The organism is Delftia sp. WSY_12, assembly GCF_043104645.1.
Taxonomy (GTDB): Bacteria; Pseudomonadota; Gammaproteobacteria; order Burkholderiales; family Burkholderiaceae_C; genus Comamonas; species Comamonas tsuruhatensis.
In genome coordinates this window covers 509,329-612,291 of the sequence record NZ_JBICKW010000012.1, presented here as the reverse complement: position 1 = coordinate 612,291, position 102,963 = coordinate 509,329, and the positions used below count along the sequence as shown (strand labels likewise).

Below are 102,963 nucleotides of genomic sequence, written 5' to 3'. Positions count from 1 at the left end.
ATGCTGCAATCGCTGCTTCTTGTTAGTTGCTGCGTTTGCATCAGAGACTCGAATTATAGACAGGTTTTCAGCGGTTTTTCAAACGCGCCAGAATTTTTTCACGACCCAGCAGCTCCAGCACCGCGTCCACCGAAGGCGTGTGCGCCGTGCCCAGCGTCAGCACGCGCACCGGCATGGCCAGTTGCGGCATCTTCAGGCCCTGGGCCTTGAGCACTTCCTTGATCAGGGCAGCAATGGCTTCCTTGCTCCACTCCACCGAGGCGATGCCTTCGGCGAAGGCGTCCAGGGCGGGCGCCACGGCGTCGGTCACGTGCTTTGCCAGGTCCTCGGCGTTGCGGTCGAAGGCGTCCACATAGAACAGGCGCACCCAGCCGGCCAGATCGACCAGGGTTTCGCAGCGGTCCTTGAACAGGGCGCAGATGCGCGGCAGGCGGTCGTCTGCGTCGAGCAGGGCCTGGTCCAGGCCGGTCTTGAGCACGAAGGGGCGCACCAGCTCTGCCAGGGCCGCGTCGTCCAGCGCCTTCAGGTGCTGGGCGTTGACCCAGCGCAGCTTGGCCTCGTCGAACTGGCCAGCGCTGCGGCCCAGGTGGTCCAGGTTGAACCACTCCAGGAACTGGGCGCGGCTGAAGATTTCGTCGTCGCCGTGGCTCCAGCCCAGGCGGGCCAGGTAGTTGACCATGGCGTCGGGCAGGTAGCCTTCGTCGCGGTACTGGGTGACGGCCTTGGCGCCGTTGCGCTTGCTCATCTTCTCGCCCTGCTCGTTGAGCACGGTGGGCAGATGGGCGAACACGGGCACGCTGGCGCCCAGGGCCTCGAAGATGTGGATCTGGCGCGGCGTGTTGTTGACGTGGTCGTCGCCACGGATGACATGGGTGATGGCCATGTCCATGTCGTCCACGCAGACGCAGAAGTTATAGGTGGGCGTGCCATCGGGGCGCGCGATCACCAGGTCGTCCAGCTCGCTGTTCTGGAACTCGATGCGACCCTTGCACTTGTCTTCCCAGGCCACGACGCCGCCCTTCGGCGTCTTGAAGCGCAGCACGGGACGCACGCCTTCGGGCACGGGCGGCAGCACCTTGCCTTCCTCAGGGCGCCAGGTGCCGTCGTAGCGCGGCTTTTCCTTGTTGGCCATCTGGCGCTCGCGCAGGGCGTCGAGTTCTTCCACGCTCATGTAGCAGGGGTAGACATGGCCCGAAGCCTGCAGGCCGGCCAGCACCTCCTTGTAGCGGTCCATGCGCTGCATTTGATAGAACGGACCTTCGTCATGGTCCAGCTGCAGCCAGGCCATGCCTTCGATGATTACGTCCACCGAGGCCTGGGTGGAGCGCTCCACGTCGGTGTCCTCGATGCGCAGGATGAAATCGCCGCCCGTGGCGCGCGCAAAGGCCCAGGGATACAGGGCCGAGCGGATGTTGCCCAGGTGGATGAAGCCCGTGGGAGACGGGGCAAAACGGGTACGTACTTTTTGTGTCATTGCAGGGTATCCAGTCCGCGGGAGAGATCGTTCTTGAGGTCGCCCAGGTATTCCAGTCCGACGGAGATGCGCAGCAGGCCCTGGCCGATGCCGGCGGCACGGCGCTGCTCTTCGCTCAGGCGGCCATGCGAGGTGCTGGCCGGATGGGTGATGGTGGTCTTGACGTCGCCCAGGTTGGCCGTGATCGAGCACACCAGGGTGCTGTCGGCCACATGGAAGGCGTTGGCGCGCAGCTGTTCGGCGCCCTCGCCCACCACGTCGAAGGACAGCACGCCGCCGCCCATGCCGTTTTGCTGGCGCATGGCCAGCTCGTGCTGCGGGTGGCTGGCCAGGCCCGGGTAGTAGACGCGGGCGACCTTGGGATGGGCTTCCAGCCAGGTGGCCAGCTCCAGCGCGGAGGCGCTTTGCGCCTTCACGCGCAGGGACAGCGTCTCCAGCCCCTTGAGCACCACCCAGGCGTTGAACGGCGCCAGGTTCAGGCCGCCGCTGCGCAGGAAGGTGCCCATGACCTTGTCCACCAGTGCCGTCGTGCCGCAGACGGCGCCCGACATGACGCGGCCCTGGCCGTCCAGCAGCTTGGTGCCGGAGTGCACGACCAGGTCGGCACCGAACTTGGCAGGCTGCTGCAGCACGGGCGAGGCAAAGCTGTTGTCCACGGCCAGCAGCGCGCCATGGGCGTGCGCCAGCTCGGCCAGCGCGGCGATGTCGCACAGGTCGGTCAGCGGGTTGGTCGGCGTCTCGGCGAACAGAAGGCGCGTGTTGGGACGGATGGCCGCCTTCCAGGCCTGCACATCGGTCTGCGAGACAAAGCTGGTCTCCACGCCGAAGCGCGCCATCTCGCCGCCCAGCAGCTTGATGGTGGAGCCGAACATGGACTGCGAGCAGATCACATGGTCGCCGGCCTTGAGCGTGGTCAGCGCCACGAGCAAGATGGCCGACATGCCCGTGGACGTGGCCACCGCGCATTCCGTGCCCTCCATGGCGGCCAGGCGCTGCTCGAAGCTGGTGACGGTGGGGTTGGAGGTGCGGCTGTAGGTGTAGCCGGGCTCTTCATTGGCGAAGCGGCGTGCAGCCGTTGCACAGTCGGGCTGCACGAAGCTGCTGGTCATGTACAGGGCTTCGCTGTGCTCACCCCACTGGCTTCGCTCCACGCCCACGCGCAGGGCCAGCGTATCGGGATGCAGGCCTTCGGGAAGTGTCTTGTTGGTCACGTTGATGGTCCTTGGGGATCGGGCGCAGCCCGCCAGCGGTGGCGGTGCCCGGAAAAAAGGAGCTAGAAGCACTTGTCACCTGGCGGCTTCCAGGGCCTTGCGGCCCTGGTCTCTCCAGCACCAGCGCTTTTAGCTCATTTGTCAAAAAAGGCGGGCCACAGGCCCGCCCGACATTGTCACTGAATGCCCTGGCGCTCAGGCTTCCTGGGCATTGGGCAGGGACAGGCGCGACGCATCGCTGGCCTCTTCCTCCCCGCCCCGGTTACGCCCCTCGTTGAGCGCCGTGACCTCGTCCTCGGAGATGTCGCCCGTGATGTAGACGCCGTCGAAGCACGAGGCCTCGAAGCCCTGCACCTGCGGATTGATCTTGCCCACGGTCTGCTTCATGGCGGCCACGTCCTGGTAGATCAGCGCGTCGGCGCCGATGACCTGGCGGATTTCCTCGACCGTGCGGCCATGCGCCACCAGTTCGGCGCGCGTGGGCATGTCGATGCCGTAGACGTTGGGATGGCGCACCGGAGGAGCGGCCGAGGCCAGGTAGACCTTGACGGCGCCGGCGTCACGCGCCATCTGCACGATCTCCTTGGAGGTGGTGCCGCGCACGATGGAGTCGTCCACCAGCAGCACCTTGCGGCCCTTGAACTCGCTGCCGATGGCGTTGAGCTTCTGGCGCACGGATTTCTTGCGCGAGGCCTGGCCCGGCATGATGAAGGTGCGGCCCACGTAGCGGTTCTTGACAAAGCCTTCGCGGTAGGGAATGCCCAGCAGCTGGGCCAGCTGCATGGCGCTGGGCCGGCTGGATTCCGGAATCGGGATGATGGCGTCGATCTCGTTGGGCGGCACGGTGGAGACCACGCGCTTGGCCAGCGTCTCGCCCATGTTCAGGCGCGCCTGGTAGACGGAGATGCCGTCGAGCACCGAGTCCGGACGGGCCAGGTACACGTACTCGAACACGCAGGGGTGCAGCTCGCTCTTTTCGGCGCACTGGCGGGTTTCGACCTGGCCGTCGCTGTGCACGAACACGGCTTCACCCGGAGCGACATCGCGCTCGAGCTGGTGCAGCGTGCCTTCCAGGGCCACGGATTCGCTGGCCAGCATCACCGTGCCGTCGGCGCTGCGGCCCATGCACAGGGGACGGATGCCGAAGGGGTCGCGGAAGGCCAGCAGGCCGTAGCCCGCAATCAGCGCGATCACGGCGTACGAGCCCTTGATGCGCTTGTGCACGGCGCTGACGGCCTGGAAGACGTCTTCGCTCTTGAGCGGTGCGCCGCTGCTGGCACGGGCCAGCTCGTGGGCCAGCACGTTGAGCAGGACTTCGGAGTCGCTCTCGGTGTTGGTGTGGCGGTGGTCGGTGTCCGACAGTTCCTCGCGCAGCTGCTTGGCGTTGGTAAGGTTGCCGTTGTGCACCATGACGATGCCGAAGGGCGCGTTCACGTAGAAGGGCTGGGCCTCTTCCTCGCTGGTCGCGTTGCCGGCCGTCGGGTAGCGCACCTGGCCCAGGCCCACCGTGCCCGGCAGGGCGCGCATGTTGCGGGTGCGGAACACGTCGCGCACCATGCCCTTGGCCTTGTGCATGAAGAACTTGCGCTCCTGCTGGGTCACGATGCCGGCGGCATCCTGGCCACGGTGCTGCAGCAGCAGCAGGGCGTCATAGATCAGTTGATTCACGGGCGCGGTGCTGACTACACCAACGATTCCACACATAGTTGCGTTCCATCCGTTTGCGAAGGTCGCCCTTCGCTGTCTGGGCCGTAGCAGCCACCCATTGGCCACGCCTGCGCCCGATTTCTCTATCCAAACTGTTTCTGCCAGCCGACTCCTGCGCTGCAGCGCCTTGTCATGCAGCCGGCAGATAGCGTCCCCATTCCTGCGGCAGCTGCGGCAAAACCGCAGCCAGCGCCTGCATCAGCCACGGCGCCAGGGCTGAATCCTGCCACCACTGTCCCTGGTGCAGCGGCGTGTAGCTGATCACCATCGTTGCCACCAGGGCCAGCAGCGCCCCGCGCAGCACGCCGAACAGCGCGCCCAGCGTGCGGTCCACGGGCCTCAGGCCCACCGCCTCGATCAGCCGGCGCGACAGCCAGGACACCAGGCCCCAGCCGAACAGCGCCAGCACGAACAACAGCACAAAGCCTGCGGCATAGCGCAGCTGCATGTCCCAGTCCTGCATGGGCAGCCACAGCGCCACGTCGGCCGCCCAGATGCGGGCCACGACGAAGGCCACCAGCCAGCCGAGCAGCGACAGCACCTCATACACCAGCCCGCGCCAGGCGCCTAGCAGCATCGATGCCAGCACGCAGGCCAGCAAAACCCAGTCCACCGTGGACATACGCTATCTCTGTGCGCCTGTGCTGCTTTGCAAGATCAAGATGTACGTCACCGCCTCAGAGCTTGAGCACCGACGCCGGCAGGCCCTGGCCCTTGACGCGCGCCGCCGCCTTGTCGGCTTCGGCACGGCCGTTGAACGGACCCACACGCACACGCGTGCGCTTGCCGTCCTTGGTGTCCACCACCTGCGTGAAAGTCTTCAGGCCCGCCAGCTCCAGCTTGGCGCGGATTTCCTGGGCCTTGCCGGCATCGGAGAAGGCGCCGACCTGCACGATGAAGCGCTCGTCCGTCGCCGCAGCAGCCGCCGGTGCGCTGCGACCTTCCAGCAGGGCCCGGGCACGCGCGGCGTCGTCGCTCCTGGACGGCTCGGGCTTGGGTTCGGGCTTTGGCTTCGGCTCGGGTTTGGGTTCGGGCTTGGGCTCCGGCTTGTGTTCGGGTTTGGCCGGCTCGGGCTTGGGCCTGGGTTCCGGCTTGGGCTCGGGTTTGGTCTCAGGCTTGGCGGCGGGCTTGGGCTCAGGCTTTGCCTCGGGCCGGGTTTCGGGCTTTGCTTCCGGCTTGACCGGAGCCACCTGCGAGACGGCCGGCGCCACGGGCACGGAAGGCCTGCCCATGGGAACCTCTTCCTCGTCGGCGCCCAGCGAGGCCTGGGCCGGCACGCGGCCTGCCGGGGAAGCGGCGCCCTGGTGCGGATGGGCGTCCACGGCATTGGCGCCGGGCACGACCAGAGGAGCGACCTTGTCGCGGTCGGGAATCTCGATGGGGATGTCCACGGGAATCGGACGCGGCTGGGTGTCGAACAGCAGGGGGAAACCCACCACGCCCGCCAGGACCAGCACGGCCGCGCCGATGAGGCGGTGGCGCGCCCGGCGGCGCATGACATCGACGCTTTCCGCCTGTCCCAGCCGTGTGGGCCGCCTCGATGCGGACGACGAATCACCGTCGTCTTTTTTGCCGGGCCAACGAAAATTGAAAAATGCCATGGAGTGCGGACTCGTTCAGATCAGCCACCACAGGCAGCCACGATGGCCGTTTGCGGTGCGGATCACTGGATTCAGGTGCCCAGATGCTTGGCGTTCAGCCGGGGCGGGCCGTCCTGCAGCACGCCGCCCACCGTGAAGAACGAGCCAAAGACCACGATTCTATCAGTGGGACCTGCTGCAAGAACCGCGGCATCCAGCGCCAGCTGCGGGTTTGCGAAGGTGGCCAGCGAGATCTCGCGCGGCACGCCCGGCGCGGGCGGCAGGGCTTCGATCTTCTGGCGCAGCACCTCGGCGCTCTCGGCGCGCGGCGTGGGCAGGTCGGTCAGATACCAGCGGTCGATCAACGGGGCAATCCTGGCCAGCATGGGCGCCAGATCCTTGTCGTGCATGGCGCCGAAGACCGCATGCGTGCAGGGAAAGTAGCCCATGGCATCGAGGTTGGCCGTCAGCGCCGCCACCGAATGCGGGTTGTGCGCCACGTCCAGCACCAGCGTGGGCTGGCCCGGAATGATCTGGAAACGGCCCGGCAGCTCGACCATGGCCAGCCCCGTGCGAACGGCCTGGGCCGTGACGGGGAGGCGGCTGCGGATGGCCTCGAGCGCGGCCAGCGCACCCGATGCATTGACCAGCTGGTTGGCGCCGCGCAGCGCCGGATAGGCCAGGCCCGCATAGCGCCGCCCGCGTCCGGCCCAGCCCCACTGCTGCTTGTCGCCCGAGAAGTTGAAGTCCTGGCCCAGGCGCCAGAGATCGGCACCAATGGCCTGTGCATGGTCCAGCACGCTTTGCGGCGGCATGGGATCGCTGACCACCACCGGCCGGCCGGCGCGCATGATGCCGGCCTTCTCGCGGCCGATGCTCTCGCGGTCCGGCCCCAGGAATTCCACATGGTCGATGTCGATGCTGGTGATGACGGCGCAATCGGCGTCGATCACATTGGTGGCATCCAGCCGCCCGCCCAGGCCCACCTCGAGAATCGCCACATCCAGCCTGGACTGGCTCATCAGCCGCAGGATGGCCAGCGTGGTGAACTCGAAATAGGTGAGCGCCACTTCCGTGCCCTGCACGCGCGCCTGCTCCACGGCCTCGAACTGCGGCAGCAGCTCGGCGGCCTTCACGATCTCGCCGCCCACGCGGCAGCGTTCCTCGAAATGCACCAGATGCGGCGATGTGTAGACGCCGGGGCGAAAGCCCGATTGCAGCGCCACGGCCTCCAGCATGGCGCAGGTCGAGCCTTTGCCGTTGGTGCCCGCCACCGTGATCACGGGGCAGTCGAAACGCAGGTCCAGGCGCTGGGCAACTTCGCGCACGCGATCCAGGCCCAGCGCAATATTCTTGGGGTGCAGGCGCTCGCAATAGGCGAGCCATGCATCCAATGTGGGAAATGAGGTGTGCATACTGCGCGCTATTGTTACCCAGGGACAGTGTCCTTATGGGGTCCTCGCCATCCATTGACTGCGGCAACTGCAACCAATCATGACCACTGCAAACACTGTGACGCTCTACGGCATTCCCAACTGCGACACCGTCAAGAAGGCCCGCGCCTGGCTCACCGACCAGGGCATCGCCTACGAATTCCACGACTTCAAGAAACAGGGTGTTCCCGCCGAGCAGTTGCCCGCCTGGATGCAGGCTGTCGGCTGGGAAAAGCTGCTCAACCGCCAAGGCACGACGTGGCGCAAGCTCGATGCCGACACCCAGGCCGCCGCCCAGGATGCGGCCGGTGCCGCAGCCCTCATGCAGCAGCAGCCCAGCGTCATCAAGCGCCCGGTCGTCCAATGGCCGCAGGGACGCATCACCGTGGGTTTTGCGCCCGACGCCTGGGCAGAGATGGCCCACGGGGGCAAGCGCTGACTCTGCCATCAGGCCTGGAACAGCTTATTACGTGGATTTACGCGACCGCAAACTGCTTTCCAGGCCCGAGGAATACACTTGCATGGAGCCTGGCAGGAAATACCGCCAGCGCAACAGGAGTGCAATCATGAAATCCCTGGTTCTTTTGACGCTGGCGGCCACGACCGCCACCGTGGCCCTGGCCCAGGAGCAAGGCCGGGTGCTGTCGGTGACCCCGGTGACCCAGCAGGTGGCCGTGCCCCAGCAGGTCTGCCGCGATGAAAACGTCTATACCGGCCAGCGCACCTCGGGCGCGGGCGCCGTTCTGGGTGCCCTGGCGGGCGGCGTGGTCGGCAATGCCATCGGCCATGGCGGCGGACGCGCGGCCGCCACGGCGGCCGGCGTGATCGGCGGCGCCATGCTGGGCAACCAGGCCGAGGCCACGGGCCAGCCCCAGTACCAGACGGTGCGCAACTGCACCACCCAGACCTACTACCAGAACCGCGCCGTGGCCTATGACGTGGTCTACGAGTACGCAGGCCGCAACTACACGACGCGCACCACCACGCCGCCCGGGGACTGGATCGCGCTGAGCGTGCAGCCCGCCGCCAACAGCGCGGCCTATGGCAGCAACGGCTACTACGGCACCAACCAGCCGCCCCAGGCCGCGTACTCCACCGCACCCGTGCCGCCGCCCGTGGTCTACCAGAACAACTACTACGACGGCGGTGGCTACTACGCCCCCCAGCCTGTGCAGCCCGTGTATTCGGCCGGTGACTATGTGGCTCCCGTGGTGATTGGAGCAGCCCTTGCTGCCGGCGTGTACTACGCCTCGCGCCCCAGCTATCACGGCTGGCGCGGCGGCTACCGCCACGGCTGGCGCCGCTGAGACGGACCTGCGCATGCAAAGCCCCGACAAGGGGCTTTTTGCATGGCGGCGGCCAGCACGCACGGGCAGCGGCCGGGTGCTGGCCTAAAATGGGCGGTTTAGTCCACCCTCTGCCCAGCTTCCATGACCACCGAAACCATCTCTGGCATCACCCTGACCACCAAGGCCAATGTCTATTTCGACGGCAAATGCATCAGCCATGGCTTCACGCTGGCCGATGGCACGAAGAAGTCTGCCGGCGTGGTGCTGCCCAGCCAGCTGACCTTCGGCACGGCCGCCGCCGAGATCATGGAATGCGTGGCCGGCTCCTGCGAGTACAAGCTCGACGGCTCGGACCAGTGGCTGACCTCCAAGGCCGGCGAGTCCTTCCAGGTGCCTGCGAACTCCAAGTTCGACATCCGCGTGACCGAGGCCTACCACTACATCTGCCACTACGCCTAAGCGCCTGAGCAGACCGACGCATTCGACCTGACGGCGCCCAGGCGCCTTCCGTGTTTTCCGGCAGCCGCGTCCCGCACGCCAGCCGCCATCGTTATTGAGAGAAGCATCGTATGGAAACCATCCTGCAAAACGTTCCCGTCGGCCAGAAGGTCGGCATCGCCTTCTCGGGCGGCCTGGACACCAGCGCTGCCCTGCGCTGGATGAAGAACAAGGGCGCCCTGCCCTACGCCTACACGGCCAACCTGGGCCAGCCCGACGAGGCCGACTACGACGAAATCCCCCGCAAGGCCATGGAGTACGGCGCCGAGCAGGCCCGCCTGATCGACTGCCGCGCGCAGCTGGCCGGCGAAGGCATTGCCGCCATCCAGGCCGGCGCCTTCCACATCTCCACAGGCGGCATCACCTATTTCAACACCACGCCCCTGGGCCGTGCCGTGACCGGCACCATGCTGGTGGCCGCCATGAAGGAAGACGACGTCAACATCTGGGGTGACGGCTCGACCTTCAAGGGCAACGACATCGAGCGCTTCTACCGCTACGGCCTGCTGACCAACCCCGCGCTGAAGATCTACAAGCCCTGGCTGGACCAGACCTTCATCGACGAGCTGGGCGGCCGCGCCGAGATGTCGGCCTTCATGACCAAGGAAGGCTTCGGCTACAAGATGAGCGCCGAGAAGGCCTACTCGACCGACAGCAACATGCTGGGCGCCACGCACGAGGCCAAGGACCTGGAGTTCCTGAACAGCGGCATCCGCATCGTCAACCCCATCATGGGCGTGGCGTTCTGGAAGCCCGAGGTCGAGGTCAAGGCCGAGGAAGTGTCGGTGACCTTCGAAGAAGGCCGCCCCGTGGCCCTCAATGGCAAGGAAATCGCCGATCCCGTGGAGCTGTTCCTGGAAGCCAACCGCATCGGTGGCCGCCACGGCCTGGGCATGAGCGACCAGATCGAGAACCGCATCATCGAAGCCAAGAGCCGCGGCATCTACGAGGCCCCCGGCATGGCCCTGCTGCACATCGCCTACGAGCGCCTGGTGACCGGCATCCACAACGAGGACACCATCGAGCAGTACCGCATCAACGGCCTGCGCCTGGGCCGCCTGCTGTACCAGGGCCGCTGGTTCGACCCGCAGGCCATCATGCTGCGCGAAACCGCCCAGCGCTGGGTGGCCCGCGCCGTGACCGGCACCGTGACGCTGGAGCTGCGCCGCGGCAATGACTACTCCATCCTGAACACCGAATCGCCCAACCTGACCTACGCGCCCGAGCGCCTGTCGATGGAAAAGGTCGAGGACGCGCCCTTCAGCCCCGCCGACCGCATCGGCCAGCTGACCATGCGCAACCTGGACCTGATGGACACCCGCGACAAGCTGGCCATCTACGCCAAGGCTGGCCTGCTGTCCCTGGGCACCAGCACCGCCCTGCCCCAATTGGGCGGCAAGGAATGACCTACACCCCCTGAGCGGCTGACGCCGCTTCCCCCCGTTGCACGGCGCCTCTCTACTCGCTTCGCGAGGGAGGGGGACGACGCCCTCGCTGCGGGGCGGCGCGGCCGGCGTAGGCCCTTGCTCGGCGTCCCTGGCATGGGACGCGCCCGCCAAGCACGCGACGCCATGGGCCAGAAAATCGCACACTTGCATCCCACAAGCCGCCGCAAGGCGGCTTTTTTTACGCCCCTGCTACCAGCGCGCGCCCTCGAAGCGCTGCACGAGAAAATCCAGCAGCGCGCGCACGGCCACCGGCAGGTGGCGGCGCGAGCTGTACAGCGCATGCACAGTCAGCGGCTGCGGGCGCCAGTCCGGCAGCACCAGCTCCAGCTGGCCGGCCTGCAGCATGGGCTGGACCAGGTAGGTAGGCTGGAAGGCAATGCCGGCGCCTTCGACGGCAGCGGCGGCCAGCACGGTGGCTTCGTTGGCGTTGAACCAGGTGGTGACGGCGATCTGCTGCTCATCGCTTTCATCGTCACGCCGCGCCAATTGCCAGACATTGCGGCCCACGCGCATATGGCCCAGGCAGCGGTGGGCCTGCAACTGGGCCGGTGTCTGCGGCCGCCCTGCCGCGTCCAGGTAGGCAGGCGAAGCCACCAGCACCGATTCGCACACGGCCAGCGGCCGGCCGATGAGTGCGGCGCCCGGATCGGCGCTGATGCGTATGGCCAGGTCGATGCGCTGCTGCACCAGGTCCAGCGCGCCGTCGTCCACCAGCAGGTCGATCTTGAGGTGCGGGTGCAGCCGCATGAACTGCGCAATGGCCGGCGCCATCTGCGCATGGCCGAAGGACATGCTGCAGGTCACGCGCAGCAGGCCGCGCAACTGGCTGTCGCCGGCGCGCATCTCGCCTTGCACCTCATCGGCCAGGGCCAGCATCTGCTGGCTGTAGCGCAGGCACTGCGCACCGGCATCGGTAAGCGAGACACGGCGCGTGGTGCGGTGCAGCAGGCGCGCGCCCAGCCACTGCTCCAGCGACTCCACATGGCGCGTGGCCATGGCGCGCGACAGGTCCAGCCGCTCGGCCGCCGCCGTGAAGCTGCCGCATTCGGCCACCGTGGCAAACACCTGCATCGCCAGCAATCGGTCCATGGATATGCTCGATTTCTGCAACAAACAAGCGCATATTCTGCCGTTTATCTGCTCGATTTCAAAAACTAAAGTACTACCCATGGCAGCACGGCGCTGCCACCCGTTTCTATCTTGTGCTTTTTTCAAAGGAAATCGACATGCTTCGCACCACCTTGCTTTCGCTCACCCTGGCCCTGTCGGCCGGCCTGTCCCACGCCCAGGCGCCCGCCCCGCTGCAGATGAAGGTCTACCAGGCCGACGAACACAGCTTTGCCGTGACCTCCACCCTGATCACCGGCGCCAAGGAGGCCGTGGTCGTGGACAGCGGCTTCACCCGCGCCGACGGCCTGCGCATTGCCGCCAATGTGCTGGACAGCGGCAAGCAGCTGACCACCATCCTCATCAGCAATGCCGACCCCGACTACTACTTCGGCGCCGAAGTGCTCAAGAGCCTGTTCCCGCAGGCCAAGGTGGTGGCCACGCCGGCCGTGCGCGAGAAGATCGAGTCCAAGCTGCAGGGCAAGCTGGCCTTCTGGGGCCCCAAGATGGGCGCCAACGCCCCCAGCCATCCCGTGCTGCCCGAGGCCCTGCAAGGCAATACGGTGATGGTGGACGGCCAGGCGCTGGAGCTGCGCGGCACCACCGGCCCGCTGGCCCACCGCCCCTATGTCTGGGTGCCTGCGCTGCAGGCCATCGTCGGCAACGTGGGCGTGTTCGGCAACCTGCATGTCTGGACGGCGGACACGCAAAAGAGCGCCGAGCGCAAGGCCTGGCTGGCGCAGCTGGACGAGATGCAGGCCCTCAAGCCCGCTGTCGTCGTGCCCGGCCACATGCAGGCCGGCACAGCCATGGACGCCAGCGCCATCGCCTATACACGCGACTATCTCCAGCGTTTCGAGGCCGCCGCCGCCAAGGCCGGCAACAGCGCCGAGCTGATCGGTGCCATGAAGCAGGCCTACCCGCAGGCCGGCATGGCGCTGTCGCTGGACATCGGCGCCAAGGTGAACAAGGGCGAGATGCCCTGGTAAGCATGCACTTTCGCAAAAATCCTCATGGAACCTGCATGCTGCGCCCTTGATCCAACCAGCTGCCGCCCTCATTCGTCGTGGCGGCAGGAGGTGCAGCCATGAAATACATGAAGCATTGGCAGGACCCGCTCAACGTCCTGCTGGGAGTCTGGTTGGCAGTCTCGCCCTGGGTGCTGGGGTTCCAGGACCAGATGGCGCCCACGGCCAACGGCGTGGTCATCGGACTGGCGCTGATTGCCGCTGCGCTGGGAGCCATCTTCATGCCCCGCGCGTGGGAGGAATGGACCGAAGGCCTGCTGGGTCTGTGGATGGTGATCTCGCCCTGGGTGCTGGGCTTTGCCGGCCAGATGGACGCCATGCGCAATGCCGTGGTGTCGGGCATCGTGGTGCTGGTGCTCGCGCTGTGGGTGCTGATGACCGACAAGGACTATATGGACTGGCGCAGTCACTCCGCCCACTGAGGCGCTGATGCGCAGCGGCCCGCAGGCGGCAATGCCCTGCGGGCCGCTGTTTTTTTTGCCGCCGTGCCCCTCAAGAACCGCCCAAGGACCGCCCAAGGCCGCTCAGACCACGACGGGCTCGGGCTCCAGGCGGATGCCGAATCGCTCGTAGACGCTGGTCTGTATCGCTCCGGCCAGCGTCATGACCTCGCCGCCCGTGACGCTGCTGTCCACGCTGTGCCGGTCGCCCCGGTTGACCAGCACCAGGGCCTGCTTGTCATACACCCCGGCGCGGCCCATGGACTTGCCCTTCCAGCCGCAGGCATCGATCAGCCAGCCGGCGGCCAGCTTGATGGAGCCGTCGTCCATGGGGTAGTGCACGATGCGGGGCTCGCGCGCAATGATGTCGGCGCATTGCTCGGGCGTCACCGTCGGGTTCTTGAAGAAGCTGCCCGCGTTGCCGATGTGCTCCGGATCGGGCAGCTTGGCGCGGCGGATCTCGCACACCCAGTCGAAGATCTGGCGGGCCGTGGGCTCGGCCACGCCCGCCTCGGCCTGGCGGCGCTGCAGGTCCAGGTAGCCCAGGCCGGGCTTCCAGTCCTTGGGCAGGGCCAGGCGCACGCGCGTGATCACGGCGCGCCCCTTCAGGCCCATGCCGCGCGGCGGCACGCCGCTCATGCGCGCACGCGCCACGGGCGTGGGCTCGGCCGGCGCATGCTTGAACACCGAGTCGCGGTAGCCGAAGGCGCATTGCGCGGCATCCAGCGTGAAGGACTCCCCCGTGGCCAGGTCGATGGCATCCAGCGACTCGAACCGGTCCTGCAGCTCCAATCCGTAGGCGCCGATGTTCTGCACCGGCGACGCGCCCACGGTGCCGGGAATCAGCGCCATGTTCTCCAGGCCGCCATAGCCCTGCGACAGGGTCCAGGCCACCAGGTCGTGCCAGCGCTCGCCGGCACCGGCCTCGACGATCCAGTGGCGATCGGTCTCGCGCAGCAGGCGCATGCCCGCTATCTCCATCTTGAGGACCACGGGATCGACGTCGCCCGTGATCACCACATTGCTGCCGCCGCCCAGCACGAACACGGGCTGGCGGCCCCACAGCGGATCGGCCAGGAAATGGCGCACGTCCTCGTCGCTGCGCACGCGCACCAGGGTGTGGGCACGGGCGGCGATGCCGAAGCTGTTGCAATGCTGCAGCGGAACATTTTTCTCGACTAACATCGACCGGATTGTCGCACCGCCTCCCTGCGCCGCCGGCCCCGCGCCCGCATCGCCCGGCCGCGCGCTGCGGTACTTTTTCAGAACATTTACAGGAAATATTTGCCATGCCTTCTTTTGACACCGTGTGCGAAGCCGACTTCGTCGAAGTGAAGAACGCCGTGGAGAACACCGCCAAGGAAATCGGCACACGCTTCGACTTCAAGGGCACCTCGGCCGCCATCGAGCTCAAGGACAAGGAAATCACGCTGTTCGGCGATGCCGACTTCCAGCTGCAGCAGGTCGAGGACATCCTGCGCAACAAGCTGACCAAGCGCAGCGTGGACGTGCGCTTCCTGGACATCCAGAAGGCCCAGAAGATCGGCGGCGACAAGCTCAAGCAGACCATCAAGGTCAAGAACGGCATCGAGGCCGAGCTGGGCAAGAAGCTGCAAAAGCTGATCAAGGACAGCAAGCTCAAGGTGCAGGCCGCCATCCAGGGCGACGCCGTGCGCGTCACCGGCGCCAAGCGCGACGACCTGCAGGCCGCCATGGCCCTGATCCGCAAGGACCTGGCCGACCATCCCCTGTCCTTCAACAACTTCCGCGACTGATCGCCTGGCACCCGCCTCTGCGCCACAAGCCACCCCATGCGCCACCTACGTGCCGTACTTCTGAGCCTGGCCGCAGCGGCCGCGCTGGCTCCACCATCGGCGACGGCGCAGTCCGTGGCGCTCAGCGGCGTGCTGGGCAGCAAGGCCTTGCTGGTCATAGACGGCGGCACGCCGCGCGCGCTGGCGGCGGGCGAAAGCCTGCAGGACGTGCGCGTGCTGCAGGTATCGGGTGACACGGCCGAGGTGGAAATCAAGGGCCGCCGCCAGACATTGCGCCTGGGCGAGGCGCCCATCAGCCTGGGCGGCCGGGGCGCGGCGGCGGGCGATCCCGCGCTCGGCCGGCGCGTGGTGCTCAAGGCCGACAACCGGGGGCACTTCATCGAACGCGGCCAGATCAATGGCAAGACCATGGTCTACATGGTGGACACGGGCGCCAGCTCGGTCGCCATCGGCCGGTCCGACGCCGAACGCATGGGCCTGCCCTTTCTCAAGGGCCAGCCGGTGATGATGCGCACCGCCAACGGCGATGCCCAGGGCTGGCGCCTGCGGCTGGATTCGGTGCGCGTGGGCGATGTCGAGGTCTTCGGTGTGGACGCCGTGGTCGCCCCTCTTCCCATGCCCTATGTGCTGCTGGGCAACAGCTTTCTTGCCCACGTCCAGATGACCCGCCAGGGCAGCGAGATGGTGCTGGAGCGGCGCTGATGCGGCCTGCATGCGCCCCGCTTCCCGCACCCCGCCAACGATGAGCCGACGCCCCGACGATTCCTACGAAGACCTGCTGGGCCTGTGGTCCGACCTGGAGGCCGCACTGTCCGTGCTGCTGTCCGCGCCGCTGCAGGTGCAGGGCTTCCTGGTCAAGCTGCAGCAGATCGACCTGTGGCTGCAGGAGCTGATCGCCCACGACAGCGATGCCGCGCTGTACCTGATGTTCCAGCGCGCCTGCTCGTCCACCGTGGGCTACAGCGCCTCCCATGCCCTGGTCTGCGCCTGCCTGTGCCATGTGCTGGCGCGCGAGCTGCGCCTGGACGAGTCCGAACACCGCACCCTGGTGTATGGCGCACTGACCATGAACATCGGCATGAACGCGCTGCAGGACGAACTGGCGCTGCAGCGCGAGCCGCTGACCCCCGCCCAGCAGCAGGCCGTGCAGCGCCACCCGCTGCACAGCCAGGCCCTGCTGGCGCGGCTGTTCGTCAACGATGCGCTGTGGCTGGAGCTGGTGGGCCACCACCACGAGGCCGTGCCGCAGCAGCCGCTGTCCACGCTGGCGCCCGTGCAGCGGCTGGTCCGCATCCTGGGCACGGTGGACCGCTACGCCGCCCTGATCAGCCCGCGCAAGTCACGCGAAGGCCGCAGCGCCGCCGAGTCGCTGCGCGCGCTCACCCAGCAGCAGCGCTACTCCGACGAGGTGGGCTTCGCGCTGGTGCGCGCCGTGGGCCTGTGCCCGCCGGGCACCTATGTGCGGCTGGACAACGGTGACATCGCCGTGGTGCTGCGCCGTGGCGAGCCGCCGCAGCCGCCGCTGGTGGCCAGCGTGATCGGCGCCGACGGCGCCAGCCTCTACCCGCCCGTCATCCATGAAGGCGAGGACGGCCCCCGCATCCGCTCGGCACTGGCGCGCGCCGCCATCACGCTGGAGCTGGACCCGCGCACGCTGGCCCAGCTGGGCGTGCTGGCCGCACGCGGCAGCCAGTCGCTGTACCGCATGGTGCAGATGCCCGGGCCTGTCTGACCGATCTGGCGCCTGAAGCGCGCGACACCGGCGCCGCGGCCCGTGTCAGGTCCGCGCGCCAGCCCACAGGCCCGCATGGTGGCCACGCGTGAAGGCCTCCTCCAGTACCGAGTAGCCGGCCCAGTCGGAATGTGCGAACCACAGGCGGCGCGTGCCCGGCGTGGGCAGCAGGGCCACGCGCTCGCCGGCGCACAGCGCGCTGCGGCCCCGGTGCAGCGACTGCAGCGCCACCTGGCTGAGCAGCTGCTGGTCACCGGGCCGGGGTATGGCCATGGCGTGGCCGTAGCGCGTGATCTCCATGCGCGTGGCCTTGTGCAGCAGGTCGGGATGGGGAACGAGCAGGCTGCCGACGATGCGGTCGCGCCAGAAGCCGAAGGGCTGGCCCAGCAGTTGGGCGCGCCCGTCAGGCCAGTCGCCCAGCGCCTGGTAGTAGCTGAGCACCGTGGGCCGGGGCGTGAGCCGGTCCAGGCCCTGGTGGCCCGCGTCCACATAGCCCAGGCCGCCCGCATTCGGATCGGCAAACAGCACGTTGTCCCAGGCCGGATCGGCGCCGGGCCGGTCGGCCAGCGGCCGCTGCAGATGGATGTTGGCCACCAGCCAGGGCGCCCAGTCCAGCCGGCCCGCCACCGCGCGCAGGAAGTCCGGCGCATCGCGCACCACGCGTGCCGCGATGAAGCTGGGCAGGGCCACCACGCAGCGCGCGGCCAGCCAGCGCTCGTGCTGCTGGCGGCCGTGGTGGTAGACGTCGATCTCCACACCGTCGGCACCTTCGGCGATGGATAGCACGCTGCAATCCGTCTGCAGGTCGGTGGAGCCCAGCCCGGCCACCAGTTGCTGCGACAGCCAGCCATTGCCCTGGGGCCAGGTCAGCACGGCATCACCCGCGTCTTCGGGCGTGCGCTCATCCTGGCGGCGCGGGGCCGAGAAGCCGTGGCGGCTGGCGAAATAGTGCAGGCCCGCCCAGGCCGACACCCGCGCCAGGCCCGCGCCGAAATCGTCGCGGCAGCAGTACTCCAGATACCAGATCAGCTGCGCATCATCGATGCCCTGCTGGACCAGCCAGGCCTGCATGGTCTGGCCGTCCAGCGCGGCATGGGCGGCGGGCAGCCGGCCCTGGCGCTGCCAGACACGGATGGACGGCATGGCAAAGGGCGCCCTGTCCATCTCCTGGGCCACACTGCGCGCAAAGAGTTCGTACTGCTCCAGCGTGCGCGGCGCCACGCCATCGACGGGCAGCAGGCCCTCATGCCAGGCGCCCTGCCAGAACAGGCGCTCCTGCGGGCTGTGGCACAGATGGCGCTCGTCGTACTGCCAGCGGCCTGCGCGGCGCTGGCGCAGGCCCAGGGCCTCCAGCCAGTCCTGCACCTCGGCCGCATCGTCGCCAGGCAAGGGCAGATAGTGGGCGCCCAAAGGACAGGCCAGCCCGGACATGCTGCCGCCCTGGCTGTTTCCGCCCATGGCCGGCTGCGTGTCCAGCAGTGCCACACCCTGCACCCCCGACAGCTCCAGCGCCCGCGCAGCCGCCAGGCCCGCCATGCCGCCACCGGCAATCACCACGTTGGCGCGGTGCACCACGGCCGGCGCCGGCAGCGCCAGGCCCTGGCCCAATCGCTGCCAGAACGCGCGCAAGGCATGGCCACGCTCCAGCGCCACGCCGCTGAAGCCACCAGGCAGGTCTTCCAGACGAGGCGGCGTTGGCGTGCAGCCGACCAGGCCTGCGGCCGCACCGCCGGCCAGGCCCTGCAGCCATTGGCGCCGGCTCCACAAAGACGGGCGGTCGGGGCTCAACGCTCCACCCTGCCCCATTCGCGTTCGTAGGTATTGACCAGCACCTGGTTGGACAGGCGGTTGACCTCGGCCGGCACACGCGCCATGTCCAGCGGAAAGTCGAACATCAGCGCCATGGTCTGCGCGCTCAGAAAGCGCAGGCCCGCAGGCAGCGCATCGGGCTCGCGCCAGGGCCGGTGGCTGGCGATGACGAAGCCCCACTCGCCAAAGCTGGGCACATGGGCGTGGTAGGGCGTGGCCTGCAGGCCGATGGATTCGATGGTCTGCACCACGGTCCAGTAGCTCTTGCGCGCGATCAGGGGCGACGTGGTCTGCACCACGGCGTAGCCGCTGGCGGCCAGGCGCTTGTCCAGCAAGGCATAGAAGCTGTTGGTGAACAGCTTGCCGATGGCGAAATTGGTCGGGTCGGGGAAATCGACGATGACCACGTCGAAGGTGTCTCCGCCCTGCTGCAGCCAGTGGAAGGCATCGGTGTTGACGATGCGCACGCGCGCATCGCTGAGCGCATCGCCGTTGAGCCGGCGCAGCATGGCGTTGTCCTTGAACAGGTCGGTCATGGCCGGGTCCAGCTCCACCAGGGTGACCGACTCCACCGAGGGGTACTTGAGCACCTCGCGCACAGCCATGCCGTCGCCGCCGCCCAGCACGGCCACGCGCTTGGGCGCGCCATGCGCGGCCATCACGGGGTGGACAAGGGCTTCGTGGTAGCGGTACTCGTCGCCTTGCGCGAACTGCAGGTTGCCATTGAGGTACAGCCGCGCGCCCTGGCGTCCCTGCGTCACCACGATGCGCTGGTAGGGCGAGCTGCTGGAGAGCACGATGCGGTCCTGGTAGAAATGGTCGTCGGCCAGGCGCGTCAGATGGTCGGCTCCCCAGATGCCCGTGCCCAGCAGGGCCAGCACGGCCGCGCAGGCCAGGGCATGGGCGCGCGGGCGCCGCAGTTCATGGCGAAACAGCAGCAGCGCCCAGACCGCCACCGCCGCGTTCATGAAGCCGAACAGCAGCCCCGTACGCACCAGGCCCAGCTTGGGCACCAGCAGCAGCGGAAATGCCAGCGACACGGCCAACGCCCCCAGGTAGTCGAAGGTCAGCACCTGGGACACCAGGTCCTTGAGCGTCACATTGCGCTTGAGGATGCGCATCACCAGCGGAATCTCCAGCCCCACCAGCGTTCCCACCACCAGCACCATGCCGTACAGCAGGAACCGGAACGCGCCGGGCGCGTAGGCATTGGCAATGAACAGCGTGGCCGGCAACGCACCGCCGACCAGGGCCACCATCAGCTCGATGCGCAGAAAGTGCGCAGGCAGGTGGTCCTCGAAATAGCGCGACAGCCAGGAGCCTATGCCCATGGCGAACAGGTAGCTGCCGATGATGGTGGAGAACTGCAGGACGGAATCGCCCAGCAGATAGGAAGCCAGCGCGCCCGCAGCCAACTCATAGAGCAGGCCGCAGGCCGCGATCACGAAGACGCTGACCAGCAGGGCGATGTCGATGGGGCGCGCCGGCTGCGCGCCGGCAAGAGAGGCTGAGGTTTGCACGGCCGGTATTGTGCGCGATGCGCCCCCCGTGTGCGCGAGAGGCGCCGTGCAACGGGAGAAGGCGCCGCGCGCCTCCTGGGGGTTCCGTCAGAACTGGTAGTTGGCGCTGACCAGCACGCTGCGCGGTGCGCCCGGCATGGAGCCGGAGCGCCAGTACTGCTTGTCGAACAGGTTGGACAGGGCCACGGTCACGGTCCAGGCGTCCTGGCGCCAGCCCACCAGCGCATCCCAGCGCGAGTAGCCGGGCAGGATGGCCGTGTTGGCGGCGTTGGTGAAGCGGCTGCCCGTGTAGGTCACGCCGACTTCGCCGTACCAGGGTCCCTTGGGCGCATAGCGCAGGAACAGGTTGCCGTTGCGCTTGGCCGTGTCACGCAGGTACAGGCCCACGTTGGCGGGGTTTTGCGCGTCTTCAGCCACCTTGGCCTGCATGAAGGCCACGCCGCCGCGCACATACCAGGAGCCGGCCACGCGGCCGGCCGCGCTGAACTCGATGCCGCGCGAACGGTCCTTGCCCCGGATGGCCCAGATGTAGGGATCATTCTCGGGATCGGGGCGGTAGCGGATGTTGTACTTCTCCAGCTGGTAGACGGAGACCTGGGTGGACAGCGCACCGCCCAGCCAGTCGCTCTTGACGCCGACCTCGGACTGGCGCGAGTACTGGGGCTCGTCGTCCGGCACCGCGCCCACGGCGGTTTCCACGGTCAGGATGCCGCGCCCGCCATAGGGCGAGTAGCTCTTGTTCCAGGACGCATAGAAGCTGTGCTCGCGCACCGGCTGCCACACCACGCCCACGCGCGGGCTGAAGCCGTTGCCGTCGGTCTTGCGCGTGAGGTTGGCGATCTTGTTGGTGCTCTGGAAGTCATAGCTGTCGTAGCGCAGGCCCAGCAGCAGCTTCCACTGCTCGGTCAGGCTGACCAGGTCCTGCATGTACAGCGCCTGGCCTTTGCCCTTGTGATAGTTGTCCTGGGTCGGCTTGCCCTGCGCCGGACGGCTGGGCCAGACGATGGGCTGCAACGGGTCATAGGCGAAGGTGCTGCCGGGCTGGCCGACGCGTGGCGCGCGCTCTTCCTCGCCGGCCTCCAGGCCCACCAGCAGATCGTGCCGGATGCTGCCCGTGCTGAACTTGCCCGTCAGGTCCAGCGTGTTGGACAGCGTGGTGTTGCGGGTCTGCTGCCAGGCGTAGTTGGGCGTGATCTTGCCGGTCGCGGCACGGTAGGTGCCGGCGAAGTAGTGGTCGAAATCCTGGCTGGCCTCGCGCTTGCTGGCCACCCAGCGCAGACTCCAGCGGTTGTTGAAGTCGTAGGACAGGTCGGAGCGCAGCACGCGCAGGCGGTCTTCCACATAGTCGCCCGGCGCCGCAAAGCCCTTGCGGATGGAGACACCGGCCGGCAGCTGGTCGTAGACCGGGCCGCGATCGGGCACGCGCCAGACGTTGTCATAGGTGTACTGGCCGGTCCAGCGCCAGCCCGTGCGCGAGTCCACCAGGATGCTGGGCGAGACCATCTCGTTGCGGTTGCGTATGCCTTCGCGGAAGCTGTGGGCCTGCTCGCGGTCGGCCGTCAGTCGCACGGCCACGTTCTCGTTGAGCACGCGGTTGATGTCGATGGTGCCGCCCACGTTGTCCCAGGAGCCGCCGCGCAGCGTGATGCTGCTCTTGGCATCGAAACGCGCCTGCTTGCTCACCATGTTGACCACGCCGCCGCCTGCGCTGCGGCCATAGAGCACCGAGGCCGGGCCCTTGAGGATCTCGATGCGTTCCACATTGGCGGTGCTGCGGCGCACCTGGCCGCTCTCGCGCACGCCGTCGCGGTAGATGTCGCTCTCGTCGGCCTTGAAGCCTCGGATGTACACGCCTTCGCCGCGCATGTCGTAGCTGGTGTTCACGCCGGGAACGCCGTCCAGCATGGTGGCCAGGTCGTTGATGCCGTAGCTCTTGTACTTGTTGACCTCCAGCGTGTCGATGGTCTGCGGGATGTCCTTGGGCGCCAGGTAGGTCTTGGTCGCCGTGGTCACGCCTTCGGGCCGCACGTCGTCAGGGTCGTACTGGGAGGCGTTGACCTGCAGCGTGGGCAGGGTGTGGGCCTGTTGAGGCTGCGTCTGCGTCTGTGCCTGGGCCGGATCGGCTGGGGCGGCCTCCTGGGCATGGACCGCGCCTGCCAGCGCGGTGGTGATGATGCCAGCGGTCACACCCACTGAAAGCCTTGCCCTGCGGGCAGCTTGATGGTCTGTCATGGAAACCCTCTCTTCGAATGAAGGGGGCGATTTTATTTAGAATGCAAACGAATATCATTTGCAAACTCACTATCGACAAGGAATTTGTTGCGACGCAGCAACGCCGCCATGCGCAGCGCAGCCGCACCTTTTCAGGCGGGCTGCGTGTCGGCAGGAGATGGGGAATGCGGGGGCCAGGCGGCCCCGTTCAGTGGATGGCGGCAGCGACGATGATGCTGATTCCCAGGCACATGGCGGCCACCACCATGGCCAGCGCCTTGTTGTGCTTCTCGACGATCTCGGCCCACATGTCCACGGGTGTGATCTTGTCGATGATGAAGAAGCACAGCCAGAACACCACCACGCCCACCAGCGCATAGAGGATCGAGCCGAAGAAGGCGGCGGGGTTGAGCCAGTCGAAGTTCATGATCAGTTTCTCCGTTGTTTACTTGTGGCTGCCGCCCGAGGTGTAGCCACCCCAGGAGCCGCCGCTGCTGCGGGTGTAGCTGTTGCAGTTGGCGTCGGTATTGGGGTCGCAGTTGGGGCGCGATGCGCAGCCGCGCAAGGTGACGAACACCAGCCAGAGGATGAGCAGCCCGATGATGATGGTCCACAGCCCGAAGCGGCTGCCCGACATCACACCGACCTGCGAGCGGTCACGCAACTGCTTGAGGCCGAAGGCCATTGCCAGCGTGGTGGCCGAGACGGCGCTGCCATGCGACCAGGTGGTCTCGCCGCTCTCGGTCTCGCTGGCCAGGAAGGCCTTGTTCTGCGCGCCTGCGCTCACATAGTCCACATTGCGCGTGGTCTGGCCGCGCTGCACGGGCCAGTAGAACTCGCCCAGGGCGTAGGTGGTCTCGGCCGTGTAGCGCGATTCAAGCTGGTACTGCCGGCCCATGTACTTGGCCGTGCTGCGGTTCTTGGAGAGCTTGGGCACGCCCGTGGTCACGCGGGCCATGCTCCAGCCATCGGAGGAATCGACCAGGAATGCGAAGCCGGCCTTCTGGTTGAACAGCAGGTACTCCTCCCAGCCAAAGCTCTCGTCGTCGCCAGGCTCCTGGCCCATGCGGTGCTGAAAGCCCACCACCTGCCATTGCTGGCCTTCCAGCACACCCTTGCTGCCCAGCGGGATGGCCGGGCGCACGGGCTCGTTCTGTTCCGCATAGGCCAATTCCTTGCCAATGCCCTGGCTCAGGTCCACCAGCGATCCGCAGCTGGGGCAGCTCAGGCTCTTGGTGGTGGAAAAGCGCACGGGCACCACGGCGCCGCACTTGGGGCAGTTGAAGTGCCGGCCCTGCTCACCCTTGAGCGAGGCGCCGTCGCGCAGCCCCTGCATCCTGAGGTCGTCCAGCACCACGCGCTCGCCCAGGCTCAGCGCGGGCGGCTGGACGGAGAAGTCCACGGACAGCACCTGGCCCTGCTCGCTGCGCAGCTCCACCAGCCGGTACGGTGTGCCGGGCTCGGGCAGCTGCGCCAGCTCGCCCTGGGCCGATACCAGCCGCGCGTTCTGCACGCTGCTGACCGTGAAGCTCTTGCCGCCCAGCACACGCTGCGAACCCAGCAGCCAGTCGGAGGCCTTGAACGGCCCGTTACGCAGGGCCTCGGCCTCCCAGGGCCAGGACCAGACGAACTGGCCGTTGTCCTCGCTCAGGAAGCCCAGCGCGCCATCGCTGAACGCGGCCACCCATTCGCTCCAGGCGCCCGCCTCGCTCTTGAGCTGCAGCCGCCCGACCAGGGTGAAGTGCTCGGGCTTGCCGTTGCGCAGCATCTGGCCCGTGGCGCCGATGCGCAGGGGGCTGTAGTCCTCGAAGACCTCGGCCATGGAGCCACGGCGCTGCAGCACATCGCCCTGGCGCACCACGGTGCTGCGGCAGAACTCGCAGACGGCATAGCTGGCCTGGGCGCTGGCAAATTCCACGGGCGCGCCGCAGCCGGGGCATGGTGCGCGGTACACGCGCTGCGATGGACTGGATGCCATGTGTGAAGGTCGTCAGTGAAGAGAGGGCCTGGAGCGTGACCGGCCGGCCACGCCCCGCACGCAAGCTGCGCCCGTGGTGCGCGGCGCGGCGACGACGGTCAATGCGGCTTGCCTTTGGCCGTGCCGGGCTTGGCCGCGGCGGCTGCCGGGTCGGCCTTCTTGCTGCCCAGCCTGGATTCCTTGCCGGCCATCAGGCGCTGGATGTTCTCGCGGTGGCGCCAGATCAGCAGGGCCGCCATGGCGACGATGGCGGCGGCAATCGGTGTCTCGGCATACCAGACCACGCCGCTGCACAGCAGGTAGTAGACGGGAGCGAACACGGAGGCCACCAGGGCCGCCAGCGAGGAATAGCGGAAGAACACGGCAATGATCAGCCAGGTCAGCGCCACCGCCAGGCCCAGCCAGACGCTGATGCCCAGCAACACGCCCAGGGCCGTGGCCACGCCCTTGCCGCCCTTGAAGCGGAAGAACACCGGGTACAGGTGGCCCAGGAAGGCAGCCAGCGCCACCATGGCCACCGTGCCATCTCCCATGCCGAAGCGGCTGCCGAACCATTGCACCAGGGCCACGGGCAGCCAGCCCTTGGCGGCGTCCAGCAGCAGGGTGACGGCCGCTGCCGCCTTGCTGCCGGAGCGCAGCACATTGGTGGCGCCGGGGTTGCCGCTGCCATAGGTGCGCGGATCATTCAGGCCCATGGCCCGGCTGACGATGACGGCGAACGACAGCGAGCCGATCAGGTAGGCCGCCACGGTGGCGAGAAGGGGGTAGAGCGCGTTCAATTGAAGTCCTTGGCCGGTCTGTGGAGCGCCGGCGCGCGATCCGGCCGGCCATGATGGCCCGCCCTCCCTGATCGCCGACACATGTTTTTCATCAGGACCTGCGCGAACCCGGTGGAGACGGTGGCCGCCTTCCCGTGTGCGCAAGTCGTGTTCATTTCTTCAGGGCATCTATTCTGCCAGCGCGCAGTGCACGGGCCGTGCATCCAGCAGCCGCACGCAGACCTGCGGGTCCAGCTGCACCAGAAAGCCCCGGCGCCCGCCGTTGATGGCGATGCGCGGCAGCGCCAGGATGCTCTCTTCGATATAGACCGGCATGTCGCGGCGCGTGCCGAAGGGCGAGGTGCCGCCGACCAGGTAGCCGCTGTGGCGGTTGGCGACTTCGGGCTTGCAGGGCTCCACGCTCTTGGCCCCGATCTGCCGCGCCAGGTTCTTGGTGGAGACCTTGCAGTCGCCATGCATGAGCACGATCAGCGGCCTGGCGTCCTGATCCTGCATCACCAGGGTCTTGACCACCATGTGCTCGTCCAGGCCCAGGCTGGCCGCGCTGTGCTCGGTGCCGCCGTGTTCCAGGTACTCATAGGGGTGCTCGGTGAACTCCACCTTGTGGGCGCGCAGCAGTTGGGTGGCCGGTGTCTCGCTGACATGAGAGTTTTTCTTGGACATGAATTTTTTATCGTTTTACAATAATTTTTTATCGATTCATCAATACAAGGCTGTGCCATGAACTATACGCCCCACGCCGCGGGCAACGCCCTGAGGCGCCACTCCCAGGCGGCGCGCATCCTGATTGCCCTCGGTGCAGTCGTGCTGCTGGCCCTGCCGGCAGCCGCCCTGCTGTCGCCGCAAGATCTTTCGGGCCAGGCGCAAGGCCTGCTGGGCATGCCGCCCGGCCAGCCGCTGGACATGGCTGCGCGCTGGCGCACCGCACTGGTCAGCCTGCTGCCCGTGGGCTGCGGCCTGTATGCGCTGCGCCAGCTGTGGACACTGTTCGGCGAGTACCTGCAGGGCCGTGTCTTCGGCCAGCAGGCGCAGCACGCCCTGATGCGCTTTGCCTGGACGGTGCTGGCGGGCGCGCTGGCCCTGCCCTTCACGCGCGCGCTGATGTCGGTGGCGGCCAGCATGGGCAATCCGCCAGGGCAGCGCTTCGTCACGCTGGGCCTGTACTGGCACGATGGCCTGCTGGTCCTGCTCGGCGTGGTGCTGGTCTCCATCGCCCATGTGATGCTGCAGGCGCGGCGCATCGCCGACGAGAACGCGGGATTCGTATGAGCGGCGTTCCCATCACGATCCACCTCATGGTGCTCCCCGGCCAGCGCCCGCTCTCGCTGCACCTGTACGAGGCCGCATTGGTGCTGCTGGGCCTATTCCTGCTGACCCTGGTGATCTTCCTTCGCGACGCCAACCGATTCCGGGATGGCGACTGAACCATGCCCATCCTCGTCCACCTCGATGTGATGCTGGCGCGCCGCAAGATGCGCTCGCGCGAACTGGCCGAGATGGTCGGCATCACCGAACAGAATATTTCCCTGCTCAAGAGCGGCAAGGTGCGCGGCGTGCGCTTCGACACGCTGGAGCGCATCTGCGAGGCACTGCAGTGCCAGCCCGGCGACCTGCTGGAATGGGTGGCAGGGCCCGAGGCTTGAGCAGCGGACGGCTGCGGCTGATCGCGGGCCTGCTGCTGTCGCTGCTGCTTCATGGGGCGCTGCTGTGGCAGGGTCTGGCCCCGGACAATGCGCGGCCCGGCACCGGGCAGGCCGAGGCCCACCGCCTTCAGGTGGTCTGGGTCGAGACGCCGACGCCGGCCCCCTCTCCTGCTCCAGCGGTTGCCCGGCCCGGACCGGCACCCGCGCCCAATCCCTCGCCCAGGCCCAAGCCTACGCGACGGCCGGACACCGCCGCCGTCGCACCGCCTTCAAGGCAAGGCGCAGGGACTGCAAAGGCCACGGAGCAGGCCGCGACAGCCGCCGCACCGCAAGCGCCTGTCCCCGCCGACACCGAAACCGTTCCGGACACCGCGCGCAGCGCCAGGGCCATGGGCCGCCTGCTGGACTCGGCCGCAGGCCGCGAGGCCGTGCAGTCGGCGGCCCGGCAGGGCCTGGTCAGGCCCCAGATCCATGCGCAGCGCGAGGACCCGCTGGCCACCGGCATGCGCGAGGCCGCCCAGGGCGACTGCATGAAGGGCGAGTTCAAGGGCGGCGGCATGGGCCTGCTGAGCCTGCCCATGCTGGCGGCCGCTGCGCTCAAGGGCGAGTGCAGCCGCTGAAGGCGCAGGGCCTAGGCCTATTGCGCAGGGCCGAGGCCTATTGCGCAGGGTCGCGCACTTCCCAGCGGATGGCGTCGATGGCCGACAGCAGTTCGGGCGACAGTTGCGTGCCCCAGGCGTTCAGGTCCTCATCGAGCTGGGCCACCGAGGTCACGCCGATGATGGTGCTGGCCACCTGCCACTTGGTGTAGCAAAACGCCAGCGCCAGCTGCGTGGGCGTCATGCCATGCTCGCGCGCCAGCGCGTTGTAGCGGCGCGCGGCGGCCAGGGCTTCGGGCCGGCCCCAGCGCTGCTTGCGCACGGACTCGTAGCGCGCAATGCGTGCGGCCTGCGGCGCAGCGGGATCGGTGGGAGCATGCACGTCGAACTTGCCCGTGAGCAGGCCGAAGGCCAGCGGCGAATAGGCCAGCAGCGAGACACCCAGGCGGTGGCAGCTTTCATCCATGCCGTTTTCCCAGCTGCGGTTGAGCAGGCAGTAGGCGTTCTGCACCGAGGCCACGCGCGGCAGGCCGTGCTGCTCGGCCAGGCGCACGAATTCGTGCACGCCCCAGGGCGTTTCGTTGGACAGGCCGATGTGGCGCACCTTGCCTTCCCGGACCAGGCGGCCCAGCGCCTCAAGCTGCTCGTGGATGCCGGTCTGCGAGCTTTCCTTGGCCGGGTCGTAGTACAGCTGGCCGAAGGCCGGCACGTTGCGCTCGGGCCAGTGGATCTGGTAGAGGTCGATCACGTCCGTGCCCAGGCGGCGCAGGCTGCCTTCGCAGGAGGCGGCGATGTCGGCCGCCGTCATGCCCTTGCCCTCGCGCACCCAGGGCATGCCCCGCGAAGGACCGGCCACCTTGGTGGCCAGCACGACCCTGGCGCGCGCGCCAGGGCGCTGGGCGAACCAGCGGCCGATGATGGTTTCGGTGGCGCCGCAGGTTTCGGCGCGTGCGGGCACGGCATACATCTCGGCCGTGTCGAAGAAGTCCACGCCGCGCTCCAGCGCGCGGTCCATGATGGCAAAGGCCTCGGCCTCGCCGACCTGCTCGCCGAACGTCATGGTGCCCAGGCAGATGGGGCTGACTTGCAATGCGCTTTGACCGAGCGCCACCGGTTGCATCGAGGGGGAATTCATGGGCACCGAGTGTAGGGCCGCCCGTGTTTACCCTGACGACAGCGCGCCCACCCGGCCAGGGCCGGGCGGGCGCGCTGCGTCCGTCGGGATCAGGCGCCCTGCGGTGCCTCGGCCTGCAGCACGCCGCGGTTGATCTGGTCGCGCTCCATGGACTCGAACAGGGCCTTGAAATTGCCTTCGCCGAAGCCCTCGCGGTAGTTGCCCTTGCGCTCGATGAACTCGAAGAACACGGGGCCCAGCATGGGCTGGGAGAAGATCTGCAGCAGCAGGCGCGGCTGGCCGCCCTCGGTCGTGCCGTCCAGCAGGATGCCGCGTGCCTGCAGCTCGCCCACGGGCTGGCCGTGGCCGGGCAGGCGGCCTTCCAGGTTCTGGTAGTAGATGTCGTTGGGCGCGGTCAGCAGCGGAATGCCGGCCATCTGCAGCTGGTCGATGGAGTCCAGCAGGTTGTCCGTCAGCAGCGCGATGTGCTGGATGCCCTCGCCGTTGAACTGCATGAGGAATTCCTCGATCTGGCCGCCGCCCTGGCGCGATTCCTCGTTCAGCGGGATGCGGATCAGGCCGTCGGGCGCCGTCATGGCCTTGGAGGCCAGGCCGGTGTATTCGCCCGAGATGTCGAAGTAGCGGATCTCACGGAAATTGAACAGCTTGCTGTAGAAGTCCGCCCAGTAGGTCATGCGGCCGCGGTAGACGTTGTGCGTCAGGTGGTCCACCACCTGGAAGCCGTGGCCCTTGGGGTTGCGGTCCACGCCGGGCAGGAACTCGAAGTCGATGTCATAGATGGACTTGCCTTCGTCGAAGCGGTCGATCAGGTACAGCGGCGCGCCGCCGATGCCCTTGATGGCCGGCAGGCGCAGCTCCATGGGACCCGTGGGGATCTCCACCGGCTGCGCGCCCAGCTCCAGCGCGCGCTTGTAGGCCTGGTGCGCATCCTTGACGCGGAAGGCCAGGCCGCAGGCCGAGGCGCCGTGCTCGGCAGCGAAATAGGCGGCCTGCCCCGGCTCATTGTTGATGATGAAGTTGATGCCTCCCTGGCGGTACAGCAGCACGTTCTTGGAACGGTGCCTGGCCACCAGCGTGAAGCCCAGCTTCTCGAACAGCGGCTCCAGCACGCCGGGCGTGGGCGATGCGAATTCCACGAATTCGAAGCCCATCAGGCCCATCGGGTTGTCGAACAGGTCTGCCATGGTTGGTTCTCCTTGAAGGTTTCAACGGGGGATGTGCGCGGGTTCCAGTACGGATTCCAGCACAGGCGTGGGACGTTGGCGGAACACGAGGCGATAGGCCCCGTAGACCACCAGGACCCAGATCGGAATGGCCAGCGCGGAGGACCGCACCGACGGTGTCAGCAGCATCACGCCCACCACCAGGGCCATGGCGGCCAGGCAGATGGCATTGGTCAGCGGCGCGGCCGGTGCGGGAAAGCCCAGCACGGTCCCGCGTGCCGCATGGGCCCGGCGAAAGCGCCAGTGCGCCACGATGATGATGGTCCAGGTAATCACCAGCGCCGCCACGATCAGCGACATCAGCAACTCCAGCACGCCGGCCGGCGCCACATAGTTCAGCACGATGGCCAGCGCCGTGAAGATGGCCGGATAGACGATGGCCCGCACCGGCACGCCGCGGCGGTTGACCTGCATCAGCGAGCGCGGCGCATTGCCTTCGTTGGCCATGCCGTACAGCAGGCGGCTGTTGCTGTAGACCATGCTGTTGTAGACCGACAGCGTGGCCGTGAGGATCACGAAGTTCAGCAGGTGGGCGGCCACGTTCTCGCCCAGGCCCGAGAACACCAGCACGAAGGGACTGCTGCTGTAGGTGTCGCCGCCGGCCTTGAGCTGGCCCAGCAGGTCGGTCCAGGGCATCAGCGACATCAGCACGGCCATGGAGCCGATGTAGAACACCAGCACGCGGTAGATGAGCTGGTTCACGGCCTTGGGGATGACGGTGCGCGGCTGGTCGGTCTCGGCCGCCGCGAAGCCCAGCATCTCCACGCCGCCGAAGGCGAACATGATGAAGGCGAAGGCCATCACCAGGCCTGAGAAGCCGTTGGGGAAGAAGCCGCCGTGCGTCCACAGGTTGCGCACGGTCTGCTCGGGCCGGTCGGCGCTGAACAGCAAATACAGGCCTGCGCCGATCATGGCCATCACGGCCACGATCTTGATCAGCGCGAACCAGAACTCGAACTCGCCATAGGCCTTGACGTTGATGAAGTTCACGCCGTTGATCAGCACGAAGAACACCGCCGCCGTCACCCAGGTGGGTATGCCGGGCCACCAGAACTGGATGAACTTGCCTGCGGCCGTCAGCTCCAGCATGCCCACGAGCACATACAGCGCCACACAGTTCCAGCCCGCCAGAAAGCCCGCGAAGCGGCCCAGGTAGCGGTTGGCGAAATAGCTGAACGAGCCCGCGTTGGGCTCCTCGACCAGCATCTCGCCCAGGAAACGCATGATGAAAAAGATGATCAGCCCGCCAATGGCGTAGCCGAGCAGCACGGACGGGCCGGCCAGCTCGATGATGCCGGCCGAGCCCAGGAACAGGCCCGTGCCGATGGTGCCGCCCAGCGCGATGAGCTGGATATGGCGGTTCTTGAGCCTGCGCTCCAGATGGCCCTGCGAAGAAGAACTGTGCATCAAGGGGGTGCTCCGGCTCTCAGCAAGGCGCGCGGCGGCGCAGGGGTTGGAACACTTCGGTGGTCTTCACGGCAATGTCTCCTCGTGGGGTGCCTGTTGGAATGCGGGGCGTTGTGCGCCCCTTGTTGATGGGTATCAACTATAAAAAACAATAAATTATTATTTCTTGTAATTTATCCCTATGGACAAGCCCAAAAAGAAGGAGTAGCAAAGGCCATCGACGCATTGCCGCCCGCCATGCCGCACTCCGGCAACGGTTGAACGCCCGCAACAAACAAAAACAATCTACTATTATTTTTTTGCCCTCTGGAGCCCAGAACATGACGACGTCCGCCACGCAGCGGCGCGCACGCACGCCGCAGACCGAGCGTGTGGAGACAACGCAACGCAAGATCATCGACTCCGCCCTGGCGCTGCTGCGCGAGGGCGGCTTCAAGAGCGCCACGCTGCAGGCCATCGCGCGCGGCGCCGATGTGTCGCTGGGCGCGCTGCAGCACCACTTCGAGAGCCGCGATGCGTTGATGGAGCGGCTGGTCATCGAGGTCATGGAGCCGCTGAGCGACCAGGGCACGGTCTGGCCCGACAAGGCCCTGCCCCTGCGCGAGCGTGCCGAGGCCTTCGTCACCCTGGCCTGGGACAACATCTTCGGCGCGGCCAACTACCAGGCGGCCTGGAGCATGTTCTTCGGCTGCAAGGCCTCCCCCTCGCTATTCGACCGCGTGGACGCGCGCCGGGTACATGTGGACAGCGTGTTCTACACCCGCTTCCTGGACGTCTTCCCCGAGATCGCGGCCCACCATCCCCGCCCCCAGGGCTTTGCGGCCATGGCCTTCGCCATCCTGCGCGGCACCGGCGTGCTGGAGCTGTTCGAGGTGGGCGAGCAGGAACGCCAGGGCAGCCTCGATGCGCTGGTCGAGGCCATCGTCCAGGCAGGCACCCCTCAGGCCGGCGGCGGCGCCGCCGCCTGAACCTCGGTCAGTCCCCAGACCCTGCGCAGCTGCGACAGCGTGGCCACCAGGGCCGGGTCGTGCTCGGCCTCGCGCGGGTGGATGAAGCCCAGCTGCGCCGACACGCGCGCATGCGGCCAGATGGCCACGCAGCCATGCTCGGCCGCGGCCAGGGCGCGGTCCTCGCGCAGCAGCGCCAGGCCCAGGCCGGCGCGCACCAGGCTCTCGGGCGCGGCGGCGGCATCGCTTTCCACGATCTGATTGGGGCTCAGCCCCTGGCGGGCGAACAGCGCCAGCAGCAGGGCCTGCTCATGGTGCTGCGCTGGCGCGCCGATCCAGGGCAGTTGCGCCAGGTCCTTCCAGCCCGATTGCAGGACGCGCTCGCGCAGCGCGGGCGGCGCCGCCACGCGGTAGTGCAGTGTCTGCAGCACCAGCGCGCCCAGGTCGCGCGGCATGTGGGCGCCGATGTAGAACGCGCCCTGCAGGCCGCCGGCCGCGACCTGCGCGCGCAGCTCCTCGGCCCAGCCATGGCGTGTCTTGATGTCCAGCAGCGGCAGCGCCTCCACCAGGCCATGCAGCAGCGAGCCCAGGCGCAGCGCCTCGGGGTCGGCCACCGTGCCCAGCAGCAGCTGGCCGGTGACCTCGCCCTGCAGCTCGCGGGCCTGGCCCTGCAGCCGACCCGCTGCATCCAGCACCTGCCGGGCGGGCTCCATCAGGGCCTCGCCGGCCCGCGTGAGGCTGATGCGGCCCGGGCGCCGGTCGAACAGCGCCACGCCCAGCTCTTCCTCCAGCGCCTTGATCTGGGCCGTGATGGCGGGCTGCGTCAGATGCAGGGCCTCGGCCGTGCGCGTGACGCTGCCCAGCGTGGCCGCCGTGACGTAGGCGCGCAGCTGATACATCTCCATGGGCGGCCAGCCTAGCGCAGGCGCCAGGGCCTGCGGCCCGGGCAGGCCCGGGTGTCAGGGAACATCCCTAGCCGTCTCATCGTTCACTCATCGAGGTAGCGCAGCTGCGTGGGCTCGATGCCCAGGCGCACCGGCATGCCCATGGGGAACATGGCAATGCCCGCGTAGTGCGCCTGGTCGGCGACCACCGCCACCTCGCCCACGCGCACGCGGTAGCGCGAGAACTCGCCCAGGAATTCGGCGCTCTCGATCTGCCCTTCCACCCAGACGCGCGAGGCATCGCCCGCATCGTCGCGCACCGCAATCTGCACCTGGTGCGGCCGGAAGGCCAGCGCTGCGCGCCCCGGCACGGGCGGCTGGGCCGGGCGCGGCAGGGTCAGCGTGCCCAGGCCCGGCACCTTGAAGACCAGCGACTCGCCTATCGTTGGCAGCACCTCGCCCTCCAGCACATTGGCCGTGCCGACAAAGCCCGCCACGAAGCGGTTGGCCGGATAGTCGTACAGCCCCGCCGCCGAGCCCACCTGCTGCAGCACGCCCTTGTCGAGCACGGCCATGCGGTCGGCCGTGGTCATGGCCTCTTCCTGGTCGTGGGTGACGAAGATGGTGGTCAGGCCCAGCTTGCGCTGCAGGCTGCGCAGTTCCTCGCGCATCTGCACGCGCAGCTGCTTGTCGAGGTTGGACAGCGGCTCGTCCAGCAGCAGCAGCTTGGGCGCGATCACCACGGTGCGCGCCAGCGCCACGCGCTGCTGCTGCCCGCCCGACAGCTGGCCCGGGCGGCGCTGCGCGTACTGCGACAGGCCCACCAGCTCCAGCACCTCGCCAACCTTGCGGCGGATGGTGTCGCGGCTTTCGCGGCGCTCGACCAGGCCGAAGGCCACGTTGTCGTACACCGTCATGTGCGGCCACAGCGCGTAGTTCTGGAACACCATGCCGATGTTGCGCGCATGCGGCGGCACCCCCGTGATGTCCTGCCCGCCCACCAGCAGCTCGCCGCGCTGGTGCCGGTTGAAGCCCGCGATCAGCCGCAGCAGCGTGGACTTGCCCGAGCCCGAAGGCCCCAGCAGCGCGAAGAACTCGCCGGGCTCGATCTTGAGGTTGACGTCGCGCAGCACTTCGTTGCTGCCGTAGCTCAGGCTGATGTGCCTGCATTCGAGGGAGACAGGGTCCAGGTGCATGGCGGTTCACTCCGAAGTCGATTGCACGGTGGCGCGCGAGCGCTCCACGAAGCGGTGCGAGAAATACGTGCCCAGGCCGACCACGACCACGGCCAGCACGCCCAATGCCGCACCGGGTCCTCGCCCCGAGATGCTTTGCATGTACAGGTAGATGCCGTAGCTCATGGGCGCCTGGCTCTGGGCCGAGGCCAGCATGATGGTGGCCGACAGCTCCACCGCCGCCGTAATGAAGCTGGTGACGAAGCCGGCCAGGATGCCGCCGGCCATCAGCGGCACCATCACGCGCCGTATCACGCTGGTGCGGCCCGCGCCCAGGCTTTGCGCGGCCTCCTCCAGCGAGATGTGCACCTGCTGCAGCGCCGCCATGCACGAGCGCAGCGCATACGGCAGCCGCCGCACCGCATAGGCCAGCATGATCAGCACCCAGGTGGTGACGATTGGCGTATCGGTGAAGGGCAGGTTTACGCCCTTGAACAGCCGCAGGTAGCCGATGGCCAGCACCAGCCCCGGAATCGCCAGCGCCACCGAGGCCAGGTAGTCCAGCCACTGCCGGGCAGGCAGCCGGGTGCGCAGGATCAGGTAGGCGATGGCGGTGCCGATCACCACGTCGATGCCCGCCGCCATCAGGCAGTACAGCAGCGTGTTGCCGATCATGTAGCCCGAGTCGGTGAACACCGTGGCGTAGTGCTCCAGCGTATAGCTGTCGGGCAGCACCGAGAAGCTCCAGACCTTGGAGAACGACATCAGCAAGATGCCGATGTGCGGCGCCAGCACCACCAGCAGCACCAGGGCGATCCAGCCATAGGCCAGCAGCGCCTCCCAGGCCGACAGCCGGCGCTTTTGCAGCGCGCTGCCGCCCTTTTGCAGCGTGGCGTAGTCCTTGCCCTTCATCACCCGCGCGGCCAGCCACAGGGCGACGATGGAGAACGCGATCATGATCACGCTGATCACATAGCCCAGCGGATCATCGAGCCCCACCGAGGTGATGCGCAGATAGGCCTGGGGCGCCAGCATATTGGTCACGCCCATCACCAGCGGCGTGCCCAGGTCGTCGAACACCTTGACGAACACCAGGGCCGCGCCCGCCAGGTAGCCGGGCATGGCCAGCGGAAAGATCACGCGCCGGAACAGCCGGAAGCCACGCGAGCCCAGGTTCAGCGCCGACTCCTCCATGGCCCCGTCGATATTGCGCATGGCCGCCACGAGGTTGAGCAGGATGAACGGGAAGTAGTGGATGCTCTCCACGAAGATCACGCCCGTCAGCCCCTCCATGATGGGCACGGTGAAGCCGAACCAGTCGTCCAGCAGCAGGTTGACCGAGCCGCTGCGCCCGAAGATCAGCTGCAGCGCCACCGCCCCCACGAAGGGCGGCATGATCAGCGGCAGCACGCCCAGCGTCTGTATCAGCAGCGCGCCCCGGAACTCGAAGCGCACGGTCAGGTAGGCCAGCGGCACGGCGATCAGGCTGGCGAAGAACACGCTGGCCAGGGACACGCCCAGGCTGTTGAAGAACGACTCGCGGAAGACGGTCTGGCCGAAGAAATTGCCGAAGTGCCCCAGCGTGAGCCCGCCGCCTTCATTGATGAAGGCGGTGTAGACCACCATGCCCACGGGCACGATGAGAAAGGCCAGCAAAAAGGCCAGGATCAGCGCGAAGGCCAGCCACGGCCCCCAGCCCGACGGAATGCGCCGTGCGCGCGCAGCAAGGGGGGCGGCGCCGGGCGCCGCCATGGAATCGATGCTCATGCGAATGCTCCGCAGCGAAAGAGACTGTCAAGGGGAGTGCATGCAGGCGCCCGGTGCCGGGCCCCTGCGCCACCTACCACGCCACCTACTGCGCCACCTACCGGGCCAGGCCGCGCGCCTCGGCCGCCAGCTTGGCCGCGCGCTCGTAGTTGGCACGCGCCTTGTCGGCCCACATCTGCTCCAGGCCCGTCAGCTCCTTGGACACGGCCACATCGCGCCGGCTCTTGCGGAACAGCTCCAGGAACTGCTCGTCCTTCACATTGGCTTCGCCCACCAGCGGCGAGTAGGCGATGTCGCGCGCCTGCGCCAGCAGCTCCTGTCCCTTGGCATTGGGCTTGGCCTGCAGGGCCTTGTGCGCCTCCTGGATGGCGCGCGTGGCCGCCTGCAGCTCCTTGAGGCGGAAGGTCACCATCTGGTCGAAGAGGCTGATCACCACGGCATAGCGCGACTCGGACAGATTGGCATCGAACTGCACCTTGGCGCGCTGCGCCACCTCCTGCGGCACGGGGTAGCCGGCCGGCGCCTTCAGCTGGCTGTAGGGCAGGATGGGCAGGCGGCTGATCTTGGGGTCGAACAGCAGCTGCTGGCCCGGCACCGACATGGTGAAGGCCATGAACTTGCGCGCCTCGTCGGCATTCTTGGCGCCCGCGATCAGCGCGATGTTGGCCGGCACCACGGCCGTCATCGCCGGGTAGGCGAAGTCCACCGGAAAGCCCGAATACTTGCCCGCCAGCCCGAAGAAATCGATCACGATGCCTATGCCGTACTGGCCGTTGTTCACGCCATCGGGCACGGCAAAGCTGCGGTCGGTCACGGCGGCGGCGTTGCCCATCATGGACAGCAGCTGGCGCCAGCCCTTGTCCCAGCCCTCGCCCTGCAGGATGGTCTCCACCGTCAGCTGCGTGGTGCCCGAGCGCGAGGGCGAGGAGATGGCGATGTGGCCGAAGTACTCGGGCCGCGTCAGGTCGCTCCACTCCTTGGGCGCCGCCAGCTTGTGCGCCTTCAGGTAGCGCGTGTTCCACATGATTCCGTAGCCGGCCAGCGCCTGGCCGTAGTACAGGCCCTGCGGGTCGTTGAGCGGGTAGTTGCCGATCTTGGCGGGCGCGGCCGGATTGCGCGTCTCGGGCGCGGCGGTCAGCAGCTTGTTGCGCGCCAGCACCTCGAAGGCATCAGGGGCGCTGGCCCACATGATGTCGGGCCGCTGGCCCTCGGGCAGCTCGCGCACATAGGCCACGGCGGCCGTGGTGTTCTTGTTCAGGATCTCGATCTTGATCCCCGGATTGGCCGCCTCGAAGGCCTTCTGGTAGGCCGTGGTCAGCTCCTTGGGAAACGAGGTCAGCACCGTCACCGTGCCGGCCTGCGCCGCCATGGCGGCGCCCCACAATCCTGCGGCCATGGCGGCCGTCAGCCATCTGCGTTGCTGCATTGCTGTCTCCTTCGGGTTGTTGTGCGGTCGATCTGCAACCCACTGTAGGCAGCGCCGGCCCGGCCGGCCAATCATTGTTTCTGATGCCGTGCATCAGCGGCGGCGGCGCTCGGGTTAACCCGGCGCGAAAGCACAAGCACGGCAAAGAGCACAAAGACCATGCCGGCAGCCTAGTCCCAATTTGGGACTAACATCCACCCATGCACATCGTGGCCCGTTCCACCCTCGTCAATTTCTACAGCAGGCCGGAGCATGCGGATGCCAAAGGACCGCTTGAGGCGTGGTTCGACATGGCCACCCGCGCGCAGTGGACCTGCCCCCAGGACGTGAAGGACCAGATCGGCAATGCCAGCATCGTGGGCAACAACCGGGTCGTGTTCAACGTCAAGGGCAACGACTACCGCCTGATTGCCGCCATCGCCTACAGGCAGCAGTGGCTGTACATCAAGTTCATAGGCACGCACGCGCAGTACGACAAGGTGGATGCCGCCACAGTGGACCAGAGCCTGCAATGAAAGGAATGACCATGGAAATCCGCCCCATCCGGACCGAGCAGGATTACAGGACAGCACTGACCGAGATCTCGCAACTGATCGACAAGGACCCGGCCCCGGGAACGCCCGACGGCGACAGGCTGGACATTCTCGGAACGCTGGTTGAGGCCTACGAGGCCAGGCACTACCCCATCGCTCCCCCCGACCCTATCGATGCGCTGCGCCTGCTCATGGAGTCCCGGGGCATGACGGTCAAGGACCTGGTGCCCTACATCGGGCAGACCAACCGCATCTACGAAATACTCAACCGCAGCCGCCCCCTGACGCTGAACATGCTCTACAGGCTTCATGACCTGGGCATACCGGCCGAGAGCCTGCTGTCCCGCCCGCGCACCGCCGCCCCGGAAAGCCACGGTTGATGCCCACCCCGGCCGGGAGGCGTGCTGGCGCACCGGGAAATCCCCAGCCACCGCTGTCCCGCCCCTGACTGCTGCACAGCAGCAAACCGGAATAATCGGCGGGATGCTGCAAGCCCCCTCTTCCCTCCCCGCCACGGCCGCTGAAGAAGCGCCCATCTACGCTCCCACACGCCCCTGGCGCTCGCGCATGGTGCCGGTGCGCACCATGGAGTACCACGTGCGCGAGTGGGGACCTGTGGATGGCGATCCCGCGCTGGCGCCGCTGGTGCTGGTGCACGGCTGGATGGATGTGGCGGCCTCCTACCAGTTCGTGGTCGATGCCTTTGGCGAGGCCTTCATGGCGGGGCGCCGCATCATTGCGCCGGACTGGCGCGGCTTCGGCCTGAGCCGGCCGGCCTGGCCTGCCGACCGGCATGACTTTGCCGACTACCTGGGCGACCTGGACCATCTGCTGGACACCCTGGCGGGCGATACGCCCGTGGACCTGGTGGGCCACAGCATGGGCGGCAACGTGTCCATGATGTATGCGGGCGCGCGGCCTGCGCGCATACGCCGGCTGGTCAACCTCGAAGGCTTCGGCATGCCGGCCACCCGGCCAGACCAGGCGCCTGCGCGCTATGCGCAGTGGATGGACGAGTTGCGCCAGCTGCGCAGCGGCGGCATGGAACTCAAGAGCTATGACAGCGTGCAGGACGTGGCGCGCCGGCTGATGAAGACCAACCGCCGCCTGCCCGAGGACAAGGCGCTGTGGCTGGCCCACCACTGGGCGGCGCCCAATGCGCAGGGCCGCTGGGAAATCCTGGGCGACACGGCGCACAAGCTCATCAGCGCGCAGCTGTTCCGCGTGGAAGAAATCCTGGCCCTGTACCGTGCCATCACCGCGCCCGTTCTGGCCATCGAAGCCAGCGACGACAGCCTGGGCATGTGGTGGAAGGACCGCTACACGCTGGCCGAGTACCACGAGCGCATCGGGCAGATTGCCGACTGCCGCACGGCCGTGGTCCAGGACGCCGGCCACATGCTGCACCACGACCAGCCGGCGGCCGTGGCCGGGCTGATCGAGCAATTCCTCGGCACCTGAGGCCTGCGCGCGCCGCTGCTGCAGCCTGCTGCAACCTACTGGGGCCGCAGCATCATGGAATGGCGCCAGCGCGCGGGCGCCATCTGCAGCGGCCGGTAGCGGCCGTCGGCCCATTCGGCAGACATGTCCGCATAGCGGCTGGACAGGGCCACGCCGCTTTGGCCGGTCTGGTAGATGAACAGCGAGCGCTCGGGCTCGGCCAGGTCGTAGATGGCGCGCAGCGATGCCGCATGGCGGTTGGCGAACGGCGCCCTGGCATCGCCGGGCAGGTACTGGCCCACGTTGACGGTGTAGCTGTCGCCGCCCGATGGCACGCTGACATTGAAGATGCCCGCCAGCAGCCCCACGCTGCCCAGCGGCCGGTGGCTGCTCAGGGCCGCATGCACCGCGCCCCAGCGCCAGCGGCCCAGGTCGCTGCCCTGCGTGGCCTGCAGGCGCGCCAGCGCCCGGTCCAGCGCCTGGCTGACCTGGGCGCTGCAGCCCGCCGCTGCGCACCACCAGCCATCGCGGCGCTCCAGCATGCCTTCGATGCCCGCGCGGTAGTCGCGCTTGCCATAGGTGGCCGCAAAGGTCTGGGCGCCAATGCGCGGGATCACCAGGCCGCGCGTGAGTTCGTCCACCCAGGCGGCAAAGATCAGGGGCGCGGCCTGCGCGGCATCCATGCGGCCGTCGAACTGCGCCATCACCCGGCGCGCCTGCCCGGCCAGCGGATGTGTGGCCGGCGCTTCGTCCAGGGCCTTGAGCATTTGCGGCAGCAGGGCACGGGCGGCCAGCGAGGTCTGGTCGTTCTGGATGGAGGCCATGCTGACCACGTCGTGCCTGTCCTTCGCATCGATGAGTTCGGTGATGCGCTGGTGCCGGTACGGCAGGCTCCAGTCCTGGGTGAGGAAGTGGGCATAGCCCTCGCGCGTGATGCGCTGGTTGGCGGTGGCCAGATAGCCCTGCGCCGTTCCATCGTCCTGCGGGGCCTGGTCGTAGGGCAGCCAGCCCTGCCAGTCGTAGCGTGCCTCCCAGCCCGGCGCGGGCGCCACGCCGCGCAGGTCGTTGTCGGCCGCGCGCAGCGGCACCCGGCCTGCGGCCTTGAAGCCGATGTCGCCATGGACATCGGCCGCGACGATGCTCTGCATGGGCGAGTGGTAGTCGGCAAAGGCCTCGAACAGCTGGGCCACGCTGCGCGCCTCGTTGGCGCGCAGGCCGGCCTGCACGGTGAGGTTGTCGGTGTCCAGCGCCGCCCAGCGCAGGGCCACGGCGTAGCGGCGCTTGTCGAGCACGGCCTCGTACTGGGGCTGCACATCGCTGATCACAGGACCGTGGCGCGTGCTGCGCAGCGTGAGCTGCACATCGGCCCGGCCCTTGACCCTGATGCGCTCGCTGCGCTCGGTGAAAGGCGCCCAGCCGTCCGGCGTGCGGTAGCGGCCCGGGTTGCCTGGATCGATCTGCTCCAGGTAAAGATCCTGCACATCGGGATTGGTGTTGGTAAAGCCCCAGGCCACCTCGCGCGTGCGCCCCAGCACCACGAAGGGCAGGCCCGGCAGGGTGGCCCCCACCACATCGATGGGCGCCAGCGGCGTACCGTCCTGCGCATGGCCGGCGGGCGACTGCAGGCGCGCGTAGTACCAGATGGCGGGCGCGCTCAGGCCCAGATGGGGATCGTTGGCCAGCAGCGGCTTGCCGCTGACCGTACGGCTACCCGACAGCACCCAGTTGTTGCTGCCCTTGCCGTCGTTGGTGCCCGCATCGCGCACCATGTCGCGGGACCAGCGGGCCCAGGCATCGCTCGCCTCGCCGGCGGCAGCCACCTTGGGCGCAGACGCCTCCTGTGCCTCCTGGCGGTACACGCCCAGGCCCCGGTAGAGGGCCGCAAGGTCGGTGGAGGTGGCCGGCGCCTCGCCCGGATAGGGTGGCATCAGCTGCCACAGCTGCTGTGTGTCCAGTTGCGAGAGCGCGGCCAGCCGCGCGAACTCGTTGCCCCAGTTGCCGCCCAGGTCCAGCGCCATCATCAGCGCCCAGCCCACGCTGTCCTCGGGCGCCCAGGCCGAGCTGTCGCCTCCGCCCGGCGTGGTGCCCAGCAGCATGAATTCGGGCACCTGCGGATGCTGGCGCATGGGCAGGGCCGCATAGAAGGCCGCGATGCCCTCGCTGTAGGCCTGCAGCGCCTCGCGCGCGTTGGCGGGCAGGGATGCGTACTGGCGCCGCGCCGCGCCGCGTATGTCCAGCGCACGCATGAGCTTGTCGGTATCCAGCGTGGCCGGCCCGAGGACCTCGGACAGCGTGCCGTGCATCAGGCGGCGGTTGAACTCCAGCTGCCAGCCGCGCTCCTGCGCATGCACATGGCCCAGCGCGCGCCACAGGTCCTGCGGCGTGAAGGCGCTGATGTGGGTGATGTCGGCCTCGTCGCGCCGCACACGCACGGGCTGCTCCAGGCCGGCCAGCGTGAGCTGTCCGTCGAGCACCGGCTGCACGCGCACGGCATAGATGGCCACCGCGCTGCCGGCCAGCAAGGCCGAGCCGACCAACGCCACGGCGCCCACGCTCCACCATCGCGAGTTCAGGATTCGCATGATTCCCATTCTTCTCCCTTCCCCCTGCTTTTTTTTCATATCGTAGCGTTGCAGTTTGTAGCATATGAACTGGTCCATTGCTCACATTGCTCACGACGAATCGTCAGCAAGTCTGGCCCCGCCTTCAGGCGACAATCAGCGCCCGCCCTGCGCAGTTGGATGCAGGGCGCCAGACAGAAACAGGAAGTACCAGGAATGTGGCCTTTCAGCCTCTTGAAGAAGCTCAGCCAGGACCCGCCCGTGGGCCAGCCCCGTGGTGACTACATAGGCTGCTACCTGCTGGGAACCGAGGCGCCGGGCCAGGCCGGCGTCAGCTACGTCTCGCTGGCCACCACGCGCGAGCAGCTGCAGGCCGATGCCCGCGCCTACCTTGAAGGCTTCGTGCGCGACCACCCCGAAGCGGCCGACACCGACCTGTCCGCCATCCGCTCCCTGCTGGAGAACCTGCCCCAGCGCCTGGACGCCCACCTGTGCGGCGACACGCGCGCGCCGCTGGCCGAGCAAGGCGGCACCGTGCTCTTCCTGCGCACCGGCATGCGCGCCCGCCGCAAGGAAAACGGCCGGTATCTCGAATAGCAGTCAGCCCCCACCGCCACCGTACAGAGCCTCAAAAACTGGCGCGGCCAAGAACAAGGGACAGCGAGCAAGGGCCTACGCCGGCCGCGCCGCCCCCCCGCGAAGCGAGAGGGGGAAGGCGCGCAGCGCCTCAGGGGGAGTTCTGCTTGTGCACGTCTTGCCAGCGCAGCATGTCGGTCACGCGCTCGGCCTTGTCGGCATCAAAGCCCAGGCGCTCCGCCCGCTCGGCCGGATTGGCCCAGGTGCCGAACAGCAGGTCCCAGACGGGCAGGCCGTAGTTCTGCGCATGGTGGCCGTACTGGTGGTGCACGGTGTGCATCTCGGGCCGCTGCACGATGTATCCCAGCCAGCGCGGCGTGCGGATGTCGGCATGCAGGAACAGGTCGAACGCCCCCGTGAGGCCGATGGCGAAGGCGGCAGCCAGCGGGCTGGCCCCCAGCACCCAGTAGCTGGACAGCGCGCTCAGCAGCACGGCGGCGGCCGTGTCCATGGGATGGGCGAAAAACGCCGTGAGCGCCTCCACGCGCGGCGCGCTGTGGTGCAGCTGGTGGAACAGGCGCCACAGCGTGTCCGACCGGTGCGTGGCGCGGTGCCACCAGTAAAAGACAAAGCTGGTGAGCACAAAGCTCAGTGCGCCCACGGCCCAGGCCGGCCATTGCCGGCCCACGTCCAGCAGCGCATGGCGGCGGATGCCGTCCGAGAACAGATGGCCTACCGCCAAGGTGGTGGCCAGCGTGCCCAGGCCCAGCAGCGTGGACAGGATCAGCCAGCGCCGGTCGCAATGGTTGCGCGAGGCCGGCGCGATCACCTCGCGCGTGAAGATGCCGACGAACATCAGCGCCAGCAGCGGGTAGGCCGCGAACTCCCACGTCTGCAGCATGCCGTCTGCTCCTTGCCGCTCAGTGCACGTGGCCCCAGTAGATCAGCGCATCGCGCCCTTCGACCGACAGCGACACGGGCGCGCCCACGGGCAGCATCACCTTGGTCGGCACATGGCCGTAGGGCAGGCCCTGCAGCACGGGGCACTTGACCTGGCTGCGCAGCCAGTCGATCACGGTCTGCAGCTTGAAGCCCTTGTCATGCGAGCTGAGCTTGAACTCGCTGAACTGGCCGAACACGATGGCCTTTTGCTGGGCCAGCACGCCCGCATGCAGCAGCTGGGTCAGCATGCGCTCCACGCGGTAGGGATGCTCGCCCACGTCTTCCAGGAACAGGATGCCGCCCTTGATCTGCGGGAAGTACGGCGTGCCCAGCAGGGACACCAGCACGGCCAGGTTGCCGCCCCACAGCGTGGCGCCGCCGCTGATGTAGAAGTCCTTGACGGCAGGCTTGCCGTCTTCGCGCAGGCCGATCTTCGGCATCTGCCAGCCTGCGCCCTCGCCCTGGCCGCTGAGCAGGTCGTTGAAGCAGTCCAGCATGATGTCGTCCACGCCGCCCTCGGCATCGGGGCGGCCGAAGTCGTGCACCAGCAGCGGGCCGGCCCAGGTGGTGGCGCCGGTCCTGGCCAGCAGGGCCAGCGACAGCGCCGTGAAGTCGCTCAGGCCCACGAAACGCGTGCCGCCTGCGATGGCCTTGGCCACGGCCTTGTACTTGATGCCCGGCAGGATGCGCGTGAGGCCGTAGCCGCCGCGCGTGGGCAGCGCCAGGTCGGCACCGCTGGCCGCCGCACGGTCGATGGCCGCCAGGCGCGTGGCGTCGTCGCCGGCAAAGCGCTGGTGGCTGCTCAGCGCATCGGCATCGATCTCCACCTGGTGGCCCATGGCCTCCAGGCGGCGCACGGCCCGCTTGAAACCGGCCTTGTCGCGCACGGCGCCGGCGGGCGAGTAGATATAGATGTGGCGCGGACCCTGGTCATGCGCGTGGCCGCAGCAGCTGCCGTCGGCGGCGTGCACATGCTCGTGGTCGTGGGCATCCCCATGGTCATCGACACGCCCGTGGCCATGCGCGCAGCACTGGCCGTCGGCTGAATGCACATGCTCGTGCGAGTGATCTGCGGGAGCAGAAACGGGGGCTGAAACGGTAGCGGTAGCGGCTGCCGTTTTGCGGGGGGTGCGGGAACTGCGCGAAGTGGCCAAGGTGGTTCCATGCCGGCCCTGGCCGGCATGCTCCATATTGCAAGGGGAGTGAAGACGGGGACCTGGCGCCGCGCAGCCCCGGCAAGGGGCCGGCGGCGCTGGCCTATGGGCGGAAGTATTCCACAGCGTCGGCCACCATGCCGGCTGCGCACAGGGGAACCCAATGGCCGCACGGGGATAGGCGCAGCTGCGCTGGCGGCAGCTGTGGCAGCGCCTGCAGCCAGGCCTGTCGCCATGCGGGCGCGGGCAGCAGCACATCGTGCTCGCCGCCTTGCACCCACAGGCGCTGCTGCTGGCTCCACTGCGCCAGCAACGCCATCGGCAGCGCAGGCATTTCGGCCCGCACGCGGGGCCAGGCCTGCAGCGCGGCGCGGTGGCCGGGTTGGGAAAACGGCAGGTTCCAGGCCTGCGGCTGTGCGCCGGCCTCCTCGCCCACCTCGCACATGGCGCGGCCCACGGGCCATGACGGCTTGCGCGCCGCCTGCGCAAACCATTGCATGCAGGCATCGGGCGCCGGGCCTGCGGGCCAGGCATTCATGAGCCAGGCGCCGCAAAAACGTGCGGGCTCGGCCTGCGCCACGGCCAGGCCCAGGTGCGCGCCATCGTCATGGCCGACCAGCACGATGTTCCGCAGGTCCAGCGCCAGCACCAGCTCGCGCAGCACTTGCACATGCCAGGCCGCGCTGTGCGCCTTGTCCTTCTTGGGCTGGTCGCTGCGGCCAAAGCCCGGCAGGTCGGGGACCACCACGCGATGGCCGGCCTGGAGCCACCCGGGCAGCACGGGCTGGAACAGCTGGCCCCATGCCGGGCTGCCGTGCAGGCACAGCCAGGTCAGCGGTGCATCGTGCGGTCCTTCATCGACCACGGCCAGGCGCAGGCCTGCCAGCGCCGGCAGGTCGCTGCGCCACTGCGGCTGGGCAAAGCCGCCGAAGGTGGAATCCGCATGGCGCAGCGCCGTGTCCTTGAGCGGATGCGGCTGGGCCGCGCGCTGCTCGGCGCGGCGCGTGCGAAAGAAGTCCGACATCAGGGCCGCGCATTCGCCGGCCAGCACGCCGCGCGTCACCTGCGTGTGGTGGTTGATCTGCGGCAGCGCAAACACGTCCAGCACCGATCCGGCCGCGCCCGTGCGCGGCTCGGCCGCGCCATAGACCACGCGGCCCAGGCGCGCATGCAGCATGGCGCCGCTGCACATGGTGCACGGCTCCAGGGTCACGTAGAGCGTGCAGTCGTCCAGCCGGTAGTTGCCCAGGTGCGCGGCCGCATCGCGCAGCGCCAGCACCTCGGCATGGGCCGTGGGATCGCCGTGGGCCACGGGCGCGTTGCGGCCCCGGCCGATGATGGCGCCGCCCTTGACGATGACGGCGCCCACGGGCACCTCGCCCGCCCCGGCAGCGGCGCGTGCCAGCTCCAGGGCGGCGCGCATCCAGGCCTCGTCGTCGGCCTGCGGCAAGAAAGGGTGTTCGGCAGCCACGTTGTCAGCGCGTCAGGGCAGCGCCTTGCGCACGCCCTGCGCGTAGTGGTACAGCGTGACCACCGGCGCCTGCAGCTCGCCCTGGGGCGTGAAGGCAATCGGCGCCGTCACGCCCTCATACCGGGTCTGGCGCAGATAGGGGATATAGGCATCGGGCCGGATGGAATCGGCCCGCACCATGGCCTGGGCCAGCACCATGGTGGCATCGTAGGCGTAGGGGCTGAAGACCTGGTACTGGTCGGCAAAGCGCTGGTCATAGCGCTGCTTCCAGGCAGCGCCGCCCGGCATGCGCTCCAGCGGGCTGCCGCCGACGGCGCAGGTCACGTTGCGCAGCGGCGCCGCGTTGCCGGCCAGCTCGGGCAGGCGCAGCGTGCACTGGCCGTCGCCGCCCAGAAAGCGCACCTTGTCCATGGCCAGCTGGGCCATCTGCCTGAGCATGGGGCCGGCCTGGGCATCCAGGCCGCCGAAGAAGATGGCGTCGGGCTTCTTGCCCTTGATGGCCGTGAGGATGGGGACGAAGTCCGTGGACTTGTCGCCGGTGTACTGCTTGTCCACGATCTCGATGCCCTGCTCGCGCGCCTGGGCCTCGAACAGCGCCACGATGCCCTGGCCGTAGGCCGAGCGGTCATCGATGATGGCCACGCGCTTGACGCCCAGCTTGCCCACGGCGTGGGACACCAGCGCATCGACCATGGCGCGGTCGTCGGCGATCACGCGGTACGTGGTGTCATAGCCCGACTGGGTGATGGCCGGGTTGCTGGCCGCCGGCGTGACCATGACGATGCCGCAGTCCTGATAGATGGACGTGGCCGGCAGCGTGGTGCCCGACTGCAGGTGGCCGACCACGGCCGCCACCTTCTTGTCGCACAGGCGCCGGGCCAGGGCCACGGCCTGGCCGGGGTCGCCGCCGTCGTCGCCGGCCTCCAGCTTCCAGTGCAGCTTGCGCCCGCCGATCTCCAGGCCCTTGGCATTGAGATCGTCCAGGGCCATGCGCACGCCGTTTTCCTCATCCTTGCCCAGGCTTGCAATGGGGCCGGACACCGGCCCGGCATGGGCAATGCGCACCACCAGGGGCGCATCGGCTGAACCCGGTGCAGCGGGCGCAGCGGGTGCAGCGGCCGTACCGGGTGCAGCCGCCGCAGCGGAAGCCCCTGCCGCCTGCCCGTTGGCCGGGCCGCTTCCCGGCAGCGCCCAGGCCAGGCCGCCGCTGCCCAGCATGGCGCACAGCAGGGCCGAGCCGGCCCACGGGAAATGGCGAATCGAGGCGTGCATGGCAACTCCTGGAAAAAACGGTCAATCAGTGAAACGGCGCCTTGGCCAGCGAAATCCGCTGCGGCGTGGCCAGTCTGGCGCTGCCCGGCCGGTCAAGGACTGGCGCAGCGAAAGCGCACCAGGCAGAGGGCGGAGCAGGCACGGGCCAGGGTGTCCGGCATGGCGGCCCGGCCCGTGCAGTGCGCATCCTAAAGGATAGGCAAAAACCGGCGCTGCGCGTCCGGGCATCGGGCGCATACCCCCTGGCGCGCGTTTTTTCGGGGCTGCGGCGATAATGCTGCGCCTCACCGCAAGCGGGCTGCGAGGTTTTCGTCGCCGGACCGCCCCAAGACAAAAAGCTGCCCCCTTGGGGGGCAGCGGACCTTGCGCAGCAAGGGTAGCGTGGGGGCCAGTTTCCCCCGCATTGCGCCCGACGCCCGGCCCCCCACGCCGGTGCGGGTACGAACACAGAACACCACAAAGCCCCATGTCCCTCCTGCCCCACCAGCTCGAACTCCTGTCTCCCGCGCGCGATGCCGACATCGGCATCGAGGCCGTGAACCATGGCGCCGACGCCGTCTACATCGGCGGCCCGGCCTTCGGCGCGCGCGCCACGGCGGGCAACGACATCCGCGACCTGCAGCGCCTGATCAACCACGCGCACCGCTTCGGCAGCCGCATCTTCATCACGCTCAACACCATCCTGCGCGACGATGAACTCGAGGCTGCGCGCAAGATGGCCTGGCAGATCTACGAGGCCGGTGCCGACGCGCTGATCATCCAGGACATGGGCCTGCTGGAGCTGGACCTGCCGCCCATCCAGCTGCACGCCAGCACCCAGACCGACATCCGCACCCCCGAGAAGGCCCGCTTCCTGCAGGATGCCGGCCTGTCGCAGATCGTCGTTGCGCGCGAGCTGGACCTGCAGCAGATCGCCGCCGTGCGTGCGGCCACCGACCCGGCGCGCACCACCATCGAATTCTTCGTGCACGGCGCGCTGTGCGTGGCCTACTCGGGCCAGTGCTACATCACCCACGCCCACACGGGCCGCAGCGCCAACCGCGGCGACTGCAACCAGGCCTGCCGCCTGCCCTACGAGGTGCTGGACGCCAGCGGCCGCATCATCGCCCACGAAAAGCACGTGCTGTCCATGAAGGACAACAACCAGAGCGACAACCTGCGCGCACTGATCGACGCCGGCGTGCGCAGCTTCAAGATCGAGGGCCGCTACAAGGACATGGGCTATGTGAAGAACATCACGGCCCACTACCGCAAGCTGCTGGACGAAATCATCGAGGAGCGCGAGTTCTCCGACACGCCGCTGGCGCGCTCGTCCTCGGGCAGCACCACGTTCAGCTTCACGCCCGACCCCGACCAGAACTTCAACCGCGAGTTCACCGACTACTTCGTCAACGGCCGCAAGGACGACATCGGCGCCTTCGACACGCCCAAGACACCGGGCCGCGCCATCGGCTGGGTCACCAAGGTGGGCGAGAACTTCGTGGAGATCGAGACCTCGAGCCGCGACACCGAACTGCACAACGGCGACGGCCTGTGCTACTACGACCTGCAAAAGGAACTGGTGGGCCTGCAGATCAACCGCGCCGAGTCGGTGGATGCGAAGAAGTCGCTGTGGCGCCTGTTCCCCAAGGACCCCATCGCCGGCTTCAAGGATCTGCGCAAGGGCCTGGAAGTCAACCGCAACCGCGACATGGCCTGGGTGCGCACGCTGGACAAGAAATCCAGCGACCGCCGCATCGGCCTGTGGGCCGAACTCAAGGAAACGCCCGACGGCTTTACGCTCACGCTGACCGACGAGGACGGCTTCACCGCCACCGCCGCCATCGTGCAGGAACACCAGGCCGCCACCGACGCAGCCCGTGCCGAGGCCACGCTGCGCGAGCAGCTGGGCCGCTTCGGCGCCACCATTTTTTCCGTGCATGACATCGGCCTGCAACTGAGCCAGCCCTGGTTCGTGCCGGCCTCGGCCCTGAACCAGCTGCGCCGCGACGCCGTCGCCGCGCTGGAGGCCGCACGCCAGGCCGGCTTCGTGCGCCTGCCGCGCGCCCTGCCCGTGGAGCCGCCCGTGCCCTTCCCCGAGGACACGCTGACCTACCTGGCCAACGTCTACAACCAGAAGGCGCACGATTTCTACATCAAGCACGGCGTCAAGGTCATCGACGCGGCCTACGAGAGCAAGGAAGAAGAAGGCGAAGTCAGCCTGATGATCACCAAGCATTGCGTGCGCTTTTCCATGAGCCTGTGCCCCAAGCAGGCCAAGGGCGTCATCGGCGTCAAGGGCACGATCAAGGCCGAGCCGCTGCAGCTGATCAACGGCAAGGAAAAACTCACGCTGCGCTTCGACTGCAAGCCCTGCGAGATGCATGTGGTGGGCAAGATGAAGCGCGCGGTGATCAACCAGCACGCCAAGGAAATGCAGGAGTTTCCGATGCAGTTCTACCGCACGCGTCCCGTGCCTTCGGCCAGCGCCTGACAGGCTTCGGCCTCCACCCACAAGCGCCCGCGCTCCGTCAGGGCCGCCAGCCACCGCCCCTCTTCCTGCTCCAGCCTGACCCAGCCCGGCCCCGGTGTGCCGGCAATGGGCGCATCGCCCATCAGCGCCAGGCAGCGCATGAGCACGCTGGCGCCCTGCCCCAGTCGCTTGCCCAGCCTGGGCAGGGACATGGGTGCGGGCTCGGTGGCCAATTCGCGCAGGATGGCGGCGGCCAGTTCTTCCATGCCTTGCACTTCAGGCCGCCATTTCTTCCAGCGCGGGAGACGGCACGGCAGGCAGCCGGTGCGCCACCAGCTGCACGGGAATGGACTTGGAGCTGGGCGTACCCGCCACGATGGCCGTGGCCGACAGCGGCACCAGCGGATTGGTCTCGGGATAGTAGGCAGCGATGCAGCCGCGCGGAATGTCGTAGGCCACGAGCCTGAAGCGCTCGGCGCTGCGCTGCTGGCCGTCATCCCACACCGTCTGCAGGTCCACCCAGTCGCCATCCTTCATGCCCAGGGCGCGGATGTCCTCGGCATGGATGAAGACCACGCGGCGCTGTCCGAAGACGCCGCGATAGCGGTCGTCCATGCCGTAGATGGTGGTGTTGTACTGGTCGTGCGAGCGCGTGGTGAACAGCGTGAACACCGGCGATGCGCCGGGGCTGCGCGCGGCGCGCGCGCGGTGCACGGGCGTGTCGCGCGGCACGGCGTGCACGAAGAAGCCGGCCTTGCCCCGGGGCGTCTCCCAGATGCGCTCGCTCGCCGCATTGCGCAGCTTGAAGCCGCCCGGCACGGCCACGCGCGCGTTGAAGTCGTGGAAGTCGTCGAAGACCTGCTCGATCAGCTCGCGTATGCGTGCATAGTCGCCAGCCAGCTCCAGCCAGGGCACGGGCCGCTGCGCGCCCAGCGTGGCGGCAGCCAGGCGCGCGACGATGGCGATCTCGCTGAGCAGGTGCTCGGACGCAGGCGGGTTGATGCCGCTGGAGATATGGACCATGCCCATGGAGTCCTCCACCGTCACGCCCTGCGGGCCGCCGGCCTGCACGTCGATCTCGGTGCGGCCCAGGCAGGGCAGGATCAGCGCCTCGCGGCCGTGCACCAGGTGGCTGCGGTTGAGCTTGGTGGTCACATGCACGGTCAGGTCGCAGCGGCGCAGCGCCTGCCAGGTGGCATGCGTGTCGGGCGTGGCCGCCGCGAAGTTGCCGCCCAGCGCGAAGAAGACCTTGCCCCGGCCCTCGAGCATGAGGCGGATGGACTCGACCACGTCCACGCCGTTGGCGCGCGGCGGCTCGAAGCCGAAGACCTGCTGCAGCCGGTCCAGCAGCGCAGCCGGCGGCTTTTCCCAGATGCCCATGCTGCGGTCGCCCTGCACATTGCTGTGGCCGCGCACCGGGCAGGCGCCTGCGCCGGGTCGGCCGATGTTGCCGCGCAGCAGCAGCAGGTTGACCAGCATCTGCACGGCGGCCACCGAATGCATGTGCTGCGTGATGCCCATGCCCCAGCAGACGATGGTGCTGCGGGCGGCGATGTAGACCTCGGCCGCCGTCTGCATCTGCGCGCGGCTCAGGCCGGACTCGGCCTCGAGCAGGCCCCAGTCCTCGGCCCGCAGGTCCTCGGCCAGGGCCTCGAAGCCGGTCGTGTGTTCGGCGATGAAGGCATGGTCCAGCACGCCGCCGCACCCGTGCCCCAGTGCATCGTCCTGCGCGATCACATGCTTCATGATCCCCTTGACCGCCGCGATGTCGCCGCCCACGCGCAGCTGGAAGTAGTGCGTGCTGATGGGCGTGGCGCCCAGGGTGGCCATCTCCAGCTTGCTTTGCGGATCCTGGAAGCGCTCCAGCCCGCGCTCGCGCAGCGGGTTGAAGCTCAGGATGCGCGCGCCGCGCTTGTGGGCTGCGCGCAGTTCGCCCAGCATGCGCGGGTGGTTGGTGCCGGGGTTCTGGCCGAAGATGAAGATGGCATCGGCCTGCTCGAAATCGGCCAGCTGCACCGTGCCCTTGCCCACGCCGATCTGCGGCTTCATGCCGCTGCCGCTGGGCTCGTGGCACATGTTGGAGCAGTCGGGGAAATTGTTGGTGCCGTAGGCGCGCACGAACAGCTGGTAGAGAAAGGCCGCCTCGTTGCTGGCGCGGCCCGAGGTGTAGAAGATGGCCTGGTTCGGGTCGGGCAGCGCGTTCAGGTGGCGGGCAATCAGCGCAAAGGCGCTGTCCCAGCCGATGGGCCGGTAGCGGTCGCTGGCCGCGTCGTACACCATGGGCTCGGTGAGCCGGCCCTGGTCTTCCAGCCAGAAATCGCTTTGCGCCATGAGCTCGGCCACCGTGTGCCGGGCAAAGAATTCGGGCGTCACGCGGCGCGCCGTGGCCTCGGCCGCCACGGCCTTGGCGCCGTTCTCGCAGAACTCGAAGGTGGAATGGTGGTTGCGGTCGGGCCAGGCGCAGCCCGGGCAGTCGAAGCCGTCGGGCTGGTTGGCCGACAGCAGCGTCTTGGCGCCCTTGACGGCGATATCCTGGCGCATCAGGGCCTGGCTCACGCTGCGCAATGCGCCCCAGCCGCCAGCGGCGCCCTTGTAGAACTCGATCTTTTGTTCGGACATGGGCCGGGAGTGTTCCGCCTGTCCATGATCCAGGTCAAATCACATCTCCAAATGGAGAGATTCAGCAAAGATATGAGCACGGCATCCTTGCCCTGCGCCATGCTGGCAACCTCCGCCCCGGACCACCGATGAACTCCACAGCCATACACACCGCCATCCCCGAAGACGCCGCGCTGATCGCGCCGCTGTTCGATGCCTACCGCCAGTTCTACGAGCAACCTGCGGATGCCGACGCGGCGCTGGCCTTCATCACGGCGCGGCTGGAGCGCGGCGAATCCGTGATCCTGCTGGCCCGCCGACCGGACGGCAGCGCCCTGGGCTTTTGCCAGCTCTATCCCTCGTTCTGCTCGGTGCTGGCCGCGCCCATCTACGTGCTCTACGACCTCTTCGTGGTGCCCGAGGCGCGCCGCCTGGGCGTGGGCCGCGCCCTGCTGCTGGCGGCCGAAGCCCATGCCCGCGCCACGGGCCATGCACGCATGGACCTGACCACGGCCCGCAACAACCTGCGCGCCCAGGCGCTGTACGAGTCGCTGGGCTGGGTGCGTGATGAAGTGTTCCTGACCTATGCGCGCCATCTGCAGGCTTGAGCCGCCAGCGGCCTAGCGCAGAACCCGCAGCTCCCGCGCCAGCGCCACGGCCTGGGTGCGGCTGCGCGCGCCCAGCTTGAGGTTGATGCTGCGCAGGTGGGTGCGCACCGTGCTGTCGGAGACGAAGAGTTTCTCGGCCATGGCCGCATTGGAGTAGCCCGAGGCCAGCAGTTCCAGCACGCGCAGCTCCTTGCGGGTCAGGGGCTCGGCAAGCGCCGTGGCCGGCGCCGGGCCCTGGGGCGCATCCGCTGCCTGCAGCTCGGGGGGATCGGCGGGCTCGGCAGGCTCGCCCAGGGCAGACAGCAGCCGCTGCGCATGGGCGGCCGCCTCCGGCTCCGCCGGTTCCGTGCGGCGCGACAGTGAGGGCGACAGTGAAGGAGACAGTGAGGGCGACAGCACGCGCTGCAGCACGGGCGCGAGCAGCGGCCCCTCATCGAGCATCAGGCGCACAAAGCCTTCGCTGGCCCCGTGGCGCAGCGGCTGGGCCAGCATGGCGGCGGCGGCGTCCAAGTCGCCGCAGCCCGCCTCGGCCAGCGCGCACAGCACCTGCAGCTTGAGGCTGCGGTGGCGGCGCCCGCGCAGTTGCGCATCGGCCAGCAAGGGGGCGATGGCATCGCGCACGGCACGGCAGTCGCCAAAGTGCAGACCCCAGCGCAGCCGGGCGATGGCGATGTCCTCCACCTCGTGCGGCGGCAGGCGCAGGCGTTCCACGCGCGGCCATACGCCAGGGTCGTCGGCACGCTCCAGCGCCTCGGACGCGGCCGCCCGGTTGCCCTGCAGCACGAAGATGCGCGCATGTTCCAGCCGCGCGCTGGCCGTCACGCGCGGCAGCTGGCGCTCGTGCCCCAGGTATTCCAGTTCGGTGAGCAGGCCCACGGCGGCATCCACGTCGCCGCGCAGGAAGGCGATGCGCGCGCGCATGCGGTAGCTGGCGATCACGTGGTCGGGCAGGCCCACATCGCGTGCCAGCGGCAGGTAGACCTGCAGCAGGTGATCGGCGCCGTCGATGTCATTGCCCTCGTAGAGCACCCCCGCGTACAGGACGCCTGCCCAGGCATTGCCGTTGGTGGGGTTGTAGGCCGCGCTGCGCGGCGTGGCAGCCAGCGCCACCCTGAAACGCGCTGCCGCCTGGCGCAGCCGGCCGGCGGACAGGTCCAGCACGCCTTCCATGGCCTCGGTGTACATGCGGCTGAACAGGCTGCCGGCCTGGGTGCTGCGTGCCGCATCCAGCAGGCGGCGGGCCTCGTCGGTATCGCCCAGCACCGATGCCACGTAGGCCATGGCATTGGTCAGCGAGCTGTCCGCAAAGGGCCGGCAGCTGGGCAGGCGCGCCAGCGCCTCGCGGCCCAGGGGCGCAGCCTCTTCCACGCGGTCCATCATGGCCAGCAGCAGCGGCCGCAGGGCGATGACCAGGGCCTGCGCGGCAGGGTCGGCGGCCATGCCGGGCTCCAGCGCATCCAGCCACAGCTGTGCCTGCACGGGACCGCGGGTGAAGCAGTCGGCATAGGCGGCGACGGCCTGCAGCAGCGGCTCGCGCGCCAGCAGCGGCGCCGGCAGGGCCGTGAACCAGCGCGACAGCAGGCGCATGCGGCCCTGCTCCATCAGCGCCTCGGCATGGCGCGCCAGCAGGGACAGGGCATGCGGCAGGTCGCCGCCTTCCAGCGCATGCTCGATGGCGGGCACGGGCCGGCCGCAGGATTCGTACCAGCCGCTGACCGCCAGATGCAGGCGCTGCACCTCGCCAGGGCGCTCGCGCTGCAGCTGGGCGCGAAGGAAGTCGGCAAACATGCTGTGGTAGCGCCAGCTGCGCCTGCCCTGCCCTTCGTCGGCCAGCGGCAGCAAGAACAGATGGGCCTGCTCCAGCGCCTGCAGCATGGCGGCGCCATCGGCGCGCGGCACCAGGGCCTGGCAGACCTGGGCATCCAGCGTGCGCAGGATGCTGGTGCGCAGCAAAAAATCGCGCACGGGCGCGGCCTGCTGTGCCAGCACGTCCTCGGCCAGGTAGTCGGCCACGGCACGCTCCGAGCCCGAGAAGCGCTCGATGAAATCGCTGTGCGCCCCATGCCGCTCCAGCGCCAGCGAGGCCAGCCACAGCGCACCTATCCAGCCTTCGGTCTTGTCCACCAGGCGCGCCACGGCCTCGCGCGGCAGCGCGCAGCCGCGCAGGCGAAAGAACTCCTCGGCCTCGGCCGCTGAAAAGCGCAGCAGCGCCGCATCGATCTCCAGCAGCTGGCCGCTGGTGCGCAACCGCCCCAGCCCCAGGGCCGGCAGCGCGCGCGAGCCTATGACCAGCCGGCCGTGCACGGGCAACTGCTCCATCAGCTGGCGCACCAGGCCCAGCACGGCATCGTTGTGCAGCACCTCGAAATCGTCGATGAACAGCGCAAACGACCGGCCTTCGCCGGCCAGCGACTGCAGCGCCCGGGACAGCTCGCCCGGCCCGTCCGCCTCGCGCTCGGCCATGCCGCCCAGGCCGCGCACGGCCGCACCCAGGCATTGCAGAAAGCGCGAGACATCGTTGTCGGCGGCATCCAGCGTGAGCCAGGCCGTGGCCTGCCCTTCGGCCTGCAGGCGCTCGCGCATCTGGCGCATGGCCGTGGTCTTGCCGAAGCCGGCCGGCGCACGCACCAGCACCACGCGGGCGCGCAGCGCCTCGGGCCAGCGCGCGGCCACCGCCAGGCGCGCCACCTGGGCTGCGGCCGCGCGCGGCGGGCTCAGCTTGGCCTGGGGCACATAGCCGGAACCGGGAGCAGGAATGGGCACTGGGGACGGCATGCGGGCGAGGAGCACATGGCAGGAGTGAAGGAGCGGGCACTTTCGTCGGTTTCGACGATGGCGGCAATGCGGGGTGATTCCTAGACTGGCCTGCAGATCATAGGCAGCGCAGCGCGCCCTGTCGCGAGCCAAGGCGACAGGGCGCGCGGCAAAGACTCTCACAAAGGAGACCCACACATGAAGCTTGACGCAAGCATCAGCGCCGTCGTCACGGGCGGGGCATCGGGCCTGGGCGCGGCCACCGCGCGCCGCCTGGCCGCCAGGGGCGTGCGCGTTGCCCTGTTCGACCTCAACGAGACGGCCGGGCAGGCGCTGGCGCGCGAGACAGGCGGCCTGTTCTGCCGCGTGGACGTGACCGACGAGGCCAGCGTGGACGCGGGCTTTGCCCAGGCCCGCGCGGCCCACGGGCAGGAGCGCATCCTGGTCAACTGCGCGGGCACGGGCAATGCCGTCAAGACGGCCAGCCGCGACAAGGCCACGGGCGAGATCCGGCACCTGCCCGTGGCCAATTTCGACCGCATCATCCAGATCAACCTGGTGGGCACCTTCCGCTGCATCGCCAAGTCGGCCGCGGGCATGCTCACGCTGGAGCCGCTGGCCGACGGCGAGCGCGGCGCCATCGTCAACACCGCCTCGGTGGCGGCGCAGGACGGGCAGATGGGCCAGGCCAGCTACTCGGCCAGCAAGGCCGGCATCACGGGCATGACCCTGCCCATCGCGCGCGACCTCATGGGCGAGGGCATCCGCGTGAACACCATCCTGCCCGGCATCTTCGACACGCCGCTGCTGCAGGGCGCGCCCGACAACGTGAAGGCGGCGCTGGCCGCCTCCGTCCCCTTCCCCAAGCGGCTGGGCCAGCCCGACGAATACGCCCACCTGGCCGAGACCATGATCACCAACGGCTACTTCAACGGCGAGTGCGTGCGCCTGGACGGCGCCATCCGCATGGCGCCGCGTTAGGCGTACCGCCCAGGCACCACGGCAGGCACCGTCCCCGCGTTTTCCCTGGCCGGAATCGTCGCTTGCGACGATGCCCGGCCCGCGCCGGCCGGGCCACCATCCCCCCAGGAATACAGGAACAGGAGACATATCCATGGCACAGGCATACATCGTTGCCGCCACGCGCACGGCAGGCGGCAAGCGCGGCGGAAAGCTCTCGGGCTGGCATCCGGCCGATCTCGCGGCCCAGGTGCTGGACGAGCTGGTGCGCCGCAGCCAGGCCGACCCGGCCCAGGTCGAGGACGTGATCATGGGCTGCGTCAGCCAGGTCGGCCAGCAGGCGACGAACGTGGCGCGCAACGCGGTGCTGGCCTCGTCCCTGCCCGAGTCCGTGCCGGGCACCACGGTGGACCGGCAGTGCGGGTCGTCCCAGCAGGCCCTGCATTTCGCGGCCCAGGCCGTGATGTCGGGCACCATGGACATGGTGATCGCCGCAGGCGTGGAGAGCATGTCGCGCGTGCCCATGGGCACGCCCAACGCCCTGCCCGCCAAGGCCGGCCTGGGCGTGTACATGAGTCCGGCCATGCAGCAGCGCTATCCGGGCGTGGAGTTCAGCCAGTTCATGGGCGCCGAGATGATGGCCGGCAAGTACGGCCTGGCCAAGGACCAACTGGACGCCTATGCGCTGCAAAGCCATGAGCGCGCCGTGCAGGCCGCGCGCGAGGGCCGCTTCGACCGCGAGATCCTGGCCGTGCAGGCGCGCAGCGCCGAAGGCGGTGCCGAGGGGGAAGGCCAGCCGCACACGGTGGATGAAGGCATACGCTTCAACGCCACGCTGGAGGGCATTGCCGGCGTCAAGACCATCCGCGAAGGCGGCTGCGTGACCGCCGCCACGGCCAGCCAGATCTGCGATGGCGCCAGCGGCGTCATGGTGGTCAGCGAGCGCGGCCTCAAGGCCCTGGGCGTGCAGCCGCTGGCGCGCATCCACCACATGAGCCTGCTCGGGCATGACCCCGTGATCATGCTGGAGGCCCCCATCCCCGCCACCCAGGCCGCGCTGAAGAAGGCCGGCATGCGCATCTCCGACATCGACCTGTACGAAGTCAACGAGGCCTTTGCCCCCGTGCCCCTGGCCTGGCTGCAGGCCACGGGCGCCGATCCGGCGCGGCTCAACGTCAACGGCGGCGCCATTGCGCTGGGCCATCCGCTGGGCGCCTCGGGCACCAAGCTCATGGCCACGCTGATCCACGCCCTGCATGCACGCGGCGGGCGCTACGGCCTGCAGACCATGTGCGAGGGCGGCGGCATGGCCAACGTCACCATCATCGAGCGCCTGTAGGCGCCGCCATGCCACCGTGCGGCCGGCGCGGCCCGCGCCGGTCACCCACCATCGGGGGGAGGGAAAGCCATGAGCCAGGACTCGCAGCCCCTGCTGCGCATTGAAGGCGTTTCGCTGCGCTTCGGCGGCATCGTCGCGCTGGACGGCGTGAGTTTCGATGTTGCGGCAGGCCAGATCTGCGGCCTCATCGGCCCCAACGGTGCGGGCAAGAGCAGCCTGTTCAACTGCCTGTCGCGGCTGTATGCCTGGCAGGCCGGCCACATCCGCTTTCGCGGCCATCCGCTGGCCACGCTGGCGCGCCACCGCATGGCCGCGCTGGGCATGGGCCGCACCTTCCAGAACCTGGCCCTGTTTTCCAGCATGACGGTGGCCGACAACGTGCGCCTGGGCACGCACAGCCACCAGCACGCAGGCTTTGTGCGCGACGCCCTGCGCCTGCCCGGCGTGCGACGGCGCGAGGAAGAAGCCCGCGCCCAGGCGCAATCGCTGATGGCCCTGCTGGAGCTGACGGGCGTGGCAGAGCGCCGCGTGGCCGACCTGCCCTTCGGCACGCAAAAGCGCGTGGAGCTGGCGCGCGCCCTGGCCTGCCGCCCGCAGTTGCTGCTGCTGGACGAGCCGGCCTGCGGCCTCAACCATGAGGAGCTGGCCGGCCTGGGCGACCTGATCCTGTCGCTGCGCGACCGGCTGGGGCTGACCGTGCTGCTGGTGGAGCACCACATGGGCCTGGTCATGCGCGTGAGCGACAAGGTCGTGGCGCTGAACTTCGGCCGCAAGATCGCCGAAGGCACGCCGGGCGAGGTCCGCGCCCATGCCGAAGTCATCCGTGCCTACCTGGGCTCGGACATGCAGCCGCAGGATCAGGACAGGGAGGTGGCGCATGCCGGCACTGCTTGAAATCCGCGGACTGCATGCGGCGTACGGGTCGGTGCGCGTGCTGGACGGCATCGACATGGACCTGGCCGAAGGCCGCGTCACGGCCCTGCTGGGCGCCAATGGCGCGGGCAAGACCACCACGCTGCGCGCCATCTGCCGCCACCTGGTGGACACACGCGGCGAGGTGCGCCTGGCCGGCGAACGCATAGACCGGCACAGCACCGAGCGCATCGCGCGCCAGGGCGTGGGCCATGTGCCCGACGGGCGCGGCACCTTCGCCCAGCTCAGCGCCGAGGAGAACCTGCGCCTGGGCGCGCAGGCCCGGCCCACGCGCGCTGCCCGTGCAGACGTGGGCAGCGATATGGAGCGCATGTTCGGCTACTTCCCCCGCCTGCGCGAGCGCCGCACCCAGCAGGCCGGCACGCTGTCGGGCGGCGAGCAGCAGATGCTGGCCATTGCCCGTGCCCTCATGGGCCGCCCGCGCCTGCTGCTGCTGGACGAGCCCTCCTTCGGCCTGGCGCCGCTGGTGGTGCGCGACATCTTCGGCATCCTGCGGCGCATCAACGCCGAGCAGGGCACGACCATCCTGCTGGTGGAGCAGAACGCGCGCCTGGCGCTGGAGCTGGCGCACAGCGCCTACCTGCTGGAGACCGGTCGCATCGTGCTGCACGGCCCCAGCGAAGCCATGCGCCGCAACGATGCGGTGCGCCAGGCCTATCTCGGGGAGTAGCGGCCATGGACGCCTTCATCCACCAGTTGCTGGCCGGCCTGGCCACGGGCGGTATCTACGCCACCGTGGCGCTGGCCCTGGTCATGATCTACCAGGCCACGCACCACATCAATTTCGCGCAGGGCGAGATGGCCATGTTCTCCACCTTCATCGCCTGGGCGCTGCTGCAGGCGGGGCTGCCGTACTGGTGGGCCTTCCTGGCCACGGTGGCGCTGTCCTTCGTGCTGGGCGCGGCCGTGGAGTTCACCATCATCCGCCCCATGCACAAGGCGGCGGACCTGGCCCAGGTGGTGGTCTTCATCGGCCTGCTGATCGTCTTCCACAGCCTGGCCGGCTGGATCTTCGGCTACACCATCAAGGAGTTTCCCAGCCCGTTCCCGGCCGACGCCTGGTATGGCAGCGCCCTGATGTCGGCCCATGAGGTGGGCACCATCTTCGTGGCGCTGTCCATCGTGGCCCTGCTGTTTGCCTTCTTCCGGCTCACGCCGCTGGGGCTGGCCATGCGCGCGGCCGCGCAGAACCCGGCCTCCTCGCGCCTGGTGGGCATCTCCGTGGGGCGCATGCTGATGCTGGGCTGGGGCCTGGCCGGCGCCATCGGCGCGGTGGCCGGGATGATGGTGGCGCCCGTGGTCTTCCTCGATCCGCACATGATGAGCGGCGTGCTGCTGTATGCCTTTGCGGGCGCGCTGCTGGGCGGCATCGACAGCCCCGCGGGCGCCGTGCTGGGCGGCTTCATCGTGGGCGTGCTTGAAAACCTCGTGGGCAGCTACGTGGTCGGCACCGAACTCAAGCTCTCGGTGGCCCTGGTGCTGATCGTGGGCGTGCTCATCGTGCGGCCGGCCGGGCTGATGGGCCGCAAAATCGTCAGGAGGGTTTGAACACTGCCCTCCCTGAGCGGCGGACGCCGCTTCCCGTTGCACGGCGCCCCCTCTCTCGCTACGCGGGAGGGGGACGACACCCTCGCGGCGGGGCGGCGCGGCCGGCGTAGGCCCTTGCCCGGTGTCCCTCGCTTTTGGGCCACGCCAGTTTTGTGCCCAACGCCCTGGAGAACAATGATGTCCACACGATCCGCCTCCTCGTCTGACGCACTGGTCGCCGCCACCAGCGCGCGCCGCCCCCTGCCCCTGGGCACGGTACTGATCGCGGCGCTGGCGCTGGCGGCCTGCTCGCTGGTCTTCGTGGCCAAGGGCTACCAGCTGTTCCAGGCCACCATGGTGCTGGCCTATGCCGTGGCCCTGGTGGGGCTGAACATCCTCACGGGCTACAGCGGCCAGATCTCGCTGGGCCATGGCGCCTTCTTCGCCATAGGCGCCTATGCGGCCGGCATCCTGATGGACCGCGCAGGCCTGGCCTACTGGCTGGCCGTGCCTGCAGCGGGCCTGGTGAGCCTGGTGGCGGGCTACCTGTTCGGGCGGCCCGCGCTCAGGCTGGAAGGGCTGTACCTGGCGCTGGCCACCTTTGCGCTGGGCGTGGCCATGCCCCAGCTGCTCAAGTACCGCCACCTGGAGGCCTGGACCGGCGGCGTGGGCGGCATCGTGCTGACCAAGCCCGAGGCGCCCTGGGGCCTGCCGCTGGATGCCGACCAGTGGTTCTACCTCTATGCATTGGCCGTGGCGGCCCTGCTGTTCTGGATGGCGCGCAACCTCATAGACAGCGGCAGCGGCCTGGCGCTGCGCGCCATCCGCGACCACGCCATGGCGGCCGAGGCCATGGGCGTGGACAACGCGCACTGCAAGTCCATGGCCTTTGCGATTTCGGCCGGCTACACGGGCGTGGGCGGCGCGCTGTCGGCCATTGCCGTGCAGTTCGTGGCGCCCGACTCCTTCACCATGTTCCTGTCCATTTCGCTGCTGGTGGGCGTGGTGGTGGGTGGCGTGGGAACGCTGTGGGGCGCGCTGTTCGGCGCCCTATTCATCATGTTCATCCCGGGGCTGGCCGAGCAGGTGTCCAAGGCCGCGCCCTGGGCCGTCTACGGCACCGTGCTCATCGTCTTCATGTTCGCCATGCCCGGCGGCGTGATGGGCCTGCTGCACCGACTGGGCCGACCGGGCCTGCCCCGGCAGCGGCCGCGTGCCTGACTTTCCATCCCCACCCACAGGAGTCCCCCATGAATTCCAGTCCGGCCGTCCGCATGGAACGCCACGGCAACAACGGCGAGATCGCCCTCATCGTCCTCCAGGACAGCGCCCGCATGAATCCGCTGGGCAGGCCCTTGCAGCTGCGGCTGCGCGAACTGCTGGCCGAGGTGCGAGAGGACACCTCCCTCCGCGCCCTGGTGCTCACCGCCGAGGGCCGGGGCTTTTGCGTGGGCGCGGACCTGTCGTCCATGGGCGGCGCACAAGGCGGGGCACAAGGTGGGGCACAAGCCGGGGCCCAGGCCGATGGCCGCACGCTGGGCGCGCAGACGGCCGACAACATGCAGCAGCTGTCCAACCGCCTCATCCTGGACCTGCAGCAGTTGCCCGTGCCCGTGGTCTGCGCCATCAACGGCGCGGCAGCCGGGGCCGGCGTGGGCCTGGCCCTGGCCGGCGACGTGGCACTGGCGGCGCGCTCGGCCTACTTCTACCTGCCTTTCCTGCCGCGCCTGGGCATCGTGCCGGACCTGGGCACCACCTGGTTCATCGAGCGCCGGCTGGGCCGTGCGCGCGCCCTGGGCCTGTCCCTGCTGGGCGACAGGCTGGGCGCGCAGCAGGCCGCCGACTGGGGCCTGGTCTGGGCCTGCGTGGACGACGAGGCCCTGCGCGAGCAGGCCCTGGCCACGGCCGCCCGCCTGGCGCGGCTGCCGGCCGGTGCCGTGCTGGAAGCCCGCCGCGCACTGGACCATGCAGCCGCTTCCACGCTGGAGCAGCAGCTTCACTACGAGGCTGAACGCCAGCGCGAGCTGGTGGGCGCGCCGGCCTTCATGGAAGGCGTGCAGGCCTTCATGCAAAAGCGCGAGCCCGTGTTCGCGCCACGCCAGCCGGGCTGACCACCGCGCCTTCCCGCCACACCTTCCCGACGCACCTTGCTGCGCCCGCACATGCATTCGTCGGAATCGACGATGGGCGCGCGCCGGGCCGGTTCCTACCATGGACCGGCCACCACAAGAAAAGCGGGCACGGCGCCCGCAAGCCAGGAGACCACCATGCGCAACCCCTTCGCCCGCGGCCCCCGCGCCCTGATCGCCTGCCTGGCGCTGGTCCTGCCGGCCGTCACCCCGGTGCCAGCCCAGGCCCAGAAGAAGTACGACACCGGCGCCAGCGACACCGAGATCCGCATCGGCAACTTCGTGCCCTACTCAGGTCCCGTGTCGGCCTATGGAACCATCGGCAAGACCCATGCGGCCTACTTCGCCAAGATCAACGCCGAAGGCGGCATCAACGGCCGCAAGATCACCTACCTCTCGGCCGACGACGCCTACAACCCCGCCCAGAGCGTGGAGCAGACGCGCAAGCTGGTCGAGCGCGACGGCGTGCTGCTGATGTTCGGCGCGCTGGGCACCTCGCACAACCAGGCCGTGCATCGCTACATGAACCAGCGCAAGGTGCCCCAGCTGTTCGTCTCCACGGGCGCCACGCGCTGGGGCGATCCGAAGAACTTCCCCTGGACCATGGGCTGGCAGCCCACCTACCAGCTCGAAGGCCGCACCTTCGCCCAGCACATCCTGGCCACGCGGCCCCAGGCCAAGGTGGCCGTCCTGATGCAGAACGACGACTTCGGCAAGGACTACCTCAAGGGCGTGCTCGACGGCTTTGGCGAGCAGGCCAAGCAGCGCATCGTCGTGCAGCAGACCTACGAGGTCGGCGACCCCACGGTGGACAGCCAGATGGTGGCGCTCAAGGGCTCGGGGGCGGACACCTTCATCAACATCAGCACGCCCAAGTTCGCGGCCCAGTCCATACGCAAGGCCGCCGACATCGGCTGGAAGCCTGCGCACTACCTGGTCAGCGTCTCGCTGTCCATCAGCTCGGTGCTCAAGCCCGCTGGCCTGGACAACGCGCGCGGCGTGATGACGGCCAGCTACCTGCGCGAGCCCTCGGACCCCTCCAACCAGGGCACGCCCGAGCTGGCGGGCTACCTGGCCTTCATGAAGCAGTTCTACCCGGCCGGCGACCCCAACGATTCGCTCAACGTCATCGGCTACTCCCAGGCCCAGACCCTGGTGCAGGTGCTCAGGCAGGCCGGCGACGAGCTCACGCGCGCCAACATCATGAAGCAGGCCGCCAGCCTGAAGATGGACCTGCCCATGCTCTACCCGGGCATCAGCCTGCAGACCAATGCGGACGATTTCTTCCCCATCAAGAAGATGCAGCTCGTGCGCTTCGACGGCAGCCGCTACGCGCCCGTGCAATGACCCCGGCCTTCAAGACAACGACAGGAGACAACCCCATGCCCGCCTTGCAAGGACTGATGCAGGACCGCCCGCTCATGATCTCGTCGCTGATCGAGCATGCGGCGCGCTTTCATCCGCACACCGAGATCGTCTCGCGCCTGCCGGAAACCCGGGACGGTGGCCTGCACCGCACCGACTGGGCCGGCATGCGCCGCGCCTCCTGCCAGGTGGCCAACGCCCTGCAGTCGCTGGGCGTGCAGCCCGGCGAACGCGTGGGCACGCTGGCCTGGAACAGCTGGCGCCACCTGGCGCTGTACTTCGGCGTCTCGGGCAGCGGCGCGGTGCTGCACACCATCAACCCGCGCCTGTTTCCCGAGCAGATCGAATACATCGCCAACCATGCCGAGGACCGGGTGCTGTTCTTCGACGTGACCTTCGCGCCGCTGGTGGAAAAGCTCGCACCGCATCTGAAGACCGTCACCACCTATGTCTGCATGAGTTCGCGCGAGCACATGCCCGCGCTGGACCTTCCCGGCCTGCACTGCTGGGACGAGCTGGTGGGCAACCAGAGCGAGGACTTCGACTGGCCCGAGTTCGACGAGCGCACGGCCTCGTCGCTGTGCTACACCTCGGGCACCACGGGCCACCCCAAGGGCGTGCTGTACTCGCACCGCTCCACCGTGCTGCACACGCTGATGGAGCTGGCGCCCGACACCTTCGGCCTGAACGCGAGCGAGACCGTGATGCTCATCGTGCCCATGTTCCATGCCAATGCCTGGGGCACGCCCTATGCGGCGGCCATGGCCGGCGCACGGCTGGTGCTGCCCGGCCCGCACCTGGACGGCCAGAGCGTCTACGAGCTCATGCGCGACGAGAAGGTCACCTTCTCGCAGGGCGTGCCCACCGTGTGGCTGATGCTGTTCCAGTACCTGGATGCGCATCCCGACATCGACCCGCGCGCGCTGGGCGTCAAGAGCATAGGCATCGGCGGCGCGGCCGTGCCGCGCGCCATGCTGGAGCGCTTCGAGAACCAGTTCGGCGCCCAGGTCTTGCAGGGCTGGGGCATGACCGAGACCAGCCCCATCGGCGTGGTCAGCAAGCTGCTGCCCCGGCACGACGCGCTATCGGGCGAGGAACTGGTCAAGGTCAAGCTCAAGCAGGGGCGCGGCGTCTGGGGCGTGGACCTCAAGATCGTGGACGACGACGGCCGGCCCCTGCCCTGGGACGGCCAGGCCCGGGGACACCTGCGCGTGCGCGGCCCCTGGATCGCCAGCGGCTACTTCAAGGGCGAAGGCGGCTCGCCCGTCGATGAGGAAGGCTTCTTCACCACGGGCGACGTGGCCACCATCGATGCCGACGGCTTCCTGCAGCTGGTGGACCGCGCCAAGGACGTGATCAAGTCGGGCGGCGAGTGGATTTCCTCCATCGACGTTGAGAACGCCGCCATGGGCCATCCCGGCGTGGCCGAGGCCGCCATCATCGGCGTGGCCCATCCCAAGTGGCAGGAGCGGCCGCTGCTGCTGGTGGTGCCGCGCGCAGGCCACAGCGTCAGCCGCGAGTCCATGCTCGACTTCCTGTCCACGCGCATCGCCAAATGGTGGCTGCCCGACGATGTGCTGCAGGTGGCCGAGCTGCCGCACACGGCCACGGGAAAACTGCTAAAGACCAAGCTGCGCGAGGAGTACAGGAATTACCCCCTGAGCCGCTGAGCGGCTTCCCCCAATGGGGGACGACACCTTCGGTGCGGGGCGGCCCTTCCTCGGTGTCTCTCGCTTGGACAACGCCAGTTCCATAGCGCTCTGCTCTATGGTTCATTGAAGAAAAGAGAACAAAGGAGACCTCCATGCCAGGACCGCTTGAAGGCGTGCGCGTGGTCGAGTTCGCGGGCCTGGGCCCGGGGCCGTTCTGCGCCATGCTGCTGGCCGACATGGGTGCCGAGGTGCTGCGCATCGCGCGGCCCGGCACGCCGGTCGATGCGCAGGACATCACCACGCGCAGCCGCAGCCAGGTCGAGATCGACCTGCGCGGCGAGGAAGGCCAGGCCTCGGCCCTGGCGCTGATCGCACGCGCCGACCTGCTGATCGAGGGCTTTCGGCCCGGCGTGATGGAGCGCCTGGGCCTGGGCCCCGAGCCCTGCCTGGCGCGCAACCCGCGCCTGGTCTACGGCCGCATGACGGGCTGGGGCCAGCACGGGCCGCTGGCGCATGCGGCGGGGCATGACATCAACTACATCGCCATCTCCGGCGCCCTGCACGCCATCGGCCGCGCGGGCGAGGCGCCCGTGCCGCCGCTCAACTACGTGGGCGACTTCGGCGGCGGCGGCATGCTGCTGGCCGTGGGCCTGCTGGCCGCCCTGCACGAGGCCGGGCGCAGCGGCCGGGGCCAGGTCATCGATGCGGCCATGACCGATGGCACGGCCCTGCTGTCAGCCTTCATGTACGGCTTCAAGGCCAAGGGCCAGTGGAGCAACCAGCGCGGAGAGAACCTGCTGGACGGCGGCGCGCACTTCTATGACACCTATGCCTGCGCCGACGGCAAATACATCGCCATAGGCGCCATCGAGCCGCAGTTCTACGCCGAGCTGCGCCAGCGCTGCGGCATACAGGACCCGCTGTTCGACGCGCAACTGGACGCCGCACGCTGGCCCCTGCTCAAGCTGCGCCTGGCCGACGTGTTCCGCACGCGCACGCGCCAGCAGTGGTGCGAGTTGCTGGAAGGCAGCGATGCCTGCTTCGCCCCCGTGCTCGACTGGGACGAGGCGCCCCAGCATGCCCACAACCGCGCGCGCGCCACGTTCACCGAGGCCGGCGGCGTGCTCCAGCCCGCGCCGGCGCCGCGCTTTTCGCGCAGCGTGCCCGAGCAGCCCCGCCCCCCGCGCGCCGCCAGCCTGCAGGACACGCTGGCCGCCTGGAACGCCCGCTCCTGAGGAAACCCCATGCCCATGTATCTCACCCAGGCCATCCACAAGGGCCGCCGCGAAAGGGCCGGCGCCACGGCAGCCATCTGCGGCGCAGAGCAGGCCAGCTGGTCGCAGCTTGCGCAGCGCATCGAACGCTGCGCCGGCCTGCTGCGGGCGCTGGACGTGGCGCCCGGCGACCGCGTCGGCATGATGGGCCTGAACTCCATCCGCTACCTTGAATACTTCTATGGCTGCTGGTGGGCAGGCGCCGCGGTCAACCCCGTCAACATCCGCTGGAGCGCGCACGAGGTGGCCTACTCGCTGGACGACTGCGACACGCGCGTGCTCTTCGTGGACGATGCCTTCGCGCCCCTGGTGCCCCGGCTGCGCGAGCTGTCCTCCAGCCTGCGCACCGTGGTGTTCTGCGGCACGGGCGCCGCGCCCGAAGGCGCGCTGCACTACGAGCAATTGCTGGCCGCCGCCACGCCCTGCGCCGACGCGCTGCGCAGCGGCACCGATCTGGCCGCCGTGATGTATACGGGCGGCACCACGGGCCGGCCCAAGGGGGTGATGCTCAGCCACGACAACCTGTTCATCAACGCCCTGTCCAATGCCAGCAACGTGCCGCGCCAGCATGTGAAGGTGGGCATGGTGGTCACGCCCATGTTCCATGTGGCCGGCTGCGGCCTGGCCCTGCTCATGGCCCAGCGCCTGGTACCCCAGGTCATCGTGCCGGCCTTCGACGAGCTGGCCATCCTCGCCGGCGTGCAGCAGCACGGCGTGAACGAGTTGTTCCTGGTGCCCACCATGATCCGCCGGCTGATCGAGCATCCGCGCATGGCCGAATTCGACCTGTCCAGCCTGCGCCTCATGCTCTACGGCGCGGCGCCCATCGACGCCAGCCTGCTGGAGCGCGCCATGCAGGCATTGCCCGGCGCCGACTTCGCCCAGGCCTACGGCATGACCGAGCTGTCGCCCACCATCGTGTCCATGGGCCCGGCCGAGCACCGTCCCGGCCCGCAGCGCGAGCGCCTGCTGCGCGCGGCCGGCCGGCCCGTGACCATTGCCGAGGTGCGCATCGTCGATGGCGAGGGCCGCGAGCTGCCTGCCGGCGAGGTGGGCGAGATCACGGCACGCGGCCCCATGGTCATGCAGGGCTACTGGAACAGGCCCGCCGAGACGGCCGCCGCGCTCAAGGACGGCTGGATGCACACGGGCGACATGGGCCGGCTGGATGCCGACGGCTACCTCTTCGTCGTGGACCGGCTCAAGGACATGATCGTCAGCGGCGGCGAGAACGTGTACTCGGCCGAGGTCGAGAACGCCATCGCCCAGCTGCCCCAGGTCGCCATGTGCGCCGTCATCGGTGTGCCCGACGAACGCTGGGGCGAGCGCGTGCACGCCGTGATCGTCGCGCGCGAGGGCCAGCCGCTGACCGAGGCCGAGGTCATCGCCCACTGCCGCGAACGCATCGCGGGCTACAAGTGCCCGCGCTCGGTGGAGTTCCGCAGCGAGCTGCCGCTGTCGGCCGCGGGCAAGCTGCAGAAATTCCAGCTGCGCGAGCCCTACTGGCAGGGCCGCGAACGCCGCATCAACTGAACCCCTCAATCCACCGGTCCAAGCCATGCCACTGCAACTGACACGCTCCTGGAGCACCCCCGAACTGGAAAGCCTGCGCGCCACCGCCGTGCGCTTTCTGGAAACCGAAATGCAGCCGCAGGACGAGGCCGCACGCCAGCGCGGCAACGTGGGCCATGCCATCTGGCGCCGCGCCGGCGAGCTGGGCCTGCTGTGCACCGACATCCCCGAGGACTACGGCGGCGGCGGCGGCGACTTCCGCCACGAGGCCGTGATCCACGAGGAGATGGCGCGCCGCGCCCTCTCGGGCATGAGCAACTCCGTGCATTCCATCGTGGCCCACTACCTGCTCAACCACGGCACCGAGGCGCAAAAGCGCAAGTACCTGCCCGCCATGGCGCGCGGCGAACTGGTGGGCGCCATCGCCATGACCGAGCCCGGCGCGGGCTCGGACCTGCAGGGCGTGCGCACGCGCGCAGAACTCAGGGACGGCCACTACCGCATCAACGGCAGCAAGACCTTCATCACCAACGGCCTGCTGGCCGGCCTGATCCTCGTGGTCTGCAAGACCGACCCGGCCCAGGGCGCGCGCGGCACCTCCATCCTCATCGTGGAGACCCGGGACTGCGCGGGCTTTCGCGTGGGCCGCGTGCTCGACAAGATGGGCATGAAGGCCCAGGACACCTCGGAGCTGTTCTTCGACGACGTGACCGTGCCGCAGGACGCGCTGCTGGGCGGGCGCGAAGGCCAGGGCTTCTACCAGCTCATGGGCGACCTGCCCTACGAACGCCTGATCATCGGCCTGGCCGCCCTGGCCTGCATGGAAGGCGCCTATGAGGCCACGCTGGCCTACGTGCGCGAGCGCCGCGCCTTCGGCCAGGCCATTGCCGACATGCAGAACACCCGGTTCAAGCTCGCCGAGGTGGCCACCACGCTGACCGTGGGCCGCGCCTTCATCGACCGCTGCGTGGAGCAGCTGGTGGCCGGCACGCTGGACACGGCCACGGCCTCCATGGCCAAGCTCTGGGGCTCGGAAGCGCAGGGCCGCGTGCTCGACGAACTCGTGCAACTGCATGGCGGCTACGGCTACATGAACGAATACATGGTCACCCGCATGTACGCCGATGCGCGCGTGCAGCGCATCTACGGCGGCACCAGCGAAATCATGAAGGAAGTGATCTCGCGCGCGCTCTGACGCTCCGATCCCCTGGCGGCGCCAAGCGCTGCCGCAGTCCCCCTATTCCTTCCCCGGCAGCACAGGAGACAGCAGCCATGACCCTCGACGACCTCATCTACAAGCCCGGCCTGCTCCAGGGCGAACGCATCCTCGTCACCGGCGGCGGCACCGGCCTGGGCCGGGTCATGGCCGAGGCGTTTCTCATGCTGGGCGCCGACATCCACCTGTGCGGCCGGCGCGGCGCCGTGGTCGAGCAGACAGCGCAGGAGCTGGTGCAGCAGCACGGCGGCCGGGCCACGGGCCATGCCTGCGACGTGCGCCAGCCCGAGGCCGTGGAGCAGATGATCGAGGCCATCTGGGCCGACGGCGGCGCGCTCACGGGCCTGGTCAACAACGCGGCCGGCAACTTCGTGAGCCGCACCGAGGACCTGTCCATGCGCGCCTTCGACGCCGTGGCCAACATCGTCATGCGCGGCAGCTTCAACCTCACGCTGGAGTGCGGCCGCCGCTGGCTGGCCGAGGGCCGCAAGGCCAGCGTGCTGTCCATCCTCACCACCTGGGTCTGGAACGGCTCGGCCTTCACCGTGCCCTCGGCCATGGCCAAGTCGGGCGTGCATGCCATGACGCAGTCGCTGGCCGTGGAATGGGGCAACCGGGGCATACGCTTCAACGCCATCGCGCCAGGCCTGTTCCCCACAGAAGGCATGAGCGCGCGGTTGAACCCGCAGGGCGGCGAGCATGTGCGTGCCGACAACCCCATGGGCCGCAACGGCCGCATGCCCGAGCTGGCCAACCTGGCCGTCTTCCTCATGAGCCGCCAGGCCGAGTACCTGACGGGACAGACCATCGCCATAGACGGCGGACAATACCAGGCGACGGGCGGCAACTTCGCCGGGCTGGCCAGCTGGAGCGACCAGGACTGGGCGAATGCGCGCAGCGCCATCGAATCGCGCAACGCGGCCGACCGCCAGCAAAGAACCGCATAGACACAAGGAGACAAGCCATGAGCCAAGAACGCGTGCGCATATCGGTGGACCACGGCGTGGCCGAGGTGACCCTGGCCCGGCCCGACAAGATGAATGCGCTGGACCCCGCCATGTTCGACGCCCTGATCGACGCATTGGCGCGGCTGCGGGACACGTCCGGGTTGCGCGCCGTGGTGCTGCATGGCGAGGGGCGCGCCTTCTGCGCGGGCCTGGACATGGGCAGCATGGCCGGCATTGCCGACGGCCAGCAGACGGCAGACATGACGGACCTGGCCGCGCGCACGCACGGCATTGCCAACCGCTTCCAGCAGATCTGCTGGGGCTGGCGCGAACTGCCGGTGCCCGTGATCGCCGCCGTGCACGGCGTGGCCTACGGCGGCGGCCTGCAGCTGGCGCTGGGCGCGGACATCCGCCTGGTGGCCGAGGATGCGCGGCTGTCCATCATGGAAATCAAGTGGGGACTGGTGCCCGACATGGCCGGCTGCGCGCTGGCCGCGCCGCTGGTGCGCGGCGATGTGCTGCGCGAGCTGGTCTACACGGGCCGCATCGTGCCCGGCCCCGAGGCCGTGGCCCTGGGCCTGGCCACGCGCGTGAGTTCCGCGCCGCTGGAGGAAGCGCGCCACCTGGCCCGCCAGATCGCGGCCAGCAGCCCGCACGCCATGCGTGCGTCCAAGCGCCTGATGCAGCTCAGCGAAACGGCATCGCCCCAGGACATCCTGCTGGCCGAGGCGCGCGAGCAGCAGGCCCTGCTGGGCAGTGCCAACCAGGCCGAAGCCGTGCGCGCAGGCCTGGAAAAACGGGCCCCGGTGTTCAGCGACCAAGGCCTTTAGACACCTCTTGAAACAACCACCGGACCCTGCCCGCGGGTCCGGCGCGGCCATCCGTAATTACCCTTAATCGACGCCCTTTCGCCACTGCGCTGATTTTTTAGGCATTCCGTGGAAAGCCTTGCAGGGCGCGGATTCGGCAAGTTACACCCGGAGTTTTCCACAACTCCGTCCACATGCATCGGGGATAAAAACCCGGGGCCGAAGGGACATGCAGGAGCAGGCATACTTGACGGCTCGCCTCGGCCTCCCCCCTTTCCCATGCCCCGCCTGCACGCCCCCAGCAAGGAAGACAGCCGCCTGCTGCCGCCTTTTTCCGCCCTGCCGGAACGCTGCATCCACGTGCCCGCCACCGACGCCGAATTCGCGGCCGCCCGCGCCGCGCTGATGGCCGCGCCCGTGCTCGGCTTCGATACCGAGAGCAAGCCTCTTTTCCACGCCAGCCAGACCGACACCGGCCCCCATGTGGTGCAACTGTCCACCTGCGACCAGGCCTGGCTGCTGCAGCTGCACCATGCGCAGGCACGCGCGCTTGCGGCCGACGTGATGGCCAGCGAGGCCATCTGCAAGGCCGGCTTCGGGCTGGACCATGACCGCAGCGCGCTGCCCGCGCGCCTGGGCGTGGCGCTGAACAACGTGATCGACCTGGACCGCGTGTTCAAGCGCCATGGCTACGCCAGCTCGGTAGGCGTGCGCGCGGCCGTGGCCCTGGTGCTGGGGCAGAACTTCCAAAAGTCCAAGAAGATCTCCACCTCCAACTGGGCTGCACCGCAGCTGAGCCTGGCCCAGCGCCACTATGCGGCCAACGACGCCCACGGCGCCGCTATGGTGCATGCCGCGCTGCCGGGCTGGGAGCTGCGCCAGCCGGCAGCGGCCCAGCGGCCTTCCAGGCCTGCGCTTGAACCGCGCGGGCCGCGCGAGTCCAGCGCGCCGCAGACGCCCCAGACAACGCGTCCGCCCCGCACCGCTCGCCTGCTGCAGGCTGCGGTAGCGCCGGCCAAGTCCTAGAGCGTTTCCTCTTCCTTCACCAGCCGCACCCGGTCCCGGCCTGCGCGCTTGGCCTCGTAGAGCATGGCGTCGGCACGCGCGAGCGCCTGCTCCAGCGTCTGGCCCGACGCCATCCAGGCCACGCCGAAGCTGGCGGTGATGCGCACCTCGTCGGGCAGTCCGCTGAAGCCCATCAGGCGCAGCTGGGTCTGTATGCGCCGGGTGATCGACTGCACGGCCAGAGGGTCCGCACGCGGCAGCAAGGCCACGAACTCTTCCCCGCCAAAGCGGGCCACCAGGTCCTGCTGGCGCGTGCTGCGCAGCAGCAGTCGCGCAAAGCGCTGCAGCACTTCGTCCCCGGCCGCGTGGCCCCAGCCGTCGTTGACCCGCTTGAAATGGTCCAGATCACAGACCAGCACGGCGGCTGAAAGCTGAGGGTGCTCGGCCCGCCGGCGCTGCACCTCCTCCTTGAAGGCGCGCCGGTTCAGAAGCCCTGTCAGCGGATCGCGGTCGCGCTCCTCATGCAGCTCCTGCACGGTGTCGCGCACCGCCGCCGCCAGGAACACCATGGCGAACAGCAGGCCGAACACCAGCAGGCTCAGCTGCTTCGCCAGGCACGCGGAAGAAACGCCCAGCCATTCACTGGCCGCGTCGGCCGGTGGCGAGGCGCCAGGGGGTGTCAGCCACAGCGCACGAACGAAAAAGCTCAGCGCAAAGACCACGAACACCCCCAGCAGCAGCCGGTCCCAGTCCGTACCGGGATGCCTGCGCGGCAAACGCCACAGCGGCAGGGCCAGTTGCAGTCCCAGGCCGAAATTGAGCACATGCTGGCGCGCCTGCGCATCGGGAACGACCCAGGCGTAGTAGCCCAGCACCGCCAGCACTGCGCTGCCAAAGACAGCCGCCAGCGGCGCATCCGGTCGCACGCCCTGGCGCATGGCCATGGCCTCGGTGATGAACCAGGCCGCACACAGCTGCAGCGCGGCCGTGGCCAGCGCATTGACGGGCACGGCCGCAGGCCGCTCCAGGACCTGCAGCAGCAGCGCCAGGCTGAATCCGGTGAAGGCGAGGGACATGCTGCGCAACTCGCGCCGGGCACGCAGATGCCGCCAGCAGACATAGAAACAGCCGGCCAGCAGCGAGGTGCACAAGGGCACCGCCAGCGCCAGAAAATGTCTTGCTGTCAACGTCACCATCAACTCCCGAATGGAGTCTAGCGATCAGGTCACGTTACAACACGTTGTTAACAAAAATACACATTCACTCACGATCCTGGCAAAGCCAGGCCGGACATATCTGCGCACGGCAGAGGAGCAACCGGTCTGCGGCGTATATGTTCGTAACCAACGCATCGTTGGGCACCGGAGGCCGGCACGCCACAATGCCAACCGTCCTCCGCTTGTAAAACCTCAGGACTTACGCAAACAGGATGCGGGAACGCGCCGCTGCCCATGGCAAATGGCCCGCCCTGCCCTTCTTGCGTAAGCCGTCACCAGAAAGGCAATCTTCCATGCGCATCGAAACCCTGGCCGTCCACGCCGGCTACTCGCCCGACCCCACCACCAAGTCGGCCGCCGTGCCCATCTACCAGACCGTGGCCTATGCCTTCGACAGTGCACAGCATGGTGCCGACCTGTTCGACCTCAAGGTGGCCGGCAACATCTACACGCGCATCATGAACCCCACCACCGACGTGCTGGAAAAGCGCGTCGCGGCGCTGGAAGGAGGCATTGCCGCCGTGGCCGTGGCCTCGGGCATGGCAGCCATCACCTATGCCATCCAGGCCATCGCGGAGGCAGGCGACAACATCGTCTCGGCCAGCACGCTCTACGGCGGCACCTACAACCTGTTCGCCCACACCTTCCCGCAGCAGGGCATCACGGTGCGCTTTGCCGATCCGCGCGACCCGGCCAGCTTCGCCCAGCACATCGACGAAAAGACCAAGGCCATCTTCATCGAGTCCATCGGCAACCCGCTGGGCAATGTCACCGACATCCGCGCCCTGGCCGACGTGGCCCACGCCCATGGCGTGCCGCTGATCGTGGACAACACCGTGCCCAGCCCCTACCTGCTGCGCCCCATCGAGCATGGCGCCGACATCGTCGTGCACTCGCTGACCAAGTACCTGGGCGGCCACGGCAACAGCGTGGGCGGCGCCGTCGTGGACAGCGGCAAGTTCCCCTGGGCCGAGCACAAGGCCCGCTTCAAGCGCCTGAACGAGCCCGATGTCAGCTACCACGGCGTGGTCTACACCGAAGCCCTGGGCGAGGCAGCCTACATCGGCCGCGTGCGCGTGGTGCCGCTGCGCAATACCGGCGCCGCACTGTCGCCGCACAATGCCTTCCTCATCCTGCAGGGCATAGAGACGCTGGCCCTGCGCATGGACCGCATCTGCGAGAACACCCAGAAGATCGCCGAGACGCTGCAAAGGCATCCCAAGATCGAATGGGTGCGCTACGCCGGCCTGCAGGACCATCCCGACCACGCCCTGGTGAAGAAGCAGCTGGGCGGCCGCGCCTCGGGCATCCTGTCGTTCAGCCTCAGGAACGGCAGCGGCGACAGCGACACCCGCGCCGCCGGTGCGCGCTTCCTGGATGCGCTGCAGCTGTTCACGCGCCTGGTCAACATCGGCGACGCCAAGTCCCTGGCCACGCACCCGGCATCGACCACGCACCGCCAGCTCGACGCCGAGGAACTGGCCAAGGCCGGCGTCACCGAAGGCATGGTGCGCCTGTCAGTGGGCATTGAGCACATCAGCGACCTGCTGGCCGACCTGGAGCAGGCGCTGGACAAGGTCTGAGACGCCCTCAGCGCCTGCGCGAGCGCTCGCGCAGTTCCTGCGAGGAATAGAAGATCAGCGGGTCCGGCGTGCGCTGCGGATTGGCGCAGGGCTCGATGGCATGGCCGCGCGGCGGGGCGCAGCGGGCCAGGTCACGCAGCTGGGCCTGGGTTCGTTCGGCGTGGCGCGCGGCGGTCTCTCCTTCGGAAGGGCGGCTGCCGGGCACGATCAGGCGCAGCTCCATCTTGCGGATGGCCGGCTCCACGGCGTAGGTGCCCTGGAACTGCAGCACCACGCGGCGCTCGGGCAGGTCCACCGTGGCCAGCACGGCACGCATGGGCACGGGAATCATCGCTCCCGACTGGTAGCGCACCAGCACGAAGGGCGCAAAGGGCTTGGGCAGCTTCAGCGCCAGCGTCTGGCCCTTGCCGTTTCCATTGCCGTTACGCGCATCGGCACGCACACGCAGCTGTCCGCCATCGGGCAGATAGCGGTCCAGCCGCCAGCCGGTGGCCACGCGCTGCGCGCCCACACAGGGCGCGTAGTAGTACTCGGTGGGGTCGGCATCCTTGCCCGTGTACAGCATCTGGGCGCCTTCATGCTCGGTCAGCGTCTTGATGGCCGCATCGGCGCCATCCGCCTGGGCACCGACCAGCGTGCCGCCGCGCACGAACACGCCCGTATACGGGAACCAAGTGGTGCGCTGGTTGGCCACGGCGCCATAGGGCTTGCATTCGGTGGACATGCTCTGGTCCTGCATGTCGGCATGCGGGGCGACGGGCTCGCCGCCCTGGCCGCCGCCCTGGTCGGCCAGGGTCAGGCGGCCATCGGACTCGATGGTGAAGGTGGCCTTGGCCACCATGGAGTAGTAGCGGCCGGCTGCGTCTTCGCCGATCAGCAGCAGGCTGGGCAGGGGCGTGAGGTTGGCCACCTCGGGCTCGGCGCGCGGCGTGTCGGCCGGGGCCTGGGCAGGCACCTGGGGCCGGGGCTGCTCCTGTGGCTGGCTGGGCGCCGGAGCCTGGGGCGGCGCAGTGGCGCAGCCGGCAAGGACCAGGGACAGCGGCATGGCAAGAACAAGCGAACGCAACAACATGGAACTCCCTCGGATCATTGAGGCCGACGATGCTACTGCATGCACCGGCGGGCGGCGCAATGCATGGGGATGCGGCAGGGGCAGGCTCAAGCCGGATCCCGCGCCAGCCGCAGGCCGGTCATCTGCCAGCGCGCCTGCGTGGGAAAGAAATTGCGGTAGCTGGCGCGCACATGGCCTGGCGGCGTGAGGCAGGAGCCGCCCCGCAGCACATACTGGTTGACCATGAACTTGCCGTTGTATTCACCCACGGCGCCCTCCGCGATCTGGAAGCCCGGGTAGGCGCCGTAGGCGGACTGGGTCCATTCCCAGACCTCGCCCAGCGCAAGGCTGCCGGGCTGCATGGCGCGCGGGTGCACGGGGCCGGGAGGCTCGTCGTGCTCGGGGCGCTGCGCCATGGGTGCGGCAAAGGCCGCCTCCCATTCCGCCTCGGTAGGCAAGCGCGCACCGGCCCAGCGCGCATAGGCGTCGGCCTCGAAATACGAGATGTGGCAGACGGGGCGGCGCCCGTCCAGCGCCAGCGCGCCATGCAGGCTGAACTCCTGCCACGTGCCGTCCGATGCGCCATCCAACGCGCCGCCTGCATTGCGCCGCCAGTACCAGGGATGCTCCAGTTGCTGCGCGCAGCGCCAGTCCCAGCCTTCGGCCAGCCACCACTGCGGCTGGGCATAGCCGCCGTCCTCGACGAAGCGCAGGAACTCGGCATTGCTCACGGGCCGCTGCGCGATCTCGCAGCCTTGCACAAACACCTCGTGGCGCGGGCGCTCGTTGTCGAACGCAAAGCCCTCGCCGCCATGGCCCACGGCATGCATGCCACGCGGCACGGTCTGCCACTGCAGCGGGGCAGGCGTTCCATCTGCCGGCCCAGGCGCAGGCATGCCCTCTTCCTGCTCTCGATAGGCAGGCCACAGCGGGTGGCACGACAGCAGGTGCTTGATGTCGGTCAGCAGCAGTTCCTGGTGCTGCTGCTCATGCTGCAGGCCCAGCTCCAGCAACGCGGCCAGACGCGCAGGCGGCTGCGTGCCCCAGTCCTCGAACATCTGCAGCATGCGCTGGTCCACCGCCTCGCGATAGGCCAGCACCCGTGCCAGCGAGGGCCGGGTCAGCAGCCCGCGCTGGGCACGCGGATGCCGCGCACCCACCTGCTGGTAGTAGGAGTTGAACAGCACGCGGAAGTCGGGATCGAAGGGCGGCACGCCGGGCGCGTGCTCGGCCAGGACAAAGGTCTCGAAGAACCAGGTGGTATGCGCCAGATGCCATTTGGCAGGGCTGGCATCGGGCATGGACTGTACGCAGGCATCCTCGGCGGACAAGGGGGCGGCCAGCAGCACGGTGGTCTGGCGCACGGCCTCGTAGCGCTGCACCCAGCGGAAGACGGCGGGCATTTCACGCATGGGCATGGATCACGGCAAACCACTGGCGCTCATCGGTCCAGACCTGGCAGGCCCCGAAGCCCGCACAGGCCAGCATGTCCAGGAAGTCGGGCAGCGGGTATTTGTAGCTGTTCTCGGTATGTATGGTCTCGCCGGCCGCGAAGTGCCGCAGCCCCTGGGGCCAGCCCACGATCAGCGGGCGCCGCGCGCGCAGGTGCATTTCGATGCGCGAGTGCTCGGTGTTGAAGAAGGCCACATGTTCCCAGTCGCCCTCGTTGAAGTCGCTGCCCAGCAGGTGGTTCACATGGCTGAGCAGGTTGAGGTTGAAGCGCGCCGTCACGCCCTGGGCATCGTCATAGGCAGGCTCCAGCCACTGTATGGGTTTGGGCAGGTCTATGCCGATCAGCAGCCCACCGTCGTCGCTGAGCAGGGCCCGCATCTGGCCCAGCATGCGCTGGGCCTGTTCAGGGTCGAAGTTGCCTATGGACGAGCCCGGGTAGAACAGCAGCCGGCCGGCCTGCGGGATATAGGGCGGCAGGGCCAGCGGCTCGGTGATGTCGGCCGTGACGGCATGGGCCTGCAGCTGCGGAAACTCCTCGGCCAGGCGCCGCACGGACTGGCGCAGGAAGGCGCCCGCAATGTCCACGCCCACAAAGTGCCGTGGACGCAGGCTGCGGCACAGGCCGCGCACCTTTTCGCAGTTGCCGGCACCCAGCTCGATCAGCACCTCGCTGCCGCGCAGGGCCTCGGCCATGGCCGGACCGGAGTCGGCCAGGATGGCGGCCTCGGTGCGCGTGGGGTAGTACTCGGGCAGCCGCGTGATCTGCTCGAACAGGTCGCAGCCGCGTGAGTCATAGAGAAACTTGGGCGAGACCCGGGCCTGCGGCTGCATCAGCCCGTGCTGCAATTCGGCCAGGGTTGCTCGCAGGGCGCTGTCTGCCAGCTCCGGCGCAGCCTCTCTCCTGCCACCTTCGGCCGGTGTGCGCGGGGCCGAAGGCAGGGGCAGGGGCACGCGCTGGGCGCGCGACGCCAATGGAGGGGAAGACACGGAATGATCGTGGGCATACAGCATGGTGGGGGCCTCGCGTTGTGCGCCGACCGCCTCAGCATGGTGAATGCCGCGCCCCCGCCTTGCAGCGGGGAGCGGTCGCCAAGGGGGCGGGCAGCCAGAATGAAGCCTGCAAACTGGCGTCCCGCCTCGCAAGGCGCGCGCCGACAGGCCGAGGCACCAGCCTAGGCGCCCGCCCCAGGCACGCGGGTAGGACAGTTTCCAGCGAGCGTGTCTTTTTCATGACCTGCAGATCTGGTGCGCTGCAGCATGCCGGACGAAAAAAATCCGGTATGCCGCGAACGGCATACCGGACCAAGTACCCATCCTTGCCTCACTACGCGCTGCCGGATGAAGCAGCGCGTGCCTCGCTCATGATCCGAAGATCAGAAGCGATAGCCCAGTCCCACGCCAACCAGCACGGGGTTCACCTTGAAGGTGCCCACCTTGGTGCCGCCAGCGCGCACGTCCGTCTCGATGAAGACCTTCTTCACGTCGAAATTCAGCGACCAGTTCTTGTCCAGCGCATAGTCGAAGCCGATCTGCAGCGCGCCGCCAAAACTGTTCTTCTTGATGGAGGGGTTCAGCGCGGCCTGCACGGCGGGATCGAAGTTCACGCTGGAAAAGCGCGTGAAGTTGACACCGGCGCCCACGTAGGGCTTGAACGCGCCGAAATTGGTGAAGTGGTATTGCGCCAGCAGCGTGGGCGGCAGGTGCTTGAGGCTGCCGATCTGACCCAGGCCGTTGGCACGCAGGTCATGCTTTTGCGGGTAGGTCAGCACCAGCTCGGCCGCGATGTTGGGCGTGAAGAAGTAGGACACGTCCAGCTCGGGCATCCACTTGTCATTGATCGACAGGCCCAGGCCCGTGCTGTCCTTGTTGACGCTGTCCAGGTGGACGGCGCGCACGCGCACCATCCAGGGGCCTTCGGCCTGCTGCGCAAAGGCGGCACCCGACGACAGGGCGCAAACGGCAGCAACGGCGAGCAGAGTTCTTTTCATGATGGAGAGTCTTGGAGTAGCCCGGGGCAAATCCCGTAGCTGTATTGCAGCAGGGGCAGGCAAGGCCGGTCTTGTCCTAGCTCAAATCCGAAGGTGGGCGCCGTCGCATGGCCGGATCGCGTTGGATGCATGCAACGCCATGCGCGGCAGGCCAGTTGCGGCCAGGCTGCAGCCATTGCTCAAATAGAATGCGAATCATTATCAAATCCGCTTTCCCAGGAACCCGCTCCATGGCCGCCGCGCCTTCGCACCCCGATATCGCCCTGCTCTACAGCGACCACCACGGCTGGCTGGTGGGCTGGCTCAGGCGCAGGCTGGGCAATCCCTGCGATGCGGCCGACCTGGCCCAGGACACCTTCATTCGCGTGCTGGGCAAGCCCCAGTCCCTGCATGGCGTGCGCGAGCCGCGCGCCTGGCTCACCACCATCGCCCACGGCCTGGTCGTGGACCACACACGCCGCGCCGCGCTGGAGCGCGCCTGCCTGGACGCCATCGCCAGCCTGCCCGAGCCGCTGGCGCCCTCGGCCGAGGAGCGCCATCTGCTGATCGAATCCCTGGTGCGCATGGACAACCTGCTGGCCGGCCTGCCGCCCAAGGCCCGCAGCGCCTTTCTGCTCTCCCGCCTGGAAGGCCTGAGCTACCCGGAAATCGCCCTGCAGCTGGGCGTGTGCCTGAGCTCCGTCGAGAAATACATGGCCACCGCCATACGCCACTGCCTTGCCCTGCGCAGGGAACTGACGGCGTGAGCACAGACCAGGCCCCCCAGGCGCTGGAACAGGCCATTGCCTGGGCCGTGCGGCTGGCCTCCGGCACGGCCACCGATGCCGACCGCGCCGCCTGCCAGGCATGGCGCAGCAGCCACGCCGCGCACGAACAGGCCTGGCAACAGGTCCAGGCTGTCGAGGCCCAGTTCGCCCTGCCCGCCGGCCAGGCGGGACTGGCCCACGGCGTGCTGCGGTCCGCCGGCCCAGGGCCGGCGCGAGGCCGGCGCGCAAGCCTGCAGCGGCTGCTGTTCCTGGGCCCCGCTGCCCTGCTGCTGGGATCCATGGCTTGGCGCTGGGCTGCACCGCGCGAGCAGATCGCGCTGGAAACGGCCATTGGTGAGCGCCGCAGTACCCTGCTGGCCGACGGCAGCCGCCTGCACCTGGCACCGGACACGCTGGTGCAGGTGGATTTCACCTTGCTGCGCCGCGTGGTCCGCCTGGCACGCGGCGAGATCTTCATCGACACCGGCAGCGACCCGCGCTCCCTCGCAGGCCGACGCTCCTTCTGGGTGGAAACGCCGCTGGCCCGCTTCGAGGCCCTGGGCACCAGCTTCGGCGTGCGCCACGAAAAACACCCGGACACGGCCACGCGCCTGTACGTCACCGAGGGCCGCGTGGCCATCCATGTCAGGGCGCTGGACGGCACTGCGCCAGGCCCCCTGGACGCCATCGTCGCCACCTCCGGCGAAACCCATGTGCTGCACGCCGGCCAGCACCGCCCTGTGCGCCTGCCCGACGAAGGCCTGGTGCCCGACGCATGGACCGACGGCGTACTGGTCGCCCGCCGCATGCGCCTGGACGCCTTCGTGACCGAGCTGTCACGCCAGACCGGCATGCCCATGGAATGTGCCGACGACGTGGCTGCCCTGCGTGTTTCAGGCGTATTCCAGCTGGACGGCCCGGATCCGGCGGGCCTTGCGCTGGCCGCCATTGCCCGCACGCTGCCTGTGCGTGTGGAGCGCGGACAAGGTGCAGCCAGCGGTGCCCGCAGCGCCAGGCGCCTGGTCAAAGCCTGATCCGGAATTTTTTCAGGCAGTCATTACGGGTTTCACACCGCCCGTTCGGCATAGGAGCAAAGACATCGCTTTTTCCTTTGCCGCTTCTCAAGGACTGCCTCCATGCCCAGCCTGCCCAGCACCCGCCGCGCCGCCCATCCACCCTCGTGCACACGCCCCACGGCGGTGGCTGCACAGGCCTTGATGCTGGGCCTGTTGATCACGCTGGGCCTGCCCATGACCGCCCTGGCCCAGAGCCCGAGCTCCGCCCCGGATGCCAGATCCATCCGGTTCGACCTGCCGGCCGGTGAACTGGAGACCAGCCTGCACAGCCTCGCGCGCCAGGCAGGCATCACCCTCTCGTTCGATCCAGCCCTGGTCCAGGGCCGACAGTCGGCGGCGCTGAGCGGTACGCGCGGCGTGCACGAAGGGCTTGCCGCCCTGCTCGCCCCGCACCAGCTGCAGGCCACGCGCACGGCCGAAGGCGGCTGGGCCGTGCACCGTGCGCGGCCCGGGGCCGCGGCCGAGCATGCGCTACCCACCGTGAACGTGCTGGCCGATGCCGAGCATGAAAGCGCCTGGGGCGCCGTGCCCGGCTACGGGCCGCGCCGCAGCGCCTCGGCCATGAAGATGGATGTGCCGCTGCTGGAGACGCCGCAGCAGGTCAGCATCATCGGCGAGGCCCAGATCCGCGACCAGGCCATCTCCAGCGTGGCCGAAGCCGTGCGCTACAGCGCGGGCGTGCGTCCCATGGACTACGGCATCACCGATGACGACGTGGCCGTGCGCGGTTTCTATCTGACCGGCACGGGCCTGTACCGGGACGGCATGCGCATGGTCCACAACGGCTTCATGACCAACCTGGAGCCGTATGGACTGGAGCGGCTGGAAGTCGTGCACGGCCCGGCCTCGGTGCTGTACGGCCAGTCCGCGCCCGGCGGCCTGATCAATGCCGTCACCAAGCGCCCGCGCGCCGGCATGCAGCGCGAAGTGGGCGTGGAATTCGGCAGCCACGACCGGCGCCAGCTCACGGCCGACATCGGTGGCGCCATCAATGAACAGGGCACGGCGCTGGCACGGCTGACCGTGCTCAAGCGCGAATCGGGCACGCAGTGGAACGGCCTGCGCGCCGACCGCAGCTACATCGCCCCCTCCTTCACACTGCTGGGCGAGCGCACCAGCCTCACCGTGCTGGCGCAGTACCAGGAGGACGAAACCGGCTTCGTCATCCCCTACTACCGCCAGACGCCTGCGGGCTGGTCGGCCACGGACATCAACGTCAGCGGACCGGGATCTGGCCACCACAAGCGCAACGCCAGCGTGGGCTGGCTGCTGGAGCACCGGCTGAACGACCAGCTCACGCTGCGCAACAACCTGCGCTACCTGGACGGCCGCAACGACCGGCGCGAGATGCGCAACCGGGGCCTGACGGCCGACCAGCGCGGCATGGCACGCCTGGCCATGGTGCGGCCCGACGCCGAACAGACCTGGGTCATGGACACGCAGATCGAAGGCCGCCACCGGACGGGTGCCGTCTCGCACCAGTGGGCCGTGGGCTTCGACTACTACCGCTCCAGGCTCGACTGGCGCATCTACTCGCTCAACGGCGCCGTGGCGCCGCTGGACCTGGTCAACCCCATCCACATCGCGCCGAACTGGAATGACAACTACCTCAGCGACCGCGCGCTGGCCCGCACGCACCAGGCAGGCCTGTACGTGCAGGACCAGATCAAGTTCGGCGAGCGCTGGGTGCTCAGCGCCGGCCTGCGCCGCGACAGCGCACGCATAGACACCGACTACGACGCGCGCGCCGCAGCCACCGCGCCCTTCGCCATCACCACCGTGCGCCGCACCGACAGCGCCGTCACCGGGCGGCTGGGCCTGATCTACCTGGCACCCAGCGGCCTGGCTCCCTATGTGTCCTTCAACAACTCCTTCCAGCCGCCGCTGACCACGGTCACGGCCACCGACGCCAACGGCAGGCCCTACGAGCCCGAGACCGCGCGCCAGTTCGAGGCCGGCCTGCGCTACGCGCCGCCGTCGGCTGGCTACACGCTCAGCGCCGCAGTGTTCGACCTGCGCAAGCGCAATGTGCGCACGCCATCCACACTCAACCCGCGCTTCGACGTGCAGACCGGCGAAGTGCGCAACCGGGGGCTGGAGCTGCAGGCCCAGGGCGAGATCGGCGGCGGCTTCTCGGCCATTGCGGCCTATACCTACCTCGACTCCAGGGTCACGCGCAGCAACAACGCCATCGAGATCGGCGCGCGCCCCGGCGCCACGCCGCGCCATGCCGCATCGCTGTGGGGCAAGTACCAGCGCGGCGCCCTGGAGCTGGGCCTGGGCCTGCGCCACATCAGCGCCACGCCTGGCGAGCTGCCCATGGACGGCGTGAAGACCCCCATGAACGACGCCTACACGCTGTGGGACGCCATGGCCGCCTACACCACCGGCCCGTGGCGCTTCTCGGTCAACCTCAGCAACCTCACCGACAGGCAGTACCGCACGCAATGCAACACCTTCCGTGGCGGCGCGCAATTCTGCGCGCTTGGCTTCGGGCGCGAGGTGCGTGTGGCGGCGGTCTATCGGTTCTGAGTGCCGCCATTGCTGCCCGCCAGGGGGAGCAATGCAGGCCCCCGCTCTTGGAACAACGCCCGGCGGAGAGCAACAGACAGCCCACTCGGCATGCATCTGCAGCACGCTCGGTGCAGCCTGCATCCAGCACAGCGCATCGCGGACCTGCTCGTCTGGATCGGATGGCGTTGCACCGCCGCAGCTGCATTGGTTCAGCCGCGCACCACGCCATCGACTTGACATTTCGCCCAGTCCACACCGCGCTCTGCTGGCGACAATCAGGTCTTTGAAAGGCGCGCATGCACTACGGCAAATCCCAGGCCATTGGAGACAAGAGCATCTTCATCATCGACACCGCCATGAGCGTGGTCGATGGCCGGCTCTACTACGAGTACTGCAACAAGGGGGACAGCACAACGTCCTTTCTGCGCGCCGTTGATGTGGCCACCGGCAACGTGCTCTGGGACCACCGCATGCGCGAGAGCGAGGGCATGTCGTGGTTCGTGGACGAGCGGCATCTGATGCTCTGCGACCAGGTGCTTGATGCCCGCACCGGCGAATGCCTGTTCGACTTCCATGCCGTGCCGGGCATGCAGGCCAGGCATTGGCCCGTTCCCGTGGAGCTGGACGCGCATCGCTGGCTCGTCGCGATGGAGGAGAGCAGTCCCGAGGGCCGCTATCTGCTGCTGGACCGTCGCACCTGGCAGGGCAGCACGCTGGCGCTGGGCCTGCAGGGTGCGTTTGTGCTGGAGGGGGCGGTCTACGGCTGGATCGTCCACCCTGAGCGCTCGGAGCTGCGGCGCTGGCATGAAACCGACGGGCACACCGAGCATGTGCTGTGGGTGGACAGTGCCCGCGACCTGTACTCGCCCGCCATTGCAGGCGCGTGGGCCGTGTTCGGCCCCGGCAGCAGAGACCACGTGGACATTGATGCACCCTGGCTTCGCATCCATCCTTGCAGCGGCGAAGTCCTGGCCATCACACCTCCCGTTCAACCTGACGATGAGCGCCGGCATGTGCATGCCCAGCGGGCAGCGCATCGTGACGGCGTGGTCTATTTCTGCTTTGCACGCCAGGGCATGTATGGCTATGACATTCGCAGCAACCGTTTCGGACCGTGCCTGTCGCCTACCCATGTCAGCGCGCCGCAATGCCATGCCGGCGTCCTTTATGGAATACAGGACAGGCACGAGGACGGCATGGAGCGGGCCTATCTTGTCGCCGTGGACCCGGACACCGGCGCCCCGCTTTGGGAAACCCCGTGCAGCAGCCGCAACTACAGGCATCTGAGCGTGAGCGAATGCGGTGTCTTTCTAGGCATTGCGGGCGGCAAAATCCAGCACCTTCCGCCAGCGGGCCGCAGGCGCAGCACCCCAACGGCAGAGCCTGCCAAACGCGCCAAACGCGCCGAAAGCGCCGAAAGCGCCAAAAGCGCCAAGGCCGCCACCCGGCCAGTACGCACCGTGCCGCCCGAGTCTCCCTATGCACACATGCTGGACGACATGCCCACGCTGCTCGATGCCCTGCAGGCGCGCGCCTGCGCGCAGAGCCCAGATAGCACCCTCACGGCCGTGGCCTTCTCCAAGCCCTGGGCCATGGTGGCCTGCATCGAATATGGCGAGGACCCCGACTTCCCCCATCTGCGTCTGCTGGATCTGCAAACCGATGCCTGGATCGCGCTCGACTGCAACGACCTGATCGACGCACCCATGATTGAAGGCATCACGTTCGTGGATGGCCAGGACGGGAAGCTGGACCTGCTACTGCATGACGGCGGCCGCCACACCATCCACATTGACCTGCCCGCACGCACCGTGCGCTGGAATGCCGAGCAGGCATAGGACAAGACAACGATGCCGCTTGCACGACCGTGCAATCCGCACTAAGTTGGAGGGCCGGTCCGGCCATCGGCGCCGACGGCAGAATCTGCCCGTATCCCACCCCTACCCGTCTCTTTCATGACCACCCTCAAGCTCTACTACGCTCCCGGCACCTGCGCCCTGGCCGCCCGCATCGCCCTGATCGAGGCCAATGCGCCCCATGAAGTCGTCAAGCTCGATTTCTCCAAGGGCGAGCAGCGCAGCCCCGAATACCTGGCCATCAATCCCAAGGGCCGCGTGCCCGCCCTGGTAACCGAGCGCGGCGTGCTCACCGAAACGCCGGCCCTGCTCGCCTATATTGCCCGGCGCTTTCCCGAAGCCCGGCTTGCCCCGCTGGACGATGCCTATGCCTTCGCCCACATGCAGGAGTTCCACGGCTACCTGTCCTCCACCGTGCACGTGGCCCACGCCCACGGCCGGCGCGCAGGCCGCTGGGCCGATGACGAAGCGGCCATTGCCTCCATGCAGCGCAAGGTGGCAGCCAACATGGCCGAATGCTTTGGCGTGATAGAGCGCCACTACCTGGGCGACGCGCCCTGGGTGCTGGGCTCCGACTATTCCGTGGCCGACGCCTATCTGTTCACCATTGCCGGCTGGCTGGAGGGCGACGGCGTGGACATCGCCGGCTTCCCCAAGGTGCAGGCGCACTTCAAGCGCATGGGCGAGCGCGCTGCCGTGCGCGGGGCTCTTGAAGATTGACATCCACTGACGATACTCCAGAGAGATGCATCCTGATTCGAACATAATGAATCACTAACGGCTGCTATACCTCATAGAATTTCACTCGCATTTTATTAAAAATCTCTTATCGCCTTCATAATTCAATAGAAAAGAAAGATGCAAGATGTTTATTACAAAAATAAAGTTAAAAAATTGGAAGAACTTTCGCAATCTAGATCTTAATTTAAGCGAAGCCACTTATGTCTTAGGTTCCAATGCCGCCGGAAAGTCTAATTTCTTAGACTCCATCAGATTTCTAAAAGACATTTCAAAGCCTAAAGGCGGCGGCTTGCAAGCCGCATTAGATGATAGAGGAGGAATTAGCAAGGTTCGCTGTCTGCATGCTCGAAATGATAACGAAGTATCTCTAAAAGTAGATATCTCAGAAGAAATAGATGGCCCGGCAGTGTGGACCTACGAGCTGGGCTTCAAGCCAGAAGGCAAAGGGGCACAGCGGATTCTCGTCTCAAAAGAAAGTATCACAAAAAATGGTATATCACTCTTTGAAAGACCTACCAGAGAAGACAGAAAAGATCCCGCACTCTTAACTCAAACTTATTTAGAACAAATACAAACCAACGCAAAATTCAGAGAAGTTGCAGACTTTTTTGGATCCGTTATGTACTTGCATCTTGTTCCTCAACTACTAAAATATTCAGAGAGAATCGGGGGACATATGTTAGAAGAGGATCCATATGGTCAAGGTTTCTTGATCAGACTGGCTAAAACTTCTGAAAAGGTGAGATCATCGCGTCTCAAGAAAATTGGAGAGGCCCTGAGAATTGCTGTTCCTCAATTTGAAGAGCTCCGATTTATGAAAGACAGTTTGGGCCATCCTCATTTGGAGGCGCGCTACGCACACTTCCGCCCTAACGCTGGATGGCAACGGGAAGATCAATTTTCAGATGGAACACTCCGACTCTTGGCTCTGTTATGGAGTTTACTGGAAGGCAATTCCCTTCTTCTTTTAGAAGAGCCGGAAATATCTCTTAATGATGGAATCGTTAAATCCATTCCACAAATGATTGAGGGACTTCAGCGAAACAGAAAAAGTCGACGGCAAATAATACTAAGCACACATAGTGATGCTCTATTAAGCAATCCTGGAATTGATGGTCGCGGGGTAGTTCTTCTAGAAAGCACCAAAGAAGGAACTATTGCAAGAGAACTCGTAAAAGATGAAAAAGCCGCCCTTAAGGCCGGATTATCCGTAGCCGAGGTTGTTCTACCCAAAACCCGTCCATCAGCTATCTCACAACTGTCTTTATGGAAATAAGATTCGCCATTGCAACCGAAGATGAGTTGAGTGAGGCCGTTGCTCTTCGGATAATTAAATATGTCAAACCAGACCATGAACCTTCTTTGCTTCTACGTGGAGGTGGGTTTGGCTACTTAAAATCAAAGATGAAGAACTGGATAGAGCTATCTCGTCAAGTTCCAATCTTCTTAATAACCGACTTAGATGACAGCAACTGTGCATCGGCATTAATAAATAACTGGCTAAATGGAGGTAGCTTAAATGAAAACCTCATATTTCGCGTTGCAGTTCGTGAAGTTGAAGCATGGCTGCTAGCAGACGACAAGGGCATAGCCACCCTGATGGAACGCAATGTGAAAGTACCTCGCGATCCCGACACACTAAATGACCCCAAGGCCGCACTTCTACGAATAGCATCATCCGCCAGTCGAAAGATCAAGCAAGAGCTAGTACAAAAAAATGGTGTCATTAGTAGCCAAGGCATCGGCTACAATGCTCGTCTAATATTATTTATCGAGAATGAATGGAATCTTGATTATGCCAAAGAAAACTCACCAAGTCTAAATAAAGCAGTAACACGAATGAAAGAATATTTTCAAAAGAGGACAAAAATTATTTATTAGCAACCAATATTACAACATTACCTACCGCAATCAATAAAAAGCATTCCAAACAAAGTATAATCAACGACTACAACGAAACTCATTAGATACCATTTCAATATAGCGATTTGCGCAGTTCATAGTTCAAAATTATTCCTAGAGCGCGTTATGCACTTACAGATAAGACCAATATCTGAGCCGCTATCGGCAGCTTGAGCGCGACAAATACAAAAAAGTGCAAGCCACTCAACAGCCGCGCAGGCCGATGACGAGGCGGCCATTACCTCCATGCAGCGTAAGGTAGCAGCCAACATGGTCGAATGCTTTGGCGTGATCGAGCGCCATTACCTGGCCGATGCCCCCGGTGCTGGGCTTAGACTACTCCGTGGGCGACGGCGTGGACATCGCCGGCTTCCCCAAGGTGCAGGCGCACTTCAAGCGCATGGGCGAGCGCGCTGCCGTGCGCGGGGCGCTGGGGAGCTGAGGGGGGAGGCTGCCCGCGGCCTGCGATGGCCGCGCTCAGCCAAACAGATCGCTGTGGGTTCCAAGGCGCTTGAAGATGACGATCTCCATGTCCTTGGCTTCGGGATGCGGATCAATGCGATAGATCAGCAGGAAGTCCCCTCCCAGATGGATGTCCCGGTCGCCCGCGTCCCATTCATCGTCGGCGATCAAGGCGTGATCGCTCCACTGCGCCGCCAGCACCTGTTGCGCCGTGTGGGCGATGAGCAGGCCGCCGACCTGGTTCACCAGTGTCATGTCGTAGCGGCCTGATGCCGCCATGCGCTGGTAGTCCTTCTTGAAGGTCTTGGTGTACGCGATGGTGCGCAGCCTGTAGCCCTTCTTGCCGGCCATCAGGCTTCATCCCTTTCCATGGCCTGCAGCATGGCTTCAACAGAGGCATGTCCAGGTTCACCGCCTCTGGCGATTTCTCTCGCCTCCAAAGTGGCCTGCCGGTTTGTCTCGCGACGCAGCCGCATCGCCTGCACCTGCTCCGCCGTCAGCCGCAGGTCAAAGGGAATGCCGTTGTGCAGCACAACGCCCTGCAGAAACATGCGCACGGCGGCGTTCACATCCATGCCCAGCGTAGAAAGTATGTCGGCAGCGCTGTCGTAGATCTTGTCATCCACAGTAGTACGGATGATGGTCATCTTTTGCTCCTTTGAGGTCACTTGCCGACATATTCTAGGCAATCTCAAATCAACTGTTGCTGCGACCTTCCACACGCATTCACTTGCAAAAACAAAAAACCAGACAGTCATTCGTAAATTTCCCTTGGCAGTCCTCCAAGCCCCAGACCTCTACCGCCGCCCCCAAGCCTTGCCTACAGTCGCCAGGACAGGCAGGGGCGTTGCACAAGGCGGCGCCTTTTCGCCATTCCAGAAACGACGGATTCAGACGACAGGGTGGAGCATGCAAAGACAAGCCAGGGTGATTGCCATCAACAACCAGACGGGGCTCATCGGTCTGCAGCCGGAGGGAGAGGACAGCTGCGTGCTGGCGCAGCAGCTCGATACCCGCCCCGTGAATACGGGCCAGATGCTGTCAGGGGAGATGGACAGCGTGGGCATGGAGACGTTTGTGAACGCGCAGACGCAGGACCGCATCGAGGTCTTTGTCGAGGCCTACGGGCTGTCTGCGGAGGCCGTGGAGCTGGCGATGCGCTGAGTGGGCCGGCCAGCGAAGGCGCGGGTGCCGGTCTCAAGGCCGCGCCCACTGCGCCAGCGTGTGCCGCGCCAGCGCCTCGACATCCAGCGGAGACCGGGGGTCCACCGCCAGCTCTCCCAGCATCACCATGGCCTCGGGAATCTGGTTGCGCTCGCGCAGCAGCAGGGCCTTGTTCAGCAGCAGAAAGCCGCGGGTCTGGGCATCGGGGCCGGCCTTCAGGCCGCTGTCCAGCAGGGCAAGGCATTGGTCGGGGTCGTCCTCCATCAGGGCGGCTGTCTTCCAGGCGGGGGCGAAGCCAGGGGTTTCGCGGGTCATGGCCAGGGCGGCCTGGCGCACCTTGCTCCTGTCGGTCTCCCACTCCAGGGCGAGGTAGCGCAGATAGGTGCCTTGCGGGAGCTTGCCATCGCGCTCCATGCGCAGGCTGTGCACGGCCGTCTTGGCCATGAAGAAACCCCTGGGAGCCATTGCATCCACGCGCCGGTAGTGGCGATAGGCCGCATCGAAGTCCTTTTGCAGCAGGTAGGTGAATGCGGCGTCGTAGACGGGATAAGGCCAGTCCGGCGCCAGCTTCGAGGCGGTCTCGAAATGCGCCAGCGCAGCCCGGTTGTCACCGCGCTGCCCTGCGGCGCGGCCCAGGGCATGGGCATCGCGCGCCGCCTGGCTGACGGGTGTGGCGCGGGGCAGTTCCCAGCTGAAACGGCCATCGGCCTTGTCCAGGTCGCTGCGCTTGAGCACGCGGCCGGCACTGTCCTTGAAGACGATGTCGTCGGCTGCCATGGCGGGCGCTGGCGCCAGCAGCTGCAGTGCAAGGGCCATGGCGGCAAGCAAGGGGAGCTTCATGGTGTGCTGAGCTTGGTTCGGGAAAGCCGATATTAGGGCGCAGACGCAGACGCAGGAGCGGAGCCGGCAGACGGGGATTCACCTGCAGGCCTGCCAGTTGAGGGGGCCGTGGCGGCGGCACGCCTTCCCCTGCCCCTGGCGCGCGGACGGGCAAGGTGATTCATTTGCCATTCCAGCGATTCGGTATCGAAGTCGAAGGCATCCAGCAGGGCAATGGCTTTCCTGGCCTCCCTGAAGTCCACTTCCGTGACGGGCGGACTGTGCCGCAGCGACAGATCGTGCTTGAGCAGCCATTGCTGCAGATCGGCCAGCGCGACGATGGAGATGCCCTGGTTGATGAGCTGTGACGCGGTGACTTGCGCCAGCATGGCCGGCGTCAGTTGCCTGCAGGAGCGCAGGCCCAGGACCTGCCTGAGTTTGGCCACCAGGGGAGTGCGCAGCTCGAACTGGGGCAGGCTCTCGAAATGGGCCAGGGATTCGAGGTACAGGTCCGGCTCCGCATGTATGGCGTCCAGGTCGTTGGGCAGATTCAGCAGTTCGCAGATGCGATTGAGGGCGGTGCGTGCGCGTTCGGTGCCGAGTTTCTCGGCCTTGCCCGCTTGCGCGACCGAGCAGCCGGCGATGACGGAGCGCAGCACATTGGCCTTGGTGAGATTGGAAATCATGGAATCCCCCTGATGAAAATCCAGGGACCCCAGCTTCAGCCGCCCGGTCCCGACAATGGCTCTGGCGCGGCGATGGGCCGTTCACGGAACCTCGGAGGCCGGCAGGCGCAAGTGCATTGCGCCGCCGCCAAGGGACAGGAGGACGCCAGGCCTTGCAGAGTTCCAGGGGAAATGCACGTGCTTGCGCCCACAGTCAAATGCAATGCGCTGAGGTGCAAATTCCATGCAAATTCCATGCAGATTCCATCGAAAAGGGGGCCTGACGGCCCCCCTGGTGTGCTCTGCCGGCTGCAGCCCCGGCAGGCCTTGCTTGCGGCGACTCAGCGGCGGCGCAGGCGCTTGATGCCTTCGACAGCCGCCAGCACGATGGCGCCGGCCACGATGCCGGCCACCGCGTTGAGCACATTCACCGCCAGCACGCGCCACAGGCCGCCCAGCGCGCCCTGGGCCACGGCATCGCCCAGGCCCTCCACGGCGTGGTGCAGCGCAGGCACGCCGTGTACGAGGATGCCGCCACCCACCAGGAACATGGCGGCCGTGCCCGCAACGGACAGCCCCTTCATCAGCCAGGGCGCGGCGGCGACGATGCCCCGGCCCAGCGCGCGGGCCGCGGCGCTGGCACGCTGGCCCAGCCACAGTCCCAGGTCATCGAGCTTGACGATGCCGGCCACCAGGCCATAGACGCCCAAGGTCATGATGAGGGCAATGCCCGCCAGCACGGCGACCTGCTGCCCGAACGGCGCCGAGGCCACGGTGCCAAGGGTAATGGCGATGATCTCGGCCGAGAGGATGAAGTCGGTGCGCACGGCGCCCTTGATCTTGTCCTTTTCCATGGCGACGAGATCGACGCTCGCATCGGCATTGGCCTGGGTGAGGCGCTCGCGCTCCACGGCATCTTCCTCGGGCGAATGCAGGAATTTGTGGGCCAGCTTCTCGCAACCCTCAAAGCACAGAAAGGCGCCGCCGACCATGAGCAGCGGCGTGACAGCCCAGGGAATGAAGGCGCTGATGAGCAGCGCCGTCGGCACGAGGATGACCTTGTTGACCAGCGAGCCCTTGGCCACGGCCCAGACCACGGGAATCTCGCGCTCGGCGCGCACGCCCGTGACCTGCTGGGCGTTGAGGGCCAGGTCATCGCCCAGCACGCCGGCCGTCTTCTGCGCAGCCACCTTGGTCATGACGGACACATCGTCGGCCATGGCCACGCTCTTGCGGGCCGCGACCTTGGTCATGAGGGCCACGTCGTCAAGGATCGCTGCAATATCGTCAAGCAGCATCAGCAAACCAGCACCAGCCATCGCGTTTCTCCAGTGAATTGTTGGGGGGCCTTGCGGCCTGGGCGCCATCATGGGGCACGGGCATGTCCTGCCCGTGTAGGAGAGGCCCGGCGGCCGGCCGGGCCACCGGCCTGAGCGGCCATCCGCTACTTGCTTGTCTTGAAGCCCTGCCCTGCCGCCCAGGCCGCCACGTCGTCGCGGCGGATGGCGGCGGCCATGAGCTGCGGGAAGGCGTCCGGCGTGCAGGCAAACGAGGGCACGCCCAGCGCGGCCAGCTTGGCGGCCAATTGTGCATCGTAGGCAGGCGCGCCTTCGTCGCTGAGCGCCAGCAGCGTGATGAACTGCACGCCCGACTCCACCAGCTCGGAGGCACGTCGCAGCAGGCCGCTTTCCACGCCGCCTTCGTAGAGGTCGGAGATGAGCACGACGATGGCATTGCGCGGCTCGCTGATCAGGCCCTGGCAGTAGCCCACGGCGCGGTTGATGTCGGTGCCGCCGCCCAGTTGCACGCCGAACAGCACGTCCACGGGGTCGGAGAGCTTGTCGGTCAGGTCCACCACCGCCGTGTCGAAGACCACCAGACGGGTAGCGACGGCCGGCAGGCTGGCCATGACGGCACCGAAGATGCTGGAGTAGACGACGGAGTTGGCCATGGAGCCGCTCTGGTCTATGCACAGGATGACTTCGCGCTGCGGGCGGCGGACCTTGCGGCCGTAGCCGACCAGGGTCTCGGGCACGATGGTGCGGTAGTCGGGCTGCCAGTGGCGCAGGTTGGCGCGGATGGTGCGGTTCCAGTCGATCTCGGAATGGCGCGGGCGGCGGTTGCGCTGGCTGCGGTCCAGCGCGCCCGAGACGGCGCTGCGCATGGGCTCTTCCAGGCGGCGCATGAGGTCGTCCACCACCTTGCGCACGACGATGCGCGCGGTCTCCTTGGTGTTCTGCGGGATGACGGAGCCCAGGGAGATGAGGTCGGCCACCATGTGCACGTCGGGCTGCACATGCTCCAGCATTTCGGGCTGGAGCATGAGTTCGCGCAGGTTCAGGCGCTCCATGGCGTCGCGCTGCATGACCTGCACGACCTGGCTGGGAAAGTACTTGCGGATGTCGCCCAGCCAGCGGGCCACGCTGGGCGAGGAGTTGCCCCGGCCGCCCCGGCGCGAGAGGCTGCCGTCCTTGTTGTCTTCTTCGTAGAGCGCGGCCAGGGCCTTGTCCATCTCTTCGAGGGAGCCGCCCTTGGCGCCCAGCCCGCCGCAGCTGCCCTCGGCCGGCTGGCCCAGCACCAGGCGCCAGCGCTGCAGCCGGTTGGTGGGCTGGACAGCGGGGTCCTGCGGATCGGCGTCGGCAAGGGATGCATCGTTCACGGTGGCAGCGGTGTTCATGGCTGGGCCTCCTGCGGGCTGGACAGCAGTTGCGCGGGCAGGTTCAGGCCCAGCAGTTGATCGAGTACGGGGAGGGCAAGCACGGCGCGCGCCTCGTTCCAGGCGCCGTCGTCACCGCCGCCTGCCGCGCCTGCGGCACCTGCGGATGCAGCCGCCACGACGGCCGCACTGCCCTGCCCTCGCCGGGCCTTTTCGCCCAGGCTCTGGCGGTCATGGTTGGAGAAGGCCGAGAAGCTGCGGCGCACCAGGGGCAGGATCTGGGTGAACTGGGTCTCGCCCAGCTGGGCCAGCCAGGCATCGACGGCGCCCCAGATGGCGTCGTCGTGCAGCAGCACCAGGGCCTGGCGGTTGAGAAAGCCGTCCAGCCAGGCAGCAGCGTCCAGCGGCGGCACGCCCAGCGAGAGATTGCGGCCCAGTTGCGTGGCCACGGCCTCGCTGTCCAGGCGGTGGGCATCCAGCAGCAGGCGGCAGGACGTGCCGCGCAGCAGGGCCGCGCCGGCGTCGCCCAGGGCAATGCTGCGCAGGGCGCCGAACCAGACCTCGCGCGGCTCCTCGGCATCGCGCAGACGCAGGGCTTCATGGGCCTGCAGCACCGTGGCCTGCATGTGCCTTGCGGCGTCTTCATCCAGCGCCATGCAGGCCAGGGGCAGGCCGATGGCGGCACGCAGCGCCATGCTGTCGATCACCGTGGCCAGCGCCTGGGTGTCGGTCTGGCGCACGCTGCCGTAGCGCAGCACATTGGCCAGCGGCGGCAGCGCCTGCATGAGCTGGGAAACGTCGCCGGTGCTGGCAGAGCGGTCTGCCAGGTCGTGCATGAGGGCATCGACCAGGTGCGGCAGGTCGGCCAGCAGGGCGTCGTCGATGGTCTTGGCCAGCTCGGGCAGCGGTGTCTCGGGCGTCAGCGCCTGGCGCACCTTGGCGGCTGCAGCCTGCACCAGGGTGCCGCCGTAGCGGCTGGCCTCGATGACGCGCACGGCCAGCTCGGGCTCCCACTGCAGTTGCCAGCTTTCGCGGAAGGTGCCCCGGTTGCGCTGCTGGTCGGTGGTGACGCTGCCCCACTCTATGCCCAGCAGGCGCAGCCGGTGCAGGAAGTGGCTGCGGTCGCGGTCCGTGTCCTTGCGCAGGTCCAGGGCCAGGACCTTGGCGGCCGCCTCGGGCTTGAGGCGCAGGCTTTTTTGCTGCTGCTCGATGTCGCGCTGCAGCGGCACCTGGGGCACGTCGGCGGGCACGCCGCCGATGCGGTCGCCCACGCTGAGTTCGCGCTCGATCAGGCGCAGCGGAGCGCGCTCGCCCATGCTGATGACGGTGACGATGGCCTCGTCCAGCTCGGGCAGGCCCGGGCTGGCGTGGCCGCGCAGGGCGGCCAGGCTTTCGGCCAGGCGCGTGGCCTCGATGATGTGGGCGCTGGAGCAGTCCAGGTCCTTGGAACGCAGCAGATGGGCCACGCGCGCCAGCCAGCCGACGGTGCGCCGGGTGCTGGCGCGTGCCGGGTCGGCAGCAGGTGCGGACTGGAGCAAGGACTCGGGCGCAGGCTCGGAGCAGCGCCACAGGTGTTCATACCAGCCCGGCGAATCCACGCCCGCTCCATAGCCGCTGGACGAGCACAGGTTGCGGTAGGTCCAGGGCGCCCAGGTGGCCTGGACCTTGGCCTTGGGCAGGCCCTTGAGCGTGGCGGCATCGGCCTTGGCGGTGACCTGGGCCTGCAGGGCCGGCACATGCCATGCGCCGCAGACCACGGCAATGCGCTGGTGGCCGGCCTTGACGGCCTCGCGCATGCACTGGCGCATCCAGGCTTCGCGCAGCGCCTCGCGCCGGGCGTGGCGTTCTCCGCGCACTTCGTTGGGCAGCTCGGCGCGCACCACGGCCATGGCTTCGGCAATGCCCTCGAACAGGGTGGCGCCGTCGCCGCGCTCCTCGACCATGCGGTTCCACCAGCTTTCGCCGTCGGGGTAGCCTGCGGCCTCGGCCAGCAGGTCCAGCGGATCGCGCCAGTCCCGCCTGCCGGGGTCCGAGGGATCGACGGCGAGGGCGGCAGCCGGCACGGACTGCGTGGTGTCGTCGCGGTCCAGGGCCTCGGCGGCATTGCTCTGGAGCTGGCCGCCGTCTGCCGCAGCGGCGCCGGAATCGGAGCCGGTGTCTGCATCCTGGCCTTCATCGCCCGCATCCTCGCCCGCATCACCTGCATCTGCTGCCGCCGCCTCGGCCCGGCGCCGCTCCTGCTCGGCCATGTCCAGCGCCATGCGGTGGGTCTGGGGCAGGTCGATGAAGCGCGTGGCCACGCCCTGGCGCGCCGCCCATTGCAGGGCCTGCCATTCGGGCGAGAACTCGGCGTAGGGATAGAAGGCGGCATGGGCCGGGCTGTCCTGCACATAGACCAGCATGGCCACGGGCGGCTGCAGGTCGGCATGCTGGAGCATGGGCAGCAGGGACTCGCCCTCGGGCGGGCCTTCGACCAGCAGGCAGTCGGGCTGCAGCTGCTCCAGGGCCTGCAGCAGGCTGCGCGCGCAGCCCGGGCCATGGTGGCGGATGCCGAAGAAATGAAGCGGATTGGCAGAGGTGGCCATACGGGAAGTGCGCAGGAGATGCGCAGAAGATGCGGTCGGTCAGCGGTGCGGGAGTGCGGGCTTCAGAGCTGCTCGCGGCAGGCGCGGTACAGGTCCTTCCAGTCGCTGCGCTCCTTGACCACGGTCTCCAGGTATTCCTTCCAGACCACGCTGTCCTGCACCGGGTCCTTGATCACGGCGCCCAGCAGGCCCGAGGCCACATCGCCCGCGCGCAGCACGCCGTCGCCGAAATGCCCGGCCAGCGCCATGCCGCTGTTGATGACCGAGATGGCCTCGGCCGTGGACAGCGTGCTGCTGGGCGACTTCACGCGCACGGTCTTGCCGTCCTCGGTCTGGCCGTTGCGCAGCTCGCGGAAGATCTGCACCACCCGGCGCACTTCCTGCAGGGCCGGCGGCTCGGCGGGCAGGGCCAGGGCGCGGCCCTGCTCGGCCACGCGCTTGGTGACGATCTGCACTTCCTCGTCCTGCGATGCCGGCACGGGCAGGACCACGGTGTTGAAGCGGCGCTTGAGCGCGCTGGACAGCTCGTTCACGCCCTTGTCGCGGTTGTTGGCCGTGGCGATGACCGAGAAGCCCTGCACGGCCTGCACCTCGGTGCCCAGCTCGGGCACGGGCAGGGTCTTTTCGGACAGCACGGTGATCAGCGTGTCCTGCACGTCGGCCGGGATGCGGGTCAGCTCTTCGATGCGGGCGATCTTGCCCAGCTTCATGGCGTTGACCAGGGGGCTGGGAATCAGCGCCTTCTCGGACGGGCCATGGGCCAGCAGCTGCGCGTAGTTCCAGCCGTAGCGCAGCTGCTCCTCGCTGGTGCCGGCCGTGCCCTGCACCAGCATGGTGGAGTCGCCGCTGACGGCGGCCGACAGGTGCTCGGACACCCAGGACTTGGCCGTGCCCGGCACGCCGTACAGCAGCAGGGCGCGGTCGGTGGCCAGGGTGGAGACGGCGATTTCCATCAGGCGCGGATTGCCGATGTACTTGGGGCTGACCTCGAAGCCGTTGCCGAGCTTGCCGCCCATGAGGTACTGGAGCACGGCCCAGGGCGACAGCTTCCAGTTGGGCGGACGCGGACGGTCGTCCACCTTGCGCAGGGCTTCGAGTTCTTCGGCGAATTGCTGTTCGGCATGCTGGCGCAGGACTTGGCTCATGGTGTGCTTCCGGAAAGGGATGGGAATGGGATTCGGTAGGGGGTGGGTGGCAAAGCGGGCCCGGCCTCAGGCCTGGCCGCGCAGTGCGATGAAGGCCTGGTGCAGGCCCAGGCGCAGCTCGACGATGCGCTCCAGGTGGCCGCGCATGCGCTCCTCGTCCCAGGGCCGCGCGCGGCTGCGTTCGAGGCGCGCCTGCTGCTGGGGCGTGAGGGGAATGGCCGGGGCGGCTGTTGCTGCAGATGCCGAAGCGGCTGCGGTCTCTGCAACAGGCTCGGCCGGGGGCTCCGGCTCGGGCTCGACCTGTGCATCCAGCACCGAGGGCTTGCGCCACAGCTCGGCAAAGCGCTCCAGCGCAGTCACGTCCAGCATTCGCGCGCAGGACAGCAGTGCCTGGTCGGCGCGGTAGCTGTGCCAGTTGCCCGTGATCTGCTTGCCGCCCACGGCCACATGCAGTGCCTCGGTCAGCCGCGCCGACAGCGCCGGCGAGAGCAGTTCGGCACCGCCCAGCGACTGGGACATGCCCTCGATGGCGTCGATGAGCTTGTGCCTGTCGCGCTCGAACTGGGCAATCCAGCGGGACTCGCGTTCTTCGGGGGACAGCCGGGCCATGAGGGCGGGCAGCAGCGCATCGTGGCGCATGTCGCGGCCCAGGGCCTGGGCGGCATCGATCCATTCCACGTCCAGCTGGTACTGCAGGGCCCGCACCCAGCCCTGGCGCAGCGAGGATTTCCAGTCGCTGCGCCGGCTCCACTCCATCACTTCCAGGGGCGTCAGGCCCAGGGCCCGGGTCCAGAAGGACACCGGGGTGAGCTGCACCATCTGCTCCAGCAGCCAGGCCTTCTTGCCGCCACGGAAGTAGGCATCGGGCTTGAGCGTGATGCCGTCGCGCTCCCATTCCTTGAGGCCTTCCTCGGGAGGCTCCACGATCCACTGGCCCTTGTCGTCCTGCTGCAGCATGGACTGCATCCAGCCCATGACGCGCTGGCTGTGCGCGCTGTCCGGCAGGCACGAGAGCATTTGCGCGGCGTTCTCGCGGATTTCCTTGCTGCGGTCGGACAGCAGTTTTTCGAGCAGCGGCTCGTCGTCCATGCCCAGCCCCACGGTCAGTGCCTGGACCATGGGCAGGCGCTCCTTGGCGCCCAGCTCCTTCAGGCTGCCTTCCAGCCGCGCACGGGCCTGGGCGGCATCGGCCGCGCGCTCGCTGCGCAGCAGGGCCACGCGCTGCTCGACCGAGCCCTCCTGCCAGACCAGTTCGGGGTCGGCGGTTTCCTCCACGCCGCTGGCATAGCTCCATTGCGGATTGAGCGCGCCCAGCCAGCGCCCGCGCTCGCCCAGCACCGGGGCCAGCCACTGGCGCAGCTCCACGGACTGGCGGCCCTGCTCCAGCGCAGGCACCAGCAGGTCATGGGGCAGGCGCTGGCCCGCCTGGTCCAGGGTGCGCAGCATGGAGGCCTGCAGCTCGAACGGTCCGTCCTTGAGCACGTCGCCCATCAGGCTCTGCAGGCGAGCATCGGCAGGCGCGGGGCGCGATTCTGCAGGCGCCGCGGCCGGCACGGCCAGCGGTGCCGGCAGGCGCACCTGCGCGCCGGGCTGCCAGCCTGCGCGCTCGAACACGGCCGCCACGGCGCTGGCGCGCAGCAGTTGCTGGGCGGGCGAGTCGCCGGGCAGGTCCGCCCGGGGCAGCAGCGCGGCCTGCACGGCCTGCTGCGACCACGGGGCAGACGGATCAACGCCCGAAGCCAGCGCAGGCGGCACGGCCAGCCGGTCCGAGCCGACCATGGCCGATTGCTGCAGCGCAGTCCAAAGTTGTGTGTTGCTCATACCGGTTCACCCTGGTTCTGCCAGATACATTGCCGGGCGCTTTCGCCCTCGCGGGCCTGCCAGGCGCTCAGCAGGCGCCAGCGGCCCACGGCCGGGCCGGGCTCCCATTCGCCAAACAGCTGCATGGGCGCGCCGCCGCTGAGCGCCAGCAGGCGCCAGGCTTCGGCATCGTCAATGGCCACGGGAACGGGTTGCACAGGCGCGGCAGTGCCGTCAGCAGACACGCCGGGCGCAGCCGCCGATGCGCCCGGCGCATCGGGCCAGGCCGCAAACCATTGGCCCTGGGCAGGCACCAGGCGCAACCCGTCCTGGCACAGCGGCTGCGTGGCCTGCAGCGGGTTGGCGGCAATGCGCCGGCCCATCTGCTGCAGGACGTCGCCCACGGCCGAGGTGTCCAGCGGGCTGGCGCCATCGGCAGGCAGCGCAGGCCCGTTGCCGTTGGCGGCAATGGCGCGCAGCGGCGCATGGCCCGGGTAGAAATTCAGCGCGCATCCGTAGCGATGGCCAGGCACCCAGGCCGATTCGAAGCCGCGCCCGCCCTGCGCATAGTCCAGCACCAGGGCCATGCGGCCCGTGCGCTGCCCGTGCAGCCAGACGCGACGCTCCATGAGCCGGCCTTCGCGCTCGATCATGCGCAGGCCGGCCACCAGCCATTCGTCCTCGACCAGTTGGCCGCGGGCCTGCACTTCGGCCTTGTCCATGGGCCAGCCCAGCGCGGCCATCACGTCGGCCTTGACCTCGGGGCTGAGCGATTCACGGCGGCGCACGGCGTCGATGATCAGCTGCCAGTGGCCCAGCTGCACCAGCATGTCGCGTGGCCAGTCGCGGTGGCTGTCCACCAGATCCCGGCAGTCCTTGATGCGTGCCGCCATGCCCGTGGCCTGCGCATCGACCATGCGCGCGGCCATGGTGTTCCAGCGCTGGCGCATCTGGGAGTCGCCGGCCTGGTTGGCCAGGCCCGCGCGCACCATGTCCTGCATCCACAGCGACAGTTCCTGCAGGCCCGCCTCGACCTTGTCCCAGCGCTTGTCTTCGCGCCTGGCCTGCTGCCTGGCCGCGACCTCGGGATCGGGTGGCGGCTCGGCCGCCGCGGCAGCTGCCTTGGCCTCCTTCTTCTCGGCCTTTTCCTGGCGGCTGTCCAGCCAGGTCTGCACCCAGGCCGGTGGATCGCCGCCCTCGGTGACCTGGCCGCCCGCACGCATCAGCATCAGCGCCAGCCCATGCTTGCAGGGGAACTTGCGGCTGGGGCAAGAGCATTTGAAGGAGGGTCCCGACAGGTCCACCTGGGTCTGGTAGGGCTTGCTGCCGCTGCCCTGGCACTCGCCCCACACCGCCACATCGTTGGCGCCCATGGTGGGCCATTTGGCGGGCGATTGCAGCCCCTTGGCGGCCTTGCTGGAGGAAGCGTCCGGCGATAGCGCCAGCACTTCGCTCTCTGTTCCTAATACACGCGACACCGAAGCTCCCTCTCCAAGTGTTTGTCATCGCCAGGCGCATTGAATGAAGAAACGACCGCGCCCGGCAAGCCCGAAAGCCTATCAGCAATAGTTATCGGCAATTTGAAACAAATCACAACAACGTCAAACCTCTCTCCCATGAACCGGGAACCCCATGGCGCGCAGCCAGCTGCGCTATATCAGCGCATGCATTGATGGCACCAAGCCGTACCAGCCTTCAGGCATTGCAAAAAGACGCAGGAAACACGCATTCACCATTTCCTGCGATGCACATCGCCACCCATTGAAAGCAAGCACTCATTCCGCACTGAAAACGGTTTCATTCCATTGCACTGGCAACCATTGCAATCCGCTGGCCATTGCGATAGCCCGACAGTGCGTTCAAACCGGAGCCAGGCAAGGCCGGACCAGACCCTGGCTGGGGGATGGGCTCTCGAAAAACCGGATGTGCCAGGCAAATATACTGTATATTCATACAGCCATGGAGCTGCAACGCAAACTTTTCATCCTCGCCGACGCCGCCAAGTACGACGCCAGCTGCGCCTCCAGCGGATCGCAGGGGCGCGACTCGCTGGACGGCAAGGGCATGGGCTCGGTCACCGGCATGGGCATCTGCCACAGCTATGCGCCCGACGGGCGCTGCATCTCGCTGCTCAAGATCCTGCTGACCAATGTCTGCATCTTCGACTGCCGCTACTGCATCAACCGCAAGAGCTCCAACGTGCAGCGCGCCCGCTTCACGGTGGCCGAGGTGGTGCAGCTGACGCTGGACTTCTACCGGCGCAACTGCATCGAGGGACTGTTCCTGTCCAGCGGCATCATCCGCTCCAGCGACTACACCATGGAGCAGCTGGTGGAAGTGGCCCGCCGCCTGCGCGAGGAGCATGACTTTCGCGGCTACATCCACCTCAAGACCATCCCGGATGCCGCCCCTGAATTGCTGGCCCAGGCAGGCCGCCATGCCGACCGCCTGAGCATCAATGTGGAACTGCCCACGGCCAGCGGCCTGGCGCAGTTCGCGCCCGAAAAGGACGGCCGGCGCATACGCCAGGCCATGCAGGGCGTGGACCGGCATGTGCAGGCCTGGCGCGCGGCCACGCGCGAGCAGCGCCAGGCGCAGTCCCTGCCCGGCGCGCCCGCGCAGCGCGCCGCCGTGCCGCGCTTCGCGCCGGGCGGGCAGAGCACGCAGATGATCGTGGGCGCCGACCGCGCAACCGATGCCGACATCCTCGAATCCAGCCATACGCTGTATGCGGGCTACGGCCTGCGCCGCGTGTACTACTCGGCCTTCAGCCCCATTCCCGATGCCTCGCGCGACCTGCCGCCGCAGGCGCCGCCCCTCATGCGCGAGCACCGGCTCTACCAGGCCGACTGGCTGATGCGCTTTTACGGCTACGGGGCGGGCGAGATCGCGGCGGCCAGCCGCCACGGCATGCTGGACCTGGAGATCGACCCCAAGCTGGCCTGGGCACTGGCCAACCGCCAGCAGTTCCCTGTGGACCTCAACCGTGCGCCTCGCAGCCTGCTGCTGCGCGTGCCGGGCCTGGGCACGCAGACGGTGGAGCGCCTCCTGGCGGCGCGCCGCGTGCGCCGGCTGCGGCTGGACGACCTGCTGCGGCTGCGCGCCCCCGTGCAAAAGGCCCTGCCCTTCGTGCTGATCGACGGCCACCGCCCCCTGCTGGGCGAGACCGACTCGGCCGCGCTGCGCACGCGGCTGATCGCGCAGTCGCAGGCCAGCCAGGCCCAGGCGCGGCACAGCGGCATGCGCGTGCAAAGCGCACTGCAGGCCAGCCTGTTCTAGAACCTGGA

The 102,963-nt window shown here is 68.0% G+C and carries 90 protein-coding genes; 45 read left to right on the top strand and 45 right to left on the bottom strand.

Going from position 1 to position 102,963, the window contains the following annotated elements:
- Positions 1–67: 67 nt before the first annotated feature.
- The 6 genes from gltX to folC form a co-directional block, all read right to left on the bottom strand.
- Positions 68–1,474, bottom strand: coding sequence for a glutamate--tRNA ligase (gene gltX, locus ACF8LI_RS08255; RefSeq protein ID WP_047218421.1), 1,407 nt, complete (start codon positions 1,472–1,474; stop codon positions 68–70).
- Positions 1,471–2,685 (bottom strand): O-succinylhomoserine sulfhydrylase, encoded by a 1,215-nt coding sequence (locus ACF8LI_RS08250; RefSeq protein ID WP_154833912.1) that lies wholly within the window; start codon positions 2,683–2,685, stop codon positions 1,471–1,473. Before ACF8LI_RS08250 ends, gltX begins: the two co-directional genes overlap by 4 nt.
- A gap of 195 nt (positions 2,686–2,880) precedes the next feature.
- Positions 2,881–4,389, bottom strand: coding sequence for an amidophosphoribosyltransferase (purF, locus tag ACF8LI_RS08245; protein ID WP_016449259.1), 1,509 nt, complete (start codon positions 4,387–4,389; stop codon positions 2,881–2,883).
- Between the two features lie 133 nt (positions 4,390–4,522).
- Positions 4,523–5,014 (bottom strand): CvpA family protein, encoded by a 492-nt coding sequence (locus ACF8LI_RS08240; RefSeq protein ID WP_016451425.1) that lies wholly within the window; start codon positions 5,012–5,014, stop codon positions 4,523–4,525.
- Between the two features lie 55 nt (positions 5,015–5,069).
- Entirely contained in the window at positions 5,070–5,993 is a 924-nt protein-coding gene (locus tag ACF8LI_RS08235) for an SPOR domain-containing protein (protein ID WP_026062261.1), read from the bottom strand.
- Between the two features lie 71 nt (positions 5,994–6,064).
- The gene (folC, locus tag ACF8LI_RS08230) at positions 6,065–7,387 is read right to left on the bottom strand and encodes a bifunctional tetrahydrofolate synthase/dihydrofolate synthase (RefSeq protein WP_016449256.1); all 1,323 of its coding nucleotides are present in this window, start codon (positions 7,385–7,387) and stop codon (positions 6,065–6,067) included.
- A 79-nt stretch (positions 7,388–7,466) separates the two neighbouring features.
- Between folC and ACF8LI_RS08225 the strand changes: the two genes are divergently transcribed.
- From ACF8LI_RS08225 to argG, 4 genes are all read left to right on the top strand, one after another.
- On the top strand, positions 7,467–7,844 hold the full coding sequence (locus ACF8LI_RS08225) for an ArsC family reductase (protein ID WP_016449255.1): 378 nt from the start codon (positions 7,467–7,469) through the stop codon (positions 7,842–7,844).
- A gap of 127 nt (positions 7,845–7,971) precedes the next feature.
- Positions 7,972–8,712, top strand: a complete 741-nt coding sequence (locus ACF8LI_RS08220) for a glycine zipper 2TM domain-containing protein (protein ID WP_016449254.1) — start codon at positions 7,972–7,974, stop codon at positions 8,710–8,712.
- Between the two features lie 123 nt (positions 8,713–8,835).
- Positions 8,836–9,153 carry a pyrimidine/purine nucleoside phosphorylase gene (locus ACF8LI_RS08215; protein ID WP_012206574.1) on the top strand — a complete coding sequence of 106 codons (318 nt, stop codon included), beginning with the start codon at positions 8,836–8,838 and terminating at the stop codon, positions 9,151–9,153.
- Positions 9,154–9,263: 110 nt separating this feature from the next.
- Positions 9,264–10,598: an argininosuccinate synthase gene (gene argG / locus ACF8LI_RS08210; protein ID WP_016449252.1), complete on the top strand. Its 1,335-nt coding sequence runs from the start codon at positions 9,264–9,266 to the stop codon at positions 10,596–10,598.
- Positions 10,599–10,829: 231 nt separating this feature from the next.
- Here the strand turns inward: argG and ACF8LI_RS08205 are convergent, their stop codons facing one another.
- A complete protein-coding gene (locus tag ACF8LI_RS08205; protein ID WP_012206576.1) occupies positions 10,830–11,729 on the bottom strand; it encodes a LysR family transcriptional regulator in 900 nt (299 codons plus the stop codon).
- Between the two features lie 137 nt (positions 11,730–11,866).
- Between ACF8LI_RS08205 and ACF8LI_RS08200 the strand changes: the two genes are divergently transcribed.
- The gene (locus ACF8LI_RS08200) at positions 11,867–12,736 is read left to right on the top strand and encodes an MBL fold metallo-hydrolase (protein WP_017407584.1); all 870 of its coding nucleotides are present in this window, start codon (positions 11,867–11,869) and stop codon (positions 12,734–12,736) included.
- A gap of 98 nt (positions 12,737–12,834) precedes the next feature.
- Entirely contained in the window at positions 12,835–13,197 is a 363-nt protein-coding gene (locus tag ACF8LI_RS08195; protein WP_016451422.1) for an SPW repeat protein, read from the top strand.
- Between the two features lie 102 nt (positions 13,198–13,299).
- Here the strand turns inward: ACF8LI_RS08195 and murB are convergent, their stop codons facing one another.
- Positions 13,300–14,400 carry a UDP-N-acetylmuramate dehydrogenase gene (gene murB / locus ACF8LI_RS08190; RefSeq protein WP_016449248.1) on the bottom strand — a complete coding sequence of 367 codons (1,101 nt, stop codon included), beginning with the start codon at positions 14,398–14,400 and terminating at the stop codon, positions 13,300–13,302.
- 104 nt (positions 14,401–14,504) lie between these two features.
- Here murB and ACF8LI_RS08185 point away from each other — a divergent pair, with 104 nt between their 5' ends.
- Genes ACF8LI_RS08185 through ACF8LI_RS08175 form a run of 3 tightly spaced genes read left to right on the top strand, consistent with a single transcriptional unit; the run spans position 14,505 to position 16,722 of the window.
- The gene (locus ACF8LI_RS08185; RefSeq protein WP_012206580.1) at positions 14,505–14,990 is read left to right on the top strand and encodes a YajQ family cyclic di-GMP-binding protein; all 486 of its coding nucleotides are present in this window, start codon (positions 14,505–14,507) and stop codon (positions 14,988–14,990) included.
- Between the two features lie 36 nt (positions 14,991–15,026).
- On the top strand, positions 15,027–15,692 hold the full coding sequence (locus ACF8LI_RS08180; protein ID WP_016451421.1) for a TIGR02281 family clan AA aspartic protease: 666 nt from the start codon (positions 15,027–15,029) through the stop codon (positions 15,690–15,692).
- 40 nt (positions 15,693–15,732) lie between these two features.
- Positions 15,733–16,722, top strand: coding sequence for an HD-GYP domain-containing protein (locus tag ACF8LI_RS08175; RefSeq protein ID WP_016451420.1), 990 nt, complete (start codon positions 15,733–15,735; stop codon positions 16,720–16,722).
- A 45-nt stretch (positions 16,723–16,767) separates the two neighbouring features.
- On the opposite strand, the gene ACF8LI_RS08170 is transcribed toward ACF8LI_RS08175, so the two are convergent.
- The 7 genes from ACF8LI_RS08170 to ybaK all read right to left on the bottom strand — a co-directional run bounded on the left by ACF8LI_RS08170 (position 16,768) and on the right by ybaK (position 25,682).
- Entirely contained in the window at positions 16,768–18,528 is a 1,761-nt protein-coding gene (locus tag ACF8LI_RS08170) for an FAD-dependent oxidoreductase (protein ID WP_392414489.1), read from the bottom strand.
- Positions 18,507–20,051, bottom strand: coding sequence for a polyamine aminopropyltransferase (locus tag ACF8LI_RS08165; RefSeq protein WP_016449244.1), 1,545 nt, complete (start codon positions 20,049–20,051; stop codon positions 18,507–18,509). The genes ACF8LI_RS08170 and ACF8LI_RS08165 overlap by 22 nt, the downstream gene beginning before the upstream one ends.
- Before the next feature lie 87 nt (positions 20,052–20,138).
- Positions 20,139–22,283 (bottom strand): TonB-dependent receptor, encoded by a 2,145-nt coding sequence (locus ACF8LI_RS08160; protein WP_392414488.1) that lies wholly within the window; start codon positions 22,281–22,283, stop codon positions 20,139–20,141.
- Positions 22,284–22,470: 187 nt separating this feature from the next.
- Entirely contained in the window at positions 22,471–22,689 is a 219-nt protein-coding gene (locus ACF8LI_RS08155; protein ID WP_016449242.1) for a DUF350 domain-containing protein, read from the bottom strand.
- Positions 22,690–22,707: 18 nt separating this feature from the next.
- Positions 22,708–24,240, bottom strand: coding sequence for a DUF4178 domain-containing protein (locus ACF8LI_RS08150; RefSeq protein WP_016449241.1), 1,533 nt, complete (start codon positions 24,238–24,240; stop codon positions 22,708–22,710).
- A gap of 98 nt (positions 24,241–24,338) precedes the next feature.
- Complete coding sequence (gene plsY / locus ACF8LI_RS08145; protein WP_016451416.1) at positions 24,339–25,019, bottom strand: glycerol-3-phosphate 1-O-acyltransferase PlsY; 681 nt, start codon at positions 25,017–25,019, stop codon at positions 24,339–24,341.
- A 168-nt stretch (positions 25,020–25,187) separates the two neighbouring features.
- The gene (gene ybaK, locus ACF8LI_RS08140) at positions 25,188–25,682 is read right to left on the bottom strand and encodes a Cys-tRNA(Pro) deacylase (protein WP_017404114.1); all 495 of its coding nucleotides are present in this window, start codon (positions 25,680–25,682) and stop codon (positions 25,188–25,190) included.
- Between the two features lie 57 nt (positions 25,683–25,739).
- Here ybaK and ACF8LI_RS08135 point away from each other — a divergent pair, with 57 nt between their 5' ends.
- The 4 genes from ACF8LI_RS08135 to ACF8LI_RS08120 are packed head-to-tail and all read left to right on the top strand — an operon-like array spanning position 25,740 to position 27,282.
- A complete protein-coding gene (locus ACF8LI_RS08135; protein WP_043790115.1) occupies positions 25,740–26,288 on the top strand; it encodes a DUF2975 domain-containing protein in 549 nt (182 codons plus the stop codon).
- Positions 26,285–26,443, top strand: coding sequence for a hypothetical protein (locus ACF8LI_RS08130; protein WP_016449238.1), 159 nt, complete (start codon positions 26,285–26,287; stop codon positions 26,441–26,443). The genes ACF8LI_RS08135 and ACF8LI_RS08130 overlap by 4 nt, the downstream gene beginning before the upstream one ends.
- 3 nt (positions 26,444–26,446) lie before the next feature.
- Positions 26,447–26,662, top strand: a complete 216-nt coding sequence (locus ACF8LI_RS08125) for a helix-turn-helix domain-containing protein (RefSeq protein ID WP_392414487.1) — start codon at positions 26,447–26,449, stop codon at positions 26,660–26,662.
- Positions 26,659–27,282 carry a hypothetical protein gene (locus ACF8LI_RS08120; RefSeq protein WP_392414486.1) on the top strand — a complete coding sequence of 208 codons (624 nt, stop codon included), beginning with the start codon at positions 26,659–26,661 and terminating at the stop codon, positions 27,280–27,282. The genes ACF8LI_RS08125 and ACF8LI_RS08120 overlap by 4 nt, the downstream gene beginning before the upstream one ends.
- A 37-nt stretch (positions 27,283–27,319) precedes the next feature.
- Here the strand turns inward: ACF8LI_RS08120 and ACF8LI_RS08115 are convergent, their stop codons facing one another.
- The 3 genes from ACF8LI_RS08115 to ACF8LI_RS08105 form a co-directional block, all read right to left on the bottom strand.
- Positions 27,320–28,381 (bottom strand): aldo/keto reductase, encoded by a 1,062-nt coding sequence (locus ACF8LI_RS08115; RefSeq protein ID WP_034347720.1) that lies wholly within the window; start codon positions 28,379–28,381, stop codon positions 27,320–27,322.
- Between the two features lie 104 nt (positions 28,382–28,485).
- Positions 28,486–29,580 (bottom strand): 4-hydroxyphenylpyruvate dioxygenase, encoded by a 1,095-nt coding sequence (gene hppD, locus ACF8LI_RS08110; protein WP_016449235.1) that lies wholly within the window; start codon positions 29,578–29,580, stop codon positions 28,486–28,488.
- Positions 29,581–29,601: 21 nt separating this feature from the next.
- Positions 29,602–31,026 carry an amino acid permease gene (locus tag ACF8LI_RS08105; protein WP_151019897.1) on the bottom strand — a complete coding sequence of 475 codons (1,425 nt, stop codon included), beginning with the start codon at positions 31,024–31,026 and terminating at the stop codon, positions 29,602–29,604.
- A 320-nt stretch (positions 31,027–31,346) separates the two neighbouring features.
- Between ACF8LI_RS08105 and ACF8LI_RS08100 the strand changes: the two genes are divergently transcribed.
- Positions 31,347–31,994 carry a TetR/AcrR family transcriptional regulator gene (locus ACF8LI_RS08100; protein WP_016449233.1) on the top strand — a complete coding sequence of 216 codons (648 nt, stop codon included), beginning with the start codon at positions 31,347–31,349 and terminating at the stop codon, positions 31,992–31,994.
- Here ACF8LI_RS08100 and ACF8LI_RS08095 read toward each other — a convergent pair.
- From ACF8LI_RS08095 to ACF8LI_RS08080, 4 genes are all read right to left on the bottom strand, one after another.
- A complete protein-coding gene (locus ACF8LI_RS08095) occupies positions 31,967–32,878 on the bottom strand; it encodes a LysR family transcriptional regulator (RefSeq protein WP_061287831.1) in 912 nt (303 codons plus the stop codon). The two genes, ACF8LI_RS08100 and ACF8LI_RS08095, sit on opposite strands and share 28 nt — an antisense overlap.
- A gap of 83 nt (positions 32,879–32,961) precedes the next feature.
- A complete protein-coding gene (locus ACF8LI_RS08090; RefSeq protein ID WP_012206598.1) occupies positions 32,962–34,053 on the bottom strand; it encodes an ABC transporter ATP-binding protein in 1,092 nt (363 codons plus the stop codon).
- 6 nt (positions 34,054–34,059) lie between these two features.
- Complete coding sequence (locus tag ACF8LI_RS08085; protein ID WP_016451410.1) at positions 34,060–35,799, bottom strand: iron ABC transporter permease; 1,740 nt, start codon at positions 35,797–35,799, stop codon at positions 34,060–34,062.
- A gap of 97 nt (positions 35,800–35,896) precedes the next feature.
- Positions 35,897–37,225, bottom strand: a complete 1,329-nt coding sequence (locus ACF8LI_RS08080) for an ABC transporter substrate-binding protein (RefSeq protein ID WP_016451409.1) — start codon at positions 37,223–37,225, stop codon at positions 35,897–35,899.
- 200 nt (positions 37,226–37,425) lie between these two features.
- On the opposite strand from ACF8LI_RS08080, the gene ACF8LI_RS08075 reads away from it, so the two are divergent.
- From ACF8LI_RS08075 to ACF8LI_RS08065, 3 genes are all read left to right on the top strand, one after another.
- Positions 37,426–37,740, top strand: a complete 315-nt coding sequence (locus ACF8LI_RS08075) for a type II toxin-antitoxin system HigB family toxin (RefSeq protein WP_013801561.1) — start codon at positions 37,426–37,428, stop codon at positions 37,738–37,740.
- An 11-nt stretch (positions 37,741–37,751) separates the two neighbouring features.
- Positions 37,752–38,138: a type II toxin-antitoxin system HigA family antitoxin gene (locus tag ACF8LI_RS08070; protein ID WP_047469413.1), complete on the top strand. Its 387-nt coding sequence runs from the start codon at positions 37,752–37,754 to the stop codon at positions 38,136–38,138.
- 103 nt (positions 38,139–38,241) lie between these two features.
- Positions 38,242–39,219 (top strand): alpha/beta fold hydrolase, encoded by a 978-nt coding sequence (locus ACF8LI_RS08065; RefSeq protein WP_017404109.1) that lies wholly within the window; start codon positions 38,242–38,244, stop codon positions 39,217–39,219.
- A 35-nt stretch (positions 39,220–39,254) separates the two neighbouring features.
- On the opposite strand, the gene ACF8LI_RS08060 is transcribed toward ACF8LI_RS08065, so the two are convergent.
- Positions 39,255–41,789, bottom strand: coding sequence for a penicillin acylase family protein (locus tag ACF8LI_RS08060; protein ID WP_392414485.1), 2,535 nt, complete (start codon positions 41,787–41,789; stop codon positions 39,255–39,257).
- Positions 41,790–41,975: 186 nt separating this feature from the next.
- Here ACF8LI_RS08060 and ACF8LI_RS08055 point away from each other — a divergent pair, with 186 nt between their 5' ends.
- Positions 41,976–42,356 (top strand): hypothetical protein, encoded by a 381-nt coding sequence (locus ACF8LI_RS08055; RefSeq protein ID WP_016449227.1) that lies wholly within the window; start codon positions 41,976–41,978, stop codon positions 42,354–42,356.
- 130 nt (positions 42,357–42,486) lie between these two features.
- Here ACF8LI_RS08055 and ACF8LI_RS08050 read toward each other — a convergent pair whose 3' ends face one another.
- From ACF8LI_RS08050 to ACF8LI_RS08035, 4 genes are all read right to left on the bottom strand, one after another.
- Positions 42,487–43,236 (bottom strand): sterol desaturase family protein, encoded by a 750-nt coding sequence (locus tag ACF8LI_RS08050; protein WP_392414484.1) that lies wholly within the window; start codon positions 43,234–43,236, stop codon positions 42,487–42,489.
- A gap of 19 nt (positions 43,237–43,255) precedes the next feature.
- On the bottom strand, positions 43,256–44,248 hold the full coding sequence (locus ACF8LI_RS08045; protein ID WP_034399682.1) for an LD-carboxypeptidase: 993 nt from the start codon (positions 44,246–44,248) through the stop codon (positions 43,256–43,258).
- Positions 44,249–44,534: 286 nt separating this feature from the next.
- Positions 44,535–45,854: a tRNA adenosine(34) deaminase TadA gene (gene tadA, locus ACF8LI_RS08040; protein ID WP_392414490.1), complete on the bottom strand. Its 1,320-nt coding sequence runs from the start codon at positions 45,852–45,854 to the stop codon at positions 44,535–44,537.
- A 60-nt stretch (positions 45,855–45,914) separates the two neighbouring features.
- A complete protein-coding gene (locus ACF8LI_RS08035) occupies positions 45,915–47,174 on the bottom strand; it encodes a branched-chain amino acid ABC transporter substrate-binding protein (protein ID WP_392414483.1) in 1,260 nt (419 codons plus the stop codon).
- Positions 47,175–47,640: 466 nt separating this feature from the next.
- On the opposite strand from ACF8LI_RS08035, the gene ACF8LI_RS08030 reads away from it, so the two are divergent.
- Positions 47,641–49,647 carry a U32 family peptidase gene (locus ACF8LI_RS08030; RefSeq protein WP_392414482.1) on the top strand — a complete coding sequence of 669 codons (2,007 nt, stop codon included), beginning with the start codon at positions 47,641–47,643 and terminating at the stop codon, positions 49,645–49,647.
- Here the strand turns inward: ACF8LI_RS08030 and ACF8LI_RS08025 are convergent.
- Complete coding sequence (locus ACF8LI_RS08025) at positions 49,611–49,892, bottom strand: hypothetical protein (RefSeq protein WP_012206611.1); 282 nt, start codon at positions 49,890–49,892, stop codon at positions 49,611–49,613. The two genes, ACF8LI_RS08030 and ACF8LI_RS08025, sit on opposite strands and share 37 nt — an antisense overlap.
- A 10-nt stretch (positions 49,893–49,902) precedes the next feature.
- Entirely contained in the window at positions 49,903–52,245 is a 2,343-nt protein-coding gene (locus tag ACF8LI_RS08020; protein ID WP_392414481.1) for an FdhF/YdeP family oxidoreductase, read from the bottom strand.
- A 128-nt stretch (positions 52,246–52,373) separates the two neighbouring features.
- On the opposite strand from ACF8LI_RS08020, the gene ACF8LI_RS08015 reads away from it, so the two are divergent.
- Positions 52,374–52,832 carry a GNAT family N-acetyltransferase gene (locus ACF8LI_RS08015; protein ID WP_047218404.1) on the top strand — a complete coding sequence of 153 codons (459 nt, stop codon included), beginning with the start codon at positions 52,374–52,376 and terminating at the stop codon, positions 52,830–52,832.
- Between the two features lie 12 nt (positions 52,833–52,844).
- On the opposite strand, the gene ACF8LI_RS08010 is transcribed toward ACF8LI_RS08015, so the two are convergent.
- Positions 52,845–55,607 (bottom strand): LuxR C-terminal-related transcriptional regulator, encoded by a 2,763-nt coding sequence (locus ACF8LI_RS08010; protein ID WP_392414480.1) that lies wholly within the window; start codon positions 55,605–55,607, stop codon positions 52,845–52,847.
- A gap of 177 nt (positions 55,608–55,784) precedes the next feature.
- Here ACF8LI_RS08010 and ACF8LI_RS08005 point away from each other — a divergent pair, with 177 nt between their 5' ends.
- The 15 genes from ACF8LI_RS08005 to ACF8LI_RS07935 all read left to right on the top strand — a co-directional run bounded on the left by ACF8LI_RS08005 (position 55,785) and on the right by ACF8LI_RS07935 (position 72,275).
- Positions 55,785–56,567: an SDR family NAD(P)-dependent oxidoreductase gene (locus tag ACF8LI_RS08005; RefSeq protein ID WP_016451398.1), complete on the top strand. Its 783-nt coding sequence runs from the start codon at positions 55,785–55,787 to the stop codon at positions 56,565–56,567.
- Between the two features lie 133 nt (positions 56,568–56,700).
- On the top strand, positions 56,701–57,885 hold the full coding sequence (locus tag ACF8LI_RS08000; RefSeq protein WP_313281021.1) for an acetyl-CoA C-acetyltransferase: 1,185 nt from the start codon (positions 56,701–56,703) through the stop codon (positions 57,883–57,885).
- A gap of 69 nt (positions 57,886–57,954) precedes the next feature.
- Positions 57,955–58,779, top strand: a complete 825-nt coding sequence (locus ACF8LI_RS07995) for an ABC transporter ATP-binding protein (protein WP_074921417.1) — start codon at positions 57,955–57,957, stop codon at positions 58,777–58,779.
- Entirely contained in the window at positions 58,763–59,488 is a 726-nt protein-coding gene (locus ACF8LI_RS07990) for an ABC transporter ATP-binding protein (protein WP_046985186.1), read from the top strand. The genes ACF8LI_RS07995 and ACF8LI_RS07990 overlap by 17 nt, the downstream gene beginning before the upstream one ends.
- 5 nt (positions 59,489–59,493) lie before the next feature.
- The gene (locus ACF8LI_RS07985; protein WP_392414479.1) at positions 59,494–60,366 is read left to right on the top strand and encodes a branched-chain amino acid ABC transporter permease; all 873 of its coding nucleotides are present in this window, start codon (positions 59,494–59,496) and stop codon (positions 60,364–60,366) included.
- A gap of 177 nt (positions 60,367–60,543) precedes the next feature.
- On the top strand, positions 60,544–61,566 hold the full coding sequence (locus ACF8LI_RS07980; protein WP_392414478.1) for a branched-chain amino acid ABC transporter permease: 1,023 nt from the start codon (positions 60,544–60,546) through the stop codon (positions 61,564–61,566).
- A gap of 29 nt (positions 61,567–61,595) precedes the next feature.
- Complete coding sequence (locus tag ACF8LI_RS07975; RefSeq protein ID WP_392414477.1) at positions 61,596–62,456, top strand: enoyl-CoA hydratase-related protein; 861 nt, start codon at positions 61,596–61,598, stop codon at positions 62,454–62,456.
- Positions 62,457–62,612: 156 nt separating this feature from the next.
- Positions 62,613–63,821 (top strand): ABC transporter substrate-binding protein, encoded by a 1,209-nt coding sequence (locus tag ACF8LI_RS07970; RefSeq protein ID WP_392414476.1) that lies wholly within the window; start codon positions 62,613–62,615, stop codon positions 63,819–63,821.
- Positions 63,822–63,856: 35 nt separating this feature from the next.
- On the top strand, positions 63,857–65,509 hold the full coding sequence (locus ACF8LI_RS07965) for a long-chain-fatty-acid--CoA ligase (protein ID WP_392414475.1): 1,653 nt from the start codon (positions 63,857–63,859) through the stop codon (positions 65,507–65,509).
- Between the two features lie 134 nt (positions 65,510–65,643).
- Positions 65,644–66,726: a CaiB/BaiF CoA-transferase family protein gene (locus ACF8LI_RS07960; RefSeq protein ID WP_012206624.1), complete on the top strand. Its 1,083-nt coding sequence runs from the start codon at positions 65,644–65,646 to the stop codon at positions 66,724–66,726.
- 9 nt (positions 66,727–66,735) lie between these two features.
- Positions 66,736–68,298 carry a long-chain-fatty-acid--CoA ligase gene (locus ACF8LI_RS07955; protein ID WP_209802313.1) on the top strand — a complete coding sequence of 521 codons (1,563 nt, stop codon included), beginning with the start codon at positions 66,736–66,738 and terminating at the stop codon, positions 68,296–68,298.
- Positions 68,299–68,323: 25 nt separating this feature from the next.
- Complete coding sequence (locus tag ACF8LI_RS07950; protein WP_197955736.1) at positions 68,324–69,472, top strand: acyl-CoA dehydrogenase family protein; 1,149 nt, start codon at positions 68,324–68,326, stop codon at positions 69,470–69,472.
- A 77-nt stretch (positions 69,473–69,549) separates the two neighbouring features.
- The gene (locus tag ACF8LI_RS07945) at positions 69,550–70,440 is read left to right on the top strand and encodes an SDR family oxidoreductase (RefSeq protein WP_016449208.1); all 891 of its coding nucleotides are present in this window, start codon (positions 69,550–69,552) and stop codon (positions 70,438–70,440) included.
- A gap of 17 nt (positions 70,441–70,457) precedes the next feature.
- Positions 70,458–71,270: a crotonase/enoyl-CoA hydratase family protein gene (locus ACF8LI_RS07940; RefSeq protein ID WP_046241661.1), complete on the top strand. Its 813-nt coding sequence runs from the start codon at positions 70,458–70,460 to the stop codon at positions 71,268–71,270.
- Positions 71,271–71,528: 258 nt separating this feature from the next.
- The gene (locus tag ACF8LI_RS07935; protein ID WP_392414474.1) at positions 71,529–72,275 is read left to right on the top strand and encodes a 3'-5' exonuclease; all 747 of its coding nucleotides are present in this window, start codon (positions 71,529–71,531) and stop codon (positions 72,273–72,275) included.
- Here the strand turns inward: ACF8LI_RS07935 and ACF8LI_RS07930 are convergent.
- Positions 72,272–73,450, bottom strand: a complete 1,179-nt coding sequence (locus ACF8LI_RS07930) for a diguanylate cyclase (protein WP_392414473.1) — start codon at positions 73,448–73,450, stop codon at positions 72,272–72,274. The two genes, ACF8LI_RS07935 and ACF8LI_RS07930, sit on opposite strands and share 4 nt — an antisense overlap.
- Before the next feature lie 314 nt (positions 73,451–73,764).
- Here ACF8LI_RS07930 and ACF8LI_RS07925 point away from each other — a divergent pair, with 314 nt between their 5' ends.
- Positions 73,765–75,054 carry an O-acetylhomoserine aminocarboxypropyltransferase/cysteine synthase family protein gene (locus ACF8LI_RS07925; protein WP_016449204.1) on the top strand — a complete coding sequence of 430 codons (1,290 nt, stop codon included), beginning with the start codon at positions 73,765–73,767 and terminating at the stop codon, positions 75,052–75,054.
- A 7-nt stretch (positions 75,055–75,061) separates the two neighbouring features.
- On the opposite strand, the gene ACF8LI_RS07920 is transcribed toward ACF8LI_RS07925, so the two are convergent.
- The 4 genes from ACF8LI_RS07920 to ACF8LI_RS07905 all read right to left on the bottom strand — a co-directional run bounded on the left by ACF8LI_RS07920 (position 75,062) and on the right by ACF8LI_RS07905 (position 79,545).
- Positions 75,062–76,126 (bottom strand): hypothetical protein, encoded by a 1,065-nt coding sequence (locus ACF8LI_RS07920; RefSeq protein WP_016449203.1) that lies wholly within the window; start codon positions 76,124–76,126, stop codon positions 75,062–75,064.
- 86 nt (positions 76,127–76,212) lie between these two features.
- Positions 76,213–77,523 (bottom strand): ergothioneine biosynthesis protein EgtB, encoded by a 1,311-nt coding sequence (egtB, locus tag ACF8LI_RS07915; RefSeq protein ID WP_047473346.1) that lies wholly within the window; start codon positions 77,521–77,523, stop codon positions 76,213–76,215.
- On the bottom strand, positions 77,510–78,568 hold the full coding sequence (egtD, locus tag ACF8LI_RS07910) for an L-histidine N(alpha)-methyltransferase (RefSeq protein WP_046241879.1): 1,059 nt from the start codon (positions 78,566–78,568) through the stop codon (positions 77,510–77,512). The genes egtB and egtD overlap by 14 nt, the downstream gene beginning before the upstream one ends.
- A gap of 362 nt (positions 78,569–78,930) precedes the next feature.
- The gene (locus tag ACF8LI_RS07905) at positions 78,931–79,545 is read right to left on the bottom strand and encodes an OmpW family protein (RefSeq protein ID WP_016449200.1); all 615 of its coding nucleotides are present in this window, start codon (positions 79,543–79,545) and stop codon (positions 78,931–78,933) included.
- Positions 79,546–79,775: 230 nt separating this feature from the next.
- On the opposite strand from ACF8LI_RS07905, the gene ACF8LI_RS07900 reads away from it, so the two are divergent.
- The 7 genes from ACF8LI_RS07900 (at position 79,776) to ACF8LI_RS07870 (ending at position 88,359) form a co-directional block, all read left to right on the top strand.
- Entirely contained in the window at positions 79,776–80,291 is a 516-nt protein-coding gene (locus ACF8LI_RS07900) for a sigma-70 family RNA polymerase sigma factor (protein WP_016449199.1), read from the top strand.
- On the top strand, positions 80,288–81,325 hold the full coding sequence (locus ACF8LI_RS07895) for a FecR family protein (protein WP_392414472.1): 1,038 nt from the start codon (positions 80,288–80,290) through the stop codon (positions 81,323–81,325). Before ACF8LI_RS07900 ends, ACF8LI_RS07895 begins: the two co-directional genes overlap by 4 nt.
- Positions 81,326–81,427: 102 nt before the next feature.
- Entirely contained in the window at positions 81,428–83,899 is a 2,472-nt protein-coding gene (locus ACF8LI_RS07890) for a TonB-dependent siderophore receptor (protein WP_392414471.1), read from the top strand.
- Between the two features lie 278 nt (positions 83,900–84,177).
- Positions 84,178–85,719, top strand: a complete 1,542-nt coding sequence (locus tag ACF8LI_RS07885) for a hypothetical protein (protein WP_209671479.1) — start codon at positions 84,178–84,180, stop codon at positions 85,717–85,719.
- Positions 85,720–85,836: 117 nt separating this feature from the next.
- The gene (locus tag ACF8LI_RS07880) at positions 85,837–86,457 is read left to right on the top strand and encodes a glutathione S-transferase family protein (RefSeq protein WP_312840997.1); all 621 of its coding nucleotides are present in this window, start codon (positions 85,837–85,839) and stop codon (positions 86,455–86,457) included.
- 145 nt (positions 86,458–86,602) lie between these two features.
- Positions 86,603–87,754, top strand: coding sequence for an AAA family ATPase (locus ACF8LI_RS07875; protein ID WP_312840996.1), 1,152 nt, complete (start codon positions 86,603–86,605; stop codon positions 87,752–87,754).
- On the top strand, positions 87,745–88,359 hold the full coding sequence (locus ACF8LI_RS07870) for a DUF4276 family protein (RefSeq protein WP_312840995.1): 615 nt from the start codon (positions 87,745–87,747) through the stop codon (positions 88,357–88,359). Before ACF8LI_RS07875 ends, ACF8LI_RS07870 begins: the two co-directional genes overlap by 10 nt.
- A gap of 498 nt (positions 88,360–88,857) precedes the next feature.
- Here the strand turns inward: ACF8LI_RS07870 and ACF8LI_RS07865 are convergent, their stop codons facing one another.
- Complete coding sequence (locus ACF8LI_RS07865) at positions 88,858–89,193, bottom strand: type II toxin-antitoxin system YafQ family toxin (protein WP_141834648.1); 336 nt, start codon at positions 89,191–89,193, stop codon at positions 88,858–88,860.
- Complete coding sequence (locus ACF8LI_RS07860; RefSeq protein WP_043790100.1) at positions 89,193–89,489, bottom strand: type II toxin-antitoxin system RelB/DinJ family antitoxin; 297 nt, start codon at positions 89,487–89,489, stop codon at positions 89,193–89,195. Before ACF8LI_RS07860 ends, ACF8LI_RS07865 begins: the two co-directional genes overlap by 1 nt.
- A gap of 262 nt (positions 89,490–89,751) precedes the next feature.
- On the opposite strand from ACF8LI_RS07860, the gene ACF8LI_RS07855 reads away from it, so the two are divergent.
- Complete coding sequence (locus ACF8LI_RS07855; RefSeq protein ID WP_016451380.1) at positions 89,752–90,006, top strand: hypothetical protein; 255 nt, start codon at positions 89,752–89,754, stop codon at positions 90,004–90,006.
- Between the two features lie 33 nt (positions 90,007–90,039).
- Here the strand turns inward: ACF8LI_RS07855 and ACF8LI_RS07850 are convergent, their stop codons facing one another.
- The 8 genes from ACF8LI_RS07850 to ACF8LI_RS07815 form a co-directional block, all read right to left on the bottom strand.
- Positions 90,040–90,846, bottom strand: coding sequence for a hypothetical protein (locus ACF8LI_RS07850; protein WP_016451379.1), 807 nt, complete (start codon positions 90,844–90,846; stop codon positions 90,040–90,042).
- A 32-nt stretch (positions 90,847–90,878) separates the two neighbouring features.
- Positions 90,879–91,511 (bottom strand): hypothetical protein, encoded by a 633-nt coding sequence (locus ACF8LI_RS07845; protein WP_016449190.1) that lies wholly within the window; start codon positions 91,509–91,511, stop codon positions 90,879–90,881.
- A 320-nt stretch (positions 91,512–91,831) separates the two neighbouring features.
- Positions 91,832–92,809, bottom strand: coding sequence for a DUF808 domain-containing protein (locus ACF8LI_RS07840; protein WP_016449189.1), 978 nt, complete (start codon positions 92,807–92,809; stop codon positions 91,832–91,834).
- 125 nt (positions 92,810–92,934) lie between these two features.
- The gene (locus ACF8LI_RS07835) at positions 92,935–94,167 is read right to left on the bottom strand and encodes a VWA domain-containing protein (protein WP_016449188.1); all 1,233 of its coding nucleotides are present in this window, start codon (positions 94,165–94,167) and stop codon (positions 92,935–92,937) included.
- Complete coding sequence (locus tag ACF8LI_RS07830) at positions 94,164–96,731, bottom strand: DUF5682 family protein (RefSeq protein WP_392414470.1); 2,568 nt, start codon at positions 96,729–96,731, stop codon at positions 94,164–94,166. Before ACF8LI_RS07830 ends, ACF8LI_RS07835 begins: the two co-directional genes overlap by 4 nt.
- Positions 96,732–96,793: 62 nt before the next feature.
- Positions 96,794–97,876 (bottom strand): AAA family ATPase, encoded by a 1,083-nt coding sequence (locus ACF8LI_RS07825; protein ID WP_016449186.1) that lies wholly within the window; start codon positions 97,874–97,876, stop codon positions 96,794–96,796.
- 66 nt (positions 97,877–97,942) lie between these two features.
- Entirely contained in the window at positions 97,943–99,697 is a 1,755-nt protein-coding gene (locus ACF8LI_RS07820; RefSeq protein WP_392414469.1) for a DUF5691 domain-containing protein, read from the bottom strand.
- Positions 99,694–101,154 carry an SWIM zinc finger family protein gene (locus ACF8LI_RS07815; protein ID WP_374007331.1) on the bottom strand — a complete coding sequence of 487 codons (1,461 nt, stop codon included), beginning with the start codon at positions 101,152–101,154 and terminating at the stop codon, positions 99,694–99,696. The genes ACF8LI_RS07820 and ACF8LI_RS07815 overlap by 4 nt, the downstream gene beginning before the upstream one ends.
- 481 nt (positions 101,155–101,635) lie before the next feature.
- On the opposite strand from ACF8LI_RS07815, the gene ACF8LI_RS07810 reads away from it, so the two are divergent.
- Entirely contained in the window at positions 101,636–102,955 is a 1,320-nt protein-coding gene (locus tag ACF8LI_RS07810; protein WP_016450772.1) for a putative DNA modification/repair radical SAM protein, read from the top strand.
- Positions 102,956–102,963 lie beyond the last annotated feature (8 nt).

Excerpts from the sequence above, each read along its gene's own strand:
- ACF8LI_RS08125 (WP_392414487.1), top strand. The coding sequence starts at position 26,447 with ATGCCCATCCTCGTCCACCTCGATGTGATGCTGGCGCGCCGCAAGATG.
- ACF8LI_RS07850 (WP_016451379.1), bottom strand. The coding sequence starts at position 90,846 with ATGAAGCTCCCCTTGCTTGCCGCCATGGCCCTTGCACTGCAGCTGCTG.
- ACF8LI_RS07840 (WP_016449189.1), bottom strand. The coding sequence starts at position 92,809 with ATGGCTGGTGCTGGTTTGCTGATGCTGCTTGACGATATTGCAGCGATC.
- ybaK (WP_017404114.1), bottom strand. The coding sequence starts at position 25,682 with ATGTCCAAGAAAAACTCTCATGTCAGCGAGACACCGGCCACCCAACTG.
- ACF8LI_RS08160 (WP_392414488.1), bottom strand. The coding sequence starts at position 22,283 with ATGACAGACCATCAAGCTGCCCGCAGGGCAAGGCTTTCAGTGGGTGTG.
- ACF8LI_RS07880 (WP_312840997.1), top strand. The coding sequence starts at position 85,837 with ATGACCACCCTCAAGCTCTACTACGCTCCCGGCACCTGCGCCCTGGCC.
- murB (WP_016449248.1), bottom strand. The coding sequence starts at position 14,400 with ATGTTAGTCGAGAAAAATGTTCCGCTGCAGCATTGCAACAGCTTCGGC.
- ACF8LI_RS07920 (WP_016449203.1), bottom strand. The coding sequence starts at position 76,126 with ATGTTGTTGCGTTCGCTTGTTCTTGCCATGCCGCTGTCCCTGGTCCTT.
- ACF8LI_RS08005 (WP_016451398.1), top strand. The coding sequence starts at position 55,785 with ATGAAGCTTGACGCAAGCATCAGCGCCGTCGTCACGGGCGGGGCATCG.
- ACF8LI_RS08180 (WP_016451421.1), top strand. The coding sequence starts at position 15,027 with ATGCGCCACCTACGTGCCGTACTTCTGAGCCTGGCCGCAGCGGCCGCG.
- ACF8LI_RS08200 (WP_017407584.1), top strand. The coding sequence starts at position 11,867 with ATGCTTCGCACCACCTTGCTTTCGCTCACCCTGGCCCTGTCGGCCGGC.
- ACF8LI_RS08010 (WP_392414480.1), bottom strand. The coding sequence starts at position 55,607 with ATGCCGTCCCCAGTGCCCATTCCTGCTCCCGGTTCCGGCTATGTGCCC.
- ACF8LI_RS08150 (WP_016449241.1), bottom strand. The coding sequence starts at position 24,240 with ATGGCATCCAGTCCATCGCAGCGCGTGTACCGCGCACCATGCCCCGGC.
- ACF8LI_RS08075 (WP_013801561.1), top strand. The coding sequence starts at position 37,426 with ATGCACATCGTGGCCCGTTCCACCCTCGTCAATTTCTACAGCAGGCCG.
- ACF8LI_RS08185 (WP_012206580.1), top strand. The coding sequence starts at position 14,505 with ATGCCTTCTTTTGACACCGTGTGCGAAGCCGACTTCGTCGAAGTGAAG.
- ACF8LI_RS08090 (WP_012206598.1), bottom strand. The coding sequence starts at position 34,053 with ATGCACCTGGACCCTGTCTCCCTCGAATGCAGGCACATCAGCCTGAGC.
- ACF8LI_RS07990 (WP_046985186.1), top strand. The coding sequence starts at position 58,763 with ATGCCGGCACTGCTTGAAATCCGCGGACTGCATGCGGCGTACGGGTCG.
- ACF8LI_RS08050 (WP_392414484.1), bottom strand. The coding sequence starts at position 43,236 with ATGCTGCAGACGTGGGAGTTCGCGGCCTACCCGCTGCTGGCGCTGATG.
- ACF8LI_RS07875 (WP_312840996.1), top strand. The coding sequence starts at position 86,603 with ATGTTTATTACAAAAATAAAGTTAAAAAATTGGAAGAACTTTCGCAAT.
- ACF8LI_RS07930 (WP_392414473.1), bottom strand. The coding sequence starts at position 73,450 with ATGGTGACGTTGACAGCAAGACATTTTCTGGCGCTGGCGGTGCCCTTG.
- ACF8LI_RS08025 (WP_012206611.1), bottom strand. The coding sequence starts at position 49,892 with ATGGAAGAACTGGCCGCCGCCATCCTGCGCGAATTGGCCACCGAGCCC.
- ACF8LI_RS07845 (WP_016449190.1), bottom strand. The coding sequence starts at position 91,511 with ATGATTTCCAATCTCACCAAGGCCAATGTGCTGCGCTCCGTCATCGCC.
- ACF8LI_RS07960 (WP_012206624.1), top strand. The coding sequence starts at position 65,644 with ATGCCAGGACCGCTTGAAGGCGTGCGCGTGGTCGAGTTCGCGGGCCTG.
- ACF8LI_RS08105 (WP_151019897.1), bottom strand. The coding sequence starts at position 31,026 with ATGCACAGTTCTTCTTCGCAGGGCCATCTGGAGCGCAGGCTCAAGAAC.
- ACF8LI_RS08065 (WP_017404109.1), top strand. The coding sequence starts at position 38,242 with ATGCTGCAAGCCCCCTCTTCCCTCCCCGCCACGGCCGCTGAAGAAGCG.
- ACF8LI_RS08035 (WP_392414483.1), bottom strand. The coding sequence starts at position 47,174 with ATGCACGCCTCGATTCGCCATTTCCCGTGGGCCGGCTCGGCCCTGCTG.
- ACF8LI_RS08055 (WP_016449227.1), top strand. The coding sequence starts at position 41,976 with ATGTGGCCTTTCAGCCTCTTGAAGAAGCTCAGCCAGGACCCGCCCGTG.
- ACF8LI_RS08080 (WP_016451409.1), bottom strand. The coding sequence starts at position 37,225 with ATGCAGCAACGCAGATGGCTGACGGCCGCCATGGCCGCAGGATTGTGG.
- ACF8LI_RS08100 (WP_016449233.1), top strand. The coding sequence starts at position 31,347 with ATGACGACGTCCGCCACGCAGCGGCGCGCACGCACGCCGCAGACCGAG.
- ACF8LI_RS07830 (WP_392414470.1), bottom strand. The coding sequence starts at position 96,731 with ATGGCCACCTCTGCCAATCCGCTTCATTTCTTCGGCATCCGCCACCAT.
- ACF8LI_RS07935 (WP_392414474.1), top strand. The coding sequence starts at position 71,529 with ATGCCCCGCCTGCACGCCCCCAGCAAGGAAGACAGCCGCCTGCTGCCG.
- argG (WP_016449252.1), top strand. The coding sequence starts at position 9,264 with ATGGAAACCATCCTGCAAAACGTTCCCGTCGGCCAGAAGGTCGGCATC.
- ACF8LI_RS07865 (WP_141834648.1), bottom strand. The coding sequence starts at position 89,193 with ATGGCCGGCAAGAAGGGCTACAGGCTGCGCACCATCGCGTACACCAAG.
- ACF8LI_RS07925 (WP_016449204.1), top strand. The coding sequence starts at position 73,765 with ATGCGCATCGAAACCCTGGCCGTCCACGCCGGCTACTCGCCCGACCCC.
- ACF8LI_RS08225 (WP_016449255.1), top strand. The coding sequence starts at position 7,467 with ATGACCACTGCAAACACTGTGACGCTCTACGGCATTCCCAACTGCGAC.
- gltX (WP_047218421.1), bottom strand. The coding sequence starts at position 1,474 with ATGACACAAAAAGTACGTACCCGTTTTGCCCCGTCTCCCACGGGCTTC.
- ACF8LI_RS08015 (WP_047218404.1), top strand. The coding sequence starts at position 52,374 with ATGAACTCCACAGCCATACACACCGCCATCCCCGAAGACGCCGCGCTG.
- egtB (WP_047473346.1), bottom strand. The coding sequence starts at position 77,523 with ATGCCCATGCGTGAAATGCCCGCCGTCTTCCGCTGGGTGCAGCGCTAC.
- ACF8LI_RS08135 (WP_043790115.1), top strand. The coding sequence starts at position 25,740 with ATGAACTATACGCCCCACGCCGCGGGCAACGCCCTGAGGCGCCACTCC.
- ACF8LI_RS08060 (WP_392414485.1), bottom strand. The coding sequence starts at position 41,789 with ATGGGAATCATGCGAATCCTGAACTCGCGATGGTGGAGCGTGGGCGCC.
- ACF8LI_RS08115 (WP_034347720.1), bottom strand. The coding sequence starts at position 28,381 with ATGCAACCGGTGGCGCTCGGTCAAAGCGCATTGCAAGTCAGCCCCATC.
- ACF8LI_RS08240 (WP_016451425.1), bottom strand. The coding sequence starts at position 5,014 with ATGTCCACGGTGGACTGGGTTTTGCTGGCCTGCGTGCTGGCATCGATG.
- ACF8LI_RS07970 (WP_392414476.1), top strand. The coding sequence starts at position 62,613 with ATGCGCAACCCCTTCGCCCGCGGCCCCCGCGCCCTGATCGCCTGCCTG.
- ACF8LI_RS08085 (WP_016451410.1), bottom strand. The coding sequence starts at position 35,799 with ATGAGCATCGATTCCATGGCGGCGCCCGGCGCCGCCCCCCTTGCTGCG.
- ACF8LI_RS08000 (WP_313281021.1), top strand. The coding sequence starts at position 56,701 with ATGGCACAGGCATACATCGTTGCCGCCACGCGCACGGCAGGCGGCAAG.
- ACF8LI_RS08130 (WP_016449238.1), top strand. The coding sequence starts at position 26,285 with ATGAGCGGCGTTCCCATCACGATCCACCTCATGGTGCTCCCCGGCCAG.
- ACF8LI_RS07980 (WP_392414478.1), top strand. The coding sequence starts at position 60,544 with ATGTCCACACGATCCGCCTCCTCGTCTGACGCACTGGTCGCCGCCACC.
- ACF8LI_RS08020 (WP_392414481.1), bottom strand. The coding sequence starts at position 52,245 with ATGTCCGAACAAAAGATCGAGTTCTACAAGGGCGCCGCTGGCGGCTGG.
- ACF8LI_RS08155 (WP_016449242.1), bottom strand. The coding sequence starts at position 22,689 with ATGAACTTCGACTGGCTCAACCCCGCCGCCTTCTTCGGCTCGATCCTC.
- ACF8LI_RS07870 (WP_312840995.1), top strand. The coding sequence starts at position 87,745 with ATGGAAATAAGATTCGCCATTGCAACCGAAGATGAGTTGAGTGAGGCC.
- ACF8LI_RS07885 (WP_209671479.1), top strand. The coding sequence starts at position 84,178 with ATGCACTACGGCAAATCCCAGGCCATTGGAGACAAGAGCATCTTCATC.
- ACF8LI_RS08070 (WP_047469413.1), top strand. The coding sequence starts at position 37,752 with ATGGAAATCCGCCCCATCCGGACCGAGCAGGATTACAGGACAGCACTG.
- ACF8LI_RS08220 (WP_016449254.1), top strand. The coding sequence starts at position 7,972 with ATGAAATCCCTGGTTCTTTTGACGCTGGCGGCCACGACCGCCACCGTG.
- ACF8LI_RS07965 (WP_392414475.1), top strand. The coding sequence starts at position 63,857 with ATGCCCGCCTTGCAAGGACTGATGCAGGACCGCCCGCTCATGATCTCG.
- egtD (WP_046241879.1), bottom strand. The coding sequence starts at position 78,568 with ATGCTGTATGCCCACGATCATTCCGTGTCTTCCCCTCCATTGGCGTCG.
- ACF8LI_RS07860 (WP_043790100.1), bottom strand. The coding sequence starts at position 89,489 with ATGACCATCATCCGTACTACTGTGGATGACAAGATCTACGACAGCGCT.
- ACF8LI_RS07985 (WP_392414479.1), top strand. The coding sequence starts at position 59,494 with ATGGACGCCTTCATCCACCAGTTGCTGGCCGGCCTGGCCACGGGCGGT.
- ACF8LI_RS07905 (WP_016449200.1), bottom strand. The coding sequence starts at position 79,545 with ATGAAAAGAACTCTGCTCGCCGTTGCTGCCGTTTGCGCCCTGTCGTCG.
- ACF8LI_RS07810 (WP_016450772.1), top strand. The coding sequence starts at position 101,636 with ATGGAGCTGCAACGCAAACTTTTCATCCTCGCCGACGCCGCCAAGTAC.
- ACF8LI_RS08170 (WP_392414489.1), bottom strand. The coding sequence starts at position 18,528 with ATGGGGCAGGGTGGAGCGTTGAGCCCCGACCGCCCGTCTTTGTGGAGC.
- ACF8LI_RS07945 (WP_016449208.1), top strand. The coding sequence starts at position 69,550 with ATGACCCTCGACGACCTCATCTACAAGCCCGGCCTGCTCCAGGGCGAA.
- ACF8LI_RS07995 (WP_074921417.1), top strand. The coding sequence starts at position 57,955 with ATGAGCCAGGACTCGCAGCCCCTGCTGCGCATTGAAGGCGTTTCGCTG.
- ACF8LI_RS08215 (WP_012206574.1), top strand. The coding sequence starts at position 8,836 with ATGACCACCGAAACCATCTCTGGCATCACCCTGACCACCAAGGCCAAT.
- ACF8LI_RS07835 (WP_016449188.1), bottom strand. The coding sequence starts at position 94,167 with ATGAACACCGCTGCCACCGTGAACGATGCATCCCTTGCCGACGCCGAT.
- ACF8LI_RS07900 (WP_016449199.1), top strand. The coding sequence starts at position 79,776 with ATGGCCGCCGCGCCTTCGCACCCCGATATCGCCCTGCTCTACAGCGAC.
- ACF8LI_RS07825 (WP_016449186.1), bottom strand. The coding sequence starts at position 97,876 with ATGAGCCAAGTCCTGCGCCAGCATGCCGAACAGCAATTCGCCGAAGAA.
- ACF8LI_RS08095 (WP_061287831.1), bottom strand. The coding sequence starts at position 32,878 with ATGGAGATGTATCAGCTGCGCGCCTACGTCACGGCGGCCACGCTGGGC.
- ACF8LI_RS07940 (WP_046241661.1), top strand. The coding sequence starts at position 70,458 with ATGAGCCAAGAACGCGTGCGCATATCGGTGGACCACGGCGTGGCCGAG.
- ACF8LI_RS08195 (WP_016451422.1), top strand. The coding sequence starts at position 12,835 with ATGAAATACATGAAGCATTGGCAGGACCCGCTCAACGTCCTGCTGGGA.
- ACF8LI_RS08205 (WP_012206576.1), bottom strand. The coding sequence starts at position 11,729 with ATGGACCGATTGCTGGCGATGCAGGTGTTTGCCACGGTGGCCGAATGC.
- ACF8LI_RS07955 (WP_209802313.1), top strand. The coding sequence starts at position 66,736 with ATGCCCATGTATCTCACCCAGGCCATCCACAAGGGCCGCCGCGAAAGG.
- ACF8LI_RS07890 (WP_392414471.1), top strand. The coding sequence starts at position 81,428 with ATGCCCAGCCTGCCCAGCACCCGCCGCGCCGCCCATCCACCCTCGTGC.
- tadA (WP_392414490.1), bottom strand. The coding sequence starts at position 45,854 with ATGCGCGCCGCCCTGGAGCTGGCACGCGCCGCTGCCGGGGCGGGCGAG.
- ACF8LI_RS07975 (WP_392414477.1), top strand. The coding sequence starts at position 61,596 with ATGAATTCCAGTCCGGCCGTCCGCATGGAACGCCACGGCAACAACGGC.
- ACF8LI_RS08030 (WP_392414482.1), top strand. The coding sequence starts at position 47,641 with ATGTCCCTCCTGCCCCACCAGCTCGAACTCCTGTCTCCCGCGCGCGAT.
- ACF8LI_RS08175 (WP_016451420.1), top strand. The coding sequence starts at position 15,733 with ATGAGCCGACGCCCCGACGATTCCTACGAAGACCTGCTGGGCCTGTGG.
- folC (WP_016449256.1), bottom strand. The coding sequence starts at position 7,387 with ATGCACACCTCATTTCCCACATTGGATGCATGGCTCGCCTATTGCGAG.
- ACF8LI_RS07950 (WP_197955736.1), top strand. The coding sequence starts at position 68,324 with ATGCCACTGCAACTGACACGCTCCTGGAGCACCCCCGAACTGGAAAGC.
- ACF8LI_RS07855 (WP_016451380.1), top strand. The coding sequence starts at position 89,752 with ATGCAAAGACAAGCCAGGGTGATTGCCATCAACAACCAGACGGGGCTC.
- purF (WP_016449259.1), bottom strand. The coding sequence starts at position 4,389 with ATGTGTGGAATCGTTGGTGTAGTCAGCACCGCGCCCGTGAATCAACTG.
- ACF8LI_RS08235 (WP_026062261.1), bottom strand. The coding sequence starts at position 5,993 with ATGGCATTTTTCAATTTTCGTTGGCCCGGCAAAAAAGACGACGGTGAT.
- hppD (WP_016449235.1), bottom strand. The coding sequence starts at position 29,580 with ATGGCAGACCTGTTCGACAACCCGATGGGCCTGATGGGCTTCGAATTC.
- ACF8LI_RS07820 (WP_392414469.1), bottom strand. The coding sequence starts at position 99,697 with ATGAGCAACACACAACTTTGGACTGCGCTGCAGCAATCGGCCATGGTC.